Here is a 95,243-nt window from a genome sequence, read left to right as displayed (position 1 = left end):
ACACAATGTCAGCAGCTCGCGGTGACGGCATCACCTACTCTAACAAGAGCGGACGAATTAATGACTCAGGACACTAGACGGCGCGCAGCAGTGCGTCGCAATCATCCACCGTAAGGGTGAGATTGGGATGCTGGAGCAGCCCGAAAGGGTCGATACCGCGAATGGGTTCGACCATGGCCAGGCACACGCCGCGATCCCCGTTGGTCGCGAAGGTTAGTCCTCTGTCGGCGAGCGACAAGTGGGCGGGACCAGCGGTCTTGACGAAGGTGTAGGGGCCGGTGATGGACGCATCGGCGATGTTGGTCAGTGCAGTCTGGATCTGCCACGGGCCGAACCGAGCAGTCAGCCGACCGGCACCCACCCGGACCTCACAGGTAGAAGGTCTGATACCAAATGGCAATCCCGCCAACCGGTACGGAGTGGTGAAGCGGAACTCGAATCTTCGGTCAGGCACGCCGCCGGTTTACCCCTGCTGAGGTCGGTTGAAAACCGCGACGAAAACGGAGCAACCGGTAGGGAGCTGGTCAACTTACCCTGCCGTACTTTGGCTTCCTCTGCGGCTGTGCTCGATGGTGTGATCGGAGGACACAACATCGCGCGCATCACGTCGTCGTTGTGCAGGTGAGCGTGCGGCCCGCCCCCGCAGCCGTTGGTAACGGCAGCTTGCAAGGCGAGGCATTGGCCGAGACGAATTCTTGTTGCTCAAGATCACCACAACGATGTGATTAGCCTTTGTGAACTGCGGTTTCTCCGTATCCGATGGTGTTTGCTAGCTCTGGCATCTTGTCGTGGCAAACATGCCCACATCGAGTTGCTCAACATCGCCTCCATGCTCGGAGGTTCGCTTACGGTATTCAAAAGCTGACAGTCACCTGGGGACAGGGGTGGCGACTCGGCAAGCAACGGAGGGAAATGATGACGACAGACGCCGGTGATGAAGTAAGCGCTGTCGTCGATTCGACTCGCCAGAAGGATTCAGAAGATTTGAGGGGAACCATGAGGACGATTACCGGATTGGCAGTTGGCGTTGTGCTTGCGGGAGCTGCGGTTGGGTTCGCGGGGTCTGCAGCAGCCGAAGAAATGACCGGGACTTATGTCTACACAACCCCGAGCGGGGGACACGCTGGGCACTGGGTGTTCTCGCCCTGCGGTCCTAACTGCGCCACTGTGCACATGCAGGAGGGTTCGCAATGGACGGCCAACGCGAACTTTTCTGGCGGGCGTTGGCATCTAATCGTCGACGACCCCCAGGGAATGAATTGCGGCACTCCAATGAATCCCGGTGAGTGGGTTCCCATGAGGCGCGAGTATTCCTGGGACCCGGTCACGCTCCAGGGCACGGACACCGTTATCAATCCAACAGGCGGATGCGGCAAGCCCGTTGGAGAGACATATACGAACCCGTTTTCACTTGTGAAGGCTTAGGACCCAGATCGACTGACGGGCCCGACTGGGAGACGACTTTTCAGCTCTCGCAGGCGACGCCATCGCTGTCTCGGTCTAGTGCTGGACGACATCCAGGGTCGCCCACCATCAGCGGTGCCGCGCCAGCTCGACTCGCTGCCGGGTGCCCGTGCGGGCGGTCAGTTGTCGGCAAAACGGTCCACTAGCCAATGCATCACCACATCAGCAACCTTTGCCATGTGATCACCGTTGACCGCGCCGACGACGACCTACGGTCGGAACTCGGGATATATAAAGCCGGAATCCCTTATCTCCCAGATCCTGTCCTTGTCCACGCCCTCGAAGTTGATCTGATCAATGGTTGCTTCCAGGTATTGATGTTGACGACCACGTCGGTAGACACGTTGCCGTAGGCATCTTTCATGGGGAAGCTGCCCTAGACGGTCACTTCGGGAGCGTTGGGCCAGGTCTTCTTTGCGTATTAAGGATGTCGATGGTCTCGAAGCGCGCACCGTCGCAACGTAGAGAAGTCGCCCTGCCAGGAATACAAGTGCTTCAGCGCAACCTCTGCGTTAGTCCGTTTCTACGCCGTAACCACCGCGCAGATCCTTATGGGCGGCTTTCAGAATTCTCTTGCAGAGCTCCACCAGCTCCTCGACGTCAAGTTCTGACTGGTCGCCGAGTTTCTTGAGCCACGACCCTTCTTCTTCTTTGAGCTCATCCCATTTGCGCTCCGCATAGATCGCTTCTTCGTCGGTCGGCGCGAGGTCGCCTGCGGTCTGGACGAGTCGCCTCTTGCACGCGTCCAACTGCGCCAGCGAGTATCCGTGCTCACGAAACTGACGATCCCATTCGTCGAGCATCAACTCCGTGAGGTCGCGAACCGGCTCTGCGGCATAGATCATCAACTCAGCGATTCCGTCCTCCATACCCAGCCGAACACGGAATTCGTACAGTTGCCTAATGGCCTCAGCCCGCCGTTGGCTCAGGCTTTGTTCGGTGCCGGCGAGTTGTTCGGCTCCGCGCTTGAGGTGCAGAGTCGCAGAAATGAGGCGCTTCAACGCCGCCTTCTTGTCCTCACCCGCCCGCTTCTCGTAGTCCAGGACCAGAGCGTGATCGCGTTCTTCCCTCTTGGTTCTCGCGTCGATGCGCTTGGTCCAAATCGCCACGGCCGCAGTCGATGTAACAGAGGCAAACGGCACCAACGTGCTCGTCACCGTGGTCGCCCAACTCATCGCATCGAGCGTCCACGTCGTCCCTGCACAACCGCGCTCGACGGGCGCGCGTTGAGGTGCTGACATCCCACGCGCTCAGTCTGCCCGACCTAACCTGAGCGCACGGAAGGTTTCGACCTATCGCTCACATCCGAGCAGCGCGTCGCTACACCATAGCGGCGACGAACGCCAGCAGCGCGAGCAGCAGGGCGATGAGCCCAACCATGACGCAGAAGGCACCGGTCGCGGTCAATCTCTCCGGGCGCCCTGTTTCCTCATTCAGCATTTCTTTGGCCGACGTCTTCGTTCGCGCGAACAGGTTCCTCCATGACACGCGCGCCAGACCCTTTCGAGTGGCCGCCGGGTCGCGACCCACCTCGTCGGGAACCGCACCGACGCCGTTGCCGTAGAGCACCATGCCGAACACGATCAAGGCAGCCGCCAAGATCACCAGCACCACCGCGATTGCAATCAACTGCCGCGTCCTCACCGAATCGAAAACCGTTAATACGCCGGACTTCTCACTCGCACCGAGCACCAGCCATGACGATTCACGCGACGTCACTAGTGATCGGTCCACAACCGACTTCCCGGAAACCGCCGAATTGAATCCGCGATCTCACGACTCCGGTCCGTCGCGCCTTCTTTCACCGCGCCAACCGCAGACCACCCGATGCGCCTGAGCGACGCCGCCAACAACGTCGATTACGCCGCGCATGGGGACACCGGAGGGCTCGACCGTCGGTGTTCTGCTGTCCGGTGAGAGGAAATGGCGCAGCGGTCGCGTCGCACCTACTACGCTTTGCGAAGACCGACCGGTCCTGACATCGAGGGTGGGACATGATCAACCAACTGCTCGCCGCCGCCGCAATCGCAGGCGCCGCCATCTGCGCGGCCCCGCTCGCTTCCGCCGATGACACCGATTACCCCGACACGCCGGGCCGCTACGCGTCCGACGTCCCCGGGATGAACTACGACGCCCACCTCACCGGGCCCTGCTTCAACCTCGAACGGTTCACCTTCGGGCGCGGCCCCGGCGGCGAAGTGTTGCAGTGCCGCTGGATCGAGAACCAGTGGCCACCCGTCCCGACCAATCAGGGCTTCTGGCAGGCGTCCTACGAACTGTTCGGCGTCCAGGAAGTCGGCTCACCCTGCCCCAAGCCTCAAGCCGCAGCCCAAACCCCCGACGGTCGCCCGATGCTGTGCCTCGGCGCACGCGGATGGCAGCCCGGCTTCTTCACTCGCGAAGGCTTCTTCCCGAGATAGATTCTCAGGCGCGCAACGTCTCGCTCGGCGCCGTCCCGTAGGTGCGCTTGTACACACCGCTGAACCGGCCCGCGTGAGTGAACCCCCACCGGCCCGCGATCGCCATGACGGTGTCGCTGCGCGGGTCGGCTGTTTGCAGTTCGCGATGGGCTCGATCGAGTCGCACGCGGCGGAGGTACTCCAGCGGCGTGGTGCCGAGATGTCTGCGGAACGCGTACTGCACCGAGCGTGGCGTGACATTGACGGCGGTGGCAATATCTCTGAGTGTTATTTCCCTGTGGGCGTTCTCGTCGATGAACGTGATCGCGCGCCGCAGTAGGGCGGATTGCACGCGAGCTGGTTCCACATGGTTGGGCATAGCAGTGGGCGAATACCCCGGCCGCAATGACCAAAACGGCTACTGACGGGTTTCCTATCCGAGGCATGATTTGCTGATGACTGATCGCATCGAAGTCCAGCGGACCATCGCCGCATCCCCAGCCGACATCTTCGCCGTGCTGACCGACCCTCAGGGCCATGTCGCGATCGACGCGACCGGGATGTTGCAGGACGCCGAAGGCGAACCGGTTCGCGCCGCCGGAGACAGCTTCGTCGTGCACATGGATCGTGAAGCGCTGAACGACTTCCCCATGGGCAAGTACGACGTCACCGTCTCGATCCGCGACTTCGAGCAGGACCGCCTGATCTCGTGGACGATTCTGGGCCGGATACGCCCACAGATCGGCCATGTCTACGGCTATCGCCTCGAACCCGCCGCCGACGGCACGCTTGTGACGTCGTTCTACGACTGGTCGGAGATCGACCAGCACTGGCGCGAGGCGGGCATCTTCCCCGTCATCTCCGAGAGCGCTTTGCGCGCGACGCTGGGCATCCTCGACCGCACAGTCAGACGCGGGTATCCGCGATCGTCAACCACAAGTTGACGAATGCTTGCCGTCAACCTAGGGTTGACGCTATGACGCGGCCCGCCAAAATCACCAACCCGGTCCGGCTCGACGACCTCATCGACGTCATCAAAACCGTGCACTCCGAACCCCTCGCCCAGCTCACCGACGCGGTGCTGGCGGCGGAGTCTCTCGGCGAGATCGCCGACCACCTGATCGGCCACTTCGTCGATCAAGCCCGTCACTCCGGGGCATCGTGGACCGACATCGGCAGGTGCATGGGCGTCACCAAGCAGGCCGCGCAGAAGCGCTTCGTCCCCAAGACCCCCACGGACGCCGAACTGCTCGACCCCAACGCGGGCTTCGGCCGGTTCACCCCCCGCGCCCGCAACGTCGTCGTCGAGGCCCAGAACCTCGCGCACGCGGCCGGCAATTCCGAGATCGGATCGGATCACCTTCTGCTGGCCCTGTTCAAAGATCCCGACGCGCTGGCCGCCAAGCTGCTCGCAGGGCAGGGCGTCGACTCAGACGTTGTGTCCGAGGTGGTGTCCTTGCCGTCGCGGGCCGAGGGCGAGCTCCCCACGCTGATCCCGTTCAACGCCGCCGCGAAGAAGGTACTCGAGTTGACGTTCCGTCACGCACTTCGCTTGGGACACAACTACGTCGGAACCGAGCACATCGCCTTGGCGCTGTGGGAAGCCGAGGCCGACGACGGGCCTCTGCACCGCGTCGGCGTCGACAAGGATCGCTTCGAAACCGAACTCCTCGACGCATTGCAAGCGTTCACCCAGGATTGATCTCACATAGGTCGGCTCCTGGACGTCTTCATGATGTGAGGGTGCGACCGTTTGAAGACGTGGTTGCCGAGCACGGGCCGACCGTGTTACGGGTCTGCCGCGCGGTCGTGGGCCCCGTCGACGCCGAGGACGCCTGGTCGGAGACGTTCCTGTCCGCGATGCGCGCCTACCCGCAGTTGCCGGGCGACGCCAACGTCGAGGCGTGGCTTGTCGCGATCGCGCACCGCCGCGCCCTCGACGTCGGCCGGGCCCGCTCCCGCAGGCCCACACCGACCGACTCGATGCCGGACCGGCCGTCATCGCGGGCAGACCCCGCATCCCGCGATCTCGACCTCTGGGACGCCCTGGCCCGACTGCCCGTCAAGCAGCGACAGGCCGTCGCCTATCACCACATCGCAGGCCTACCCTTCGCCGAGATCGCCGGCCTGCTCGGCAACTCCCCCGCCGCCGCCCGCCGCGCCGCCGCCGACGGCATCAAGACCCTGCGCGAAATCTACCGTGAGGACCGCAACCGATGACCGACAAGCTTTTCGATGAACGTAACGCCGACGAGGAAACACTCCGCCGGTTGCACCGACAGCTCGAACGCGCCGCCGACGACGACGGCGTGCTCGACATCGCCTACCGCACTCTCGACACCCCCGTCGGCCCCCTCCTGCTGGCCGCCACCACCGTCGGATTGGTTCGCGTTGCCTTCGCGATCGAGGACCACGACGAGGTGCTCGTCCGGTTGGCGCAGGCGGTCAGCCCGCGGATCCTGGACGCTCCCGCCCGACTCGACACCGTCGCACGCCAACTCGACGAGTACTTCGCCAAGCGCCGTACCGCGTTCGAGGTGCCGGTCGACCTGCGACTCGCCGCGGGCTTTCGCCGCAACGTGATCGAGCACCTCCGCGACATCGGCTACGGCCGGCGCGAGAGTTACGCGACCGTCGCCGCCGCCGTGGGCAACCCCCGCGCCGTGCGGGCCGTGGGCAGCGCATGCGCCCACAATCCGCTGCCGGTGGTGATCCCCTGTCATCGCGTCGTGCGCTCTGACGGCTCGCCCGGGCAATACGTCGGCGGCCCGCGCGCCAAGTCGACGTTGTTGCGTCTCGAAGCGGCCTGAGGCACCTGACCTGGAAGCGGCTGTAACAGGTTTCAGTGTGTGCGATCATGCGGGGATGCGTCGCTGGTTCGTGCTCCTCGTCGTCGCCATGGCGGTTGCCGCCGGAATGGTCGCTGCGCCGGCATCGGCGGTGACCGCTCCGATCGGCCGACTCGGCGACACGTTGCAGGTGAAGTTCAAGGGCCTGGTCGCCGACATCACCGTGCACAGCATCGATCCGAGCCCCGTCCCGCCCGGCTTCGGCTATCCCCCCCGCCCCCCGCGGCAGCAGATCTGGCGGGCGTGGGTGACCGTGCATTCCATCCAGGTGCCGACACCGTACGCCCAGTCGATCACCTACAGCTTCCGCGGCGTGACGCCGACGGGCGACAGCTACGAACCGCGCAACACCGACGCCCCGGACGCGCTGCAGCGCCAGCTGACCAACGCACCGGCCGGCTCCACGGTCAGCGGTGCGGTGTTCTGGGACTGCTACCGCGACCTGGTGTCCAACGTGGTGCTTCTCGACAAGATCACCGGCGAGCACCTGGCTCAGTGGAACGTGTAGTGGCCGTTGGGCATTGAGGTCATGGCGGCCGTCGAGGCCGACCTGCCGGAACTCGTCGACGTCGCCGCCCGCACCTTTCCGCTCGCGTGTCCCCCTGCGGTGACGCCGGACGACGTCGCAGCGTTCGTCGAGGAGAACCTGTCGGAATCCCGGTTCCGCGACTACCTCGTCGACCCCGACCGGGTGGTACTCGTCGCGCGCGCCGACGCCTCAATCACCGGCTATGCCATGCTGATCCGCGGTGTGCCCGACGACCCGGACGTCGAGCACGCGGTCGACCTCCGTCCGGCCGTCGAGGTGTCGAAGCTCTATGTGTTGCCAGACCACCACGGCACCGGTGTGGCGACCGCGCTGATGACGGCGGCAGTGCGGGTAGGCGGGGATATGGGCGCCGCAGTCGTGTGGCTCGGCGTCAATCAGCAGAACCGGCGCGCACAGCGGTTCTACGCCAAGCACGGCTTCGCGGTCACCGGAAGGAAGTCCTTTCGGTTGGGCGCGGCCGTCGAGAACGACTACGTGATGGTGCGACCGCTTTAGGGCGGACGCGGGATTGAGTGTGCGGATTCATACCCACATCGCGGCGTGCCGCGTATGACATCGCACGACCGATCAGACCTTCAGCGACCGCTTTGATCGCCTTCCCGCGACAGCGCGAGCAGGCGTGACGTCGCGCGCAGATACTTCTTGCGGAATCCACCGGCCAGCATCTCGTCGCTGAAAATGGTGTCGAGCTTGGCGCCCGACGCCACGATCGGGATCCCCGCGTCGTAGAGCCGGTCGGTCAGCGACACCAGGCGCAGCGCGACGTTCTGATCGTCGACCGTGTGGACACCGGTGAGGAAGACGGCGGCGACACCTTCGATCAAAGACAGGTAGCGCGACGGATGCATGGTGGCCAGGTGTGCGCACAGCTCGTCGAAGTCGTCGAGCGTCGCACTGGATGACCGCGCGGCGCGCTCTCGGACCTCGCTGTCACTCAACGGCTCTGGCGCCGGCGGAAGATCCCGGTGGCGATAGTCCGGACCGTCGATACGCACCGTCTCGAAAATTGCTGCCAGAGTGTGGATCTCACGCAAGAAGTCCTGCGCCGCGAACCGGCCCTCGCCCAGCTGTTCGGGCAACGTGTTCGACGTCGCCGCAACCGACACCCCGCGTTCGACAAGCTGCGAGAGCAGCCGCGAGATCAGCGTCGTGTTTCCCGGATCGTCGAGTTCGAACTCGTCGATGCACACCACCACGTAGCCGGCCAGTAACTCGATGCACTCGACGAAGCCGAAAACGCTTGCCAGCTGGGTTAATTCACCGAAAGTGGCGAACGCCTTCGGTTCCGGCAGCCGGTAGTACGACGAGGCCAGCAGGTGCGTCTTGCCGACGCCGAAACCCCCGTCAAGATACAGTCCGACACCGGGTAGCACCTCACGGCGACCGAACAGCTTCTTCTTGCCCGCACGCCGCTGCTGCGCCCGATCGCAGAACCGCAGGCATGACTGCACGGCCGCGGCCTGCGACGGCTCGGCGGCGTCGGGGATGTAGCTGTCGAAACTGACGTCGGAAAACGTGGGCGGCGGGACGAGTTGGGCGATCAACCGATCCGGTGTGACGTCGGGGTGCCGGTCCACCAAATGCTGCACCGTGCCGGACCCGTCCATGCAGGCACCTTAGCGACGTGCTGCAATCGTCTTCATGCCCGATACCGCCGCTGCGGCCCGGTTCACAGTGCTCGGGCCCGACGGCGCCCCGATCGAGGGCCCCGACGGCAAGCTCGCCGACTTCTACGCCTACCCTGCCGACCTGCACAGGTGTTGGGTGCGCGGCAACATGATCGCCAGCATCGACGGCGGCGCGACGGCCGGCGGCAAGACCGCGGCGCTCGGAGGAGCCGGTGACCGCCGAGTTTTCGAGCAGATGCGCTACGCCGCCGACGTGATCCTCGTCGGTGCCGCCACCGTACGCACCGAGAATTACTCCGGGGCGCAGGTGCCCGTCGCACAACGCGGGGCCCGGCAAGCGCGCGGCCAAGCGGAGGTGCCGCCGATCGCCGTCATCACCCGGTCTGGCCACCTCGATCCCGACGCACGGTTCTTCACCCGCACCGAGACGCCGCCGCTGATCCTGACGAGCGCCTCGGCCTGCGACGGCGTCCGCAAACGACTCGGCGGGTTCGCCGAGGTGATCGACGCCTCGGGCCCCCGACCCCAGGAGGTCGACGCGGCGACTGCACTGAAGGCGCTGGCTGAACGCAAGCTGTTCCGAGTGCTCACCGAGGGCGGCCCGCAGATCCTGAGCCTGCTGATCGAGAGCGATCTGCTCGACGAGCTGTGCCTGACGGTGGCGCCGTTCCTGGTCGGCGGCAAGGCGCCCCGCATCGCCACCGGCCCCGGCGAGGTGCTGAATCGGATGCGTCCTGCGCATGTCCTGACCGACGACGACGGCTATCTCTACACCCGCTACGTGCGGCTCGACTGAGCCGCGGATCAGTACTGTGGTCGGCATGCATCGGCGTGGTCAGCTGGTTCGCCTTCTCAGCCTGGCGACCGTCGTGGCGTTCGTCGCGGCGTGTGCGCCTGGCCTTGCCGCCAACCCCCGTTACGCCACCGACTCCGGCGCGGGGCCTCAGGGTGAGCCGGAAACGACCAAAGCTGCCGAGGGCCCGCCGGCCGTCGAGGCGCCGAAGAATGACCTGGCCTGGCGGGACTGCACCTCGCGGGTGTTCAGCGACGCCGCCGTTCCCGCCGCATCGGGTGTGACGCTGGATTGCGCCACCTACGACGCCGACCTCGACCCGATCAACGGCGCGTCGGGTTCGGTCAGCATCGGTGTGGTGCGGGCCCGCGGTCCGCAGACCCCCGAAGACGCCGGCCCGCTGGTCATGACCACCGGCACGGACCTGCCGTCGTCGCTGCAGTTGCCGGTATGGCTGTCACGCGCGGGAACCGACGTGCTCAACACCCGCCCGGTCGTCGCGGTCGACCGCCGTGGCATGGGCATGTCCGGCGCGCTGGAGTGCCGTGATCTGTTCGACCGCCAGGAGATGCTCGACCAGGCGCAGTTCCAGTCCGGCGACGATCCGGTGGCGAACCTGGGCGCGATCGTGCAGACCGCGACAACCAGCTGCACCGACACCATCGCCCCCGGCGATTCGGCCTACGACAACTCCCACGCCGCCGAGGACATCGAGCGGTTGCGCAGCACCTGGGACGTTCCCGCGCTGGCGTTGCTGGGCGTCGGAAACGGGGCGCAGGTGGCGCTCGCGTACGCCGGGTCGCATCCCAACAAGGTCGCGCGCCTGGTGCTCGATTCCCCTCTGCCGCTGGGCATCGCCGCCGAAGCCGCGATGGAGCAGCGGGTCAAGGGCGAGCAGGCAGCGCTCGATGCCTGGGCCGCCCAGTGCGCCGCGACCAACTGCGCGCTGGCCCCGGATCCGAAGGGAGCCGTCGACGCGCTGCTGTCGGCCGCACGCCAGGGCCGCGGACCCAACGGCGCGGCCGTCGCGACCGTGACCAACGCGATCTCGACCGCACTGGCCTATCCCCGCGGCGACCGCGTCGAATCGGGCAACGCGCTGGCAGCCGCCGTCGCGGCCGCGCAGTCGGGTGATCCCGCGCCGTTCACGGACCTGATCGGGCGGGCGGAGAGCCTGCGCAACACCGACGGCCAGTTCGTCAACAGCTGCAGCGACTCGCTAAACCGGCCCACTCCGGACAGGGTGCGCGAACTGGTCGTGGCCTGGAACAAGCTGTATCCGCAATTCGGCACCGTCGGTGCGCTGAATCTGGTCAATTGCCTGAACTGGCCGAGCGGTTCGACGCCTGAGGAGCCGAAGGACCTCAGGATTCCTGTGCTGCTGCTCGGCACCCAGAACGATCCGATCGTCGGCAACGAGGGCGTCGCCGCGGTCGCGGCCACGGTGATCAACGCCGGGTCGGCCAACAGGCGGGTGATGTGGCAGGGCATCGGGCACGGAGCCTCGATCTACTCGCCGTGTGCGCTGCCGCCGGTCCTGGGTTACCTCGACAGCGGCAACCTGCCGGACACCGATACGTTCTGCCCTGCCTGACGCTGACCTCGACTGTGGTCGGGTACCGTGCGGTCGTGCGCGATCTTGTGGCCAGTTCGTTGACGACGCCCTTCCGGCCCCGAACCTCCCCGCCCAGCGTTGCGTCGGTGTTGAAGGTGATCCTGTGGCCGCTGGCGATCCTGTTCATCATTCATCGCAGCTACGTGCTGGCGACCAACGGCTACATCACCGACGACTACGGACCCGTCTACCGGGCGGTCGTCAATTTCAAGATGGGCTGGGACATCTACAACGAGCACTTCAACCATGTCGACCCGCACTATCTGTATCCGCCGGGCGGAACTCTGTTGATGGCGCCGTTCGGGTATCTGCCCGTCGACGCGTCGCGGTATTGGTTCATCTTCTTCAATACGGTGGCGATCGTGCTGGCCGCCTATTTCCTGGTGCGGCTGTTCGGGTATGGCTTCCGCTCGGTGGCCCTGCCCGCGCTGCTGGCAGCGATGTTCTGCACCGAAAGCGTGATCAACACACTGGTTTTCGGCAACATCAACGGCTGCATACTGCTGGCGGAGGTGTTGTTCTTCCGCTGGTTGCTTGACGGTAAGCGAAACCACCAGTGGCTGGCGGGTGTCGCGATCGGATTGACGTTGGTGGTCAAACCGCTGCTGGCGCCGCTGTTGTTGCTGCCGTTGCTGAATCGTCAATGGCGGGCAGTGGTCGCTGCGATCGCAGTGCCGGTGGTGTTCAACGCCGCGGCCTGGCCGTTGATCAGCGATCCGATGAACTTCGTGACCCGGACGGTGCCCTACATCCTCACTACGCGCGACTACTTCAACAGCTCGATCGCCGGCAACGGCATCTACTACGGACTTCCCACGTGGCTGATCCTGTTGTTGCGCATCGCCTTTGCCGTCATCGCCGTGATCTCGCTGTGGCTGCTGTACAAGTACTACCGCACCCGTGACCCGCTGTTCTGGATGACGACGTCGTCGGGCGTGCTGTTGATCACCTCGTTCCTGGTGCTGTCCCTGGGACAGGGCTACTACTCGATGATGCTTTTCCCGTTCCTGATGACGGTGGTGCTGCCGAACTCGGTTCTGCGTAATTGGCCTGCTTGGCTGGCGATCTACGGGTTCATGAGCGCCGACCGCTGGCTGCTCGGACACTGGCCGACGACGGGGCGGTTCCTCGAGTACATGAAGTTCACCTACGGGTGGGGCCTGATGCTCGTTGTCGTGTTCTCGGTGCTGTACTTCCGCTATCTGGACGCCAAGGCGGAGGGCCGACTCGACGACGGGATCGACCCGATCTGGCTGAAGAAGTCTTCGGGACCGGATACTTCGGCCGAACCGGCCCGACCGGTGGCACCGCCGATCAGCTGAGCTGGCTTCGACAGCATTTGCTAACGCAAGGTTCTGGCTCCGGTTCGAGGCACTATAACCAGTGCTGATGCGCCTCCCATCTCGTACGATTGATTCGCTCACGGGGGTGGTCTACAGGGAGGCGCAACATGCCGAGAATCCCGGTAGACCCGCAATCCATCACACCGGAATGGCTGAGCGAGGTACTCGAGGCCGACGTCAAGGTGTGCAAGCTCGAGCAATTCGGTATCGGCGTGGGGTTGCTCGGTCGCCTCTATCGGGCTCATCTGGACGGCGACCCGGATTTACCGTCGACCGTGGTGGTCAAGCTTCCGACACTCGATGTCACCGCCCGGACGAATCTATGCGAGAACCTCGAGTTTTACCGCCGAGAGGTGCGCTTTTACCAGGAGATCGGCGCGGCGAATCCTGTGCCGCCCGCGCGTTCGTATTTCGCCGCCTTCGACGAGGCGACTCACGATTTCGTATTGGTGTTAGAAGATCTGGCCAGGCTGCGGAACGTCGATCAGCTCATCGGCTGTTCCGTCGACGACGCGGAGATCGTCGTCGACGCGATCGCCCGCCACCACGCGTACTGGTGGGAAAGCGATCGCCTCGAGGCGCTGCCGTGGCTGAAGGCGCACACCGAGCCGCCATTTCCCGACGTAGCCATCAGCAACTACCAGGCTGCCTGGCCGAAGTGTGTTGAGCGCCTGGGCTCGGAGTTGACGCCCGCCATCCGTGAATACGGCAACCGGTTCGCGACGCTGGTGCCGTGGTTCCTCGAAGAAGTCTCCCGCCGGCCCCAGACCTTCCTGCACGGCGATCTTCGGTTGGATCAGATGTTCTTCGCTACCAGCGCTGGTGACCCGCCGCTGACGGTGCTGGACTGGCAAGTCACCAACAAAGGCCGCGGCGCCTTCGATGTCGGTTACTTTCTCAGTCAGAGCCTCACCCCCGAGACGCGCCGTACTTGTGAGGACGAACTGCTCGCTCGTTATCGCGGCCGTCTCGCGGAGCACAAAATCGATTACCCTGCAGAACAATTGCGGCAGGATTACCGAATCGCCACCGCCTGGTGCTTCGTCTATCCCGTCATGGCCGAGGGTCGAATCGAGATCGTCAACGACCGCAATAAGCGGTTGGTCCGCGCGATGTTTCGCCGCGCTGCCGCCGCGCTGGAGGACCACGACGCCTTCTCGCTGGGGCCGGGCTGACCATGGCTGAGATCCGCCGTACCTGCGCCTCCTGCGGGACGGCGAACGAGGAGGACGCGCGATTCTGCGAGGGCTGCGGCGGATCACTCGCACGGGTCTGCACAACGTGCGGATTGGAGGCGAAGCCGACCGCGCGATTCTGCCGCGGCTGCGGAACACCGCTCGTAGATCAGGTCGTGCCGGTGCCGGAACCGCCGACCGCAGGACCGGCGCGCAAAACGGTGACGGTGATGTTCGCCGATCTGGCCGGGTCGACCACCTTCGAAGAACGGGTCGATGCCGAGACGGCCCGTGAGGTCATCGGCAAATACCACGACCTGCTGCGGTCGACTGCACAGCGGCACCGCGCGGGCGTCACCAAGTACATAGGCGACGGTTTCATGGCCGTCTGGGGTGTTCCCGAAATCGGTCCCGAGGATGCGTTACGCGCCGTCGACGCCGCGGTCGAATTGCAGGACCGGTTCGTCGGCTTGGCCGCCCGGGTCGCCGAGACGCACCGCACCGAGTTGGCGCTGCGTGTCGCCGTAAACACCGGCGAGGTCGTTGTCGGCGCGGGTGACGCCGACCTGGTGGGCGACGCGCTCAACGTTGGCGCTCGCCTCGAAGCCGAGTGTCCGCGAGGGCGCGTGGTGGTCGGTGAGGAGACCTGGCGAGCGACACGCGGGCGATACGGTTACGAATCGCTTGGGCAGGTGCAGGTGAAGGGCCGCCACGCGCCGGTTGCGGTATATCAGTGGCTCGGGCGGCATTCGGATGTCGCCGACGCCGCGCCGTTCGTAGGTCGGTCGCAAGAAGTGCGGCGGCTTCAGGGCGTCCTCGACGACGCGGTCGCGGTGCGCGCGGCCCGGCTGGTGACCGTCATCGGCGACCCCGGAGTCGGAAAGAGCCGCCTGGCTATCGAATTCCTGGGCGCCCAAACAAATGCGTGCGTTGTTGAGGTTCGATGCGCCGTCGAGGGGTCGGTTGCGCTGGCGCCGATCGTCGAGATGTTGCGCGCGCGCGATCTGGAATCCGACATTCCGCTGGGAGTGTCGGAGCGCGATCGTCTGCTGCGCGACCTCCACGGTTTGGCCACCGGGGTACCCGGCTCGGTCGAGGAGAATTTCTGGGCGCTGCGCAGATTCGTGGAGGTGCTGGCGTGGAGCGGTCCGGTTGTGTTCGCACTCGACGACATTCAGTGGGCCGACAGCTTGCTGCTGGACTTCATCGAGCATGTGGTCGAATGGGTCAAGAACGTGCCGGTGCTCGTGCTGGCGTTGGCACGGCCCGAGCTGCGTGAGATTCGGCCCGACCTCGCCACCGCCAGCCGCTGGGTCGCCGACACGGTCCACCTCGACGGCCTCGACGCCGGGGCGACGGCAGAGCTTGCCGCCAAGGTGTTGGGCGCCACCGAGCTGCCAGCCGAGCTGCTGCATCGCCTCCCCGCGTCCACCGGCGGCAATCCCCTGTTCGTCCGGGAGTTTGTCGGGATGCTCGCCCACGACGGCGTTCTCGTGGAGCACGCGAACGGCTGGCGACTGACCATCGATGTCGAGGCCATCACCATTCCACCGACGATTCATGCCCTGCTCGCGTCGCGACTGGAACGGCTGGACACGGGTGACCGACGCATACTCGAGATCGCCTCGGTGATCGGCACCGACTTCTCGGTCGGTACGGTCCGAGCGCTCGCCGGCGGTCATGCGGACGCTATCAAGCTGTCGCTCAATCGACTTCGGCGTCTCGAACTCGCGCAACCCACGGGGACGTACGTCGGCGACGAGGCCGTCTGGCGATTCCATCACGTGCTCATCCGCGATGTCGCCTACCGGCGGCTGCTGAAGTCGGAACGCGCAGAACTGCACGAGCGCCTCGCCGACTGGGTCGAATCGGGCGGCGCCAGTGTGGCGTTCGAGGCTGACGAGATGATCGCCCGCCATTTGGAGGCCGCACACACGTATCGAAGCGAACTGGGCACGCTTGACGAGCACACGAACGATCTTGCTCTGCGTGCCGCCAGCCATTACTCGGCATCCGCGCGACGCGCATTGGACCGCGACGAGCTGGTCTCCGCCGGCACCCAGGCCGCGCGAGGCGCGGCGCTCGCCGGCGCCGCCGAGTCCACACACGCCGAGCTTCTGTTGACGGGTTGCGAGGCGCTTCTTTCCGCAGGCGACGTCACCGCCGCCGCCGCCCTCGTCGAGGATCTCGAGCGCATCGCCGATGATGCGTTGGCGCCTTGGGCGACGTGCTATCGGTGCCAGTTCGGCGTGTACACCGACCCGGACCGGTTGTTGGAATACGACGCGCTCCTCCAAGGCGCCATCGACGAGTTCGCCGGTCGCGCGGACTCCGCGGGACTCGCCAAGGCGCACCGCGTCCGAGCGAGCGCGCGGCTGCGTTTGGGACGGGTCGGCGACGGCGAAGTCGACCTGTTCGAGGCGCTGATCGCGGCTCGACAGAGTAGAGACCACCGACAGATCACCGCGGCATTGGGGGCGGCCCCCGGCGCGGCGCTGTGGGGGCCGAGCCCGGTACCCAAAGCCGGCGGCCGGTGCCTCGACGTGGTTCGGATGCAGCGAATGACGACGGCTGCACCCTCCCTCGAAGCGACGTCGTTGCGCCATCTGGCTGTGCTGGAACTGCTGCGCGGCCGACCGGACAAAGCGCGCAAGATGCTCGGCGAAGCTCGCCAGATCGTCGCCGACCTCGGGCTGCGGCATGGACTCATGGAAACGGAGTTGTTCGCCGGGATCATCGAGTCGATGAGTGGCGACCCCGTCGCAGCCGAACCGCATTTCCGGACGGCACTGGAAGGCCTCGACGCGTTGGGCGTCGGCGCCGACGCGGGCCTGGCCGCCGCCCTGTTGGCGAGATCCGTTCTCGCGCAGGGCCGCATCGACGAAGCCGACCGTTACGCATCCGAAAGCGAGCGCCTCGCCGGCCATAACCTGAAGACGGCGATCGCGTGGCGCGCGGTGCGAGCCGAGATTCTCGCAGCGCAAGGGCGCCACAATGAGGCCCCTGCAATGGCCCGGGATGCGGTGGCGGTCGCCAGTGGAACCGACATCGTGCTCGACCACGCTGAAGCGTGCCTGGCACTGAGCCGTGTACTGGATCAGGCGGGAGACATCGAGGGCGCCAGGGCAGCCCGAGCCGAAGCCCGAGCGCTGTATGCGGCGAAGGAGGCGTCGATCCCGGTCGGACTCGTCGACGAACCCCTTGTCACGCCAATGGAGGGACCCGCCCGGACAGCACTCGGTAACGCAGAGGAACGAGCGCCCGCGACGGCCAGCCGGCTCGCGGTCGACAATGACTCGTGCCGACTGCTGCCCATGTTCATCCGGGCAACCAAGGAACACGACGTCGAGGGCGCCCTCGCTTGGTTCTCGGAGCGGTTCGTGTATGACGACCGCCGGCGGCTGAGCGGTGACCCCGTCATCGGTATCGACGCGATGCGCACAGCGATCGAGCGTGTTTTCGAGCAGTACACCCACTTCGAGGTCCGCGTACTCGCTGTACGCGGCCGCCATTTGCATCTCCTATGGAGCCGCTGGGCCGATGACGACGGAAATGCCGCCACGACGCTGTACGTCAATGAAACCGGTGACGACGGGCGCATCCTCTATCACATCCGCTTCGACGAGGACGACTTCGAAGGCGCATATCTCGAACTCGAACGACGGTACTACGCCGCCGAAGGCGCGGCCTTCGCCGAGGCGGGGGCAGCGACAGCCGAATTCGCGACCGCGATCAATCGAAAAGATTTCGATCGAGCATTCGGACTCATCGCTTCCGACTTCCCAATAAAGAACCGCTCCCACGCACCACTCACGGAGCTTTCTTCGACCGAGTTTCGCGCCATCCTCGAGGAACTTGGCAGGATGGTCGATTCTTCTCGCTTGTGGATCGCAGCTGTGCAGTGGCTCTCCCCCAACTGTTTCATTGCCGGAATCGTGCGAGAAGCGGTCGGACGAGACGACGAGCGATACGAGTGGCTGAGGATCGATATTGGCGAACTTCATGACGGCCGCTTCACATCGATCTACCAATTTGAACCTGACGATGAGTCTGCGGCTTTCGCTTATGCCGAGGAGCGAGTGCGAGCAGCCAGCAGTCGACTTGCCGTGGAAAACCCGGCATCCCGGTCATTGCCGCCATTCGTCGGAGCGCTGCGGTCACATGATGTCGACGGCGTCGTCTCGAGCTATGCGGACGAGTTCGTTTATGACGATAGGCGACGACTCAGCGGCGCGCCGATCGTCGGACGCGACGCAATGCGCGCCGCGGTCACCCGAATCTGCGATCAATACACGGAATTCGACGTTCGCGTGTTGGCTGTTCGCGGTGAACGGCTTTTCATGGCCCAGAGCCGCTGGACCGATGAATCTGACAACATGACCGAGTACTTCCACGTCACCGAGGTGAACGACGCCGGCCAGACGGTCTACGACGGCCGCTTCGACGTAGACGACTTCGAGGGCGCGTATCGAGAGCTCGAGCGCCGCTACTACATTGGAGAAGGCGCGGCTTACGCGGAGGCGGGGGCGGTGACGACGGAGTGGATCACCGCCCTCAACCGTCGCGATTACAACCGGCTGATCGATGAGCTGACGTCTTCGTCCTATCGTCTCGAGAACCGGTCGAGCTCGGTTTTCGGCCACCGCACCGCAACGGATGTCAGGAGCTCGTTCGAAGACTTCGACGCCGCGGTCGCTTCAGCCCGCTCTTGGGAGGCCGCCGTGTGCTGGCTGTCGTCGAGAGTGGCGGTCTTCCGCTTCGAGCGGGAAGCGGTTGGCCGCAACGGTGAACCCTATTCGTGGACTTGGCTCGATGTCTGCGAGATCCGCGACGACCGGGTCGCCTCCGCGTGTCGCTTCGACCTCGACGACGAAGATGCGGCGTTCGCATATGCCGAGGAACGAATACGTGTCACCACCAGCCGACTCGCAGTAACAAATCGGGCCAGTGAGCAAGTCGATGACGCTTGGCGCAAAGGGACGGCCGGTCATGTCGATAGCGCGATGGCATGGTACTCGGATCGGTTTGTTTACGACGATCGTCGAAGGCTGAGCGGCAACCCGATCGAGGGTCCTAGTGAATTACGCGCCGCCTCAGCGCGAATCAACGAGCAGTACCCCCACTCCGATTGGCGAACTTTGGCGGTCCGCGGTGACCGACTGGAATTGCGTTGGAGTCGTTGGTGGGATGACGCGGGGAACGAAACGGTCGGTCTACACCTTCACGAGATCGACGCTGACGGGCGGGTTGTCTTTCACGGGCGGTTCGACGAAGACGACTTTGAAGGCGCTTACCGAGAACTGGAACGCCGTTACTACGCTGGTGAAGGTGCGGCGTTCGCAGACGCCGGTGCTGCGTCGGCGGAATATTCGACCGCGCTGGACCACGGTGGCTTCGACCGGGTATTCGGTGAGCTCTTCGCCGCCGACATGCGGGTTGAGAACAGGTCGAGTTCGCCGTTCCCGAACCGTTCTCTCGAAGACCTACGCGCCAGCTACGAAGATCTGCATTCGAGGGTCTTGTCGTCACGAACGTGGTTCTCAGTGGTTCGCTGGCTGTCGCCTTCCTGGGCTATCGTGCGGTTCGAACGAGAGGCGATCGGCCGGGACAACGAAACCTACTCGTGGACCTGGCTTCACGTCACCGAGTGGCGCGCGGGTCGCGTCTCCTTGATCTGCCGCTTCGACCTCGACGACGAAGATGCGGCGTTCGCGTACGCCGAAGAGCGGGTTCGTGCAGCCAGCAGCCGACTGGCAGTCAAGAACAGAGCTACTGACGTCGTTGAAGCCGGCTGGCAAGCAATGCGGAGTCACGACGTCGAGGGCCTTGTGGCCACCTACGCCGATGCCTTCGTCTACGTCGATCGACGGCGTTTGAGCGGCGACCCCATCGTCGGACGTGACGCGATACGTGCAGCGATCCAGCGGGTTCTCGATCAGTACAGCCGATTCGAGGTCCACGTGCTGGCGGTGCGGGGAGACCGACTGGCGATGGTGCGCAGTCGCTGGTGGGATGAGGCGGGTAACGAGACGACACAGCTTCATGTTTCCGAAATCGGTGACGATGATTTGTGTGTCTACGACTGCCGCTTCGACGGAGACGACTTCGAAGGAGCCTATCGAGAGCTGGAGGACCGCTACTACGCCGGAGAAGGTGCGGCATTCGCCGAAGTGGGCACCATCGGAACGGAGATGAATCTCGCGTGGAATCGCGGAGATTTCGACCGCGTCTTCGGCGAATTCTTGACAGCCGACTTCCGGCTCGAAACACGAACGCAGTCGGTTTTCGGCGACCGTTCGGCAGCCGAGCTTCGGTCCACCTACGAAGAACTCTGGGGCATGGTCGCCTCCGCGCGGATCTGGAACTCGGCGGAGTGCTGGTTATCGCCAGCGGTCGGCGTCGGCCGAAACGAACGCGAAGCGATCGGTCATGACGGTGAGGAGTACACGTGGACGAGACTCTACGTCTTCACTTTTCGCGACAACCGCTTTGCATCGATGTGCGAGTTCGCAGTAGACGATGAAGACGCCGCATTTGCGTACGCCGAGGAGCGGGTTCGGGCGACCACGAGTCGGCTGGCGCTGACGAACCGTGCGTGTGAGGTAGGGCAACGAGTCCGACGGGCAAGCGAGAACGGCGACCTCGACACCGTCGTCGCCTGTTACGCCGACCACTTCGTCTATGACGACCATCGCCGGTCGAGCGGCGACCCTGTTGAAGACCGCGTTGAGCTCAGAGCCGCTGTGCAGCGGATGTTCGGACAGTACAACCACTTCGAAGCGAGCACATTGGCTGTCCGCGGTGAACGCCTTGAACTCGCACATACCCGGTGGTCCGACGACGCCGGAAACGAGACGGCTCATCTCGTAATCATTGGTATCGACGCAGACGGGCGCATCACCTCCCATGCTGTATACGACGAAGACGATTTCGTCATGGCGTACCGCGAGCTCGAGACCCGCTACTTTGCGGGCGAGGGCGCCGCGTTCGCCGAGGCGGGGGCCGTAACCATCGAGTACGCGACGGCCCTCAACACCCGCGATCTGGACCGCCTCTTCGGCGAGCTCAGTGTCGACGATCTGCACGTCCAGAACCACTCACGATCGATCTTCCCTGATCGCTCGGGCACGGAGCTACGTGCCACCGTCGAAGACCTCGATGCATTGGTTACGTCGGTGCGGCAATGGCATTCGGCAACGCATTGGCTCTCAGCGAATGTATGCGTCGGGTGTCACGAGCGCGAGGCGATCGGACACGACGGTGAGCGCTACTCGTGGACGCGTTTGATGGTCTTCGAAGTCCACGACGGGCGAATGGCGTCGATGTGCATTTTCGAACCCGACGACGAGGACGCTGCATTCGCGTACGCCGAGGAGCTAGTGCGAACAGCGAACAGCAGGCTCACAGTGAGCAATCTGGCGACCCGAACCGTCGAAAACCTCTGGCGGCTGTTGCAATCGAGGAACACCGATGCCGCTGCACAGCTCGCCGCCGAGTCATTTGCCTACGGCGATCATCGCCGCCTACACGGAAACCCGGTCGGAGATACGCGCACTGCACTCGCACGCATCCTCGAGGATTACACATCCTTTGAGACACGCACGCTCGCGGTACGCGGCGAGCGACTCCACCTCGGCTGGACCCGGTGGTCGAACGACGACGGTTTCGAGGTTCGCTACCTGACCGTTCACGAGGTCGATGACGCCGGACGGATTCTGTATCACGGTCGCTTCGACGAAGACGACTTTGAGGGCGCCTACCGGGAGCTCACCCGCCGCTATTGCCAGGGTGAAGGCGCAGCTGTCGCCCAGTCAGTGACACTCGCCGCCGAGTGGGTAATTGCGCTGAACGCCGGTGATTTCGACCGAGCGTTCGGAGAACTCACCTCCCGCGACTTCCGTGTCGAAAATCGTTCTAGCACAGCGTTTCCGAACCGCTCCGCGACCGAACTCCGAGCGAGCCTCAAGGAATTGAGGTCGATGATGGCCTCGGTTCGACAATGGGACGTCGCCGAGTGTTGGCTGTCGTCAAACTGCGTCGTCGCTCGAAATGAAAGGCAAGCCGTCGGCAAGGACGGCGAGCTATATACCTGGTCCAGCATCGACGTCTGTGAGATCCGCGATGGGCGCGCCGCGCTTGACTGTCGATTCGATGTCAACGACGAGGACGGGGCATTCGCCTACGCGGAGGAGATGGTGCGCGCCGCCGCGAGCCGGCTACCGGTCGAGAACCTTGCCAGCCGAACGCGCTACGCGTTGGGAGAGGCATTGCGCGCGGGCGACGCCGAGTGCGCCGCACGTCTATTCACTGAGGACTACATCTACGACGATCAATGGGCGATCGGAGGCGATCCGCCCGACAGCGTCCGCGCGGCATGCGAGCGAATCCTTCAGCAATACACGAACTTTGAGGGAAATACCTTGGCGGTGCGCGGCGACTCACTGCAGCTTTCGCGCACTCGTTGGTCCAACGATGCCGGCTACGAAACTCGCTATCTGCATGTTCTCGAAGTCGACGGCGACGGGCGCATCGTTTACTACGGTCGCTTCGGCGAGGACGAATTCGAAGGCGCCTACCGCGAACTTGAGCGACGGTATTACGCTGGCGAGGGCTCGGCATTCGCCGGTGCGGGTCGCGTGACAACAGAATTCGCGATCACAGTTAGCCAGGGCGACCTCGATCGCTTGTTCAGCGAACTCATCACGCCCGACTTCCACGTCGAGAACCGATCGCGCTCCGCCCTCACTGATCGTTCAGCAGCAGAGTTTCGGAAGGGTGTCGAGCAGCTGATGACGATGGTCGAGTCGGCGCGGACGTGGAATTCGGCGGTTCGCTGGCTGTCCCCCACCTGTGCCGTCGGCCGAAATGAGCGCGATGCCATCGGACGAGACGGTGAGCGCTATGCATGGAGCGACCTCGAAGTCTTCGTGATCCGCGATGGGCGGATTGCGGCCGCTTGCATGTTCGAGGTCGAAGACGAGGAGGCGGCCTTCGCCTACGCAGAGGAGGTGGTTCGTGCGACAGCCAGTCGGCTGGACGAGACGAATCGCGCCGCCAGGACCTCAGACCGCCTCTGGCGGGCACTGCAAGCGCGGGAGATCGACGCCGCTGTCACACTTTTCGCGGACCCGTTTTTCTACGATGATCACCGGCGCCTGAGCGGAAATTCCCTCGGGGAGCCACGTGCCGCGCTTGAGCGACTCCTCGAGGATTACTCGTCATTCGAGTGCCGCACCCTGGCGGTGCGCGGCGAATCTTTGAATCTCGGCCTGTTGCATTGGTCGAATGAGGAGGGTTTCGAGGTCCGCTATCTGATGGTTCACGAGGTCGACGACGTCGGTCGTATCGTGTATCACGGCCGCTTCGATGAGGACGATTTCGAGGGCGCCTACCTTGAACTCACGCGCCGGTACTGCGCCGGCGAAGGAGCCGCGGTCGCTGAGGGCGCAGCCCACATCGCCGAGTACCTGATGGCCATCAACCGACGCGAATGGGACACCGTCTTCGGAGAGATGTCCCACCCGGATATGCACGCCGTCAGCCGCGCGCGATCCGGCTTCCCCGACCGCTCGGTCGCCGATCTGCGTGCCAGCTACGAGGATCTCTGCGCACTGGTTGCCTCGATGCGTTCATGGCATTCGGCGGAGTACTGGATTTCACCGACGGTCGCGGTGAGTCGCCACGAGCGTGACGCCACGGGACACGACGGCGAGCGATACGAGTGGACCCGCATCATTGTGGGCGAGATCCGCGACGGGCTTACTACGCATCTGTGCGAATTCGATGTGGATGACGAGGTCGTCGCCTTTGCGTATGCAGAGGAGCTGGCTCGTCGTGCCGGCACTAGTAGCGTGGAGACATGACCACACCGGCTCCCAAACTGCAGCTGACCGATGACGAGTGGCGCCAGAAGCTGACCCCCGAGGAGTTCCACGTCCTGCGCGAGGCAGGCACCGAGCGTCCCTTCACCGGCGAGTACACTGACACGAAGACCGAGGGCATCTACGAGTGCCGCGCCTGCGGGGCCGAACTGTTCCGGAGCAGCGAGAAGTTCGAATCCCATTGCGGCTGGCCGTCGTTCTTCGATCCGGCCGACTCCGACGCGGTGATCCTGCGGCCCGACGACTCGCTCGGGATGCACCGCGTCGAGGTGCTCTGCGCCAACTGCCACAGCCACCTCGGCCACGTGTTCGAGGGCGAGGGCTACCCCACTCCGACCGACCAGCGCTACTGCATCAACTCGATCTCGCTGCGGCTGAAGCCAACCTCCTGACGCGAAATTGCATTCCAGCAGGGCTTCACTCGAAAAAGTTCTGCTGGAATGCCATTTCGGCGCGCAGACCGCAGGCGCAAGAGCTACGCCGGGTAGACAGCGAACTCGGCGCGGTCTTCGGTGTCGGCAACGCACTGGAAGAGCAGCGGCGCCGTCATCGCGTTACCCGAGTAACAGGTGAACGGGCCGATGACCTGGTACTTGTCGCCGTTCAGGTCGTATTGCACCGCGTAGTCCGATGCGGTGATGCAGTCGATGTCGCCGGCCGTGATGTCGATGACCTGACCGAACCGCGGCGCACACTTCTCGCTGTCCGGGGCCTGCGCGAAACCCGTCGGCGCCGCCGCGAGCGCCCCGATCGACATCGCCGCGCCAAGCAGCACCTTCGTCCTCATCGGACCATGATGACCGAGCGGGGCCGGTTACGGGAGGCGATCGATCAACTGCTCCGCGCTGATCCGCGGTCCGGTGAAGAACGGCGTCTCCTCGCGGACATGACGACGCGCATCGGTGGCGCGCAGATCCCGCATCAGGTCGACGATGCGGTACAGTTCCGGCGCCTCGAAAGCCAGAATCCACTCGTAGTCGCCCAGCGCGAACGCCGGGACCGTGTTGGCCCGGACGTCCTTGTAGCCGCGCGCCGCCATACCGTGTTCGGAGAGCATGCGGCGGCGCTCCTCGTCGGGCAGCAGATACCAGTCCAGCGACCGGACGAACGGGTACACGCAGATGTAGTTGCCGGGCTCCTCGCCCGCCAGGAACGCCGGGATGTGGCTCTTGTTGAACTCCGCCGGGCGATGCAGCGCGACATTGCTCCACACCGGATTGCTGGCCCGACCCAGGGCGGTGGTGCGACGGAAGTCGGCGTAGGTGGCCTGCAGGGCCTCGACGTGGTCGGCGTGCGTCCAGATCATGAAATCGGCGTCGGCGCGCATGCCCGCGATGTCGTAGAGGCCCCGCACCACGACGCCGCGCTCCTCCTGCTGCTTGAGGAACGTCGCGGTCTCGTCCACGACCGCTGCCCGCTCCTCACCCAGCTCCCCCGGCCGCACGGCGAATACCGAGAACATCAGGTACCGGATGGCGGAGTTGAGCGCGTCGAAGTCGAGTTTGGCCATAGCCCTATCGTGCCACGCGTGTCGTGACCAGCGACGCCACCGCCCTGGTCGCCGCCGACACGCACGCCGGCACCCCGATCCCGTCGAGGAATCCGCCCGCGACCGCGAGCGTCGGCGGCAAGCCCGCCCGCAATTCGGCGACCAGCTCGCCGTGGCCCGGGCCGTATTGCGGCATCGCGTCGATCCACCGCTGCACGTGGTAGTCGACCGGCTCGGTCCTGACACCGAACAGCGTGGCGAGGTCCTCGGCCGCCCAGGTGAGCAGCTCCTCGTCGCCCACGCTGCGGGCCAGATTGTCGCCGAACCGGCCGAACGACAACCGGACCAACTCGACGCTGCCGCGCGGCCCCCACTTGCGCGACGTCAGCGTGACCGCTTTCGACCGCAGGCGTTCTCCGCCGGCCACCAGCACACCGGACTGCTGCGGTAACGGCGTACCGCCCGGCAACGCCAGCGCCACCAGCGCGGTCGACGCCACCGGGATGCGTCGAGCCGCGGCGGCGCTTCGGGGAGCCACCTGCGCGACGAGCCGCGCCAAGCGAGGCGCCGGCACGGCGAGAACCACCGCGTCGGCGTGGTGGCGGGCGCCCTCGTCGTCGACCAGGTCCCAGCCCCGCGCGTCGCGGTGCACTGCTTCGACCGTGACCTGCCGCCACTGCACCCCGGCGTGGCGCACGAGCTCGTCGATCAGCACCCGGTAGCCGCCGTCGACCGCGCCGAAGACCGACCCGGTGAGCGGTGGCTGCACGGCTTCGCGGACGGCGTCGGTGAGGCTACGGGCGCCGCGGTCCAGGACCACAGCCAGCGTCGGAACCGCCGAACGAACACCGATCGTCGCCGCATTACCCGCATAGACGCCGGCGAGCAGGGGCTCGACCGAGCGGGTGACCACCTGCTCACCGAACCGGCCCCCGACCAGCTCGGCCACGGACGGGTCGGCACCGGGACGCCAGGAGAACGGCCGATTGCGTTCACCGTGCATCCAGGCGATCGTCGCGTCGTCCACCAGCCCGGCCAGCACCGACGGCTGCGCCGGTATCCCCTGCAGCGTGCCTGGCGGCAGCGGATGCAACCTGGCCTGGCTGTAGATCAGCGGGCGGGCGCCGGTCGTGCCGATTTGACGGTTCGCCAGGCCCAGCTCGGCCAGCAACGCGGGAACCTCGGGTCGTCGCGCGACGAACGCCTCCGCGCCGACATCCATCGGTTGGCCGCCGACCCGCTCGGTGCGCAGCACGCCGCCCAACCGGTCGGCGGGATCGAACACCGTGATCGACGCGTCCGGACCCGCCGCGACACGCAACCGATACGCGGCGACGAGACCCGAAATGCCCCCGCCGACAACGCAATACGACACGCTCACAGCGAATGCACCAACGCCACCACTTCGGTGATGATCTCCGGATCGGTCGCGGGAAGCACGCCATGCCCGAGGTTCAACACATGGCCGGCGGCTCCGGCGTCGACCGCCCGCCTGCCGTCGTCGACGACCGCACGCGCCGCGCGTTCGGCCACCGGCCTACCCGCCAGCAACACCACCGGGTCCAGGTTGCCCTGCAACGCCGTCCCCGGGACCACCCGGGCGGCGGCGTCGGACAATGACGTGCGCCAGTCGACCCCCACGACGGCCGGGGCACCGTGCCCGGACGCCGCCTGCGACATGGCGCCCAGCAGTTCGGCGGTACCAACGCCAAAGTGCGTCATCGGCACACCGGCAGCGGCCAGCGTGGCGAACACCCGCGTGCTGTGGGGCAGCACGAAGCTGCGGTAATCGGCCAGCGACAGCGTTCCGGCCCACGAGTCGAACACCTGGATCGCGTCGACGCCCGCGTCCACCTGGACCTGCAGGAACGCGATCGTCACATCGGTCAGCGCGGTCATCAGCGCGTGCCACGTGTCGGGTTCTGAAAGCATCATCGCCTTGGTGCGCTCGTGGTTGCGGCTCGGTCCGCCCTCGACGAGGTAGGAGGCCAGCGTGAACGGCGCGCCCGCGAACCCGATCAACGGCACGTCATCGAGTTCGGACACCAGCATTCCGACGGCATCGGCCACCGGGGCGACCTGCTCGCGTTCCAGGGGTTTCATGGCGGCGACGTCGGCGGCGGTGCGGATCGGGTTCTCGATCACCGGACCGACATCGGGCACGATGTCCAGGTCGATACCCGAGGCCCGCAACGGCACCACGATGTCGGAGAACAGGATCGCGGCGTCCACGCCGTGCCTGCGGACCGGTTGCAGCGTGATCTCGGTGATCAGCTCGGCGTCGAAGCAGGCCTGCATCATCGTGTTCTTGGCCCGCAACGCGCGGTACTCCGGCAGCGAGCGGCCCGCCTGCCGCATGAACCACACCGGCACACGACCGGGTTTTCGGCCGCTGGCGGCGGCCAGATATGGCGAGTCGGGCAGCTCACGGCGCGTGTTCATCGCTCTCAATGCTGCCATGGGTGCGGGGCGGCTCCTGCCGTGCCTCGACTTGACTGGTTGCCCGACAAGATCGGCGCGCCACGCGCACAGACCTGCCCTGATGGGCTAGCGTCAAGCGTCGTGACCACCGCCGAACCGGCTCAGTTCCGCGAAGCGGTGGCGGCGATGAATGCCACCACCGTCCGACCGGAGATCGAGCTCGGCCCGATCCGCCCGCCCCAGCGGCTGGCGCCGTTCAGCTATGCGCTGGGGGCCGAGGTCCGCCATCCCGAGACGGCGATCGTGCCGACAGCGCCGGAGGGCTCGGAAGGCGAAGCATTCGGCCGCCTCATTCTGCTGCACGATCCCGACGGCGCCGACGCCTGGGACGGCACCATGCGGCTCGTCGCCTACATCCAGGCCGACCTGGACTCCAGTGAGGCCGTCGACCCGCTGCTCCCGGAGGTCGCGTGGAGTTGGCTCGTCGACGCCCTTGCGGAGCGGGCCGAGCACGTCACCGCTCTGGGCGGCACGGTCACCGCCACCACATCGGTGCGCTACGGCGACATCTCTGGCCCGCCTCGCGCCCATCAGCTGGAACTGCGTGCCTCATGGACCGCGACGACGCTGGAGCTGGGCCCGCACGTCGAGGCGTTCTGTGAGGTGCTCGAGCACGCTGCCGGCCTGCCGCCTCAGGGCGTCACCGACCTCGGCTCCCGCACCCGCGCCTGACGATGCCCGATAGCGACGAGGCCATCTCCGAGGCGGCCACGGCTGAAGAGGCCGAGCCCGAGGCGACGCCGTTGCTTGTGCCACGCGACGGCGTTCCCGCGTTGTCGGCCAGCGTCAGTGAGATCCGAAAGGCCGCCGACCTCTTGGCGTCCGGCCACGGGCCGTTCGCAGTCGACGCTGAACGGGCGTCGGGATTCCGCTACTCCAACCGCGCCTACCTCGTGCAGATCCGACGTGCCGGCGCCGGCACCGTTCTGATCGACCCGGTGAGTCACGGCGCCGATCCCCTCGAAGCACTGGCACCGGTCGCCGAGGTGCTGGCCACCGACGAGTGGGTATTGCACGCCGCCGATCAGGATCTGCCATGTCTGGCCGAGCTCGGCATCCGGCCGGTCAGCGTGTACGACACCGAGTTGGCGGGCCGCCTTGCCGGATACGACAAGGTCAACCTCGCCGCGATGGTGCAGCGGCTGCTCGGCCTGCAGCTGATGAAGGGGCACGGCGCAGCCGACTGGTCAAAGCGGCCCTTGCCCGACGAATGGCTCAACTACGCCGCGCTCGACGTGGAGGTGCTCATCGAACTGCGTGACGCGATCGCCGCGGAACTCGAGGAGCAGGGCAAAACCGATTGGGCTGCACAGGAATTCGAACACTTGAGGAAATTCGAGGCGGCACCGACCCGGAGGGACCGCTGGCGACGCACGTCGGGAATCCACAAGATTCGCGACGCGCGTGCGTTGGCCGCCGTGCGTGAACTCTGGACCACCCGCGATCACATCGCCCAGCGCCGCGACATCGCGCCGGGCCGGATTCTGCCGGACTCGGCCATCATCAACGCCGCCACCAACGACCCCGACACCGTCGAGAAGCTGACCGCGCTTCCGATCTTCGGCGGTAACCGGCAGCGCCGCAGCGCCAAGGTGTGGCTGGATGCGCTCGCGCGGGCACGCACCACCAAGGACCTGCCCACATCGCAGGAGACGTCGAACGGCCCCCCGCCCGCGTCCCGGTGGGCCAGGCGCAAACCCGAAGCCGCCGCCCGGCTGGATGCGGTGCGCGCCGCGCTCACCGAACTCTCGCAACGGGTTTCGGTGCCGACCGAGAACCTCCTCTCCCCCGATACCGTGCGTCGGTTGTGCTGGGATTGGCAGCCCGTCGACGACAGGGCGACCGTCATCGAGGAGTTCCTGCGCGACGTGGGCGCGCGGCCGTGGCAGCGCGGGCTGACGGTGCCATTGCTGGCCGAGGCGTTGGGAGCAGCCGACGCGCAGCTCGCCGATCCGCGGCCGGCCGGGAGCTAGGTGGTCACCTTCTCGATGTGAGCCAGGAAGTGCCGCAGCACTTCTCGCGGAGCCTCGAGTTGCGGCCAATGGCCGATGTCGTCGGCGAGCATCACGACGTCGGCGTCGGGGATAACTTCGGCGTACCGACGCGCCATGTGTGCGCCGGAGTTCGGGTCGACGGGCCCGTCGATCAGCCGCATCGGCACTGACGTTCGGCGCATTGCGCGCACCCATCGGTTGCGGTGGGTGTAGCGGTCGCCCAGGAATCGACCGACCTTGTGCAGCACGCGCTTGCCGTCGTTGTACTCCAGGATTTGGTGGAACCGCTCCATCAGCTCGCGTGACGGCTTTGTGTTCGGGCCGAACATCTCGTCGAGCGTCCGCTCGAGCATCTTGCGCGATAGCGAACTGCGCCCCTGCAGGGGACTCATCAAGTCGCCCAGCGGGGTTCCCGACATCAGCTTCTGCATCGTGCGTGGCGTATAGGCCTCGTTGAACAGTCCACCGTTGAGCCAGGTGATCGACTGGTACTGCACCGCGCCGTACGACTGCTCGCGGAATTCGCTGCGGGCCAGGAGTTCCTGGCCGACCGAGTCCCCGAGATCGTGCGCCAAGACGTGACACCGTTCGATGTTCAGATGCTCGAGCAGTGCCTCGTGGACGTCGGCGTGGTCGTGCACCGAGTAGCGATAGGCGGTCGGCTTCGCCGAGAAGCCCATTCCGATCATGTCCGGCGCGATGACGGTGAACCGTTCAGTGAGTGTCGGCCAGATCAGCGACCAGTCCCACGAGTTGAACGGGTAACCGTGAATGGTCAGCAGCGTCGGAGCCTCACCCGACGGCAGGCCGTCGATCCGGTAGAAGATCTCGAAGCCCAGGTAGTCGAAATAGCGGCCAGCGGCCTTCCAGCGCTCCAACTCGACGTCCATCGCCGCAGCCTACGCGAGCAGAATGCACACGATGACAACCGGTTTCATGCAGTCCGCCTGCTGGCCCCGCCGCGACTGTGCGGTTTCATACCGTCCGACCGGCGCGTCGCGGATGAAACCGCACAGTCGGCGAGATGGAGCGAACTGGGGACCGCTAGTCGAGCCGCTGGCCGACTTCGGCCTCGCTCACCGCGGCGCCCTGAGCCGCGACCCACCCGGTGATCTGGCGGGCCACGGTGCGGTCGGTCAGGCCGACCTCGGCGAGCACCTCGCCGCGGGACGCCTGCGCGAAGAACTCCTGCGGCAGGCCGACGTCGCGGCAGGGCACGTCGATCTCGGCGCGGCGCAGCGCCGCCGACACCGCCGAGCCGACTCCGCCGTTGACGCCGTTGTCCTCGAGCGTGACGACGAGTTTGTGTTCGCGGGCCAGCGCGACGATGGCCTCGGGCACCGGCAGCACCCAGCGCGGGTCCACGACCGTCACACCGATGCCCTGGTTGCGCAGTAACTCCGCGACCGCCAACGCCATCGACGCGAACGGTCCCACCGCCACCAACAGCACGTCGTCGCCGAGTCCATCGGCGGGCACGGCGAGCACGTCGACGCCGTCACGCCGTTCGACAGCCGAAATGTCCTCGCCCACATCGCCTTTCGGGAACCGGATCGCGGTCGGGCCGTCGTTGACGTCGAGCGCCTCGCCGAGCTCCTCACGCAGCCGAGCGCCGTCGCGGGGTGCGGCCACCCGCATACCGGGCACGATGCCCAGCATCGACAGGTCCCACATGCCGTTGTGGCTGGCGCCGTCGGGGCCGGTGATCCCCGAGCGGTCCAACACCATCGTCACCGGCAGCTTGTGCAGGGCCACGTCCATCATGACCTGGTCGAACGCGCGGTTCAGGAAGGTCGAGTAGATCGCGACGACGGGATGTAGGCCGCCCATCGCCAGCCCGGCCGCCGACGTCACCGCGTGCTGTTCGGCGATGCCCACGTCGAAGAACCGGTCCGGGAAGCGCTGGCGGAACGCACTCAGCCCGGTGGGACCGGGCATCGCCGCGGTGATCGCCACCACGTCGCGCCGCCGGGCCGCATAACCGATCAGCGCCTCGGAGAACGTCGACGTCCAACCGGGGCCGGGCACCGACGTCGCCAATCCGGTCTCGGGGTCGATGATCCCGCAGGCGTGCATCTGGTCGGCCTCGTCGTTCTCCGCCGGCGCATAACCCATGCCCTTGCGGGTGACGACGTGCACGATCACGGGCATGTTGAAGCCGCGCGCCCGGCGCAGCGCGACCTCGACGGCATGCTCGTCATGGCCGTCGATGGGGCCGACATATTTCAGGCCCAGGTCGGTGAACATCACCTGGGGCGCCAACGCGTCCTTGATGCCGGCCTTGATCGAGTGCATGCTCTGGTAACACACCTCGCCGATGACCGGAACGCCGCGCACCACCTTGCGACCCTCCTCGAGCACACGCTCGTAGCCGGGCTGCAGTCGCAGACCCGCCAGGTGTTCGGCGAACCCGCCGATCGTCGGCGCGTAGCTGCGGCCGTTGTCGTTGACGACGATCACCACCGGGCGCCGCGCAGCGGCGATGTTGTTGAGCGCCTCCCAGCACATCCCGCCGGTCAGGGCGCCGTCGCCGACCACGGCCACCACGTGACGATTGCGGTGCCCGGACAGCTCGAACGCCTTGGCCAGCCCGTCGGCGTAGGACAGCGCCGAACTGGCGTGGCTCGACTCCACCCAGTCGTGCTCGCTCTCCTCGCGCGACGGGTAGCCCGACAGGCCACCCTTCTTGCGCAGGGTTTCGAAGTCGTGGCTGCGACCCGTCAGCATCTTGTGCACATAGGACTGATGCCCGGTGTCGAAGATGATCGGATCGTGTGGTGAATCGAACACCCGATGTAGCGCGAGCGTGAGCTCGACAACGCCGAGATTCGGGCCGAGATGCCCGCCGGTGGCAGCCACCTTGTGGATCAGGAATTCGCGGATCTCACGTGCTAGATCGCTTAATTGCGACTGCGTAAGGTGCTGCAGATCTGCGGGCCCGCGGATCTGTTCAAGCATTCGTTCAGTTTACGCACGGCCGTCGTAGTCAGTCCTGTCGAGCTTGGTAGATGTCGGGCACGCCGTCGTGGTCGGAATCGGCGGTTTCCTGTTCGTGAATCGCCCGATATTGCCTGTTCCGCAGCCTCAACAGGACCGCGGCCAGGGCGGCGGAAGTCAGCGATCCCGTCAGCACACCGATCTTCACGAATTCGTCACGTTCGGAGCCGGTGCCGTACGCGAGGTCGCCGATCAGCAGCGACACGGTGAACCCGATGCCGGCAAGCAGGGCGATGCCGAGCACATCGATCCACCGGATCGCGGGGTCCAGATCGGCTCGCGTGACCGACGCCAGGACCCGCGTGGTCACGAAGATGCCCACCGGTTTGCCGACCACCAGACCCAGCACGATGCCGAGCGTGATGGGGTCGGTCATCGCCTCGGTGAACCCGCGATAGCCGCCGATGTTCACCCCCGCGGCGAAGAAGGCGAACATCGGAACGGCAACGCCCGCCGACAGCGGGCGCAGCCGGTGTTCGAAATGTTCGGCCAGGCCCGGTCCCGCCTCTGGCCCACCTGCCGCCTGCGAACGCACGACCGGCACCGTGAACCCGAGCAGCACACCGGCCACGGTGGCGTGGATGCCCGATTCGTGCATCAACGCCCACGTGGCCGCCGCGAGCGGAACCAGCAGCCACCACGACCGGATGCGGCGCTGCACGCACAGCGCGAACAGCGCCAGCGGCACCAGGGCCGCCAACAGCGCGACCCAGTTGATGCCTTCGGTGTAGAAGACGGCGATCACCAACACCGCGAGAAGGTCGTCGACGACGGCAAGGGTCAACAGGAACGTGCGCAGGGCCGAGGGCAGATGCGTGGAGATGACCGCGAGCACCGCCACGGCGAACGCGATGTCGGTTGCGGTCGGGATCGCCCAGCCCCGTAGGGCGCCGTCGCCGACGTGAGCGGTGATCGCGACGAAGACCAGGGCCGGCACCACCATGCCGCCGACGGCGGCGGCGATCGGCAGGGCCGCGCGGGCGGGGTCACGCAGGTCGCCGGCGACGAACTCGCGTTTGAGCTCCAACCCGACCACGAAGAAAAACAGCGCCAGCAACCCGTCGGCCGCCCAGGTGCTGACCATCAGGTCCAGGTGCAGGCCGAACGGTTCGCCGCCGACCCTCAGATCGCGCAGGGCGAAGTAGCTTTCCGACCACGGCGAGTTCGCCCAGGCGAGCGCGACGGCCGCCGCCACAAGCAGGACCGCGCCCCCGACGGTCTCCTTGCGCAGGATCGAGGACACACGACTCGTCTCGGACCACGACCCGCGCGAAAACAGCGTCCGCTGTGCGAATCGGCGGAGTGGGTCGGCGGCCACGGTGAGTCCCGATCTGTAGGGGTCGACAAACACTCGCCGACCAGACTTCCCGGCACACCCTGTCGCTCAACGTATCAACGCGATGCGCGCACCGCAGCGGCGGCTTGCGCGGGACTTCAGCCGCTGACGTCAGATCGCGATACGGCGCGGACGGTCAGAGCCCGGCCACACGTACTCCAGGTCGTCGGGGACGTCGGGAAAGAACTGACGGTAATGCTGCGGGTCCTTACGGACCAGCACCGACTGATGGCTGCGGTGGAACGCCGGATCGCCCAGCCACGGCGGCACCTCCCCCGCGGCCGCCAACTCGTCTTGCGTGCGCGGGGTGCCGATGCCGGTCGTGCGGGTCAGGTCGGCGACCATGGTGGTCGCGCATGTGTCGGCGTGGCCCAGCCGGCACCATGCGGCGCAGATGTCGAGCCCGTACCGGACCAGGGCTTCCTCGTAGCCGGCCCACATCGCCGCCGCCGGGTGATGACGCCAGCCGTACCCGGGCACGGTCAGCGCGCGAACCACCTGAATGGCCTCGACCCGCTGTTTGCCGAGCCGCTTGAGGTCCAGGACGCGGGCGGTGTCGTCGAAACCGGGGCAGGGCAGGAACGTCTGCATCCTGCACGGGATACCCGTTTACCGACGCAACACCGCGACGCACTCGACGTGGTGCGTCAGCGGAAACGAGTCGAAGACCCGCAACTCCTCGACGGTGTATCCGTGCCCGCGGTACAGACCGACATCCCGCGCGAATGACGCTGCCTCGCAGCCGATGTGAATGATCCGCGGCACCTCGGCGGCCGCCAGCAGATCGATCACCTCGCGACCGGCCCCCGTGCGCGGCGGATCGAGCACCGCGACATCGGCCCGCTTCCGCTGGGCGGCCACGGCCCGGCGGACCGAGTCGGTGACCACCGACACCCATCTCATGTCGTCCAGCGCGGCGCGCGCCGCACGCGAGGCTCCCCGCGAGGTGTCCACCGTGACGACCTTCCCCCTCTGCCCGACGGCTTCGGCGAGCACGGCCGCGAAAACCCCTGCCCCGCCGTACAAATCCCACGCCGTCATTCCGGGACGCAGCTGCGCCCAGCCGGCCACCAACTCGCTGTAGAGCCGCGCCGCGTCGCGGTGCGACTGCCAGAAGGCGGTCACGGGCACCCGCCAGGTCCGGCCCCCAATCCGCTGGACGGCTTCGTAGCCGCCCTCGATCACCTGAGTGGCGGCCTTGCCCCTGGGCCCCGACTTGGGTCCGGACTGGACGACGTGGCGCGTGCCCTCGTCGTCGACCGCGACGTGCAGATGCGCGCCCGGTGGCCAGACGCGCTGGGCCAGCCCGTCGACCATGCCGGCGGGCAGCTGCGCGCAGTTCAGGTCGGTGATCAGGTCGACGCTGTGGAACCGGTGGAATCCGGGTTCTCCGGCGGCGGTGGTGTCCAACCGCACCCGCGTCCGCCACCCGGTCGTACCCGCGTCACCGACCGGCTCGGCGGCGGCGTCGGCTTCCTCGCGCCAGTGGTAGCCGCCCAGCCGCGTCAACTGGTTGGCGACGACGGCGCCCTTGAGCCTGCGGACCGTCGCCGGCTCGGCGAATGCCATATCGCAGCAGCCGGCGCCGTCCGCGCCCGCGATCGGGCAGATCGATTCGACGCGGTCGGCGGACGGTTCGATGACCTCGATCGTGTCGGCATGCAGATACTTCCCGCGATCGGCGACCACCCGAACCCGGACTCGTTCGCCGGGCAGCGCATAGCGGACGAACACGACGCGGCCGTCGTCGCGCGCCACACAGCTGCCGCCGTTAGCCGGTGGTCCTGCGGTCACCGTCAGTTCCGACGGCACACCCGCGACACCGGTCACTCCAGGAATCCCCTGCGCGCGTCGCCGGGCGCCGACTGTGGCTGAAGCGTCTTGAGCCGCTCGGAGGAACTCAGTTGCCACGGCACCGAGGTCACCATCACATTCGGCTCGAACAGCAAGCGGCCCTTGAGCCGAAGGGCACTCTGGTTGTGCAGCAACTGCTCCCACCAATGGCCCACGACATATTCGGGGATGAACACCGTGACGACGGTGCGCGGCGACTCCCTGCTGATCCGCTTGACGTAGTCGACCACCGGACGGGTGATCTCCCGGTACGGCGAGGCGATGACCTTCAGCGGAACGCTGATATCGCTGTCCTCCCACTTGTCCATCAGGGCACGCGTCTCGCCTTCGTCGACGCTGACTGTGATGGCTTCCAGCGTGTCCGGCCGGATCGCCCTGGCATAAGCCAACGCGCGCATCGTGGGAAGATGCAGTTTGGACACGAGCACGATCGCATGATTGCGGCTCGGCAGCACCATGTCGCTTTCCGCGGCGGCCTGCTCCTCGAGTTCCCGCGCCACCGTGTCGTAGTGCCGGTGGATCATCTTCATCATTACGAACAGGAGGCCCATCGCCAGGATCGCGATCCAAGCTCCGGCAACGAATTTCGTCACCACGACGATCACCAGCACCGTGGCGGTGCAGGCACAACCGATCGCGTTGATCAGGCGAGAACGCATCATCTTGCGCCGGAACAGGGGCTCGGTTTCGGTGCGTAGCAGCCGCGTCCAGTGCCGCACCATGCCGACCTGGCTGAGCGTGAACGCCACGAAGACCCCGACGATGTAGAGCTGGATGAGCGCGGTGACCTCGGCGCGGAAAGCGACGACGAACGCGATCGCGGCGAACGCCAGGAACAGGATGCCGTTGGAGAACGCGAGCCTGTCGCCGCGCGTGTGCAATTGGCGCGGCAGGTAACGGTCCTGCGCCAGGATGTCCCCGAGTACCGGGAACCCGTTGAACGCGGTGTTGGCGGCCAGCAGCAAGATCAGGGCCGTGACGCCGGCGATGAGGAAGAGTCCGACGGTGAAGTCGTGGAACACCGCGTCGGCCAACTGCGCGATCAGCGTCTTCTGGTGGTAGTCGGGCGGGGCGCCGACGAGTTGTTCGTGCGGTCGCTCGGCGATCTGCACGCCGGTTTCCTTGGCCAGCATGATGATTCCCATGAACAGGGTGACCGCGAAAAAACCGAGTAACGCCAAGGTGGTTGCGGCGTTGCGCGACTTAGGCTTACGGAACGCCGGCACCCCGTTGCTGACCGCCTCCACACCCGTCAGCGCCGCACTGCCCGACGAGAACGCCCGTGCGACAAGGAAAACCAGCGCGAAGCCGACGATTTCACCGTGTTCGGAATGCATCTCGAAGTCTGCCGATTCGGCTCGTAACGGTTCGCCGAGCACATAGATCTGGAAGAAGCCCCAGCCGAGCATCAGGAACATCCCGACCATGAACGCGTAGGTCGGGATCGCGAAAGCGGTTCCAGACTCGCGGATGCCGCGCAGGTTGATGGCCGCCACCAACAGAATCGCGGTCACCGCGAACAGCACCTTGTGATGGTTGACGAAGGGCACGGCCGAGCCGATGTTCGACATCGCCGAGGACATCGACACCGCGACCGTGAGCACGTAGTCGACCAGCAGCGCGCTCGCCACGGTCAGGCCGGCCGTCGGGCCGAGGTTGGTGGTGACCACCTCGTAGTCCCCTCCACCGGACGGATAGGCGTGCACGTTCTGCCGGTAGCTGGCGATGACGATCACCATGACTGCGGCCACCGCCAGGCCGATCCACGGCGTCATCGAGTAGGCCGCCAGGCCCGCGACCGACAACACCAGGAAGATCTCTTCCGGCGCGTAGGCCACCGACGACAGGGCGTCGGAGGCGAAGACGGGAAGGGCTATCCGCTTCGGCAGCAGGGTGTGCGAAATCCTGTCGCTGCGAAACGGCCTGCCGAGGACTACCCGCCGCGCGAACCTGGATAGCTTGGACACGAGTGCCAAGAGTAAGCCCAGCAGCAATTGCCCGTCGGAAAGCTGTAGCGTTCGACTGCACGGGTTCGACAGGAAGGACCGGGGAGTGCGTGTAGTGGTGATGGGCTGCGGCCGGGTCGGCGCGTCGCTTTCGGACAGCCTGTCCCGGATAGGCCACGACGTTGCGGTCATCGATCGCGACGGCACGGCGTTTCACCGGCTCTCACCGGAGTTCTCCGGGGAGCGGGTGCTCGGCATGGGCTTCGACCGCGACGTGCTGCTGCGGGCGGGCATCGAGGAAGCCGGAGCGTTCGCCGCGGTGTCGTCGGGTGACAACTCCAACATCATCTCGGCGCGGGTGGCCCGCGAGACCTTCGGTGTCGAGCGGGTGGTCGCCCGGATCTATGACGCCAAGCGCGCCGCGGTCTACGAGCGGTTGGGCATCCCGACCGTGGCCACGGTTCCGTGGACGACCGACCGTCTGCTCAACGTGCTGACCCGCGAAACCGAGACCACCAAGTGGCGCGACCCGACCGGCAACGTCGGCATAACCGAAGTGGCGCTGCACGAGTCGTGGGTGGGCCGCCGGATCACCGACCTCGAGGCGGCCACCGGCGGTCGGGTGGCGTTCCTGATCCGTTTCGGCGCCGGGCTGCTGCCCGACGCGAAGACCGTCATCCAGGCCGGCGACCAGGTGTTCATAGCCGCGATCGCCGGCCATATCGCCGAGGCGCTTGCCATCGCGGCACTGCCGCCGAGCGAGGATCTCGAGGGATGAAGCGCGTCCACGACGACATGGAGGAGTGGCGCAGGTGAAGGTCGCCATCGCCGGGGCCGGCGCCGTCGGCCGGTCCATCGCCCGTGAACTGGTCGACACCCACGAGGTGACGCTGCTGGAACGCAATCCCGACCACATCGACGTCGACGCGATCCCTTCGGCGCAGTGGCGGCTGGGTGACGCGTGCGAGTTGACCATGCTCGAATCCGTTCAGCTCGAACAGTTCGACGTGGTGATCGCGGCCACCGGTGACGACAAGGTCAACGTCGTCGTCAGCCTCTTGGCCAAGACCGAATTCGCGGTGCCGCGGGTGGTGGCCCGCGTCAACGACCCGCGCAACGAGTGGTTGTTCGACGAGAGTTGGGGAGTCGACGTGGCGGTGTCCACGCCGCGCATGCTGGCCTCCCTCGTCGAGGAGGCGGTCGCGGTGGGCGACCTGGTGCGGCTGATGGAGTTCCGCAAGGGACAGGCCAACCTCGTCGAGATCACGCTGCCCGACGACACCCCGTGGGGCGGCAAGCCGGTCAAGCGCCTCGAACTGCCGCGCGACTGCACACTGGTGGCGATCCTGCGTGGCCCCCGCGTGATCGTGCCCGAGTCGGACGAACCGCTCGAGGGCGGCGACGAGTTGCTGTTCGTGGCTGTCGCCGAGGTCGAAGAGCAGATGCAGGAATTGCTGCTACACCCGCAGCCGCGCTGACGTCAGCGTCCGGTCGGGGCGCTCACGTCGTCGGAGGACTCGCTTGCGGTGATGGCCTTCTGCGCGGCCCGGATCGCCAGGTAAGTCACCAGTGCCGCGACCGCGGTCAACGGCCAGCCCATGGAGATTCGCGCGACACCCAGCCACCCAGTCTGGTCGGCGTCGTACAGATGCCGCTGAACGATGAAACGTGAGGCGAACACCGCCACCCAGAACAGCGTCGCGATGTCGAATGCCGTCACCGCCTTGCGCACCCGGCGCCAGTCACGGCCGTGTCCGTTGACCCAGCCCCAGACGTAACCGACGACGGGCCGGCGGATCACCACCGACACAGCGAACACCGCCGCCCAGAACAGCGACGACCAGATGCCAAGCAGGAAGTAGCCTTTCGACTCGCCCATCACATAGGCGATCAACGCGCAGATCCCGACACCGAAGAAGCCGGAGATGGCGGGCTGCGCAGATTCGCGCCGAGCCAGCCGCCACGCGAGGATGATGCCGGCCACGCCGAGCGCGGCGACGATGGCGGGAATCAGCCCGACGATCTGGGACACCGGAACGAACGCCACGACCGGCAACGACGAATAGATCAGACCGCTGACCCCGCCCATCTGGTCGAGGACGGCGGTAGCTTTGGTCGACTGCTGGGTTTTCGGTTGCTCCGGTTCGGTTCCGGGCTCGCTCACTTCTGGATCTCGTAGTGCGGGTTGTAGATGGCCTTGGCACCGTTGTCGAGCTTGCCGACCCGGCCGTGCACCTTGAGGGTGCGGCCGGACTCGATTCCAGGGATGCGACGCTGTCCGAGCCAGACCAGCATCACCGAATCGGTGCCGTCGAACAGCTCGGCCTTGACGCCGCCCGCGCATGCCTTGCCGTTGCACTCGACGCTGCGCAGGGTGCCGATCATCGTCACTTCCTGGCCGCGCTGGCAGTCGATCGCCTTCTGGGCGCCGGTCGAGGCGGCTTCGTCGCTGAGCTCTTCGACATCGAGTTGCTCCGGGTCTTCTGTCAACCGTCGCGTGAGCCGGCGCAGATACCCTTCGGCGGTTGCCATGGCCTCTCCTGACCTGTCCGCAGATGCACCTTGGACCTACCCAAGTAATCGCCACGTTAATCCTGTGAGTTACGAGATGCCACGCCGGGTCACCTCGCCACGCCGAGCGCTCTTCGCCCAAGGCACGATCGAGTCATGACGGTCACTCTCGGCGGCGTCACGACGGTCCTGCTACCGGGCACGGGCTCCGACGACGACTTCGTCTACCGGGCGTTTTCCGCCGCTCTGCATGAGCGGGGTGCGACGCTCGTCACGCCGGCGCCTCAGCCGCACCGGCTCGTCGCCGGATACCGTGACGCGCTCGACGCTGCAGCGCGCGAAGAGCGCATCGCCGTGGGGGGTGTGTCGATCGGCGCCGCCGTCGCCACGGCATGGGCGCTGACGCATCCGAACCGGACGGTGGCGGTGCTCGCGGCACTTCCGGCGTGGACCGGCTCACCGCAGCACGCACCCGCGGCGGCCGCAGCGCGTCATTCCGCCGAACTGCTGCGTCGGGACGGACTAGCGGCCACCAGCGCGGCGATGCGGGCGTCGAGTCCACGGTGGCTGGGCGACGAGCTCACCCGCTCATGGTTCGGGCAGTGGCCGGACCTGCCGGAGGCGATGGAGGAGGCAGCGAACTACGTCGCGCCCACGTGCGCGGAATTGGAGCGGTTGGCCGTCCCGCTGGGCGTGGCAGCCGCCACCGACGATCCCGTGCATCCGATCGAGGTGGCGGCCGAGTGGGTGACGGCGGCGCCGCAGGCGGCGTTGCGCACGGTCACCCTCGACGAAATGGGTGCCGACCCGGCGGTGCTCGGCGCGGCATGTGTTGCCGCGCTGCTGGAGGCCGGACACCGGTAGCGCCCGCCGGCTGGTCGGCCGGCACTAACCGGTGGATCGCACGCAGCCGGTGCGTGGGATGAACCGCGTAGTCGAAGAATCAGCCGCCGGTGATCGTCCGCAACTGCTGCATCGCCGATCCCTGGGCGCTGCGGCGCGCGACCGGTTCCGACTGACCGGCCTGCTGAGCTTGTTGCGCCTGGGCGGCCTGCTGGGCGGCAGCCTCACGCAATTGGTTGGCCATCGGCTCCGGCAACTCGACCGCCAGCGGCGTGCGCACCGGCAGCGGGGTCTCTCCGCGACGAACCACCGTGTCGGCCAACGCTTCTCGAGCTTCGGCAGCGAGCGCGTCGATGTGTTCCTGCGGACCGTTGACGACGCAGCGGATCATCCAGCGGTAGCCGTCGACGCCGATGAAGCGCACGACGCCGGGTTGCCCCTGCTGCGCTGCCTGGGCCTGCTGGGCGGATGCCACGCCGACGACCTCGCGACCCCACGGCCCATCCTTGATCGACACCTTGACGCCGTCCTTGCGCAGCGAATCGGCGAGTTCGGCGGCGATTTCCCGCCATAGGCCGCTGCTCTTGGGAGCGGCGTAGGCGGCGATGGTGAACCGGCCGTGGGGAGTGACGACCCATACCGCGCTGGGCACTCCTTGGGCGGTGAGCTCGACCTGCACCTGACCACCTGCGGGCAAGGGGATCAGGACCGAGCCCAGATCCAGCCGGCCCGCGGCAGCCGTCTCAGCGTCGTCGAAGTCCTCGATGTCGAACGGGCCTTCGAGTTCATCGTCGACGGCGCCCGTCGTCTCCTGTCCGACGACGTCTTCGCCGTCGCCGATCTCGTTGTCTTTGCGCTTACCGAATGCCATCTCACAAACTCGCATGTCCGCCGGAGGAACCGTGGCCACCTTCGCCACGGGTGCTTTCACCGAGACCGGCCTCGTCGAACGACGTGACCTCGACCAGCTCGGGCAGTTCGACCCGCTGAACCAACAACTGAGCGATGCGGTCCCCGCGGTTCACGACGATCGGTACCTGCGGATCGAGGTTGATCAGCGAAACCTTGATCTCGCCGCGGTATCCGGCGTCGATGGTGCCCGGACTGTTGACGATCGAAAGTCCTACGCGGGCAGCCAATCCGGAACGGGGATGCACCAACCCGACCATTCCGTGCGGGATGGCCACCGCGATACCCGTCGGAACCAGCGCGCGTTCACCGGGTGCCAGTTCGACGTCGAGCGCGCTGAAAAGATCGACGCCCGCATCGCCGTCATGGGCGCGGCTGGGCATCGGCAGATCAGGATCGAGGCGCACGACCGCCAGAGAAGTGGGCACGACGTCAGAGATTACTCTTGGCCGCGTGTCCGAGACGCACGCCACGACGCAATCCGTTCGCTACCGCGAGCGGCTCTGGGTGCCGTGGTGGTGGTGGCCGCCCGGTCTGGGCCTCGCGGCGCTGATCGCGCTCGAGGTGAACATGGGCGTTCCAGGCCTACCTCGATGGTTGCCGTACGCGCTGCTGTTGCCCGTCGCCGTCGTCGTCCTGTTGTGGCTGGGGCGTACGGAGGTGCGGGTCGTCAGCGGGCCGGAGGGCGCCGAGCTCTGGGCGGGTCCGGCGCACCTGCCCGTCGATGTGATCACCCGGTCGGCCGAGGTGCCACGCAGCGCCAAGTCCGCGGCCCTGGGGCGTCAGCTCGACCCGGCTGCCTACGTCGTTCATCGGCCGTGGGTGGGCCCCATGGTTCTGGTGGTGCTCGACGATCCGGATGATCCGACGCCGTATTGGCTGGTGAGTTGTCGTCGCCCGGACAAGGTGCTGGCTGCGATCCGCAGCTGAGCTGCGAATCGGGCCTTGCAGCTGAGCTGCGAAGAGAATTGTTACGCCGCGCAGTCCGAGCAGAGCATCACGCCGTTCTTCTCGCTGGCCAGACGGCTGCGGTGGTGAACCAGGAAACAGCTGGAGCAGGTGAACTCGTCGGCCTGCTTAGGGATCACTCGCACCGACAGCTCTTCACCGGAAAGGTCAGCGCCTGGCAACTCGAAGGACTCGGCGGACTCTGACTCGTCGACGTCCACGACCGCCGACTGGGCCTCGTTACGCCGCGCCTTCAGCTCCTCGAGCGAATCTTCCGAGACGTCGTCGGTCTCGGTGCGCCGTGGGGCGTCGTAATCGGTAGCCATCCTCGTCCCCTCCGAATAAAACCTCGTGCGACAGAGCTTTGTACCAGCGTCGAACGCATCCACCAAACGATTCGTGCCCGTATTGGTACCCGTTCCGCTGTGATTTATGTCACAAGGTCGGCCGTGCGGTGCCAAGAGGGTGGGAGCAGGGGCTCTAGAGTGCACTCGTGGTCGCGCAAATCACAGAGGGAACCGCGTTCGACGAACACGGTCGCCCCTTCCGGCGGCGGAACTTCCTGCCGGGCGTTCTGTTGTTCGTCGCGCTTTCGGTGGTGACGTTGATGGTGTGGGTCATAGCTTTGAACCGTCCCGCCGACGTGCCGGAGGCGGCGATCTGCAATCCACCGCCTGCACCCAGCGACCCCGGCGCGCCCACCCCGACGCTGGGTGAACGGGTATCGCGCGCCGACATGGTCGACGTGAGCCCGGCCCGCCTCGCCGACACCAAGATCAGGGTGCTCAACGCCAGCGGTCAGGGCGGTCAGGCCTCCGAGGTGGCCGGCGCGCTGAAGGACCTCGGGTTCGCCGAGCCGACCGCGGCAAACGATCCGATCTACGCAACCGCGCGCCTGGAATGCCAGGGTCAGATCCGGTTCGGCGAGGCCGGACGTGCCGCGGCCGCCGCGGTGTGGCTCGTGGCGCCGTGCACCGAATTGTTCCAGGACGAGCGCGGCGACGACAGCGTCGACCTGGCTCTCGGCACCGATTTCACGGAGCTGAGCAGCAGCGACGACATCGAGGCGGTGCTGGCCAGCCTGCGGCCCGACGCCACTCAGGCGGCCGATTCCGAGCTGCTGCCGAAGATCCACTCGGGGACCTGCTGAGCTTAGTTGGTGTCGGACAGCGCGATTCGACTGTCTAGGGTGCGCCCGCCCGGCGCAGCACGTCGTCCAAGGCTGCCGCGACGCCCGGCGCCGCGGCCGTGATGAACCCCGGCCCACCCGTCGCCCCGCTTCCCTGCGGCAACTGCAGCGTGGCCCCTGCCTCCGCGGCGATCAGCGCTCCGGCGGCCCAGTCCCACAGGTGGACGCCGTCCTCGTAATACGCGTCGAGTTGCCCCGCGGCCACCATGCACAAATCCAGCGCGCACGATCCGATCCGGCGCACATCGCGCACCTCGGGTAGGACCCGTGTGAGCACCGCGGCCTGCCGGGCCCGCTGTTCGCGGTCGTACGAGAATCCCGTGCCCAACAACGACATCGACAGATCGTCGGCTGCGCTGGCGTGCAGTTGTGCGGCGCCTTCGGCGTTCCGCAGATAGGCGCCGTGGCCCAGCGCTGCTGAGTACACCGCGCCGGCGGGCACGTTCGCGACCGCGCCCGCCACCGAGCTCCCGCGGCGCTGCACGGCCACCGATACCGCGTAGGCCTCCAGGCCGTAGACGAAGTTGACCGTGCCGTCGATCGGATCGAGCACCCAGGTGAGGTCGTCCCCGTGCGCGGGGGTCCCGCCCTCCTCTTCGCCGAGCACGGGCTCTCCGGGCCGTAGCTCTGCCAGCCTGTCGCGAATCAGCCGCTCGGTTTCTGTGTCGACGACGGTGACGGGGTCGGTGGGCGAGCTCTTGGTTCGCAGCCCCGAATCGTCTGTGGGCGAGCCGTGGCCGCCGAAAACCTCTGCGCGGCGCTGCCGCACGAAGGCGGCCGCTTCGGTGGCCAGCTGCTCGGCGACCGAGCGCAGCAGGACGGGATCGGCGTCGTTGTCGGGCATGCACCCATCGCAGCACGTTTCGGTCGACGTTGTCGCCGACTGTCTGTCCGACAGTCCCGCGCGGCCACTTCCGAAGCACTAAGGTGTGGGGCGCATGACGTGGCTGCGGCACGCCTGCCCGGAGTAGAGGAGCGTTGATGACCGCGACCAATTCACCCGCCGCCGCCCAGAGCGTCAACGGGAGCCAGCGGCGCGGGTTCGGAATCGACGTCGGCGGCAGCGGCGTCAAGGGCGGCATCGTCGACCTGAACACCGGACAACTGATCGGCGAGCGATTCAAGCTGCCCACCCCGCAGCCCGCCACCCCCGAGGCGGTCAGCACGACGGTCGCGGCCGTCGTCCGCGAATTCGGCTGGACCGAGAAGGTCGGCGTCACCTACCCCGGCGTTGTCACCGACGGAATCGTGCGCACCGCGGCCAACGTCGACAAGGGCTGGATCGGCAGCAATGCCAGCGAGTTCTACAGCAACGCGCTCGACGGACAGCCGGTCACGGTCCTCAACGACGCCGACGCTGCCGGGTTGGCCGAGGAGAAGTTCGGCGCGGGCCGAGACAACACCGGCGTCATCGTGCTGTTGACCTTCGGCACCGGGATCGGTTCGGCGGTCATCCACAACGGCGTGCTGCTGCCGAACACCGAGTTCGGCCACCTCGAGGTAGGCGGCAAGGAAGCCGAGCACCGCGCCGCGTCGTCGGTGAAGGAACGCAAGGGCTGGAACTATGAGCGCTGGACCGTCGAAGTGACGAAGGTGCTGGTAGCGGTCGAAAACGCGATCTGGCCGGACCTGTTCATCGCCGGCGGCGGCATCAGCCGCAAGGCCGAGAAATGGATTCCGCTGCTGAAGAACCGCACGCCGGTGGTGGCCGCGGCTCTGCAGAACACCGCGGGCATCGTGGGCGCGGCGATGGCCGCTGAGGTGGACGTCACAGCTACCGCGAAGTAGCCACGCCCGAGACCCGTCGATTTGCCGCTGAAGGCGGCGTTCTCGCACACTGTCGTTACAATGGTCGACGGCGGCCGCAGCCTGGATAGCGGCGATTATCAACCGCCGATATTCGACAGCCGACGCTCATCGATGGGGCTTACCTCCCCGCGCTTCGCGGTGGGCCCAGCCTGCGATGAGGTAGCACGAGGAAAGGGTGTACGTGGCAGCGACAAAGGCAAGCCCGGCAACCGATGAGCCGGTGAAGCGCACCGCTACCAAATCCGCCCCCGCCAAAAAGACCGCGGCGAAGTCGGCCAACGGGACGGCCCCGGCCAAGAAGGCCGCCAAGACCCGCGCCACCAAGGCACCCGCCAAAGCCGCAGCCAAGGCAAGCACCACAGGCAAAGCACCAGCGAAGGCTTCGAAGGCCGCAAAGACCGCGGCGCCCCGAAGTCGCGCCAAGAAGGCCACTGCGGCTGAACCCGACACCACCAAGATCGAGGCCGAGGCCGACGACCTCGAGACCGACGACATCGAAGCCGAGCCTGACGAGGACCTCGAGGTCGAGGACACCGACATCGACCTGGAGGATCTCGAGGTCGACGACGAGCCCGCCGAAGACGGTGCGGAGGCCGCCGAGGGCGACGCCCCGGTCGCCGCCGAAGCCGGCGACGACGCTGTCGCGGAGGACGACGAGATCGCCGAGCCGTCGGAGAAGGACAAGGCATCCGGCGACTTCGTCTGGGACGAAGAGGAATCCGAGGCGCTTCGGCAGGCCCGCAAAGACGCCGAACTGACCGCGTCGGCCGACTCGGTGCGCGCCTACCTCAAGCAGATCGGCAAGGTCGCGCTGCTCAACGCCGAAGAAGAGGTCGAGCTGGCCAAGCGCATCGAGGCCGGGTTGTACGCGACCCAGAGACTGGCCGAGATGGCCGAGCGCGGCGAGAAGCTGCCGGTGCAGCAGCGTCGCGACATGCAATGGATATGTCGCGACGGCGACCGCGCGAAAAACCATCTGCTGGAAGCGAACTTGCGTCTGGTGGTATCGCTGGCCAAGCGATACACCGGTCGCGGAATGGCGTTCCTAGACCTCATCCAGGAAGGCAACCTGGGCCTGATCCGCGCCGTCGAGAAGTTCGACTACACCAAGGGCTACAAGTTCTCCACCTATGCCACCTGGTGGATCCGCCAGGCGATCACCCGCGCGATGGCCGACCAGGCCCGCACCATCCGCATCCCTGTGCACATGGTCGAGGTGATCAACAAGCTCGGCCGCATCCAGCGTGAGCTGCTCCAGGACCTGGGCCGCGAGCCCACTCCCGAAGAGCTGGCCAAGGAGATGGACATCACGCCGGAGAAGGTGCTGGAGATCCAGCAGTACGCGCGTGAGCCCATCTCGCTGGACCAGACCATCGGCGACGAGGGCGATTCGCAGCTGGGCGATTTCATCGAGGATTCCGAGGCCGTGGTGGCCGTGGATGCGGTGTCGTTCACGCTGCTGCAGGATCAGTTGCAGTCGGTACTGGAAACGCTTTCCGAGCGTGAAGCCGGCGTTGTGCGGTTGCGGTTCGGACTCACCGATGGTCAGCCGCGCACGCTCGACGAGATCGGTCAGGTGTACGGCGTGACGCGCGAGCGTATCCGCCAGATCGAATCGAAGACGATGTCAAAGTTGCGCCACCCCAGCCGATCTCAGGTGCTGCGCGACTACCTGGACTGAATCGGACGGGAGGACCGTGGTGTCTGCGAATCGCTTACGTCAATCCTCGTCCGGTCCGTCGACGTTATAGACAGTGGGACCGTCGCCCCCAACGCGGATCACCACTCCGGCACCGCCCGCGGCGGATAGTGATTCGCGGTGCACCATCCGCGCTGGAATATAGACGAAGTCGCCTTCTTCCACCTCGACGACTTCCGCTCCGCCCTTCCCGAACTCAACCGTCATCTTTCCCTCGGTGATGTAGCCATACGTGGCGTAGTCGCCATGGTGATGCCAGCCGGTTGATGCTCCGCCGGGAAAAGCGGAAAAACCCGCCCACACGCCTTCGTGATGAAACGCCTGGCCGCGCTGCATGCCGCTGCTCTGCTCAATCCGCGGGTTACTGAGTTGATCCTTCTTCACAACCTCAGGACGATCCATCATGTCTCCAAACCGCGGTGTGATGTCGAGTCTCGTTGGCATTGGAGGTCGAGTCAACGCCGACCATGCAGGCTCCTGGGATCTCATCGTGTCGACTGCGCGAATGTGCTGAACCTGCTCCAGTGCCTACAGCGGCACCGGCGCGGGACCGAGCTTTTTCGCCTCGAATCTGTTGTAACCGTTGTAGGCGTCGCCGCATATCCCTGGTTCGTGGTAGGACCGCAGACCTTCGCCCGTCGCGGCGTCCCACGTGTAGGTCATCGGCAGGTCATGCTGCGACCCGTCTTCGCATGTGAGTGCTTGGGCCGTTAGTGCGTCCCGGACGATCCACCAGCCGACCTGCCAGTAGGCGTTGGCGCTCCATTGCGGCGACTTCCGCTCGGTGTCGTCCACGTTGTACTCGGTGACGTGCACACATTGGAACGCGTCGCCCTCGCACGGCGTAACCACCCACGTCTTCGGTCCCCACTCGTATGTGGCCTCGTATGTGCCGAGCGCGTTCGCCGTGATCTGATCCGTGCCGTTAGCAGGGGCTGCCAGACCCAGCGTCACCACGCCCGCCGCGATCACGGCGGCGGCCGCCGACGCCCATCTGCTTCCCATGGCGCTCCCTCTCTGTTGCCGGCTCGTGAAGTGCAGTATGCATGGAACGAAATCGGACTCGGAAGGATATCCGGTCAACGCGCTCGCGGGTGTCGGGTTGTTGTGCGTCGACCCACCATCCGTCCCCGCGTTCACAGGGGTTGACCGCAACCAGTGACATCACCGGCGAAATCGCCTTGCGCCCATATCATTTCGGCGGAGGTTGAGCTTAGACGCGACACCGCAACGCATCGTCGGTCTGCGGTTCCCTGTGCGATCACCGCTTCTTCTCGCGCACCTTGTACGTCGAGGGCCAGGACTCGCGCGTCTCGTCGCCGGTCAACGGAATGCCCTTGCTTCCGATCTTGATGTCGTAGGCCTCCTTGCCGGGGCCCACCTCCCGGTTGGCGTGTTCGGTTGCCAGATACATCAGTTGGTCGATCTCGGCTTCGGCGAATGCCACGAACGACGTCTTGCGGACGATGTCGTCGGCGCCGGCGGCGATGCGTTCCGGCAACACCCGCGTCGCGAACGCCGCGCCGGCCAACAACGCGAACGGGATGACCCAGTAGCAGATGAACGACAGCGGCGACTCCGTGTCCCGGAATGTCGCGTCGCGGTCGACGAGCGGCGGGATCGCCGACGACAGCGTCATGCCGGCGAACACCGCCACCCAAATCCACGTCAGCTGCGAGGTGACACCCGCGAACAGGTCGCTCTTGACGACGTGAGGCGGTTGGCCTTCTTCGGCGAACTCCCGCACGAACGGCTTCCCGATCAAGACGCCGGTGAGCGTCACCAGGAAGATGCCGGCGTTGCCCACCGGCTGCATCCACCGTTCCAGGAATGACTGGTCGAGGATGAAAGTCAGCACCGTCAAGACCAGAAACGTTGCCACCGCACCGATTTCGAGTACGCGGCCGGGGCCGCCCCGCAACCGCCCCAGCGCGAATGCGCCAACCGCGACCGCGAGAGCGACCAGAGCCGCGACGGTGAACGGGACGTTGCCGACGAGCACCCAGTAAACGAGCCACGGTGCGAGACCTAACAGAATGCCCACGATTTGTAAGTGTACGTAGGACGCTCGCGCGCGGAAGCGCTCTGGTTCGAAGCCCCGCACGAGTGGCTTCGGTGCTGAGGCGATAAGCCTCCGGCGGACGCGATCGAGGTCGACGCCTACGAGGAGGGCGCCAGTGGGGCGAACCGGCCGTCCGCGCCCGGGCGATAGGACGTGACGCGGATCACAGCTGCGACTGGCAAAGGGCCGTAGAGATGTGGGAACTCCATCCCCACTGGATCAGCCGGCAGACCGGCTTCCCAGCGAACCGGAGAGGATAGTCGTGCGGCATCGATGTGGAGCAGTACCAGGTCGGTACGACCGGCGTAGAGCCGGTTGGCCGGCAGGTGCACCTGCTCGGGTGTCGACAGGTGAACGAAGCCGCTTGCGGTCAACGAATCGGGGCGATGCTCGCCGCGTGCTCGAGCAGCCTCCCATTCGTCTTTGCTGCACATGTGGACCAGTACGGTCGGTGGCGGGCACATATCGCCAGCCTGCCGTGTCGGCAACTCGAGGTGACGGTGAGACACGACACACCGCTACAGCCTTTGGGAACAACGCCGAAAGTCAAAACGTCTGAGACAGTAGATGCACGCGACAGTACGGAGGTCCGCAATGACGAACGCAACGCTCACCAGTCCCCCTTTGACCCGGGCTGATCGCTGCGATCGTTGCGGCGCCGCGGCACGGGTACGCGCCAAGCTCCCGTCGGGTTCGGAGTTGCTCTTCTGCCAGCACCACGCCAATGAGCACGAGGCCAAGTTGATCGAGCTGGCGGCCGTTCTCGAAGTCAGTCCGGTGGAGGCATAGCACCCGACACGGCTGACAACCACTCTGGGCACGAGCATCTTTCGTCAGTAATGCTGGACTGGTCATGAGTGACCAGTCCCGGCCGCTGCCGACGAAGCCGTCGCGCCACCATATTCGCCACATGGTGGCGCGTACGTTGTCCAAGAGCTGGGACGACTCGATCTTTTCGGAATCCGCGCAGGCAGCGTTCTGGTCGGCGCTGTCGCTTCCGCCGCTGCTGTTGGGGATGCTCGGCAGCCTCGCCTACATCGCTCCGCTGTTCGGACCCGACACCCTTCCGATGATCGAGAACCAGATCATCGACACGGCTGGGCGGTTCTTCTCCACCAACGTGGTGAGCGAGATCATCGAGCCGACGGTCCGCGACATCGTCCAGGGCGCCCGCGGCGAGGTGGTCTCGCTGGGTTTCGTGATTTCGCTGTGGGCGGGATCGTCGGCCATCTCGGCGTTCGTCGACTCGATCACCGAGGCGCACGGCCAGACGCCGCTGCGCCACCCGGTCCGTCAACGGTTCTACGCGCTCGGCCTCTATGTGGTGATGTTGATCGGCGCGGTCGTCGCCGCGCCGTTCATCGCGTTGGGGCCGCGCAAGATCGCCGCGTACATTCCGGACAGCTGGGACCACGTCCTGCGGTTCGGCTATTACCCCGTGCTGATCGTCGCGCTGATCGTGTCCGTCAACTTTCTCTACCGGGTCTCGCTGCCCAAGCCGTTGCCGTCGCACCGGTTGCTCCTGGGCTCGATCCTGGCCACCGCCGTGTTCCTGTTGGCGACGTTCGGTTTGCGCTTCTACCTGACGTGGATCACCGCGACCGGCTACACGTACGGCGCGTTGGCGACGCCGATCGCCTTCTTATTGTTCGCGTTCTTCCTCGGCTTCGCGATCATGATCGGCGCCGAACTCAACGCAGCGATCCAGGAGGAGTGGCCGGCGGCGGACACGCATGCCAAGCGGCTTCGGTGGTGGTTGAGGGGGAAAGCCGAGTCACTCAACGGCGTCCCGGCCGAGGAAGCAGCGACAGCCGCTCCAGCGTCCCCGCCGGGGGCGGCGGCCGACCCGGCTACTTCTTGAGCTTCTCGTAGATCCGCTTGCACTCCGGGCACACCGGCGAGCCGGGCTTGGCCGACTTGGTCACGGGGAAAACTTCGCCGCACAGTGCGACGACGTGGGTCCCCATGACGGCGCTCTCGGCGATCTTGTCCTTCTTGACATAGTGGAAGAACTTCGGGGTATCGCTGTCAGTCCCGTCGTCGACGCGTTCGTCGGTGTCGGTGCGCTCGATCGTCTGGGTTTGCATGACAACCATTTTGCCCGTAAGAAAACCGACCCGTACAGCGGAGCCACAATGTGGGACAGTAAAGGGATGAAACAAAGCCGCGAGCTGAGTTTCGACGACGACGGCCGGCCCGTCTTGATCACTCGCGCCGCCCCCGCCTACGAGGAACAGCACCGCCAACGGGTTCGCAAGTACCTGACCCTCATGTCGTTTCGTATTCCGGCGCTCGTATTCGCCGCGATCGCCTACGGCATTTGGCACAACGGCTTGATCTCGCTGGCGATTCTGGTCGGCTCGATTCCGTTGCCATGGATCGCCGTTCTCATCGCCAACGACCGCCCGCCGCGCCGCCCGGAGGAGCCGCGTCGCTACGACAAACGTCGGCACTCGCCCGAAGTCCCGACTGCCGAACGGCCGGCGCTGGAACAGCACATCGTGGCACCGCCGCAACGGGAGGGACGTGGCTCGAACGGCGATGTTCCCAGCTGAGGCGCTTCTAGCCCTTTTCTAAGGACATTCTCAGGTCGGCTCCGAAAAACCGCTGATCAGAAGGTGTGAACCAGCCGATGGCTGGGAACTCTTTGGACCTCGTGGGCGTTGTAGCTCATGACAGTTCGACTTGATCAGGAGGCCGTCATGGCAAATGCCAGCACCATCCGCGTCGACCAGGACCTGGACGCCCAGAGTCCAGCGGCTGACCTCGTACGCGTGTATCTCAATGGTATTGGCAAAACTGCCTTGCTCAACGCCGCCGATGAGGTCGAACTCGCAAAGCGCATCGAGGCCGGGCTATATGCCAAGCACGTGCTCGAAACGCGGAAGCGCTTGGGCGAGAACCGCAAACGTGATCTTGCCGCGGTGGTCCGCGACGGTGAGGCCGCGCGACGCCACCTTCTCGAAGCGAACCTGCGCCTGGTGGTGTCGCTGGCGAAGCGCTACACCGGCCGCGGGATGCCGCTGCTGGACCTGATCCAGGAAGGCAACCTGGGCCTGATTCGGGCGATGGAAAAGTTCGACTACACCAAGGGTTTCAAGTTCTCGACGTACGCCACGTGGTGGATCCGCCAGGCCATCACCCGCGGTATGGCTGACCAGAGCCGCACGATCCGGCTGCCGGTGCACCTCGTCGAGCAGGTCAACAAGTTGGCTCGGATCAAGCGTGAGATGCACCAGAACCTTGGCCGCGAAGCCACGGACGAAGAACTTGCGGCCGAGTCCGGAATCCCGGTGGAGAAGATCACCGATCTACTCGAGCACAGCCGCGATCCGGTCAGCCTCGACATGCCGGTGGGCAGCGACGAGGAGGCGCCGCTCGGCGACTTCATCGAGGATGCCGAGGCGATGTCGGCCGAGAACGCGGTGATCTCCGAGCTTCTGCACACCGACATCCGGCACGTGCTCGCCACGCTCGATGAACGCGAACAGCAGGTGATCCGGCTGCGGTTCGGACTCGACGACGGCCAGCCCCGCACCCTCGACCAGATCGGCAAGCTGTTCGGGCTCTCCCGCGAGCGGGTTCGCCAGATCGAGCGAGAGGTCATGGCCAAGCTCCGCAACGGCGAACGCGCGGATCGCCTCCGCTCGTACGCCAGCTAAACGCCCCCCGATGACGATCCCCGCCGCTTCGGTCGGCGGGGATCGCGTCGTATCGGGCGTGCCGGTGTCGCAGACGTAACAACGCAGTTCAGGCCGTCCAGCCGGTAGACTCGACCCCTGACGGAGGGTTAGCGCAATGAATGATCTGGTCGACACCACTGAGATGTACCTGCGGACGATCTACGACCTCGAGGAAGAGGGCGTGGTGCCCCTGCGTGCACGCATCGCAGAACGTCTCGATCAGAGTGGCCCCACTGTCAGCCAGACGGTGTCCCGGATGGAACGGGACGGCCTGCTTCATGTCGCAGGCGATCGCCACCTCGAGCTCACCGATAAGGGTCGTGCCCTCGCCGTGGCCGTGATGCGCAAGCACCGCCTCGCGGAGAGGTTGCTGGTTGACGTCATCGGCCTGCCGTGGGAGGAGGTGCACGCCGAAGCCTGCCGCTGGGAACACGTGATGAGCGAGGACGTCGAGCGTCGACTCGTCCAGGTTCTCAACAATCCCACCACCTCGCCTTTCGGTAACCCGATCCCCGGTCTCTCGGAGCTTGGCCTGATCAGCACGACGCCGGAGGGCGGCCGGATGAACCTCGTGCGGCTGACCGAGCTGCCCGCCGGAATGCCCGTCGCGGTCGTGGTGCGGCAACTGACCGAGCACGTACAAGGCGACGCCGACCTGATCAGCAGGCTGAAGGACGCGGGGGTGGTACCCAACGCCCGCGTGACCGTGCAGACCAACGACCACGGCGGGGTGATGATCGTGATCCCCGGCCACGAACAGGTCGAGCTGCCCCACCACATGGCTCACGCCGTCAAGGTCGAGAAGGTCTGACCCGGAGCGGGCCCGGTGCTCAGCGGGTCAACCGGCCCGTTTCCCGAACGTCTGCCTGGGCGGTAACCGGACCCCCAGCTGGTCGGCCAACCGGTAGCCGGTCGCGGCCAACTCACGAATTCGTTCCGGACGCAGACCGGACTGCAGCGCGGTGTCCAGCATGCCGGCCATCCGATGTGTGCCGTCGCAGCGCAGCGCCGCCTCCAGCGAAACCCCGGCCAACGGACCGTCACCGCGCGCGTAGGCCGAGAACGCCAACAGCACCAGCGCTTCGGCCCGCCACGGCTCGGGCAGGCGCCGCGACAACTCCGCCCACAGCGACTCGGCCTGAGCCGCGCGCTCACCGACCGCGAGCGCATACAGCGTGTCGCGAACCTGCAGATCGGTCAGGGCAGCAGCGATCCGAGCCAGCATCTCGTCGGACAGGTCCTCACCGTCGGACAACCGCGCGGCCGCCGCGATAACTGCCTCGATATCGCGGCACGCCTCGGCATCCGATCGGCCCGCTCGCGCGTCCTGGATGAGGCCGGCCAACGCTTGCGCACGGACAGTATCGGTGACCGCGATGACATCCTGCAGTTCGGCGCGTCGGGCATAGAGCCGGCGCCCGTCCAGCACGGCGGCCATCGCGAGCGGCGACGCGGACGGATCGTCCACGGTGCCTGACGCGCCGCACCCGTCGGCGCAGTGCCACCGGCCGCCCGCCGCGATCCGGTCGACGACATGCACGGCGAGCAGTTCGATCCCCTGGTCGTCCAGGGTGGACGCCAACATGGCGGCCAACTCGCGATATTCGTCATTGCAGAGCCGACAGCCCGCGCCGTCCTCGTCCACGATGACGGCGATCGCCGCGTCGGGCCGCGCCGCCGCGGCCACCTCGGCTACGTGCTCGACCGAATCGGACAGCTCGTCGGAGAGGTCCACCCGCATGACGCATCCCATCGCACCGCGGTCCACGGTCACGAGCACGAGGGATTTCTCGGGGACGAAGCCCAGCACGGCGGGCAGGGCGGCGATGAGCACCGCCGGGCGGTCGAGGTGGAAATCGGGTGATGGTGAGGTCGTCATGGGCTGACCTTCCCTGCCGCCTCCGACGGCTGCCGCCCGTAGACGCCCGTGGCCGCCGCCACTGTGGATCAATCCGAGATTGGGGATCAATTCAGCGTCGGTTGAGGCCAGTCGGCGTGCAGAATTCGCGCAACCGGCGTAGACCTTGTTGCCATGGCTTCCATGCTCGAGTACGACCTCGTGGTCATCGGTTCAGGACCAGGTGGGCAGAGAGCGGCGATCGCTGCGGCGAAGCTCGGGAAGACGGTGGCGGTCGTCGAGCGGGGACGCATGCTCGGTGGGGTTTGCGTGAACACTGGGACCATCCCCTCCAAGACGCTTCGGGAGGCCGTTGTCTACCTCACCGGCATGAGCCAGCGCGAGCTGTACGGTGCCAGCTACCGGGTGAAGGAGAAAATCACGCCCGCCGACCTGCTGGCGCGCACGAGCCACGTGATCGGCAAGGAGCAGGACGTCGTCCGATCCCAGTTGATACGCAACCGCATTGACCTCATCCAGGGCCACTGCAGGTTCATAGACGCACACACCGTGCTGGTCGAGGAACCCACCCGCGGCGAACGCACCACGGTCAGCGGCGACTACATCGTGATCGCCACGGGTACTAAACCGGCCCGCCCCGCGGGCGTCGAGTTCGACGAGGACCGCGTGCTGGACTCCGACGGGATCCTCGATCTCAAGTCGCTGCCGTCGTCGATGGTCGTGGTCGGCGCGGGCGTGATCGGCATCGAGTACGCCTCGATGTTCGCCGCGCTGGGCACCAAAGTCACCGTGGTGGAGAAGCGCGAGACCATGCTGGACTTCTGCGACCCGGAGATCGTCGAGTCGTTGAAGTTCCATCTTCGCGACCTGGCGGTGACGTTCCGATTTGGCGAGGAGGTGACCGCTGTCGACGTCGGATCCGCGGGCACGGTGACCACCTTGGCCAGCGGGAAGCAGATCCCCGCCGAAACGGTTATGTACTCGGCCGGGCGGCAGGGCCAAACCGACCACCTCGACCTGGCGAACGCGGGGCTGGAGACCGACAGCCGGGGCCGCATCCTCGTCGACGATCATTTCCAGACCAAGGTCGACCACATCTACGCCGTCGGCGACGTGATCGGCTTCCCGGCGCTGGCCGCAACCTCGATGGAACAGGGTCGGCTGGCGGCCTACTACGCCTTCGGAGAGCCGACCCAGGGCATCACCGAGCTCCAGCCGATCGGCATCTACTCGATCCCGGAGGTGTCCTACATCGGCGCGACCGAGGTCGAACTGACCCGTGACGCGGTCCCCTACGAGGTCGGGGTGTCGCGCTACCGGGAATTGGCCAGGGGACAGATCGCCGGGGATTCGTACGGCATGCTCAAGCTGCTGGTGTCGACCGACGATCGGCGGTTGCTCGGTGTGCACATCTTCGGTACCAGCGCCACCGAGATGGTGCACATCGGCCAGGCCGTGATGGGCTGCGGAGGAACCGTCGACTACCTCGTCGACGCCGTGTTCAACTACCCCACCTTTTCTGAGGCCTACAAGGTCGCGGCGCTGGACGTGATGAACAAGCTACGGGCGCTCAACCAGTTCCGCGGCTAGCCGACCGGGAGCGCCGGCCCGCCGCAAACGTCTCCACCGCTCCGGGCATGGGATGCCCGCCAGCGGGAACGCAACGTGCGCGAGACTAGTTGTCACTGTACGAAGACGTTAACGGTTGGGCACCACCGCAAGGAGGCGAGGTTCATGGCTGACAACGCCGGTAATCCGGAACAGCACTACCAGCCGGAACAGTCGGGCATGTACGAGTTGGAGTTCCCCGCACCCCAACTGTCCTCCAAGGACGGCCGAGGGCCGGTGCTGATCCACGCCCTACAAGGATTCTCCGACGCCGGGCACGCGATCCGGCTGGCCGCCCAGCACCTGAAGGACACGCTCGACACGGAGTTGGTGGCGTCGTTCGCGATCGACGAGCTGCTGGACTACCGGTCCCGGCGGCCGTTGATGACGTTCAAGACCGACCATTTCACCCACTACGAGGATCCGGAACTCAACCTGTACGCGATGCGTGACAGCGTCGGAACCCCGTTCCTGCTTCTCGCGGGCCTGGAACCGGACCTGCGCTGGGAGCGGTTCATCACCGCAGTGCGGCTGCTGGCCGAACGGCTCGATGTACGCCGCGTCGTGGGGCTGGGAACCATCCCCATGGCGGTGCCACACACCCGCCCCATCACGATGACCGCACACTCGAGCGACAAGGAACTGATCGCCGACCACCAGCCGTGGATCGGCGAGGTGCAGGTCCCGGCGAGCGTGTCGAACCTGCTCGAGTTCCGGATGTCGCAGCACGGGTACGAGGCGGTCGGCTTCACCGTCCACGTTCCGCACTACCTGGCCCAGACCGACTATCCCGCGGCGGCCGAGGCGTTGTTGGCCGAGGTCGCCAGGAACGCGTCGCTGGAGATTCCGCTCGAGGCGCTGGTAGCGGCCGGCGCGGAGGTGCTGACCAAGGTCAACGAGCAGGTCGAGCAGAGCACCGAGGTGGCCCAGGTGGTCGCCGCCCTGGAACGCCAGTACGACGCCTACGTTGCGGCGCAGGAGAACCGGTCCCTGCTGGCCAGCGACGAGAACCTGCCCAGCGGCGAAGAACTCGGCGCCGAGTTCGAACGGTTCCTCGCCCAGCAGGCCGAGAAGAAGTCCAAGGACCGATCAGAGGACGGCGACGACGCCGGATGACGACAAGTCGCCCGGCCAGTGGGCGACTCGATGGGCGTGGACGGAGGCGGAAGGCTAAGTTGGCGCAATGGCGCCGCGAAAGCCGAACCTTCGGCCCGTACGGGACCTGACACCCGTCCTTCAGTTCCGCACCATTCACGGTTACCGGCGCGCGTACCGGGTGGCCGGTTCGGGGCCCGCGATCCTGCTGATCCACGGGATCGGCGACAACTCCACGACGTGGGAGACGGTTCAGTCGAAGCTCGCGCAGCGGTTCACCGTGATCGCACCTGATCTGTTGGGTCACGGTAAGTCCGACAAACCTCGCGCCGACTACTCGGTCGCCGCCTATGCCAACGGGATGCGAGACATGCTCAGCGTTCTGAACATCGACCACGTGACGGTGATCGGCCATTCGCTCGGCGGCGGGGTCGCGATGCAGTTCGCTTATCAGTTTCCGCAACTGGTCGACCGGCTCATCCTGGTCGGCGCCGGTGGGGTCACCAAGGACGTCAACATCGCGCTGCGCTTCGCCTCGCTTCCGATGGGCAGTGAGGCGCTGGCGCTGCTGCGGTTGCCTTTCGTGCTGCCGGCAGTGCAGGCGGTGGGCCGCGTCGCCGGCGGTGTGTTCGGCTCAACCGGTCTCGGGCGCGACCTGCCACAGGTGCTTCGCATCCTCAACGACCTACCCGAACCGACCGCGTCCTCGGCGTTCGCCCGCACGTTGCGCGCTGTCGTCGATTGGCGCGGTCAGGTGGTGACCATGCTGGACCGCTGCTACCTGACGCAATCGGTTCCGGTTCAGCTGATATGGGGCAGATGCGACGCCGTGATCCCCGTCAGCCACGCCAGGATGGCGCACGCCGCGATGCCGGGATCGCAGTTGGAAATCTTCGACAGATCCGGCCATTTCCCGTTCCACGACGACCCGGAGCGTTTCATTCAAGTGGTGGAGAAGTTCATCGACGGCACCGAACCGGCCGCCTACGACCAGGAGTACCTGCGCAGACTGCTGCGGGCGGGGATCACCGCAGGCACGATCTCAGGGCCGGCCGACACCCGGGTCGCGGTGCTCGACGCGATGGGAACTGACGAGCGCAGCGCGACCTGAGCATCGGGCCTCTCGCGACCACAGCGACCTGGCCAACGGCACGCGGATACGAAGTAGCATCGGGCCCATGGCCATCGACGTGACGGTGTTGCGAGTCTTCGCCGACCCTGACGGCAATCACGGAAACCCGCTCGGCGTCGTCGACGCCAGCACCGTGGACCCGGATGATCGCCAGCGGATAGCCACCGAATTGGGTTACAGCGAAACCGTTTTCGTCGACCTGCCCGCCCCCGGTACCAGCACGGCACACGCGCGGATCCATACTCCGGCCGTCGAGCTGCCCTTCGCGGGGCACCCCACCGTCGGCGCGGCGTGGTGGCTTCGCGAGCAGGGCACGCCCGTCCACACGTTGCGGGTTCCCGCAGGACTCGTGCAGGTGGCGGACGACGACGACCTCACCTCCATTCGGGCTCGCGCGGAGTGGGCACCCGAATTCGCCATCCACGACATCGTCTCCGTCGACGAACTGCTGGCGCTCGACCCGTCGGATTATCCCGACGACATCAACCACTACCTGTGGACGTGGACCGACCGGGACAGGGGCGAACTGCGGTCACGGATGTTCGCCACCGATCTCGGCGTGCCCGAAGACGAGGCCACCGGCGCCGCCGCCGTACGGATCACCGACTACCTCAGTCGGGACCTGAAAATCGTTCAGGGTAAGGGCTCGCACATCTACACCGAGTGGAGCGCCGACGGCTGGGTCCGTATCGCTGGTCGCGTCGTCAACGACGGAATCAAGCAGATCGATTGATCGAGGTCTCACCGGCCGGTCAGCTGGCGGTCGGTTGCGGCGAATCACGATGCGCCCGAAGCGCCTCGATCTCACGCTCGAAATCCTCGGCCGAGGTGAATCCGCGATACACCGAGGCAAAGCGGAGGTAGGCCACTTCGTCGAGATCGCGCAGTGGCCCGAGGATGGCAAGTCCCACTTCGTGGCTGGGAACCTCGGGTGATCCCGCCGCGCGCACGGTGTCCTCGACCTGCTGGGCCAGCAGGTTCAGCGCGTCCTCGTCGACCTGGCTGCCTTGGCAAGCCCGGCGCACACCCTTGATGACCTTCTCGCGGCTGAACGGCTCGGTGACACCGCTGCGCTTGACGACGGCCAGGACGGCGGTCTCCACGGTCGTGAATCGACGTCCGCATTCCGGGCATGAACGCCGTCGCCGGATGGCCTGGCCCTCGTCGGTCTCGCGCGAGTCCACCACGCGCGAGTCCGGGTGACGACAGAACGGACAATGCATTACCGCTCCTTCGCCGCGCCAACAAACGACCAACTCGAACCTCTCCGAGGGTACCCGCGGCGGGTTGCGAAAGCCCAGCACCGGGCTGAACGGCACATAGTCCGCCGATCTGTCGCTGAACATGTCTGCGCAGCAAGCTGTTTGCCGGCGACCGTCAGCCGACCGGCGCGATCAACGTCTGCCCGGCATCCAGCGCAGGCGAGTCGAGCTGGTTGAGCTCGCTGATCCGATCCATCACCTGGCCGACCGGGGCATCAGGGGCCACTCGCATGGCCACCTGCTGCAGGGTCTCACCGGTCTGGACCTGGACCACCGCGAGGCGGTCCGGCACCGTGGCCGAGGTGGTGCCCACGACGCCGCCGAACTGCGCGACCAGGCCGAGCCACACCGTGATTCCCGCTGCCACCAAGGACAGGAGCACCGTGGTGGCGGGGGTGATCGGTCGCCGTCGGTGCGAGGCGCGCGACATCAGCACCCCGGTTCCGCGATAACGCACCGCGGCCCCGGCCGGTCGGGTCACCGACGTGCGCCGATGACGGGTTCCAGCAGGCCGGCTACCGGTTCTGACCACGCGCGCATCCTGGAATTCGTGGGTGTCGAGAACAGTCATCATCCTGCCTTCCGTTTCGCTGACTTCGCTCTTGTGTTCGAAGATAGTCGATCACATGTTCGAAAGATAGAACGTGTGATCGAAATGTTGTGAAACGATAGGACAGGGCACCGACAAAAAAATCGACGCCCGATTTCCTCGGCATCCGACGACGACACGCCTCGAACACATGTTTGATTAATCGTGTGCCGCGAGTTACATTCGGCGGCATGGACTCCAGCAGCGATAATTCGGACGGCACAGGCGGGCCCCGATCTTCTGGGCTCACCGAGCGCCAGCGCACCATCCTCGACGTGATCCGCGCATCGGTCACCAGCCGCGGCTATCCCCCGAGCATCAGGGAGATCGGCGATGCGGTCGGTTTGACCTCCACCTCTTCGGTCGCGCATCAACTGCGCATGCTGGAACGCAAGGGGTATCTGCGGCGTGACGCCAACCGGCCGCGGGCCGTCGACGTGCGTGGCGCCGACGACCACGTGACTCCGATCGTGGCCACCGAAGTGGCGGGTTCCGATGCCCTACCGGAGCCGACATTCGTGCCGGTGCTCGGGCGCATCGCGGCCGGCGGACCCATCCTGGCCGAGGAGGCCGTCGAAGACGTCTTCCCGCTGCCGCGCGAACTGGTCGGCGAAGGCTCGCTCTTCTTGCTCAAGGTCGTCGGCGACTCGATGGTCGACGCTGCGATCTGCGACGGCGACTGGGTGGTTGTGCGTCAGCAGAGCGTCGCCGACAACGGTGACATCGTCGCCGCGATGATCGACGGCGAGGCCACGGTGAAAACGTTCAAACGTACACGCGGACAGGTGTGGTTGATGCCTCACAACCCGGCCTTCGATCCGATTCCAGGTAACGACGCCGCGGTGTTGGGCAAGGTCGTCACCGTCATACGGAAGATCTAGTCGGCTCGTACGAAGCCGTTGGTGCGAGCGAAATCCTCGCTGGAGAACCAGATTTCGGCTCGCACCTCGTCGTAGTCGGCCGAGGTGGGAAGCCAATAGCGGCCCGACTGGGTGTCGGCCTTGATCGGGTAGCCCTCGGGCGCTTGCCCGGAGTCGCCGAACGGAAGGCGGAATGCGGGGCTCGGCACTTCCGGCTCGTCGATGACGATCTTGGCGTGACGACCCGTGTCGGTCAGCGGATCTCGTTGCAGCGGTTCGCGTTCGGTGGGTTCAGCAGGGAGATCGCCCTCTTCGGGCGCCGCGCCGAATCCGTCGGGCACCGTGCCACTCTCCTGAGGCACCGCGTAACTCTCATCGGGCGGCGCATCGCCCTCCTCGGGCACACTGCCCTGCTCGTCGACGGTTCCGCCCGAGCCCGCGGCCAGGCGCTCTGCGACGATGTCGGCCTCTCCCGAAGTCGGTATGCGGGTCGGCGCGGTGTCGACGTTGTCGGGATCCTCCCCGCCGAAAGTCGACGAGTCCGAAGAATCGCCGAAGCCCGCCGACGATGCCTCCCACGGATCGGCAGACGGAGCGGCTCCCGACTCTCCCGGCGCAGACAGCGCACCCAAACCCTCGGTGGCATAGCGATCAGCGAACATCGCCGCGGATCGATCGCCGCCGCCCGACGTTTGTGCATCCGAACCCAGTGTGCTGTAGGCCTGTTCGGCCTCGGCACTGTACGTGTCGTCGTAATGGTCGTCGACTGGGCCGGGGCGATCGACGTCGAGACGACGCCGGTTGCGCAGCGCTGCAAACGCCACCAGGCCGACGAGGATGAGCACCGGGACGATCGCCAGCAGCCACCACCAGCTGAAGGTGAACCAGTCGCGGTCACCACCGGAGTTCGCGGTGCGCGGGGTGCCCGGCGTTTCGGATCCCTGCTCGGCCGGCACCTCGAGCCCGGCCAACTCGGCCGCCAGATTGCGTGGCTCCGTAGTGAACTCACCGGTCGACCGATTCCAGGACACCACGCCGCCGGTGAATCGCTGCGTGACGACGTCGTCCTTCTCGGACCGATCGGCCATCGGCGCGCCGAGGGCCCCCTGGGCCCCACCGAGCTTGTCCCACGCCGCACTCATCGCGCCGCGTACAAGCACCGCACCATGGTCGGGCGTCCAGAAGATCACCGGTTTGTCCTCGGCGGCGAATCGCGCCATCCGGCTCGCGGTGGGCAGGCCGCCGTCCGCCTCACTGGCAATCGGGAAGCCGAGATCGCCTTCGGGCCCGCCGAGGCTTTCGTATCTGGACAGAACCTGACCGGTGACGACTCGCGCCCCTGTCGCGGGACTGTAGAAGATCTTGCCGCCGGCGAAGTTCTGGCCGAGGCCGTCTTTACCGATCGGGTACGGGGGTCCTTCCGCGGCGCCGAGTGGTCCCAGTGGGCCTCCGGCTGCGCGGCGTGCCGCGTTGATCGCCGATGTCGCATCACCCGGCGGCTGCACGTCCGCCAACTGCCCGGCGAGGTCGGGCGGGACGGTGGTGAACGTCTTGTCGCGGGTGTTGTAGGTGATCTCGCCGCCGGTGAATTTCTGAGTGATCAGGTCACCGCGATAGGTCTCATCGTCGGCGGGCACACCGAGCGGTCCGGTGGAACCGCCCAACCTGTCCCACGCCGCGTTGATGGGTCCACGGACCACGCGCGCGCCGGTGTCCTGCGTCCAGAAGATCACCGGCTTGTCGCTGGCGCTGAACGTGACATTGAAGCTGCCGGGAGCCCGCCCGGGGCCGTCGTCCATGGTCGGGAAGCCGAGATCGCTGTCGGCCGGTCCACCGAGCGATTCGTACTTCTCCAGGATCGCACCGCGCATGATGTGAGCGCCGGTATCGGGCGTGAAGAAGATCTTGCCGCCGGCGAAGTTCTGCGCGAAGCCGTTCCCCACCGCGTACACGTCGCCCTGTCTTGGGCCCAGTGGGCCACCGTCGCCGCCGCTTCCGTCCCACGCCGCCGCGATCGCGGCGTTGGCGGCATCGGATTCCGGTGAGGCGCCCGCCACCGGCGGTAGCAGTAGAGCCACGGCGCCCACGAGCAGACCGATCGCCATCCGGCCCAACACCGTGGTGTGCCGGCTGTCCCGCCCGATCATTCGACCTCCCGGGTCGGTACGAAATTTCGCTCGACGATTTCGCACCCGTCCTCTATCTGTCGTCTTACGCCAATAACCAACGAACACGCCGATCTTCGCAAGAAAATACCTGCCAATACTGCATTCGCTGTGGATAACCCCGCCGTGCCGCCTCGATTGATCGCAACCGCATCCCCGCTATTGGCGCCCGCAGTCTCGGTGGCGGCGCCGCAAACAGTTTGCACGCGGGAGTCGGAAATTGCTGGCATCAGCGAAAAATTTGCTCAAATATCGGTTGCTACCAGGCAATGTCTTGCCCGATCGGTGATCGGCGCACACGATTCCGGAGGAATTGCCATTCGCTATCCGCGGGCGGCGACGGATAGCCAGCGGATTGTCGGCCGGGCGGAGCCGGAGGATGCCCGCACCTAGACTGACGCCATGCCCCGCCCGGTCAGCCTGACGCACTGGGGAGCGTGCACCGCCGACCTGCGAGACGGCGACATCCACGCGGTCAGACCGCTCGAGGGCGGCGCGGACCCATCACCGCTGCTCGGAAAGGCTCGGAAAGGTATGCCGGGATCCCTTCGGATAGCGACGCGCGACGTCCGCCGCGGCTGGTTGCGCGCGGGCCGGTTCCACCACGCTTCAGAGCCAGGTGCACCGCTTCCTGAATCCCCCTGAGGGCTATACGTTTTCTCGACACTCCACAGCGTTGAGGACGATCGGGGCGATCATCCCGCGCGTCCCCGCCGCACGGGCCGACCGGAAATTCCTAGCTCGTGCGAATTGCCAAGGCTCCCAAAGGGGGTTGCGGCGAGCACTCGGTCGCGTCGACACCATCGTCGAGTTCGGCTGTGAGGTGCCTCACCGAAGCAGTCTGTCCGATTAGCGAAGCGCCGTTTCGGGTACTGGACCGTCACACCGACCGATCGGCAAGGAGGAAGCCGCAGTGTCCGACAACAAGAACAGTGGGCCCGAGGAGGCCATCAAAGGTGTCGTCGAAGGCGCCAAGGGCAAGGCCAAAGAGGTGCTAGGCGCGGTCGCCGGTCGAGACGACCTGTACCGCGAAGGTAAGGCACAGCAGGACAAGGCGGATGCGCAACGCAACGCCGCACAGAAGGAAGCCGAAGCCGAGAGCGCGCGCGCGGCGGCCAAGACCGCCGAGAAGCGGCAGGAATCCGAGCAGCGGCCATCCGACGACCGGTAGGTCTGCGGCGGGAGGCGCGGAGGGAAGAGACCTCTGCGCCTCCTCGCTATGCGCCGAGGCCGTCGGAATGCATCAGAACGTCGCGTAATCGCGCAGCGTGGCCGCCAGCGCGGCCGGCACCCGAGCCTTGATCCTGGTGCCATCGGCGGTGTGCTCGGTAGCATCGACGCGGCCGTCGGCGTGCACGCGGCTGACGAGATCACCGCGTTCATAAGGGATCGTCACGTCGACCGCCGCGTCGGTCGGTGTGATCAGCTCGGCCATCCGCTGCTGCAGGCGCTCCAGTCCGTCACCGGTGCGCGCTGAGGCGAACACCGCGTCGGGCAGGGCGCGGCGCAGCTGCGCGAGCGTCAGACCATCGGCGGCGTCTATCTTGTTGACCACCAACAGTTCCGGTGCTCGAGCCCCATCGTGTACCGGTTCCGATGTCGCCGCCGGAACGGCTCCGGCGATCACCTCGCTGACGACCGTACGAACGGCATTGATCTGAGCGAGCGGATTCGCATCGGACCCGTCGACGACGTGCACCAGCAGGTCGGCGTCGACGACCTCCTCCAGCGTGGAGCGGAAGGCCTCCACCAGCTGGGTGGGCAGGTGACGAACGAAGCCGACGGTGTCGGTCAGCACGAATGGCCTGCCGTCGGCGAATTCGCCTCGGCGCGTTGTCGGTTCGAGCGTTGCGAACAATGCGTTCTCCACCAGCACGCCCGCGCCGGTGAGCGCGTTGAGGAGGCTGGATTTACCCGCGTTGGTGTAACCCACGATCGCGACCGACGGCACCTCGCTGCGCCGCCTGCCGCTGCGCTGAGTGTCGCGGATCTTCTTCATGTCCTTGATGTCGCGGCGCAGCTTGGCCATCCGCTCGCGGATGCGACGGCGGTCGGTCTCGATCTTGGTCTCACCCGGACCGCGCAGGCCCACGCCGCCACCGGCGCCGCCGGCACGGCCGCCGGCCTGCCGCGACATCGACTCGCCCCATCCGCGCAGCCTGGGCAGCATGTACTCCATCTGCGCCAAGCTGACCTGCGCCTTGCCCTCCCGACTGGTCGCGTGCTGGGCGAAGATATCGAGGATGAGCGCGGTGCGGTCGATGACCTTGACCTTGACCGCCTTCTCCAGGGCGGTCAGCTGGGCGGGGCTGAGCTCACCGTCGCAGATGACGGTGTCGGCACCCGTCGCGAGCACGATCTCGCGGAGTTCGGCGGCCTTGCCCGAGCCGATGTAGGTGGAAGCATCCGGTTTGTCGCGGCGCTGGATAACGCCTTCGAGCACTTCCGAGCCCGCGGTTTCGGCGAGCGCGGCCAGTTCGGCCAGGCTGGCGTCGGCGTCGGCCGCACTGCCTTCGGTCCACACGCCGACCAGGACCACGCGTTCCAGGCGGAGCTGGCGGTACTCGACCTCGGAGACGTCGGTCAGTTCGGTCGACAGACCGGCCACGCGGCGCAGTGCCGTGCGGTCTTCGAGCGCCAGCTCACCCGCGCTCGGAGCGCTGTGAGTGGTAGAGGGATCGGGATACGTCATAGGCGAATAGAGATTCGCACGGAGATCACTTTTCATGCACCCCAATCAACGTTGAGCAACGCTCCACCATTCCGTGGACAGCTCGCCGTGGGCCACCAGAACCGACGGCCCGCGCAGGAAACTGCTGGCCTCGGTGACGGTGACCGAGACTTCACCGCCCGGGATACGAACATCGAGGCTGCCGGTGGCGGCGCCGGAGTAGGCCAACGCCGCGACCGCGGCGGCAACGGTGCCCGTCCCGCAGGACCGGGTCTCGCCGACGCCGCGTTCGTGCACACGCATCGTCACCGCGCCGTCCACCGGTGCGGTCGACACCTCGACGTTGACGCCCTCCGGGAACATCGCGGCGTCGAAGGACACCGGGGCCCCGACGTCGAGCGCGAACAGTTCCTCGGGCGACAGGTCCGGGTCGACGCAGGCCAGATGGGGGTTGCCGACGTCGACCGCGAGCCCGGCAAACGGCCTTCCACCGACGATCGCCTCCCCGCTGCCCAACTGGTTCACCTTGCCCATTTCGACGGTGACGTCGGCGTTCGTCGCGTCCCAGTAGTGCAACACCACCGGCCGCGGACCCGCCAGCGACCCCACCACGAAGTCGTCGCGGGTCTCCAGGCCGCTGGCGCGCAGGTAGTGCGCGAAGACTCGCACCCCGTTGCCGCACATCTGCGCGATCGATCCGTCGGCGTTGCGGTAATCCATGTACCAGTCGTCGCCGACGACGCCCTCAGGCAGTTGTTCGAACAATCCGGCGCGCTGCGCGGCCTGCGCGGTGGTCACCCGCAGCACACCGTCGGCGCCCAGCCCGCGTCGCCGATCACACAGCGCCGTCACCGCCGCCCGGGACAACGTCAACTCGAAGTCGAGGTCGGGTAGCAGCACGAAGTCGTTCTGCGTGCCATGTCCCTTGGCGAACCTCACGTGTTCAGGGTACGTCCCGCCAGACCCGCAGCGTCGCCTCCGCGAGGCCGGAGGCGGCGCCGTCCAGCCAGACGATGCGGTGGTCGCGGCGGAACCAGGACCGTTGCCGACGCACATAGCGGCGGGTGCCGACGAACGTCGGTTCCCGTGCCGCGGAGCCGTCGCCGCCGGCGTCGAGGTCGGCGAGGACCTGCGCGTACCCCAGGGCCCGCGAGGCAGTGACCCCGTCGCGCAGCCCACGCTTCAGCAGCGCGCGCACCTCGTCGACGAGTCCGTCGGCGAACATCTTGTCGGTCCGCTGAGCCAGGCGTTCGTCGAGAAGCGTTGTGGGCCAATCAAGTCCGATAATGGCGGCATCCCAGCGCGGTGCGCCGATGACGGGAAACGATGCGGCGAACGGCCGGCCGGTAAGTTCGACCACCTCGAGCGCGCGCACGATGCGCCGCCCGTCGGTGGGCGCGATGGAGGCCGCGGCGTCGGCGTCCACACGCGCCAGCTCCCGGTGCAGAGCCGCCGCACCGATCTCGGCGAGGCGCTGCTCCCACCGTGCGCGCACCGCCGGTTCGGTGGCCGGGAACGTCCAATTGTCCAGCAGCGATTGGACATACATCATCGACCCGCCCACGATGACGGGAGTCGCGCCGCGATCGAGGATGGCTTCGACGTCGGCTGCGGCAGATTGCTGGTAGCGAGCCACGCTCGCGGTCTCCGTCACCTCGAGCACGTCGAGCTGATGGTGCGGGATCCCGCGACGCTCGTGAACCGTCAGCTTCGCGGTTCCGATGTCCATGCCGCGGTACATCTGCATCGCGTCAGCGTTCACGACTTCGCCGTTGAGCCGTTCGGCCACGTCCAGGGCCAGCGCCGACTTACCGGTCCCCGTGGGGCCGATGATCGCGATCGGCCGCGTCATCGTGTCCGAGAATTCATCGCGGCTGCCAAAGCCCCGTGAAATAGCCGACGCCGTACGGCGCACCGCGGTACAGCTCCTTGGCCGACCGGGGGCCGGGACCCACGAGGCCCGCCAGCACCTGGTAGGCGACCCGTCCCACCACCGCCTCCGGCAATCGGGTCAGCGGGGCGGTGTCCCCGCCGGCCAGCGCGTCGTCCAGCGCGGCTTGCACGGCGATCGTGTCGGGGTCGAAGCCTCCCGGTGCGGCCGGTGTCAGCGTGGTGAAGCCGTCGGCGACGACGAGGACGCCGACGGGCTCGCCCGCTTCGTCGATCTCGGCGCGCAACCGCCCGCCGTGGGCCAACGCCGCGTCGACGTCGTGGCCGACGGCGTAGACCCGAACTTCAGCGGAGGCATCGGCACGGGCCGCCCCGCGCAGCCAACCGGTGATCAACGCGCACAACGGAAGCGCGACCGGATCGCCATCGACGCCTGCAGACAGGGCGACCCGCACGTCGACGCCGTAGCCGGCGAACGTCCCGGCGTGTTGCGGAGCGACGACCCGATCGGAGCGCCCCACCCCGACAGCGACCCAGCGCGGCGGGAGCCCGGCCACCGCCGCGAACACCGCATCGCGCAGATCGGCCAGCTCCGGCGCCGCGCCGCCGGCGAGTTCGGGCACCATGACCGGTGCCGACGGGACGATCGCGATGGCGCTCAGCACGCCGTCCACGCTAATGCGGTGCGGGCTGGGCGGCCGTGGCGGCTTCACCGCGGGCGAGCGCGGCCGTCGAAACCACCATGACCGCCACCGCGGCGATCAGCGTGAGCCAACCGGCCTCACCCGGCCGCAGCGTCTCCCCCAGCACCACGACACCGAGCACCGAGGCGACCACCGGTTCGGCCACCGTCATCGTCGGCAGCGACGCGGTCAGCGCCCCGGCGCGGAACGACGCCTGTTGCCACGCCGTGCCCGCGACCGCCACGACGGCCCAGATGTACAGCTCCGGGGTGCGCAACAGCGCTTCCAGGCCGTCGCCGAGACGGTCGACGACGCCTTTGGTCAGCACCGCGAACAACCCCCACAACGCTCCGGACACCAGCGCGAGCAGCACCGCGCTGACGGGTCCCTCCCAGATGTTGGCACCGATCACGCACAGCACCAACGCCGGAACCAGCACCACCAGCACCTCCGTCCAGGTTTCCCACGAGGCCCGGGAATGCCCCTCGGTCGGGTTGCCGACCGTCACGATCACCGCGACCGACCCCGCCAACAACGCCGCCCACGTCCACTGCCACCGCGTCACTCTGCGATGCGAGAGCCGGGCGTGGATCGGCAGCGCGAACAGCAGCGACGTGACCAGCAGCGCCTGAACGAGAAGGACAGATCCCAGGCCCAGGGCGGCGGCCTGCAACGCGAACCCGGCGGCGGCCACGAAGCTACCCAGCCACCACCGCCGGTCGCGCAGCAGCCGGGTGAACAACTCCAGATGTCCCACCGGTTCGTCGGCGACCTCGTGAGCCTGCCGCTGGTGGATCACGTCGCCGATCGCCACGAACACGGCGGCGCCGAGTGCCAGAACGACGGCCAGATCCACCGCAGCGTCCGTGACGGCCATCGCAGTCCTTCCGTAGGTTGTCGCGACGAGCCTAGGCAGGTCATCGCGGAAACCGGTGCGCACGCGCCCCGGCGACCTGTTTCAATAGCGTTCGGACAGCGATCAGGCGCCGCGTTGCGCGGCAGGTACGCGGTACGCCGCGGAGGGCACGAGGATTACGGACATGACGACCAGCCAGCCAGGGGACCAGTCCTCTGCGCCGAAACCCGCTCCCCGGCCCGGACCGCCACGTCCCGGACCCGCGCCGCGGCCGGTCCGGCCGGGACCGATGGTGGCCCCTCCCCCGACCAGCGATCCGCATCGGTTCGGCCGCGTCGACCCCGACGGCACCGTGTGGCTGATCACCGGCTCGGGCGAACGGATCATCGGATCGTGGCAGGCAGGCGACACCGAGGCGGCCTACGCGCACTTCGGCAGGCGGTTCGACGACCTCCAGACCGAGGTCGCACTGATGGAAAGGCGGCTCGAGTCCGGCACCGGCGACGCCCGCAAGATCAAGGCGGCCGCCCAATCGCTGGCCGAGACCCTGCCGACGGCGCACGTGCTCGGCGACGTCGACGCGATCGCCCAGCGTCTGCAGGCGATCATCACCCATGCCGACGAGACGGCGCAGGCCGAGAAGGCCCGACGCGAGGAGTTGCGCGCCGCGCAGACCGTCCGCAAGGAAGCGCTGGCCGCCGAGGCCGAGGACATCGCCGCGAACTCCACCCAGTGGAAGGCCGCCGGTGACCGGCTGAGGGAGATCCTCGACGAGTGGCGCACGATCACCGGATTGGACCGTAAGACCGACGACGCGCTGTGGAAGCGGTATTCGGCGGCGCGCGAGCAGTTCAACCGCAGACGCGGCTCACACTTCGCCGAGCTCGACCGCGAGCGCGCCGGCGCCCGGCAGGCCAAGGAGGCGCTGTGTGAGCGCGCCGAGGCGTTGGCCGATTCGACGGACTGGGGCCCCACCAGTGCGGCGTTCCGCGAGCTGCTGGCCGAATGGAAGTCGGCCGGGCGCGCGGCCAAGGACGTCGACGACGCGTTGTGGCAGCGGTTCAAGGCGGCCCAGGACAAGTTCTTCGGCGCGCGCAACGCCGCCAGTGCCGAGCGCGACGCCGAGTTCCGCGCCAACGCGGAGGCCAAAGAGGCGCTGCTGGCCGAGGCGGAGAAGCTGGACACTTCCGATCTCGAGGCGGCGCGCGCCGCGCTGCGGGTGATCGGCGAAAAGTGGGACGCCATCGGCAAAGTGCCCCGCGAGCGCGGCGCGGAGTTGGAACGCCGCCTGCGCGCGGTGGAGAAGAAGGTCCGCGAGGCGCCGACGCACGGCGTCGACCCCGAGGCTCAGGCCCGCGCCGATCAATTCCGGGCTCGCGCAGAACAATACGAGCGCCAGGCCGAGAAGGCGGCAGCAGCCGGGCGCGACAAGGACGCCGCGGACGCGCGAGCCAACGCCGAGCAGTGGCGGCAGTGGGCGGACGCGGCCGCCGAGGCGCTCGGCAATACCCGCTAGGTCGCCGACTCGTCCGGTTTCGCAGCAGAACCAGTTGCGGACTGGATCAGCTCGGCGTGTCCGGGTCGTCGGGTTTCTCGAGATTGTCGAGCAGACCCTTCCTCTGTTGTTCGGCGACCGCTCTGCGTCGTTCCTCCTCAGCGGCCAACTGCAGCGCGGTGCGCGACCACACCGCCCTGGCCCAGTGGAACGTCACCACCGCGACCGCGATCCAGGCGATGATCAGCCCGATTCCCGGACCCGGGTAGCGCTCGGGGGCGGTCTGGCGTGACCACACCGCCAACAAACCGAGAAACGTCGCCACGGTCGAGCCCGCCAGCGCGATCCAGGCCAACGCCCAACGCCGGGTGAGCAGCGCCAGCATCGAGAAGCCAACGCCGAATACCAGTACCAGCCAAGCGAATACGCGCAACGGCAGGGTGATTCCCTCCCGCACCGCGGTCTCGCCGCCGACGAGCACGTCCAGCCCGCGTGCGTCCCCGGTGTGCGGCAGCAAGAACGTCAACAGCAGCACGAACACTCCGATGGCGATCACCAGGGCTCGCGCGCCGGGGTCGATCTCGCCTGCCACGCGCCGCTCGGCGGCCTCGATGTCGCCTTTGAATTCCTCGAAACCGTTGTCGTCCGGAGCCGTCATCGTGTGCATCCCGTCGAGGTCGCCGGTGTCGCCGGTGCGCCGAAGCCCGGCATACCCAGGCCCACGCCCGTGCGCGGTCGCCAGCCTTCGGCGTGGGCGTCGCCCGCCCGGGTGCGGCGATGGGTGTGCACGGTCGAATCGGCGATCAGGTGGTGCGGTGCGGCACCGGTCACGGTCGTGGTCACGACATCACCGGGTCGGATGTCGAGTCGGTCCGGGTTGAAGTGCACCAGGCGGCCGTCGCGAGCCCGGCCCGACATCCGGGCCGTCGCGGTGTCCTTGCGGCCCTCGCCGGCGGCCACCAGGACTTCGACGGTGCCGCCGACCAGCGCGCGGTTCTCCTCCAGAGAGATCCGCTCCTGGAGGTCGATCAGCCGTTGATAGCGTTCGCTCACAACGGCTTTGGGGATCTGGTCGGATAACTCAGCGGCGGGGGTGCCGGGCCGCTTGGAGTACTGGAAGGTGAATGCGCTGGCGAACCGCGCCTGCTCGACGACGTCGAGCGTCGCCTGGAAGTCCTCCTCGGTCTCCCCCGGGAAGCCCACGATGAGATCGGTCGTGATCGCGGCATGCGGGATCGCCGCGCGGACGCGGTCGATGATGCCGAGATAGCGCTCGGCGCGGTACGACCGTCGCATCGCCCGCAGGATGTGGTCGGACCCGGACTGCAGCGGCATGTGCAGCGTCGGGCAGACATTCGGCGTCTCGGCCATCGCGGCGATCACGTCGTCGGTGAACTCCGCGGGGTGCGGTGAGGTGAACCGCACCCGTTCGAGTCCGTCGATGCCGCCGCACGCTCGCAGAAGTTTGGCGAACGCACCGCGGTCCCGCGGTTCGGCAGGGTCGGCGAAGGACACGCCGTAGGCGTTGACGTTCTGGCCGAGCAGCGTGATCTCGAGGACCCCTTGTTCGACGAGGGTCTGCACCTCGGCGAGAACGTCGCCGGGCCTGCGGTCGACTTCCTTGCCGCGCAGGGCGGGCACGATGCAGAACGTGCAGGTGTTGTTGCACCCCACCGACACCGACACCCAAGCGGCGTAAGCGGATTCGCGTGCGGCGGGCAACGCGGACGGGAACTCCTGCAACGCTTCGACGATCTCGATCTGGGCCGCGTTGTTGTGCCTGGCGCGTTCGAGCAGCGTGGGTAGGGATCCGATGTTGTGGGTGCCGAAGACGACGTCGACCCACGGCGCCCGCCGCAGCACGGCGGCGCGGTCTTTCTGCGCCAAGCAGCCGCCGACTGCGATCTGCATATCGGGGTTGGCCCGTTTGCGCGGCGCCAGGTGGCTGAGGTTGCCGTAGAGCTTGTTGTCGGCGTTCTCGCGTACGGCGCAGGTGTTGAACACCACGATGTCGGCGTCGTCGCCGTCGGCGGCGCGTTGGTAGCCTGCGCCCTCCAGCAATCCCGCGAGTCGCTCCGAGTCGTGCACGTTCATCTGGCAGCCGTAGGTGCGGACCTGGTATGTGCGGGTCTTCGCCGCTTCACGTGAGGACTCGCCGGGTGCGTGCCGGCGAACGGCCCACTGGGCCGCTCCCTCTCGCGTCACCATCGAAGCCACGGCCCCATGGTACGGACCGGGCACTGCGGCGAGCCGGGCGGATTCACCGGTTCCGGGCAGCCATGCCTTTCCCTCGGTAAGGTCTGCACCCATGGAAACCAGCGGGTCGGATGGAAAAGCGGTCGATCCGACTCGGTCAACGGTGCCCATGATCTCGATCTCGGACGTCAACAAACGCTTCGGCAACCTGCATGTGCTCAAGGACATCAACCTCGAGGTGGAGCGCGGTGAGGTGATCGTGGTGCTGGGGCCGTCGGGCTCGGGTAAGTCGACGTTGTGCCGCACCATCAATCGGCTCGAAGCCATCGATTCGGGCACCATCGCGATCGACGGCGAAGTGCTGCCCCAGGAGGGACGCAAGCTGGCCGAGTTGCGGTCCGATGTGGGCATGGTGTTCCAGTCCTTCAACTTGTTCGCCCACAAGACGATCCTCGAGAACGTCACGCTGGCTCCGATGAAGGTGCGCAAGAAGTCGAAGGCCGAGGCCCGCGACAAGGCGATGCAGCTGCTCGAGCGGGTGGGCATTGCCAACCAGGCCGACAAGTACCCGGCGCAGCTGTCCGGCGGCCAGCAACAGCGGGTGGCGATCGCGCGATCGCTGGCGATGAACCCGAAGGTGATGCTGTTCGACGAACCGACCAGCGCACTGGACCCCGAGATGATCAACGAAGTGCTCAACGTCATGACGTCGCTGGCCAAAGACGGGATGACGATGTTGGTCGTGACGCACGAGATGGGGTTCGCCCGCGGCGCCGCCAACCGGGTGGTGTTCATGGCCGACGGCGCGATCGTCGAGGCGGCCGAACCCGATCAGTTCTTCACCACTCCGCAAAGCGACCGCGCCAAGGACTTTCTCGGCAAGATCCTTCACCACTAGTCGAAAGGAATCTCCAATGCCATCGATTTCCAAGCGCGTTCTGGGAGCGCTCGCGCTCGCCGTCGCGCTGCCACTGTCGGCCACCGCGTGCGGCGGGGGCGACGGTGACACGATCGTCATCGGCACCAAGTTCGACCAGCCCGGGCTGGGACTGAAGAATCCCAACGGCACGATGAGCGGCTTCGACGTCGACGTGGCCAAGTACGTCGCCCAACAACTGGGCTATCCCGAGGACAAGATCGAGTGGAAGGAAGCCCCGTCCGGACAGCGCGAGACGTTGATCCAGAACGGTCAGGTGAAATACATCGTCGCAACGTACTCGATCACCGACGCGCGCAAGGAGAAGGTCGACTTCGCCGGGCCGTACCTGATCACCGGGCAGAGCCTGTTGGTGCGCGCCGACAACACCGACATCACCGGTGAGGCGTCGTTGCAGAACAACAAGAAGTTGTGTTCGGTATCGGGATCGACACCCGCGCAACGGATCAAAGACAAGTTCCCCGGCGTGCAGCTGCAGCAGTACGACACGTACTCGGCGTGTGTCGAAGCGTTGAAGAACGGCGCCATCGATGCGGTGACAACGGACGAGGTGATCCTGGCGGGTTATGCGGCGCAGAGTCCGGGTGAGTTCAAGGTCGTCGGCGGCACCTTCTCCGAGGAGCGCTACGGGATCGGTTTGAAGAAAGGCGATTCCGAGCTGCTGACCCAGATCAACGACGCCCTGGCGAAGATGGAGCAGGAGGGCGCTTGGAAGAAGGCGTGGGATGCCAACCTCGGGGCGGCCGGCATTCCCGCGCCCAAGCCCCCGCAGATCAACCAGGGCTGACGGACCTCCCCCGCGCTAGGAGGTCATGTGGAGGTTCTCCCCGGCTACACCGTCGGCCAGATCGTCGAGGCGTTCTGGACGACGATTCAGCTGACGGTCTACTCCGGTATCGGCGCGCTGGTGCTCGGCACGGTGCTGGCCGCGATGCGGCTGGCGCCGGTGCCGGTGCTCCGTTGGCTCGGAACGACATACGTCAACGTGGTGCGTAATACGCCGCTGACGCTGATCATCCTGTTCTGCTCGTTCGGGTTGGCCGGGACCATGGGGATCACATTGGTCGACCCGAACTCGCGAACGTCCATCGAGGACAGCAACTTTCGTCTGGCGGTGCTCGGCCTCGCGCTGTACACCGCGGCGTTCGTATGTGAGACGGTGCGTTCCGGGGTGAACACTGTGCCGCTGGGGCAGGCGGAGGCGGCCCGGTCGCTGGGGCTGACGTTCGGACAGAATCTGCGACTCATCCTGATGCCGCAGGCTTTTCGAGCCGTGATCATACCGCTCGGGTCGGTGTTGATCGCCTTGACCAAGAACACCACGATCGCCTCGGCGATCGGTGTGGCCGAGGCCGCGTTGCTGATGAAGGAGATGATCGAGAACACCGCGGCGATCCTCACCGTCGGCGCGATCTTCGCGGCCGGCTTCGTCGTCCTGACGTTGCCGACAGGACTGTTCTTCGGCTGGCTCGGCAAACGGATGGCGGTCAACCGATGAGTTCGGCTTCTGTCCTCTTCGACGCGCCGGGACCGCGGGCGCGGGTCCGTAACTGGGTGGTGTCGGCGATCGTCATCGTGGTGACCGCGCTGGTCCTCATCGCGGTGCTCGTGCAGATGGCGGACAAGGATCAGCTCACGGCGGCCAAGTGGAAGCCGTTCCTGACGGCCGATCTGTGGCGGACGTATGTACTGCCCGGTGTGCAGGGCACGTTGACGGCCGCCGCGGTGTCGATCGTGCTGGCGCTGATCCTCGGTCTGCTGCTCGGCGTGGGCCGACTCTCGACCCACAACCTGCTTCGCTGGCCGTGTGCGGTGATCGTCGAATTCTTCCGCGCCGTACCGGTTTTGATCATGATGCTGTTCGCCTTCGCGCTGTACGCGACCTACGACATGTTCCCGTCCAGGCATCTGGCGCTCGCCGCGGTCATCACCGGGCTGACGCTCTACAACGGCGCAGTTATTGCCGAGATCGTGCGGGCCGGCGTCCACGCTTTGCCGCGCGGACAATCTGAAGCGGCCTACGCGCTCGGCTTGACGTGGGGGCAGACGATGCGCTCAATCCTTCTGCCGCAGGCGATCACGTCGATGCTGCCGGTGTTGATCTCGCAGCTGGTCGTGGTGCTCAAGGACACCGCGATCGGTTATGTGATCACATTCCTCGAACTCGTGCGCCAGGGCGTGCAGATGGGGACCGCTTACGGCAATCTGTTGCCCGCCCTGATCGTGGTCGCGTTGTTGATCATCAGCGTGAACTTCACCCTGTCCTGGGTGGCGACCCGGGTGGAAGCGCGGATGCGGCGTTCGCGTCGCGGTCCTGCGCCGCTCGAAACCGAAGCCGTCGAGCAGGAAGGCGCACCGGGCGCCAAAGCCGTGTGACCGGCGCGCTCAGACCGCTAAGCCAGTTCCGCGCAACGCGCGAGCAACTCGTCGTCGGGCGGCTGATAGAAGGACAACACGACGTGCTGGCAGCCGAGTCGCGCGTATTCGGCCATGGACTCGAGTTGGGCGTCGACCTGATCCGGCTGCTGCGGGTGCAGGAACAACTGCACGCCCCGCCGGATCGACGACGGATCACGGCTTTCCGCTGTGCACGCGTCGTCCAGTCCGCTGTTGGCCGCCTCCCACTCGTGTGGTGCGGTGCTCGGCATGTTCCACTCGTCGGCGTGTCGCGCGGCGACCCGCAGCATCTTCGGCTGCGATGCGCCCACCACGATCGGCGGATGTGGCCGCTGCAGCGGCTTGGGATCGCAGCGGGCCTGCTGCAGCGTGAAGAAGCGGCCGGCGAAGTCGACGGCCTCTTCGGTCCAGAGCCTGCGAATGACCGTGAGCGCCTCGTCCACCATCGCGACCCGCTGTCCCGGCGTCGGAAAGTCGATGCCGTACCCACGGTGTTCGTCCTCGTGCCAGCCGGCGCCGAGGCCGAAGTCCAACCGGCCGCCGGAAATATGGTCGACGGTGACCGCCATCTTCGCCAGCACCGCGGGGTTGCGGTACGTGACACCGGTGACCAGGCAGCCCACCCGGGCACGTCGCACGACGACCGCCATCGCGGCAAGACTGGTCCATCCCTCGTGGGTCGGCGTCGTGGGATCGACGAGACCGTAGAAGTGGTCGTAGTTCCACACCGCCGGGAATCCGAGGTCGTCGGCCGTCTCCCAGAACCGTTCGAGGACCGGATAGTCGAAGGTGGGTGCCAGCTTGACGGATACCTGCATGCAATGTGCCTACGCGGTCGGGTATTTCATTGCAACCGCGCCACGCTGTGCGCGCCGACTACTCGAGTCCCTGGCCTACGTCGTGTCTTAGACCTGGCGACGCTCGCGTTCGTTGGCCAGCGCCATCTTCACGACATCGAACGCCATGGTCTGGCTATAACCACGCCTTGCGAGCATTCCCACCAGTCGACGCGCCAGTTTGGCGTCGTCGGAGTCGGTGAGGCTCTCGCGGCGCAGCTTGTCGGCCACCAGTCGCTCCGCTCGTGCGCGCTCGGCGGCGGGGTTGTCGTCGGCCAAGGTTGCCTCGATGATGTCGTTGTCGACGCCCTTGGTCCGCAACTCCGCGATCAACGCCCGTCGGCCCTTGCCCGCATTCGCCCGCCGGGATCGGACCCACTGTTCGGCGAAGTCGGCATCGTCGATTAGGCCCACCTGCGCGAGCCGGTCGAGCACCCGGTCGCTGATGTCGTCGGGGTAGCCGCGCTTGGTCAGTTGCCCGGCCAGTTCGGCGCGGGTGCGCGCTCGCGCGGTGAGCAGGCGCAGACATAGGTCGCGCGCCTGCTCCTCGCGTGGGGCCTCAGAAGTCGACGGGGGCGGGGAGGACTTCATCTTCGGGCGGGCCGTCGGTCAGCACGGCGCCGATGCCGAGCTTCTCTTTGATCTTCTTCTCGATTTCGTTGGCCACGTCGACGTTCTCGATCAGGAACTTGCGAGCGTTCTCCTTGCCTTGGCCCAACTGCTCGCCCTCGTAGGTGAACCAGGAGCCGGACTTGCGCACGAAGCCCTGCTCGATACCCATGTCGATGAGGGACCCCTCCTTGGAGATACCTTTGCCATACAGGATGTCGAACTCGGCTTGCTTGAAAGGCGGCGAGCAGTTGTGCACGACAACTCCTTCCGCGACGAGGTTGTGCAGCTCCTCAACCTCGAGGTCGAAGGTCCGTACCCGCCGCGTTGGCAGTACCTCTCGGATCACCGAGTACCGGAGTTCTTCTGCCAGCACATCATGCAGGAACTTGTCATCCAAGGCGTCTGCGAGCGCTTGCACACGATCCCGGCGGAGTCGGCCAGTACCCAAAACCTGCTTCATTCCGCCGCGCGGATCCCCGGCACTCGAACCAACCATGGCTGCAGCCTCATGCGGGGTCACGCCACGCTCGTCGAGATAATTGAGCACAGCGTCGGTCATCTCCGCGGCCAGATACACAGCCTGCGAGCCGCGCCGCGGCCCCCGCATAGCTTCTGGCATCGCTTGGACAAGCGCAACGCCGCGCGGCCCCCACATGGGAACCGCTTCCGCGAATGCGGCGATGTTGTCCATGCCTGCGACCCGGACCTCGAACACCTGGCGCTTGCTCTGAACCCGTCGACCGTTGACGATACTCGGCCGCTTCCCCGCCGGATCGTAATCTCGAACGCTGCTCACGATGCCGAATCGCAGTAGCAGCCAATGTATCTGATGCGCAAGCTGTTCTGAGGTCGTTGTAAAACCGACCCGAAGCGCTCCGGTCTGTTCTCGGCTTACCCAACCGTCGCTCTCAAGCAGACCGAAGAGCAGATTGCCGACGATGTCGGCGGCGATATCCGGCTCGAAGAACCAGCTCGGAATCGTCTTCTCCCACGCGAGCTTGCCGTGAATACCGGCCCGCCGGCAGAGGTCTAGAACGCCGTTGCGTTCACCGGGTCGGTGAGCGATCGCAAGTGAGATACGCCCCTGCGGATGGGCCGCACAGCCCAACGACGCCGCAATGTTGGTCACATCGTCGATGAGAGCCTGCTGAACTTTGATGAAGTTGATCGGGGTCTTGCCACCCACGTAGCCATCGCCGATTAGGTAGCCGAGCAGGCGGGCGTGGTCCGCCGGGATCGGCTCATGATCGCCGAATCCTTCGAAGCGGCGTGGTTGCGCCACCCGATCCCCCTTGCGGAGTTCACCGGCCTGGCGCCACCCGTACTCCGTGAGGATCTTGTGGTCAGGTGTCGCCCAAACCGTTGCGCCACCGGCAACCCGCAGTCCGATGACGTCCTGTGTCCCCTGGTCGAACCAAGAAACCACGGGCCGCGCGTGCAGCGTTCCGTTCTTGGCGGCTGCGGCGACGTGGATCTGTTCACGGCCATCGACGACGTCCTCGATGCGATGGGTGATACCGGTGATCGGATCGAAGATCCGAGTGCCTTCGGCCAAGCACTTGTTCTTGACGACCTTCACGCGGGTCCGGTTACCGACCGCGTCAGTGCCGTCTTTCAGCGTTTCAATTCGCCTGACGTCCATTCGAACTGAGGCGTAGAACTTCAAAGCCTTTCCGCCCGTCGTCGTTTCAGGAGAACCGAAGAACACTCCGATCTTTTCGCGAAGCTGATTGATGAAGATCGCGGTGGTGCCCGAATTGCTCAGTGCGCCAGTGATTTTACGGAGCGCCTGACTCATCAACCGGGCCTGGAGACCGACGTGGCTGTCGCCCATCTCGCCTTCGATCTCGGCGCGCGGCACGAGCGCCGCCACCGAGTCGATGACCAGAATGTCCAGCGCACCTGAGCGGATCAGCATGTCGGCAATTTCGAGCGCCTGCTCACCGGTGTCGGGCTGGCTGACCAGCAGCGCGTCAGTGTCGACCCCGAGTTTCTTGGCGTACTCCGGGTCCAGCGCGTGCTCGGCGTCGATGAACGCGGCGATGCCGCCCGCGGCCTGGGCGTTGGCCACTGCGTGTAGGGCAACCGTCGTCTTGCCTGAGGACTCTGGACCGTAAATTTCGATGATGCGTCCGCGCGGCAGTCCGCCGAGACCGAGCGCCACGTCCAGGGCGATGGACCCGGTCGGGATAACCGAGATCGGCTGGCGGACCTCTTCGCCGAGCCGCATCACCGACCCCTTGCCGTGACTCTTCTCAATCTGCGCGAGAGCCAGCTCGAGGGCCTTCTCGCGGTCGGGTGCCTGCGCCATGGTGGTCTCCGTCCTTCGGATGTCTAGCTGTTCGGTGATCGGTTTCGATCAGTTGGCCGTGACGCTAGAGGCAGCCACCGACAAACCACCGACAAGTTCGGGACAAGTCGGCCTGACCAGCAGCATCTAGCCGTCGAACACTGCCCACAGTAGACGAACACCTGTTCGACTCAAGTCAGACACGCCGTGCGTTGGGCAACGTGTCGGTTGGTCCGCTCCCTGCGGGGCGCCACGCGGCCTATCGTGAAAGCATCCCGGCCGAAACGGGGTCCGCGTGCACGAGATGGCGATAACGCAGAGTGTGGTCGATGCGGTGTGCGAGCACGCCGCGGGACGCCGGGTGCACTGCGTCAAGCTGGAGGTCGGTGCGCTGTGTGCCGTGGTACCCGACTCGATGCGGTTCTGCTTCGAACTCGCCACCGCGGGCACCGTCGCCGACGGCGCGCACCTGGACCTCGATGTGCAACCCGGCGCCGCGCGCTGCCGGACCTGCGGCCAGAGCTTCGCACTGCCCGATCTGATCCTGTTGTGCCCGTGCGGCAGTGCGGACGTCGAGGTGACCGCCGGGCGGGACCTGAGGATTCTCTCGATGGAGGTGAGCTGAGCATGTGCGCAACCTGCGGCTGCGGCGACGACGGAGCGACCATCACCACGCCGGGCCACACCCACCTCCACCCGCACGAACATGACCATCACAGCGACGACCCTCCCCTGACCGAGACCATCACGCTCGAACAGAAGGTGCTCGCCAAGAACGACGAACTCGCCGAACGGAACCGCGCATGGCTGTCCGCCCGCGGCATCCTGGCGCTCAACCTCACCAGCTCTCCGGGCGCCGGTAAGACCACGCTCCTCGAGCGCACCATCCGCGATCTCAATGCGACGCGCCCGGTAGCGGTCATCGAGGGCGACCAGGCGACGCTCCTGGACGCCGAACGCATCAAGACCGCTGGTGCGCGCGCCGTTCAAGTCAACACCGGCGCCGGCTGCCACCTCGACGCCGACATGGTGCACCGCGCACTGCACGAACTCGAACCGGAGCACGGCTCGGTGCTGTTCATCGAGAACGTCGGAAACCTTGTCTGCCCCGCGCTGTTCGACCTCGGCGAGCACAGCAAAGTCGTCATCATCTCGGTGACAGAGGGCGACGACAAACCGCTGAAGTATCCGCACATGTTCGCGGCGGCGCGACTGGTGGTCGTCAACAAGATCGACTTACTGCCGTACGTCACCTTCGATCTTGAAAAGTGTTGCGACTACGTGCGATCACTGAACCGCGACGCGCAGATCGTCGCACTGTCGGCGGTGACGGGTGAGGGCTGCTCGGCTTGGTACGACTGGATCGATGAGCGCGCGGACGCCGTTTCTTCGCCGACACCCGTTGACAAGACATAGCCCCGGGAGTAAACCCAAACTCAGCGTCGAAACCCGTCGCCACGGCACAACGTGAGGTTGGGAGCCCCAGCCCGGCTCCCGGTCGTGAGGGCCCCAGCCCGGCCCCCAGAAAGCTGTGACCCATGCCAACCGAGGCAGCAGTCAAAGCGGAAGAGGCCTTGATCCATGTGCTCTGGATCAACGCCGGATTGAGTTGTGACGGTGATTCGGTGGCGTTGACTGCCGCCACACAGCCCAGCATCGAGGAGATCGCCCTCGGCGCTCTTCCCGGGCTGCCCAGAATCGCCGTCCATTGGCCCCTGATCGATTTCGAGTGCGGACCGAACGGGGGCGCCGACGACTTCCTGGAATGGTTCTTCAAGGCCGACCGGGGCGAACTAGAACCGTTCGTTCTGGTCGTCGAGGGGTCCATCCCGAACGAGAAGATCAAGTCCGAAGGTTACTGGTGCGGGTTCGGCAACGATCCGGCCACCGGCCAACCGATGACCACAAGCGAGTGGTTGGATCGGCTGGCGCCCAAGGCGACTGCCATCGTCGCGGTCGGAACGTGTGCAACTTACGGCGGCATCCACGCGATGGCGGGCAATCCGACCGGCGCCATGGGCGTGCCCGACTACCTCGGATGGGACTGGAAGAGCAAGGCCGGTATTCCGATCGTCTGCGTTCCGGGCTGCCCGATCCACCCGGACAACCTCGCCGAAACGCTGACCTACCTGCTGTACATGGCGACGGATCAAGCCCCGATGATCCCCCTCGACGATGCGTTACGGCCGCAGTGGCTGTTCGGCGCGTCCGTGCACGAGGGTTGTGACCGGGCCGGCTATTACGAGCAGGGTGATTTCGCGACCGAGTACGGGTCACCGAAATGCATTGTGAAACTGGGATGTTGGGGCCCGGTCGTCAAGTGCAACGTACCCAAGCGCGGCTGGATCAACGGCATCGGCGGCTGCCCGAACGTGGGCGGTATATGCATCGGCTGCACCATGCCCGGATTCCCCGACAAGTTCATGCCGTTCATGGACGAGCCCCCCGGAGGCAAGGTGTCCACCGCGGCGTCGGGCCTGTACGGATCGGTCATCCGCAGCCTGCGCCATGTCACCGGCCGGACCGTCGACAAAGAACCGAAGTGGCGCCATCCCGGCACGCAACTCACTACGGGAGCGACCCGCACCTGGTAGGTGTGACTCGCCCCGGGGCGCGCAGGCGCCTTCGGTTTCGAAACCGCCTGTGACGCTTCTCATCTGAAGAAAGAGAAGAGTTCGATGACAACCATCATCCCCGAGCCGTCACACGTGAAGCGCGACCCAGGCCAACTCGTGGAGATGGCGTGGGATCCCATCACCCGGATCGTCGGAAGCCTCGGCATATACACCAAGATCGACTTCGACAACCGCGAGGTCGTCGAGTGCCACAGCACCTCGTCGATCTTCCGGGGTTACTCGATCTTCATGAAGGGCAAGGATCCTCGCGACGCCCACTTCATCACGAGCCGCATCTGCGGCATCTGCGGCGACAACCACGCGACGTGTTCGTGCTACTGCCAGAACATGGCATACGGCGTGAAGCCACCGCACCTCGGTGAGTGGCTGATCAACCTTGGCGAAGCCGCCGAGTACATGTTCGACCACAACATCTTCCAGGAGAACCTGGTCGGCGTCGACTACTGCGAGAAGATGGTGTCGGAGACCAATCCCAGTGTGCTGGCCAAGGCCGAGAACACCCAGGCACCGCATGCGGACATGCACGGCCACCGCACGATCGCCGAGATCATGCGCGCGCTCAACCCGTTCACCGGTGAGTTCTACCGCGAGGCCCTGCAGGTCAGCAGGTGGACGCGAGAGATGTTCTGCCTCATGGAGGGTCGCCACGTCCATCCGTCGACGCTGTACCCCGGCGGCATCGGCACCACCGCGACGGTCCAGTTGATGACCGACTACATGACGCGACTGATGCGCTACGTCGAGTTCATGAAGAAGGTCGTGCCGATGCACGACGACCTCTTCGACTTCTTCTACGAAGCGCTCCCGGGCTACGACCAGGTCGGGCTGCGGCGCACACTGCTGGGCTGCTGGGGATCCTTCCAGGATCCGGAGGTGTGCAACTTCGAGTACAAGGACATGGAACGCTGGGGCGACGCCATGTTCGTCACTCCGGGCGTCGTGATCGACGGCAGGCTACACACCCACTCGCTCGTAGACATCAACCTCGGGATCCGGATCCTGTTGGGACACTCGTATTACGACGACTGGTCGGATCAGGAGATGTTCGTCAAGGCCGACCCGCTCGGCAACCCGATCGACCGCCGGCATCCGTGGAACCAGCACACGAATCCGCAGCCGCAGAAGCGCGACTTCGACGGCAACTACAGCTGGGTGATGTCACCGCGCTGGTTTGATGGCACGGACCACTTGGCGCTCGACACCGGCGGTGGCCCGCTGGCCAGGCTGTGGTCGACCGCGCTCGCCGGCCTGGTCGACATCGGCTATGTCAAGGCGACCGGTCAGAGCGTGCAGATCAACCTCCCCAAAACCGCTCTGAAGGGGCCGGCCGAACTCGAGTGGAAGATCCCGCGATACGGCAGCAACACACTCGAACGCAACCGCGCCCGGACGTACTTCCAGGCTTACGCGGCCGCATGCGCACTGCACTTCGCGGAGAAGGCGTTGACCGAGATCCGGGCGGGCCGGACCAAGACCTGGGAGAAATTCGAGGTACCCGACGAGAGCATCGGTTGCGGCTTCACCGAAGCGGTCCGCGGAGTCCTCAGTCACCACATGGTGATTCGCGACGGCAAGATCGCCAATTATCACCCGTATCCGCCGACGCCGTGGAACGCCAATCCCCGCGACAGCTACGGCACCCCGGGTCCCTACGAGGACGCGGTCCAAGGACAGCCGATCTTCGAGGAGAACGACCGAGAACATTTCAAGGGCATCGACATCATGCGCACGGTGCGCAGTTTCGACCCGTGCCTGCCGTGCGGCGTGCACATGTACCTGGGAAAGGGGAAGTCGCTCGATCTGCTGCACTCCCCCACCCAGTCCGTCACCGGGGAATAGGGAATGGCCCCGCCGATCGAGAACGACGCGCAGTGGCGTACGGCGGGTGAACGAATACAGGCCCTGCTTGATGCGTCCGCCGCGGGTGGCCCTGGCGCGCACGAGCGGGCGGTCCAGCTCGTCGCTGAAGTGACCGACCTCTACGGCGCCGCACTCGAACGCATCCTGCGGATCGCGGTGAGGGACGACGCCTCGATGGCCGAGCGGCTGGCCGGTGACGACCTCGTCGCGAGCCTGATGCTCGTGCACGGCTTGCACCCACACGACATCCACCGACGCGTCGAGGACGCCTTGGACAGGGTGCGACCCTATCTCGGCTCACACGGCGGTGATGTCGCGCTTCTCGAAACCATCGATGGCCCAGGAGGATTGACCGTCTGCTTGCAATTCGCCGGCACCTGCAAGAGCTGCCCTTCTTCGGCGGTCACCCTGGAGTTGACCGTCGAGGACGCTATCCGAGCGGCGGCCCCCGAGGTAACCGCGATCGAGGTGGTTGCGCCGTCGTCGGATCCGACCGTGATTCCACCGGCAACACTGTTCAGCCGCGTACGTAGCCCGCAGCACGCCTCGTGGCACCCCGTACCCGAATTCGCCGACCTGACGCCCGGCGAGGTCGGCGGCTTCTCCGTGGCGGGAACCACCGTGCTGGCGTGCCGCATCGGCGACGAGGTGTTCGTATACCGCGACCAGTGTGGTGTCTGCCGCGAGTCGCTGGCCGGTGCCGTACTGCACCGCCGAATGGGGTCCGCCGGCCTAGCGGTGCTGCGCTGCCCGCACTGCCATGCGCATTTCGACGTCGTACACGCGGGGGCCTGCCTCGATGAGGGCTCCGACCCGCTCGCTCACCTGCAGCCCATTCCGCTGCTGGCACGCGAGGGCGTGTTGTCGATCGCGGTGCCCGCGGTACCCACCGAGGCGGGCGTGGCATGACCAGCGCGTACGACGTCCTCGCGATGATCCGGGCCAACCGCGGAGCTCCCGCACCCGCGGGCGAACGCTGTGAGATGTGCGCCGAGCCGATCGCCGACGAGCACCAGCACGTCGTCAATGTCGAGGCACGGGCGCTGATGTGCGTATGCCGCGGCTGTTATCTGCTGTTCACCGACACCAAGGCCGAACTCCGCTATCGCGCGGTTCCCGACCGCTGGCTGTCCTTCCCGGACTTCGGATTGGGGCGACGGGATTGGCAGCTTCTGCAGATCCCGGTAGGGCTGGCATTCTTCTTCCGCAACTCGACGTTGGATCGCGTGGCGGCCTTCTATCCCGGGCCGGCGGGAGCGACCGAGTCCGAACTGGACCTCTCCGCGTGGGACGGCGTACGTGCGGCGGACCCGCGGGTGGACCTGCTCGCCGACGACACCGAGGCCCTGCTCGTGCGGGTGCCCGACGACGAAAGTCGCGGGCCGGAATGCTTTCTGGTGCCCATCGACGCCTGCTACGAGTTCGTCGGCAGGCTCCGCCAGCTGTGGCGCGGCTTCGACGGAGGTCAGCAGGTGCGCAGTTACCTCGACGACTTCTTCGACCACGTGCGTACTCGGGCCAAGGTGGTGGCGCCGTGCCAGAGCTGACCTTCACGGTGCTCGACATCCGAGCCGAACCGTACGCGGTGGCACCGGTGCTCACCGCCCGGATCGGTATCGCCGCCGACGGTGACGAACCCGTGCACGCCATCGCGCTGCGGTGCCAGGTCCGCATCGAACCGTTGCGTCGCCGATACTCCGATGACGAGGCGCTCGGACTGCTCGACCTCTTCGGGCCCCGCGAGCGCTGGGATACCACCCAGCACAATTTCCTCTGGCAGCATGCCAGCACCATGGTGCCGGGTTTCACCGGCACCACCCAGGTCGACCTGCCGCTCGAATGCACCTACGACCTCGAAGTGACCGCGGCCAAATACTTTCATGCACTGCATGGCGGTGTGATCGCGCTGCAATTCCTCTTCAGCGGAACGGTTTTCACCCGCGGAGAGAAGAACCTCAGTGTGCAGCAGGTCTCCTGGGATCGCGAAGACCACTTCGACATGCCCGTGTCGACGTGGCATGACCTGATGCACCTGCACTACCCCAACACCGGGTGGCTGCGACTGAGTCACGACACCATCGATGCGCTGTCGGAGTTCAAATTCGCTCGCGGCCTGCTGAATTACGACGACGCGATCGCCTCGTTACTGGCCGCCCACACCGCAGAGGAACTTCGATGACCGCAGACTGGGATCACGCACGAGCCGTCGCGGACGCGGTGCTTTACGAGGGTTACCTGCTGTACCCCTACCGCGCCAGCTCGAGCAAGAACCAGTCCCGATGGCAGTTCGGCGTGCTGGGACCGACGGGCGCCGCGGAATCCGGAATCGGCGAAGACGCCTCGCTGTCCACCCAGGTTCTGATGGTCCCGCACGGCAGCCCGATGGTCACGGGTGTGGTCCGGTTCCTGCAGTTGCAGCACAGAGGTGTCGAGCGTGACGCCGGCGGCCGCTTTGAGCCGGTCGGCGAATTGCGCTCGGAAACCGACGTCTGGGTCAGCTGGGACGAAGCCGTCGAGTGCGAGATCCCGATCGAGCCGTTCCCGGTCATGAGCCTGCCTCGCACACTGGACATCTCGATTCCATCGGCTAGCGAGATCGAGCCGATCGCGGGGGGCAGGCTGGTGCGAACACGCCGGAAACTCAGCGGCCGCCTCGACATCTGCGTCGAGCACGACGGCGATCTGCTGCGGCTCACGTTCAATGTGTGCAACACCGCATCACCGGCCCGCGACAAGGAAGACGCGATCGCCGTGTCACTGATCGGGACCCACCTGCTGCTCGAGGTGGCCGACGGTGAGTTCGTCTCCCTGCTCGAACCACCGGAGTCGGCGGCCGACGCCGTGGCGCGGTGCCGCCAGCACCGGTGCTTTCCGGTGCTCGCCGGTCCGGCACCGCATCGCGGTCTCGTGCTCGTGTCGCCGATCATCCTCTACGACCACCCCGAGATCGCCGAACAGAGCAAGGGTGCGCTCTACGACTCGACCGAGATCGACGAGATCCTGACGCTGCGGATCATGACGATGACCGACGAGGAGAAAGCGCAGGCCCGCGCCACCGACCAACGCGCCGCCGCGATCATCGACCGTTGCGACTCGATGTCGCCCGAGGCGATGCTCGATCTGCACGGCGTGCTGCGGAGCCCGCATGCGGCGGGCGGGGAACCGGACCTGATCCCAGACATTCCGGCCGGCGTCGAATGGTGGGATCCCGTGGCCGATGAGGCGGTTCGGCCGGACTCGGATGCCGTGCTGGTCAACGACACTCGCGTCGCTCGCGGCAGCCGGGTCCGGTTGCACCCCTCCCGGCGGGCCGACGCGCAGGACGTGTTCTACGCCGACAAAATCGCGCGCGTCACCTCGGTGCACGAGGACGTCGACGGCGAGCACCACATCGGCGTCGTCATCGAAGACGATCCCGGTGCCGAACTGCACGACTGGTACGGCCGCTACCTGTACTTCGCACCTGACGAGGTCGAACCTCTGGTTGAAGGGAGTCCGGAATGGAAGTGATTGGCTGGATCGCGGTAGGAGTCGTGGCGGTCGTGGCCGTGGCGGCGGCGGCGGTGGGCATCCGCTCGGTACCGGATGCGCGGCGCTACATGAGAATGCGTCGGATGTGACCGTGAACGAGGTGTCCTGATCACTCGAATCCTGGTAGCCGGGCTCGGCAACATCTTCCTCGGGGACGACGGCTTCGGCCCCGAGGTGCTGCGCCGCGTGCCTGCCGACCTCTCCGGACCGCACGTCGAGGTCAGGGACTACGGGATCGGCGGCATGCACCTCGCCTACGATCTGCTCGACGGCTGTGACGCCCTGGTCCTCGTCGATGCGATCCCCGGTCGCGGGGCACCGGGCACGCTCCACGCGTTCGAGGCCGACATCGAGAACGCCTGGGCTGCAACGGGTCTCGATGCGCACGCAATGGATCCCGCGGCGGTGTTCGCCAGCCTCGACGCCCTCGGCGGCACTCCGCCCTACACCGTGGTGATCGCGTGCGAGGTCGACAACGTCGACGAGGGGATCGGGTTGTCGGACGCCGTCGCGGCGGCCGTACCGGATGCGGTGCGGATGATCGGCGAGGTGGTCGCCGGGCTGCTGACCGGCGTCTCGGTGGCGGAGGGCTGAACGATGTGTCTGGGGATACCGGGGCAGGTCGTGACGATGCTGGAGGGTTTCGGCGACCAGCTGGCCCTCGTCGACGTCGCGGGTGAGCACCGCAAGGTCAACGTCGGCATGCTGCCCGAGGAGACCTTCGCACCGGGCGACTGGGTCATCATCCACATGGGCTTCGTCGTGGAGAAAACCGACAAGGCCGGGGCCGACGCCGCTCTCACGGGCCTGCAGTTGATGGGCAGGGGCGAAATAGCCGCGGGTATGGAGGATTCGCCGTGATCACGCGTCGCCGGCTGCGTGTCCGCGTCCGCGGAGTGGTCCAGGGAGTCGGCTTCCGCCCCTTCGTGTACACGACGGCGGCGGCGCTGGGGCTCACCGGAAGCGTCCGCAACGACAGTGCGGGCGCGCTCATCGACGTCGAGGGCGAAACGGCCGACGTAGAGACCTTCCTTCGCCGGCTTCGTGACCGTCCACCGCCGCTGGCGGTGATCGAAGGCCTCGAGACAGAGGAGCTTCCGGTCACGGGCGGGACGGGGTTCGTCATCGCCGACACCTCGCGCACCGACGGTGGCCGCACGCTGACCTCACCCGACGTCGCCATGTGCGCCGACTGCGCAGCCGAACAACGTGACGCGCGCAACCGACGCTTCCGTCATGCGTTCATCAACTGCACCAACTGCGGACCGCGCTTCACCATCATCGCCTCGCTGCCCTACGACCGGAACGCCACGACCATGGCGGCCTTCGACATGTGTCAAGCCTGCGCGCGCGAATACCACGATCCCGCCGACCGACGATTTCACGCCCAACCCATCTGCTGCCCCGACTGCGGCCCGAGATTGACGTTCCGCGACCGGGCGGGCGTCACCACGACGGGCGAAACCGCACTGACGCGCGCACGCGGATTGCTCGCCGAGGGCGGCATCCTCGCGGTCAAGGGCATCGGTGGCTACCACCTGGCCTGCGACGCGGCCGACGAACGCGCGGTCGCCGAGTTGCGGGCCAGGAAGTGCCGCGGCGACAAACCGTTCGCGGTGATGACACCGGACCTCGCGACCGCCCACGGCTTGGTCGAGATCGATGCACCGTCGGCGCGGTTGCTGACCGGACCGCAACGCCCCATCGTGTTGATGCCGCGGCGCGACGACGCCCTGGTCGCCGATGCCGTCGCACCGCACAACCCCGACCTGGGCGTTCTGCTGGCCTACACCCCGCTGCACACGCTGCTGTTCGGGTTGCCGGGCGACGAACCCGGACCGACTGCGTTGGTGATGACGTCGGCCAACCTTGCCGGCGAGCCGATCTGCTTCACCGATACCACTGCGCTGGAACGCCTTTCGCGCATCGTCGACGGTTGGCTCATGCATGACCGCGAGATCCTGGTGCCATGCGACGACTCCGTGATCCGGGTGATCACCCTCGGCGGCGACGACAATCGGGCCGTCGCCGTGGAATTGCCGATCCGCCGGTCGCGTGGTTATGCCCCAATGCCGGTCGCGTTGCCGACGCCGGTACCACCCTCGCTCGCGGTGGGCGCCGACCTGAAGAACACGATGGCGGTCGCGGACGGCCGGTACGCGTGGCTGAGCCAGCACATCGGAGACATGGACGATCTGGCGACGCTTTCGGCGTTCGATTCCGCGCAACGGCACCTGCAGGAGTTGACGTCCGTCACGCCGGAAGTGATGGTCGCCGACGCGCATCCGCTGTACCGGTCCACCGAGTGGGCCGGGCGCAACGCGGCGGGCCGGCCGGTCATGCTCGTCCAGCACCATCACGCACACATCGCCGCGGTGATGGCCGAACACGGCCTCGACGGAGCCACGCAGGTGCTCGGATTCGCGTTCGACGGGACGGGTTACGGGCCCGACGGAGCGGTGTGGGGTGGTGAGGTGATGCTGGCCAGTTACAAGGGTTACCAACGGCTTGCCCACCTGAAGTACGTGCCCCTCCCCGGCGGTGACGTCAGCGTCCTGCGCCCCTACCGGATGGCCCTGGCTCATCTGCGGTCGGCGGGGATCGCGTGGGCTCCCGAACTGCCCTCCGTATCGGCCTGCCCGCCCGACGAGCGTCACGCGCTCACCCGACAACTCGAGACCGGTTTCGGCTGCGCGCCGACTTCCAGCATGGGCCGGTTGTTCGACGCGGTGTCCTCGCTCGCCGGAGTGCGGCACGTCGTGGCCTACGAAGCACAGGCCGCCATCGAGCTGGAGGGCATATCCCGCGGCACCGTCTGCGGCACAGGCGCTTACGCATTTGAACTCGACGCATCCGGCTCGACGGCCGTGATCGATCCTGCCCCCGTACTGCACGCCATCGCCGCCGACCTTCGTGCGGGCGTCCCGCCGTCCGTCATCGGCGCCCGGTTCCATCGCGCGGTCGCCGACCTGGTCGTCGACCTCGCATGCGCGCACGCCGACCCGTCACGGCCCGTGGCCTTGTCCGGGGGTGTGTTCCAGAACGCGCTGCTCCTCGAGTTGACCATGGAGGGGCTACACTACAGGGGCATCGACGCGATGACCCATCGCATCGTGCCGCCCAACGACGGCGGTATCGCGCTCGGCCAGTTGCTCGTGGGGAACGCATCATGACCGGCACGGACGATCGTACGGTGTTCGGCCGCTATGCCTACCCGCCGAACGAACTCGGCTACTGCGGGCCGGCCGACGGTGGTGGCGCCTCCGGGCTTGCCTCGCACGCACGCGAATTCGACGGGGCCTGGCCTTATCTGACCGTCATCGCCGAGGCAGTCGGCGCATCCGACGCCCTTGACGACGAGGTGGTCCGGAGCTACTGGATCGGCGGACGGGCGCTGTCCAAGGTGGACCCCGATCACCTGCTGGCACGGTTGCGCGCGTCGTTCACCGGTCAGGTCACCGGAATGCTCGACACGATTTCTCCCACCTCCGACATCGTGGCGCATCACAGCTTTCACGTCTTCGTCGTCTACCCCTGGGTGAAGTTCCTGGGCCGCGACCCTGGCACCGCCGTCGGCGTCATGCAGGCCTGCCGCATCAGGTGGGGCAACGTCTTGTCCGTCACCGGCGATCAGGCCGAGATCATCTCTCGGCCGCTGCGATACGAGGACGGCCGACTGGAGCTCGGCGACCCGCGCCCCGAGCGGATCGTCTGGAGGCGAGGCGACCTGGCGCTGGCTCCCGCGCCGCGGCCCGGGGCGGTCGTCTCCGCCCACTGGGACTGGATCTGCGGAATACTGACCGATGAGGAGGCCACCGACCTCGAAGCCGCCACGCGGGCCACACTCGAGGTTGTGAACGCCGTTCTCGGACAGGGGAAAACGTGATGACCACCGCTGAACGCCCGTTTGTCGGCGACGAACTGTCCGCCGACCTGGCCGCCGCCGCGCTGGATCTGGCCAGCCGGTTCAACGACGGCGCGACCCTGTGGGTGATCTCGCCGCAATGGGAACCGCACGCGCATCACATCGCCGTCGAGTTCGTGCATCCGGTGATCATGGGCAAGCGGGCACTCCCCTCGGTCGCCCTCGTCGACCCGGATCCGGTCGCGCAGGCGCGGGTGGCCAGCCGGCCCGGTGATCTGCTGGTCGCGGTGGCATCGGCGGACGAACCGTCGGTCGTCGACGCCATGCGGCGCGCCCGCGCATGGGGCGTTCTGACGTTGTGGATCGGGTCCGGACCGCGTCCGCCGGCGGGGGCGGCGAACCATATCCTCTGGATAGACACCGATGACCCGATGGTGCCCGCCACCGGAGCGTTCGTGCTGCTGTATCACCTGTTGTGGGAACTGACCCACGTCTGCTTCGAGCATCCAGGTCTGCTCAAGCCGGTGCAGCCGGGGGCCGTCTGCGTGACGTGCAGCGACGAAGGGCGGATCGGCGAGGTGCTCGTCGAACCGGTCGAGGCGACGAACTCGGCGCTGGTACGCACTGCCGACGGTGAGGAGTGGGTCGACGTCACGCTGATCGGTGACGTCGCGGTCGACGACCTCGTTCTGCTGCACGCCGGCGCGGCGATCTCGCGCGTCGAGCCCGAGGAGGTGCGCCGATGACCGACTCCGATGCCACCGGCTTCCTGTACCCGTTCATCGAGTCAGAGGAGACCGACGCCGCGAGCCTGCTCGACGATCTCGCGGCGTCGGCCCGCGGTAAGGCGGCCGAAAGCGCTCGGCTGCAACGGGAATCGCTTGAAGAGTACGGTGCCGCGTTGACCGCGGCCGGAACACAGATGGCCGAGCGATTCCGCTGCGGCGGTCGGTTGTACACCTTCGGCAACGGCGGGAGTTCCACCGACGCCGCGACGTTGGCCTCGCTGTTCAGCCGACCGGCACGCGGAAGGCCAGTCGCCGCATGGTCGCTTGCCGCCGACAACGCCGTGGTGACCGCGCTCGGCAACGACGTCGGGTTCGAGCTGATCTTCAAACGGCAGATAATCGCCCACGCCCGCGACCGCGACGTCGCGATCGCGCTGTCCACGTCCGGCAACTCCGACGACCTGATGACCGCCATCACCGAAGCGAATCGACGAGGCCTGCTGACAGTGGGCTTCTCCGGCCACGACGGCGGGCGGATGGCGGCCGCCGACGACCTCGACTTCTGTTTCACCGTCCACTCGCAGAGCATCCACCGCATCCAGGAGAGCCACGCGATGCTCGGCTACCGACTCTGGACGGTGGTCCAGGGACAGCTGCACACCCACTCCGCCCGCGCGCTGAACGGAGCACATTCCACATGACACGAGCTGCGAGCGCGTCCGAACGCGAAGACCGGGTGCTGGAACGGATCGACAAATTCCGTCAGCGACGCCCCCGGTTGCTCGACGAGGTGGTGACGCTCGCGCACGGTGCGGGCGGCAAGTCGTCCGCGGCGCTCGTCGACGCGATGTTCCTCGAGGCCTTCCGCAACGACGAACTCGAGCAACTCGGTGACGCGGCCACGGTGCAGATCCCGTCTGGCGAACGACTGGCCTTCTCCACCGACTCCTATGTGGTGTCGCCGAGGCGCTTTCCCGGCGGCTCCGTCGGCCATGTCGCAGTGCACGGAACGATCAACGACCTGGCCGTCTCCGGCGCCCGCCCCCAGTGGCTCTCGGCGGCGTTCGTGATCGAGGAGGGTTTCCCAATCGCCGAACTGCGCGAAATAGTCGCGGACATGGGCGAAGCCGCGTCGAACGCGGGCGTGCAGATCGTCACCGGCGACACGAAGGTCGTCGGCAGGGGCGCCGCCGACGGCGTCTACATCTGCACCGCGGGCGTGGGACTGATTCCCGACGGCAGGCGGCTGTCCCGCGAAAGCGTCCAGCCCGGCGACAAAGTCGTGCTGTCGGGCACGATCGGCGAGCACGGAATGGCCGTCATGCTGGCGCGCGGGGACCTGGCCATCGACGCTGACATCGCCTCGGACACCGCGCCGATACACGAACTCGTCGAACTCCTCTTGAGCGCCGCACCGTCGACCCGGTGGATGCGCGACGCGACCCGCGGCGGCGTGGGCACCGTGGCCAACGAACTCGTCAAGGACGCGCCGTTCGCGATGATCCTCGACGAGGAGAAGCTGCCCGTCCTGCCGCAGGTGCTCGGGGCGTGCGACATGCTCGGCATCGATCCGCTCTACGTGGCGAACGAAGGCAAGTTCGTCGCCGTCGTGCCGGCCGACGAAGCCGAGTCGGCGGTGTCCGCGTTGCGCGGCCACCCGCAGGGTGCGCAGGCGGCGGTGGTCGGCGAGATCGTCCCTGAACCCCACGGAATCGTCGCGCTGCGAACGTCCTTCGGCGGCAGC

General features: G+C 66.4%; 96 protein-coding genes (1 of these 96 cut by a window edge). 55 read left to right on the top strand and 41 right to left on the bottom strand.

What is annotated here, in order from left to right; all coding sequences use genetic code 11:
• Positions 1-73: 73 nt before the first annotated feature.
• The 4 genes from AU193_RS20790 to AU193_RS20775 all read right to left on the bottom strand — a co-directional run bounded on the left by AU193_RS20790 (position 74) and on the right by AU193_RS20775 (position 3,198).
• Positions 74-361, bottom strand: coding sequence for a hypothetical protein (locus tag AU193_RS20790; protein WP_082683085.1), 288 nt, complete (start codon positions 359-361; stop codon positions 74-76).
• A gap of 1,104 nt (positions 362-1,465) precedes the next feature.
• Entirely contained in the window at positions 1,466-1,597 is a 132-nt protein-coding gene (locus tag AU193_RS22975; protein ID WP_082683084.1) for an excalibur calcium-binding domain-containing protein, read from the bottom strand.
• 379 nt (positions 1,598-1,976) lie between these two features.
• Positions 1,977-2,573, bottom strand: a complete 597-nt coding sequence (locus tag AU193_RS20780; RefSeq protein WP_253867986.1) for a hypothetical protein — start codon at positions 2,571-2,573, stop codon at positions 1,977-1,979.
• Between the two features lie 211 nt (positions 2,574-2,784).
• Positions 2,785-3,198 carry a hypothetical protein gene (locus tag AU193_RS20775; RefSeq protein ID WP_156425313.1) on the bottom strand — a complete coding sequence of 138 codons (414 nt, stop codon included), beginning with the start codon at positions 3,196-3,198 and terminating at the stop codon, positions 2,785-2,787.
• Positions 3,199-3,458: 260 nt separating this feature from the next.
• On the opposite strand from AU193_RS20775, the gene AU193_RS20770 reads away from it, so the two are divergent.
• Positions 3,459-3,884, top strand: a complete 426-nt coding sequence (locus tag AU193_RS20770; RefSeq protein ID WP_064424249.1) for a hypothetical protein — start codon at positions 3,459-3,461, stop codon at positions 3,882-3,884.
• Between the two features lie 4 nt (positions 3,885-3,888).
• Here AU193_RS20770 and AU193_RS20765 read toward each other — a convergent pair whose 3' ends face one another.
• Positions 3,889-4,242, bottom strand: a complete 354-nt coding sequence (locus AU193_RS20765; RefSeq protein ID WP_064424248.1) for a helix-turn-helix transcriptional regulator — start codon at positions 4,240-4,242, stop codon at positions 3,889-3,891.
• 76 nt (positions 4,243-4,318) lie between these two features.
• Between AU193_RS20765 and AU193_RS20760 the strand changes: the two genes are divergently transcribed.
• Genes AU193_RS20760 through AU193_RS20735 form a run of 6 tightly spaced genes read left to right on the top strand, consistent with a single transcriptional unit; the run spans position 4,319 to position 7,757 of the window.
• Positions 4,319-4,807: an SRPBCC family protein gene (locus tag AU193_RS20760; protein WP_064424247.1), complete on the top strand. Its 489-nt coding sequence runs from the start codon at positions 4,319-4,321 to the stop codon at positions 4,805-4,807.
• A gap of 32 nt (positions 4,808-4,839) precedes the next feature.
• Entirely contained in the window at positions 4,840-5,565 is a 726-nt protein-coding gene (locus AU193_RS20755; RefSeq protein ID WP_064424246.1) for a Clp protease N-terminal domain-containing protein, read from the top strand.
• A gap of 41 nt (positions 5,566-5,606) precedes the next feature.
• Positions 5,607-6,083: an RNA polymerase sigma factor gene (locus tag AU193_RS20750; RefSeq protein ID WP_064424283.1), complete on the top strand. Its 477-nt coding sequence runs from the start codon at positions 5,607-5,609 to the stop codon at positions 6,081-6,083.
• Complete coding sequence (locus AU193_RS20745) at positions 6,080-6,673, top strand: methylated-DNA--[protein]-cysteine S-methyltransferase (RefSeq protein WP_064424245.1); 594 nt, start codon at positions 6,080-6,082, stop codon at positions 6,671-6,673. Before AU193_RS20750 ends, AU193_RS20745 begins: the two co-directional genes overlap by 4 nt.
• A 55-nt stretch (positions 6,674-6,728) precedes the next feature.
• Positions 6,729-7,220 (top strand): hypothetical protein, encoded by a 492-nt coding sequence (locus tag AU193_RS20740; RefSeq protein ID WP_064424244.1) that lies wholly within the window; start codon positions 6,729-6,731, stop codon positions 7,218-7,220.
• 21 nt (positions 7,221-7,241) lie between these two features.
• On the top strand, positions 7,242-7,757 hold the full coding sequence (locus tag AU193_RS20735) for a GNAT family N-acetyltransferase (protein ID WP_064424243.1): 516 nt from the start codon (positions 7,242-7,244) through the stop codon (positions 7,755-7,757).
• Between the two features lie 80 nt (positions 7,758-7,837).
• On the opposite strand, the gene zapE is transcribed toward AU193_RS20735, so the two are convergent.
• Entirely contained in the window at positions 7,838-8,869 is a 1,032-nt protein-coding gene (zapE, locus tag AU193_RS20730; RefSeq protein ID WP_064424242.1) for a cell division protein ZapE, read from the bottom strand.
• A gap of 34 nt (positions 8,870-8,903) precedes the next feature.
• Here zapE and AU193_RS20725 point away from each other — a divergent pair, with 34 nt between their 5' ends.
• The 6 genes from AU193_RS20725 (at position 8,904) to msrB (ending at position 24,089) form a co-directional block, all read left to right on the top strand.
• Complete coding sequence (locus AU193_RS20725) at positions 8,904-9,686, top strand: pyrimidine reductase family protein (RefSeq protein WP_064424241.1); 783 nt, start codon at positions 8,904-8,906, stop codon at positions 9,684-9,686.
• Between the two features lie 25 nt (positions 9,687-9,711).
• Positions 9,712-11,277 carry an alpha/beta hydrolase gene (locus tag AU193_RS20720; RefSeq protein ID WP_064424282.1) on the top strand — a complete coding sequence of 522 codons (1,566 nt, stop codon included), beginning with the start codon at positions 9,712-9,714 and terminating at the stop codon, positions 11,275-11,277.
• 14 nt (positions 11,278-11,291) lie between these two features.
• Positions 11,292-12,620 carry an arabinofuranan 3-O-arabinosyltransferase gene (aftC, locus tag AU193_RS20715; RefSeq protein WP_371259260.1) on the top strand — a complete coding sequence of 443 codons (1,329 nt, stop codon included), beginning with the start codon at positions 11,292-11,294 and terminating at the stop codon, positions 12,618-12,620.
• A 203-nt stretch (positions 12,621-12,823) separates the two neighbouring features.
• Positions 12,824-13,816: an ecdysteroid 22-kinase family protein gene (locus AU193_RS20710; RefSeq protein WP_253867984.1), complete on the top strand. Its 993-nt coding sequence runs from the start codon at positions 12,824-12,826 to the stop codon at positions 13,814-13,816.
• Positions 13,817-13,818: 2 nt separating this feature from the next.
• A complete protein-coding gene (locus AU193_RS20705) occupies positions 13,819-23,679 on the top strand; it encodes a nuclear transport factor 2 family protein (RefSeq protein ID WP_082683082.1) in 9,861 nt (3,286 codons plus the stop codon).
• A complete protein-coding gene (gene msrB / locus AU193_RS20700) occupies positions 23,676-24,089 on the top strand; it encodes a peptide-methionine (R)-S-oxide reductase MsrB (protein ID WP_064424239.1) in 414 nt (137 codons plus the stop codon). The genes AU193_RS20705 and msrB overlap by 4 nt, the downstream gene beginning before the upstream one ends.
• A gap of 83 nt (positions 24,090-24,172) precedes the next feature.
• Here msrB and AU193_RS20695 read toward each other — a convergent pair whose 3' ends face one another.
• Genes AU193_RS20695 through hemE form a run of 4 tightly spaced genes read right to left on the bottom strand, consistent with a single transcriptional unit; the run spans position 24,173 to position 27,628 of the window.
• Positions 24,173-24,484, bottom strand: coding sequence for a hypothetical protein (locus AU193_RS20695; protein ID WP_156425312.1), 312 nt, complete (start codon positions 24,482-24,484; stop codon positions 24,173-24,175).
• 27 nt (positions 24,485-24,511) lie between these two features.
• The gene (gene hemQ, locus AU193_RS20690) at positions 24,512-25,207 is read right to left on the bottom strand and encodes a hydrogen peroxide-dependent heme synthase (RefSeq protein WP_064424238.1); all 696 of its coding nucleotides are present in this window, start codon (positions 25,205-25,207) and stop codon (positions 24,512-24,514) included.
• A 4-nt stretch (positions 25,208-25,211) separates the two neighbouring features.
• Positions 25,212-26,567 carry a protoporphyrinogen oxidase gene (locus tag AU193_RS20685; protein ID WP_064424237.1) on the bottom strand — a complete coding sequence of 452 codons (1,356 nt, stop codon included), beginning with the start codon at positions 26,565-26,567 and terminating at the stop codon, positions 25,212-25,214.
• The gene (gene hemE / locus AU193_RS20680; RefSeq protein WP_064424236.1) at positions 26,564-27,628 is read right to left on the bottom strand and encodes a uroporphyrinogen decarboxylase; all 1,065 of its coding nucleotides are present in this window, start codon (positions 27,626-27,628) and stop codon (positions 26,564-26,566) included. The genes AU193_RS20685 and hemE overlap by 4 nt, the downstream gene beginning before the upstream one ends.
• Before the next feature lie 120 nt (positions 27,629-27,748).
• On the opposite strand from hemE, the gene AU193_RS20675 reads away from it, so the two are divergent.
• Both AU193_RS20675 and AU193_RS20670 read left to right on the top strand, forming a co-directional pair.
• Positions 27,749-28,339: a DUF3000 domain-containing protein gene (locus tag AU193_RS20675; protein ID WP_064424235.1), complete on the top strand. Its 591-nt coding sequence runs from the start codon at positions 27,749-27,751 to the stop codon at positions 28,337-28,339.
• A gap of 2 nt (positions 28,340-28,341) precedes the next feature.
• Entirely contained in the window at positions 28,342-29,640 is a 1,299-nt protein-coding gene (locus AU193_RS20670; protein ID WP_064424234.1) for a ribonuclease D, read from the top strand.
• Here AU193_RS20670 and AU193_RS20665 read toward each other — a convergent pair.
• The 6 genes from AU193_RS20665 to AU193_RS20640 all read right to left on the bottom strand — a co-directional run bounded on the left by AU193_RS20665 (position 29,637) and on the right by AU193_RS20640 (position 37,815).
• Complete coding sequence (locus AU193_RS20665; RefSeq protein ID WP_064424233.1) at positions 29,637-30,551, bottom strand: alpha/beta fold hydrolase; 915 nt, start codon at positions 30,549-30,551, stop codon at positions 29,637-29,639. The two genes, AU193_RS20670 and AU193_RS20665, sit on opposite strands and share 4 nt — an antisense overlap.
• 154 nt (positions 30,552-30,705) lie before the next feature.
• Positions 30,706-32,619: a 1-deoxy-D-xylulose-5-phosphate synthase gene (gene dxs / locus AU193_RS20660; RefSeq protein WP_064424232.1), complete on the bottom strand. Its 1,914-nt coding sequence runs from the start codon at positions 32,617-32,619 to the stop codon at positions 30,706-30,708.
• A 28-nt stretch (positions 32,620-32,647) separates the two neighbouring features.
• Complete coding sequence (nhaA, locus tag AU193_RS20655; RefSeq protein WP_064424279.1) at positions 32,648-33,976, bottom strand: Na+/H+ antiporter NhaA; 1,329 nt, start codon at positions 33,974-33,976, stop codon at positions 32,648-32,650.
• Positions 33,977-34,105: 129 nt separating this feature from the next.
• Positions 34,106-34,585: an MSMEG_6728 family protein gene (locus AU193_RS20650; protein WP_064424231.1), complete on the bottom strand. Its 480-nt coding sequence runs from the start codon at positions 34,583-34,585 to the stop codon at positions 34,106-34,108.
• 18 nt (positions 34,586-34,603) lie between these two features.
• The gene (locus AU193_RS20645; protein WP_253867981.1) at positions 34,604-35,824 is read right to left on the bottom strand and encodes a class I SAM-dependent RNA methyltransferase; all 1,221 of its coding nucleotides are present in this window, start codon (positions 35,822-35,824) and stop codon (positions 34,604-34,606) included.
• Positions 35,821-37,815 carry an APC family permease gene (locus AU193_RS20640; RefSeq protein WP_064424277.1) on the bottom strand — a complete coding sequence of 665 codons (1,995 nt, stop codon included), beginning with the start codon at positions 37,813-37,815 and terminating at the stop codon, positions 35,821-35,823. The genes AU193_RS20645 and AU193_RS20640 overlap by 4 nt, the downstream gene beginning before the upstream one ends.
• 85 nt (positions 37,816-37,900) lie before the next feature.
• On the opposite strand from AU193_RS20640, the gene AU193_RS20635 reads away from it, so the two are divergent.
• Both AU193_RS20635 and AU193_RS20630 read left to right on the top strand, forming a co-directional pair.
• Positions 37,901-38,572, top strand: a complete 672-nt coding sequence (locus AU193_RS20635) for a TrkA family potassium uptake protein (RefSeq protein ID WP_082683081.1) — start codon at positions 37,901-37,903, stop codon at positions 38,570-38,572.
• 34 nt (positions 38,573-38,606) lie between these two features.
• The gene (locus AU193_RS20630) at positions 38,607-39,272 is read left to right on the top strand and encodes a TrkA family potassium uptake protein (RefSeq protein ID WP_064424275.1); all 666 of its coding nucleotides are present in this window, start codon (positions 38,607-38,609) and stop codon (positions 39,270-39,272) included.
• 2 nt (positions 39,273-39,274) lie between these two features.
• Here the strand turns inward: AU193_RS20630 and AU193_RS20625 are convergent, their stop codons facing one another.
• Both AU193_RS20625 and AU193_RS23275 read right to left on the bottom strand, forming a co-directional pair.
• Positions 39,275-39,958, bottom strand: coding sequence for a DUF3159 domain-containing protein (locus AU193_RS20625; RefSeq protein WP_064424230.1), 684 nt, complete (start codon positions 39,956-39,958; stop codon positions 39,275-39,277).
• Positions 39,955-40,326: an OB-fold nucleic acid binding domain-containing protein gene (locus AU193_RS23275; RefSeq protein WP_064424229.1), complete on the bottom strand. Its 372-nt coding sequence runs from the start codon at positions 40,324-40,326 to the stop codon at positions 39,955-39,957. The genes AU193_RS20625 and AU193_RS23275 overlap by 4 nt, the downstream gene beginning before the upstream one ends.
• Positions 40,327-40,461: 135 nt before the next feature.
• Here AU193_RS23275 and AU193_RS20615 point away from each other — a divergent pair, with 135 nt between their 5' ends.
• Positions 40,462-41,169, top strand: coding sequence for an alpha/beta fold hydrolase (locus AU193_RS20615; RefSeq protein WP_064424228.1), 708 nt, complete (start codon positions 40,462-40,464; stop codon positions 41,167-41,169).
• Positions 41,170-41,248: 79 nt separating this feature from the next.
• On the opposite strand, the gene AU193_RS20610 is transcribed toward AU193_RS20615, so the two are convergent.
• Together AU193_RS20610 and dut are read right to left on the bottom strand one after the other, a co-directional pair.
• Positions 41,249-42,019, bottom strand: coding sequence for a DUF3710 domain-containing protein (locus AU193_RS20610; protein ID WP_064424227.1), 771 nt, complete (start codon positions 42,017-42,019; stop codon positions 41,249-41,251).
• A 1-nt stretch (position 42,020) separates the two neighbouring features.
• Positions 42,021-42,485: a dUTP diphosphatase gene (gene dut, locus AU193_RS20605; protein WP_064415859.1), complete on the bottom strand. Its 465-nt coding sequence runs from the start codon at positions 42,483-42,485 to the stop codon at positions 42,021-42,023.
• 25 nt (positions 42,486-42,510) lie between these two features.
• On the opposite strand from dut, the gene AU193_RS20600 reads away from it, so the two are divergent.
• The gene (locus AU193_RS20600; RefSeq protein ID WP_064424226.1) at positions 42,511-42,987 is read left to right on the top strand and encodes a DUF3093 domain-containing protein; all 477 of its coding nucleotides are present in this window, start codon (positions 42,511-42,513) and stop codon (positions 42,985-42,987) included.
• A 41-nt stretch (positions 42,988-43,028) separates the two neighbouring features.
• On the opposite strand, the gene AU193_RS20595 is transcribed toward AU193_RS20600, so the two are convergent.
• The gene (locus tag AU193_RS20595; RefSeq protein WP_064424274.1) at positions 43,029-43,331 is read right to left on the bottom strand and encodes a DUF4193 domain-containing protein; all 303 of its coding nucleotides are present in this window, start codon (positions 43,329-43,331) and stop codon (positions 43,029-43,031) included.
• A 167-nt stretch (positions 43,332-43,498) separates the two neighbouring features.
• On the opposite strand from AU193_RS20595, the gene cei reads away from it, so the two are divergent.
• Positions 43,499-44,155 carry an envelope integrity protein Cei gene (gene cei / locus AU193_RS20590; RefSeq protein ID WP_064424225.1) on the top strand — a complete coding sequence of 219 codons (657 nt, stop codon included), beginning with the start codon at positions 43,499-43,501 and terminating at the stop codon, positions 44,153-44,155.
• 34 nt (positions 44,156-44,189) lie between these two features.
• Here cei and AU193_RS20585 read toward each other — a convergent pair whose 3' ends face one another.
• Complete coding sequence (locus tag AU193_RS20585; RefSeq protein ID WP_064424224.1) at positions 44,190-45,038, bottom strand: inositol monophosphatase family protein; 849 nt, start codon at positions 45,036-45,038, stop codon at positions 44,190-44,192.
• Positions 45,039-45,175: 137 nt separating this feature from the next.
• On the opposite strand from AU193_RS20585, the gene ppgK reads away from it, so the two are divergent.
• Both ppgK and AU193_RS20575 read left to right on the top strand, forming a co-directional pair.
• A complete protein-coding gene (ppgK, locus tag AU193_RS20580; protein WP_064424223.1) occupies positions 45,176-45,982 on the top strand; it encodes a polyphosphate--glucose phosphotransferase in 807 nt (268 codons plus the stop codon).
• 202 nt (positions 45,983-46,184) lie between these two features.
• Positions 46,185-47,684: an RNA polymerase sigma factor gene (locus AU193_RS20575; RefSeq protein ID WP_064424273.1), complete on the top strand. Its 1,500-nt coding sequence runs from the start codon at positions 46,185-46,187 to the stop codon at positions 47,682-47,684.
• Positions 47,685-47,723: 39 nt separating this feature from the next.
• Here AU193_RS20575 and AU193_RS20570 read toward each other — a convergent pair whose 3' ends face one another.
• The 4 genes from AU193_RS20570 to AU193_RS20555 form a co-directional block, all read right to left on the bottom strand.
• Complete coding sequence (locus tag AU193_RS20570; RefSeq protein WP_172798375.1) at positions 47,724-48,104, bottom strand: cupin domain-containing protein; 381 nt, start codon at positions 48,102-48,104, stop codon at positions 47,724-47,726.
• A 126-nt stretch (positions 48,105-48,230) separates the two neighbouring features.
• On the bottom strand, positions 48,231-48,707 hold the full coding sequence (locus AU193_RS20565; RefSeq protein WP_064424221.1) for a hypothetical protein: 477 nt from the start codon (positions 48,705-48,707) through the stop codon (positions 48,231-48,233).
• A gap of 256 nt (positions 48,708-48,963) precedes the next feature.
• Entirely contained in the window at positions 48,964-49,746 is a 783-nt protein-coding gene (locus AU193_RS20560) for a hypothetical protein (protein ID WP_064424220.1), read from the bottom strand.
• Between the two features lie 116 nt (positions 49,747-49,862).
• Positions 49,863-50,228: a DUF952 domain-containing protein gene (locus tag AU193_RS20555; RefSeq protein ID WP_064424219.1), complete on the bottom strand. Its 366-nt coding sequence runs from the start codon at positions 50,226-50,228 to the stop codon at positions 49,863-49,865.
• Between the two features lie 130 nt (positions 50,229-50,358).
• Here AU193_RS20555 and AU193_RS20550 point away from each other — a divergent pair, with 130 nt between their 5' ends.
• Both AU193_RS20550 and AU193_RS20545 read left to right on the top strand, forming a co-directional pair.
• Positions 50,359-50,553, top strand: a complete 195-nt coding sequence (locus AU193_RS20550) for a hypothetical protein (protein ID WP_064424218.1) — start codon at positions 50,359-50,361, stop codon at positions 50,551-50,553.
• 64 nt (positions 50,554-50,617) lie between these two features.
• The gene (locus tag AU193_RS20545; protein WP_064424217.1) at positions 50,618-51,625 is read left to right on the top strand and encodes a YihY/virulence factor BrkB family protein; all 1,008 of its coding nucleotides are present in this window, start codon (positions 50,618-50,620) and stop codon (positions 51,623-51,625) included.
• On the opposite strand, the gene AU193_RS20540 is transcribed toward AU193_RS20545, so the two are convergent.
• Positions 51,615-51,851, bottom strand: coding sequence for a DUF3039 domain-containing protein (locus AU193_RS20540; protein ID WP_064350987.1), 237 nt, complete (start codon positions 51,849-51,851; stop codon positions 51,615-51,617). The two genes, AU193_RS20545 and AU193_RS20540, sit on opposite strands and share 11 nt — an antisense overlap.
• A gap of 66 nt (positions 51,852-51,917) precedes the next feature.
• Between AU193_RS20540 and AU193_RS20535 the strand changes: the two genes are divergently transcribed.
• The 3 genes from AU193_RS20535 (at position 51,918) to AU193_RS20525 (ending at position 54,258) form a co-directional block, all read left to right on the top strand.
• Positions 51,918-52,319, top strand: a complete 402-nt coding sequence (locus AU193_RS20535; RefSeq protein WP_064424272.1) for a DUF3099 domain-containing protein — start codon at positions 51,918-51,920, stop codon at positions 52,317-52,319.
• 147 nt (positions 52,320-52,466) lie between these two features.
• The gene (gene sigB, locus AU193_RS20530; protein WP_064424216.1) at positions 52,467-53,426 is read left to right on the top strand and encodes a sigma-70 family RNA polymerase sigma factor SigB; all 960 of its coding nucleotides are present in this window, start codon (positions 52,467-52,469) and stop codon (positions 53,424-53,426) included.
• A gap of 136 nt (positions 53,427-53,562) precedes the next feature.
• A complete protein-coding gene (locus AU193_RS20525; protein ID WP_064424215.1) occupies positions 53,563-54,258 on the top strand; it encodes a metal-dependent transcriptional regulator in 696 nt (231 codons plus the stop codon).
• 27 nt (positions 54,259-54,285) lie between these two features.
• On the opposite strand, the gene AU193_RS20520 is transcribed toward AU193_RS20525, so the two are convergent.
• Positions 54,286-55,326, bottom strand: a complete 1,041-nt coding sequence (locus AU193_RS20520) for a DUF4192 domain-containing protein (RefSeq protein ID WP_064424214.1) — start codon at positions 55,324-55,326, stop codon at positions 54,286-54,288.
• Positions 55,327-55,488: 162 nt separating this feature from the next.
• Here AU193_RS20520 and sthA point away from each other — a divergent pair, with 162 nt between their 5' ends.
• The 4 genes from sthA (at position 55,489) to AU193_RS20500 (ending at position 59,873) form a co-directional block, all read left to right on the top strand.
• Complete coding sequence (sthA, locus tag AU193_RS20515; RefSeq protein WP_172798378.1) at positions 55,489-56,895, top strand: Si-specific NAD(P)(+) transhydrogenase; 1,407 nt, start codon at positions 55,489-55,491, stop codon at positions 56,893-56,895.
• Between the two features lie 144 nt (positions 56,896-57,039).
• Complete coding sequence (locus AU193_RS20510) at positions 57,040-58,029, top strand: proteasome assembly chaperone family protein (protein WP_064424212.1); 990 nt, start codon at positions 57,040-57,042, stop codon at positions 58,027-58,029.
• A gap of 67 nt (positions 58,030-58,096) precedes the next feature.
• Positions 58,097-59,119, top strand: a complete 1,023-nt coding sequence (locus AU193_RS20505; protein WP_064424211.1) for an alpha/beta fold hydrolase — start codon at positions 58,097-58,099, stop codon at positions 59,117-59,119.
• 67 nt (positions 59,120-59,186) lie between these two features.
• Complete coding sequence (locus AU193_RS20500; RefSeq protein ID WP_064424210.1) at positions 59,187-59,873, top strand: PhzF family phenazine biosynthesis protein; 687 nt, start codon at positions 59,187-59,189, stop codon at positions 59,871-59,873.
• A 19-nt stretch (positions 59,874-59,892) separates the two neighbouring features.
• Here AU193_RS20500 and nrdR read toward each other — a convergent pair whose 3' ends face one another.
• Positions 59,893-60,363, bottom strand: coding sequence for a transcriptional regulator NrdR (gene nrdR, locus AU193_RS20495; RefSeq protein ID WP_064424271.1), 471 nt, complete (start codon positions 60,361-60,363; stop codon positions 59,893-59,895).
• Between the two features lie 154 nt (positions 60,364-60,517).
• Complete coding sequence (locus AU193_RS20490) at positions 60,518-60,973, bottom strand: LysM peptidoglycan-binding domain-containing protein (RefSeq protein ID WP_064424270.1); 456 nt, start codon at positions 60,971-60,973, stop codon at positions 60,518-60,520.
• 209 nt (positions 60,974-61,182) lie between these two features.
• Here AU193_RS20490 and lexA point away from each other — a divergent pair, with 209 nt between their 5' ends.
• Entirely contained in the window at positions 61,183-61,872 is a 690-nt protein-coding gene (gene lexA / locus AU193_RS20485) for a transcriptional repressor LexA (protein WP_064424209.1), read from the top strand.
• On the opposite strand, the gene AU193_RS20480 is transcribed toward lexA, so the two are convergent.
• Entirely contained in the window at positions 61,869-63,998 is a 2,130-nt protein-coding gene (locus tag AU193_RS20480; RefSeq protein WP_064424208.1) for an LGFP repeat-containing protein, read from the bottom strand. The genes lexA and AU193_RS20480 overlap by 4 nt on opposite strands.
• Before the next feature lie 420 nt (positions 63,999-64,418).
• On the opposite strand from AU193_RS20480, the gene AU193_RS22970 reads away from it, so the two are divergent.
• The gene (locus AU193_RS22970) at positions 64,419-64,661 is read left to right on the top strand and encodes a hypothetical protein (RefSeq protein WP_371259256.1); all 243 of its coding nucleotides are present in this window, start codon (positions 64,419-64,421) and stop codon (positions 64,659-64,661) included.
• Between the two features lie 268 nt (positions 64,662-64,929).
• On the top strand, positions 64,930-65,187 hold the full coding sequence (locus tag AU193_RS20475) for a CsbD family protein (protein ID WP_064424207.1): 258 nt from the start codon (positions 64,930-64,932) through the stop codon (positions 65,185-65,187).
• Between the two features lie 72 nt (positions 65,188-65,259).
• Here the strand turns inward: AU193_RS20475 and hflX are convergent, their stop codons facing one another.
• Genes hflX through AU193_RS20450 form a run of 5 tightly spaced genes read right to left on the bottom strand, consistent with a single transcriptional unit; the run spans position 65,260 to position 70,137 of the window.
• Positions 65,260-66,708 (bottom strand): GTPase HflX, encoded by a 1,449-nt coding sequence (gene hflX, locus AU193_RS20470; RefSeq protein WP_064424206.1) that lies wholly within the window; start codon positions 66,706-66,708, stop codon positions 65,260-65,262.
• Positions 66,709-66,753: 45 nt separating this feature from the next.
• Positions 66,754-67,626, bottom strand: a complete 873-nt coding sequence (gene dapF / locus AU193_RS20465; protein ID WP_064424205.1) for a diaminopimelate epimerase — start codon at positions 67,624-67,626, stop codon at positions 66,754-66,756.
• 4 nt (positions 67,627-67,630) lie between these two features.
• Positions 67,631-68,539 (bottom strand): tRNA (adenosine(37)-N6)-dimethylallyltransferase MiaA, encoded by a 909-nt coding sequence (gene miaA, locus AU193_RS20460; RefSeq protein ID WP_064424204.1) that lies wholly within the window; start codon positions 68,537-68,539, stop codon positions 67,631-67,633.
• A 13-nt stretch (positions 68,540-68,552) separates the two neighbouring features.
• Positions 68,553-69,242 carry a hypothetical protein gene (locus AU193_RS20455; RefSeq protein ID WP_064424269.1) on the bottom strand — a complete coding sequence of 230 codons (690 nt, stop codon included), beginning with the start codon at positions 69,240-69,242 and terminating at the stop codon, positions 68,553-68,555.
• A gap of 10 nt (positions 69,243-69,252) precedes the next feature.
• On the bottom strand, positions 69,253-70,137 hold the full coding sequence (locus AU193_RS20450) for a DMT family transporter (protein ID WP_064424203.1): 885 nt from the start codon (positions 70,135-70,137) through the stop codon (positions 69,253-69,255).
• Between the two features lie 163 nt (positions 70,138-70,300).
• On the opposite strand from AU193_RS20450, the gene AU193_RS20445 reads away from it, so the two are divergent.
• Entirely contained in the window at positions 70,301-71,632 is a 1,332-nt protein-coding gene (locus AU193_RS20445) for a DUF349 domain-containing protein (RefSeq protein WP_064424202.1), read from the top strand.
• Between the two features lie 46 nt (positions 71,633-71,678).
• Here AU193_RS20445 and AU193_RS20440 read toward each other — a convergent pair whose 3' ends face one another.
• Together AU193_RS20440 and miaB are read right to left on the bottom strand one after the other, a co-directional pair.
• Positions 71,679-72,269 carry a hypothetical protein gene (locus AU193_RS20440; protein ID WP_064424268.1) on the bottom strand — a complete coding sequence of 197 codons (591 nt, stop codon included), beginning with the start codon at positions 72,267-72,269 and terminating at the stop codon, positions 71,679-71,681.
• Complete coding sequence (miaB, locus tag AU193_RS20435; protein WP_064424267.1) at positions 72,266-73,819, bottom strand: tRNA (N6-isopentenyl adenosine(37)-C2)-methylthiotransferase MiaB; 1,554 nt, start codon at positions 73,817-73,819, stop codon at positions 72,266-72,268. The genes AU193_RS20440 and miaB overlap by 4 nt, the downstream gene beginning before the upstream one ends.
• A 157-nt stretch (positions 73,820-73,976) precedes the next feature.
• Here miaB and AU193_RS20430 point away from each other — a divergent pair, with 157 nt between their 5' ends.
• The 4 genes from AU193_RS20430 to AU193_RS20415 are packed head-to-tail and all read left to right on the top strand — an operon-like array spanning position 73,977 to position 77,120.
• Positions 73,977-74,705 carry an amino acid ABC transporter ATP-binding protein gene (locus tag AU193_RS20430; protein ID WP_064424201.1) on the top strand — a complete coding sequence of 243 codons (729 nt, stop codon included), beginning with the start codon at positions 73,977-73,979 and terminating at the stop codon, positions 74,703-74,705.
• Between the two features lie 16 nt (positions 74,706-74,721).
• A complete protein-coding gene (locus tag AU193_RS20425) occupies positions 74,722-75,531 on the top strand; it encodes a glutamate ABC transporter substrate-binding protein (RefSeq protein WP_064424200.1) in 810 nt (269 codons plus the stop codon).
• 27 nt (positions 75,532-75,558) lie between these two features.
• Positions 75,559-76,242: an amino acid ABC transporter permease gene (locus tag AU193_RS20420; protein WP_064424199.1), complete on the top strand. Its 684-nt coding sequence runs from the start codon at positions 75,559-75,561 to the stop codon at positions 76,240-76,242.
• Positions 76,239-77,120, top strand: a complete 882-nt coding sequence (locus AU193_RS20415; RefSeq protein WP_064424198.1) for an amino acid ABC transporter permease — start codon at positions 76,239-76,241, stop codon at positions 77,118-77,120. The genes AU193_RS20420 and AU193_RS20415 overlap by 4 nt, the downstream gene beginning before the upstream one ends.
• Before the next feature lie 17 nt (positions 77,121-77,137).
• Here the strand turns inward: AU193_RS20415 and AU193_RS20410 are convergent, their stop codons facing one another.
• The 3 genes from AU193_RS20410 to recA all read right to left on the bottom strand — a co-directional run bounded on the left by AU193_RS20410 (position 77,138) and on the right by recA (position 80,900).
• Positions 77,138-77,959: a TIGR03560 family F420-dependent LLM class oxidoreductase gene (locus tag AU193_RS20410; RefSeq protein WP_064424197.1), complete on the bottom strand. Its 822-nt coding sequence runs from the start codon at positions 77,957-77,959 to the stop codon at positions 77,138-77,140.
• A gap of 87 nt (positions 77,960-78,046) precedes the next feature.
• On the bottom strand, positions 78,047-78,568 hold the full coding sequence (gene recX / locus AU193_RS20405) for a recombination regulator RecX (RefSeq protein WP_064424196.1): 522 nt from the start codon (positions 78,566-78,568) through the stop codon (positions 78,047-78,049).
• On the bottom strand, positions 78,537-80,900 hold the full coding sequence (gene recA, locus AU193_RS20400; protein ID WP_064424195.1) for an intein-containing recombinase RecA: 2,364 nt from the start codon (positions 80,898-80,900) through the stop codon (positions 78,537-78,539). Before recA ends, recX begins: the two co-directional genes overlap by 32 nt.
• A 274-nt stretch (positions 80,901-81,174) precedes the next feature.
• Between recA and AU193_RS20395 the strand changes: the two genes are divergently transcribed.
• The 16 genes from AU193_RS20395 to hypE all read left to right on the top strand — a co-directional run.
• The gene (locus AU193_RS20395; RefSeq protein ID WP_064424194.1) at positions 81,175-81,504 is read left to right on the top strand and encodes a hydrogenase maturation nickel metallochaperone HypA; all 330 of its coding nucleotides are present in this window, start codon (positions 81,175-81,177) and stop codon (positions 81,502-81,504) included.
• Positions 81,505-81,506: 2 nt separating this feature from the next.
• On the top strand, positions 81,507-82,295 hold the full coding sequence (hypB, locus tag AU193_RS20390; RefSeq protein WP_064424193.1) for a hydrogenase nickel incorporation protein HypB: 789 nt from the start codon (positions 81,507-81,509) through the stop codon (positions 82,293-82,295).
• 122 nt (positions 82,296-82,417) lie between these two features.
• Positions 82,418-83,473, top strand: coding sequence for a hydrogenase expression protein HypE (locus tag AU193_RS20385; RefSeq protein WP_064424192.1), 1,056 nt, complete (start codon positions 82,418-82,420; stop codon positions 83,471-83,473).
• A gap of 84 nt (positions 83,474-83,557) precedes the next feature.
• Positions 83,558-85,354 (top strand): nickel-dependent hydrogenase large subunit, encoded by a 1,797-nt coding sequence (locus AU193_RS20380; RefSeq protein WP_064424191.1) that lies wholly within the window; start codon positions 83,558-83,560, stop codon positions 85,352-85,354.
• Between the two features lie 3 nt (positions 85,355-85,357).
• On the top strand, positions 85,358-86,284 hold the full coding sequence (locus AU193_RS20375; RefSeq protein ID WP_064424190.1) for a NifU family protein: 927 nt from the start codon (positions 85,358-85,360) through the stop codon (positions 86,282-86,284).
• Positions 86,281-86,922, top strand: coding sequence for a DUF5947 family protein (locus AU193_RS20370; protein ID WP_064424189.1), 642 nt, complete (start codon positions 86,281-86,283; stop codon positions 86,920-86,922). Before AU193_RS20375 ends, AU193_RS20370 begins: the two co-directional genes overlap by 4 nt.
• Positions 86,910-87,554 (top strand): DUF6084 family protein, encoded by a 645-nt coding sequence (locus AU193_RS20365; RefSeq protein WP_064424188.1) that lies wholly within the window; start codon positions 86,910-86,912, stop codon positions 87,552-87,554. Before AU193_RS20370 ends, AU193_RS20365 begins: the two co-directional genes overlap by 13 nt.
• A complete protein-coding gene (locus AU193_RS20360; protein ID WP_064424187.1) occupies positions 87,551-88,885 on the top strand; it encodes a hypothetical protein in 1,335 nt (444 codons plus the stop codon). Before AU193_RS20365 ends, AU193_RS20360 begins: the two co-directional genes overlap by 4 nt.
• Complete coding sequence (locus AU193_RS23880) at positions 88,876-88,995, top strand: hypothetical protein (RefSeq protein ID WP_371259254.1); 120 nt, start codon at positions 88,876-88,878, stop codon at positions 88,993-88,995. The genes AU193_RS20360 and AU193_RS23880 overlap by 10 nt, the downstream gene beginning before the upstream one ends.
• 16 nt (positions 88,996-89,011) lie before the next feature.
• Complete coding sequence (locus AU193_RS20355) at positions 89,012-89,500, top strand: hydrogenase maturation protease (protein ID WP_082683076.1); 489 nt, start codon at positions 89,012-89,014, stop codon at positions 89,498-89,500.
• Between the two features lie 3 nt (positions 89,501-89,503).
• Positions 89,504-89,767 (top strand): HypC/HybG/HupF family hydrogenase formation chaperone, encoded by a 264-nt coding sequence (locus tag AU193_RS20350; protein ID WP_064424185.1) that lies wholly within the window; start codon positions 89,504-89,506, stop codon positions 89,765-89,767.
• The gene (gene hypF / locus AU193_RS20345; RefSeq protein WP_156425310.1) at positions 89,764-92,079 is read left to right on the top strand and encodes a carbamoyltransferase HypF; all 2,316 of its coding nucleotides are present in this window, start codon (positions 89,764-89,766) and stop codon (positions 92,077-92,079) included. Before AU193_RS20350 ends, hypF begins: the two co-directional genes overlap by 4 nt.
• Entirely contained in the window at positions 92,076-92,792 is a 717-nt protein-coding gene (locus tag AU193_RS20340; protein WP_064424184.1) for a DUF6390 family protein, read from the top strand. Before hypF ends, AU193_RS20340 begins: the two co-directional genes overlap by 4 nt.
• Positions 92,792-93,517, top strand: a complete 726-nt coding sequence (locus tag AU193_RS20335) for a HypC/HybG/HupF family hydrogenase formation chaperone (RefSeq protein WP_064424265.1) — start codon at positions 92,792-92,794, stop codon at positions 93,515-93,517. Before AU193_RS20340 ends, AU193_RS20335 begins: the two co-directional genes overlap by 1 nt.
• Positions 93,514-94,200 (top strand): SIS domain-containing protein, encoded by a 687-nt coding sequence (locus AU193_RS20330; protein ID WP_064424183.1) that lies wholly within the window; start codon positions 93,514-93,516, stop codon positions 94,198-94,200. The genes AU193_RS20335 and AU193_RS20330 overlap by 4 nt, the downstream gene beginning before the upstream one ends.
• A protein-coding gene (gene hypE, locus AU193_RS20325; protein ID WP_064424182.1) for a hydrogenase expression/formation protein HypE crosses the window boundary here: on the top strand, positions 94,197-95,243 show its 5' portion. The gene runs 48 nt beyond the window's last position; the window shows 1,047 of its 1,095 coding nt (coding positions 1-1,047); its start codon is at positions 94,197-94,199; the stop codon falls past the right edge of the window. Before AU193_RS20330 ends, hypE begins: the two co-directional genes overlap by 4 nt.

This window comes from Mycobacterium sp. GA-1285, assembly GCF_001499905.1.
Lineage (GTDB): Bacteria > Actinomycetota > Actinomycetes > Mycobacteriales > Mycobacteriaceae > Mycobacterium.
This window is presented reverse-complemented; position numbering and strand designations above follow the sequence as displayed.

Excerpts from the sequence above, each read along its gene's own strand:
- AU193_RS20555 (WP_064424219.1), bottom strand. The coding sequence starts at position 50,228 with ATGTGCCCGCCACCGACCGTACTGGTCCACATGTGCAGCAAAGACGAA.
- AU193_RS23275 (WP_064424229.1), bottom strand. The coding sequence starts at position 40,326 with ATGGCAACCGCCGAAGGGTATCTGCGCCGGCTCACGCGACGGTTGACA.
- dxs (WP_064424232.1), bottom strand. The coding sequence starts at position 32,619 with ATGCTTGAACAGATCCGCGGGCCCGCAGATCTGCAGCACCTTACGCAG.
- AU193_RS20545 (WP_064424217.1), top strand. The coding sequence starts at position 50,618 with ATGAGTGACCAGTCCCGGCCGCTGCCGACGAAGCCGTCGCGCCACCAT.
- miaA (WP_064424204.1), bottom strand. The coding sequence starts at position 68,539 with ATGACGCGGCCGATCGCGATCATCGGCCCCACGGGGACCGGTAAGTCG.
- AU193_RS20425 (WP_064424200.1), top strand. The coding sequence starts at position 74,722 with ATGCCATCGATTTCCAAGCGCGTTCTGGGAGCGCTCGCGCTCGCCGTC.
- AU193_RS20735 (WP_064424243.1), top strand. The coding sequence starts at position 7,242 with ATGGCGGCCGTCGAGGCCGACCTGCCGGAACTCGTCGACGTCGCCGCC.
- AU193_RS20550 (WP_064424218.1), top strand. The coding sequence starts at position 50,359 with ATGACGAACGCAACGCTCACCAGTCCCCCTTTGACCCGGGCTGATCGC.
- AU193_RS20765 (WP_064424248.1), bottom strand. The coding sequence starts at position 4,242 with ATGCCCAACCATGTGGAACCAGCTCGCGTGCAATCCGCCCTACTGCGG.
- AU193_RS20410 (WP_064424197.1), bottom strand. The coding sequence starts at position 77,959 with ATGCAGGTATCCGTCAAGCTGGCACCCACCTTCGACTATCCGGTCCTC.
- AU193_RS20350 (WP_064424185.1), top strand. The coding sequence starts at position 89,504 with ATGTGTCTGGGGATACCGGGGCAGGTCGTGACGATGCTGGAGGGTTTC.
- AU193_RS23880 (WP_371259254.1), top strand. The coding sequence starts at position 88,876 with ATGGAAGTGATTGGCTGGATCGCGGTAGGAGTCGTGGCGGTCGTGGCC.
- AU193_RS22970 (WP_371259256.1), top strand. The coding sequence starts at position 64,419 with ATGCCCCGCCCGGTCAGCCTGACGCACTGGGGAGCGTGCACCGCCGAC.
- AU193_RS20510 (WP_064424212.1), top strand. The coding sequence starts at position 57,040 with ATGGCTGACAACGCCGGTAATCCGGAACAGCACTACCAGCCGGAACAG.
- AU193_RS20565 (WP_064424221.1), bottom strand. The coding sequence starts at position 48,707 with ATGGGAAGCAGATGGGCGTCGGCGGCCGCCGCCGTGATCGCGGCGGGC.
- AU193_RS20330 (WP_064424183.1), top strand. The coding sequence starts at position 93,514 with ATGACCGACTCCGATGCCACCGGCTTCCTGTACCCGTTCATCGAGTCA.
- AU193_RS20615 (WP_064424228.1), top strand. The coding sequence starts at position 40,462 with ATGACGGTCACTCTCGGCGGCGTCACGACGGTCCTGCTACCGGGCACG.
- AU193_RS20520 (WP_064424214.1), bottom strand. The coding sequence starts at position 55,326 with ATGACGACCTCACCATCACCCGATTTCCACCTCGACCGCCCGGCGGTG.
- sthA (WP_172798378.1), top strand. The coding sequence starts at position 55,489 with ATGCTCGAGTACGACCTCGTGGTCATCGGTTCAGGACCAGGTGGGCAG.
- AU193_RS20445 (WP_064424202.1), top strand. The coding sequence starts at position 70,301 with ATGACGACCAGCCAGCCAGGGGACCAGTCCTCTGCGCCGAAACCCGCT.
- AU193_RS20480 (WP_064424208.1), bottom strand. The coding sequence starts at position 63,998 with ATGATCGGGCGGGACAGCCGGCACACCACGGTGTTGGGCCGGATGGCG.
- AU193_RS20525 (WP_064424215.1), top strand. The coding sequence starts at position 53,563 with ATGAATGATCTGGTCGACACCACTGAGATGTACCTGCGGACGATCTAC.
- AU193_RS20705 (WP_082683082.1), top strand. The coding sequence starts at position 13,819 with ATGGCTGAGATCCGCCGTACCTGCGCCTCCTGCGGGACGGCGAACGAG.
- AU193_RS20335 (WP_064424265.1), top strand. The coding sequence starts at position 92,792 with ATGACCACCGCTGAACGCCCGTTTGTCGGCGACGAACTGTCCGCCGAC.
- AU193_RS20375 (WP_064424190.1), top strand. The coding sequence starts at position 85,358 with ATGGCCCCGCCGATCGAGAACGACGCGCAGTGGCGTACGGCGGGTGAA.
- AU193_RS20450 (WP_064424203.1), bottom strand. The coding sequence starts at position 70,137 with ATGGCCGTCACGGACGCTGCGGTGGATCTGGCCGTCGTTCTGGCACTC.
- msrB (WP_064424239.1), top strand. The coding sequence starts at position 23,676 with ATGACCACACCGGCTCCCAAACTGCAGCTGACCGATGACGAGTGGCGC.
- AU193_RS20760 (WP_064424247.1), top strand. The coding sequence starts at position 4,319 with ATGACTGATCGCATCGAAGTCCAGCGGACCATCGCCGCATCCCCAGCC.
- hflX (WP_064424206.1), bottom strand. The coding sequence starts at position 66,708 with ATGACGTATCCCGATCCCTCTACCACTCACAGCGCTCCGAGCGCGGGT.
- AU193_RS20585 (WP_064424224.1), bottom strand. The coding sequence starts at position 45,038 with ATGCCCGACAACGACGCCGATCCCGTCCTGCTGCGCTCGGTCGCCGAG.
- AU193_RS20380 (WP_064424191.1), top strand. The coding sequence starts at position 83,558 with ATGACAACCATCATCCCCGAGCCGTCACACGTGAAGCGCGACCCAGGC.
- AU193_RS20740 (WP_064424244.1), top strand. The coding sequence starts at position 6,729 with ATGCGTCGCTGGTTCGTGCTCCTCGTCGTCGCCATGGCGGTTGCCGCC.
- AU193_RS20385 (WP_064424192.1), top strand. The coding sequence starts at position 82,418 with ATGCCAACCGAGGCAGCAGTCAAAGCGGAAGAGGCCTTGATCCATGTG.
- AU193_RS20440 (WP_064424268.1), bottom strand. The coding sequence starts at position 72,269 with ATGACGGCTCCGGACGACAACGGTTTCGAGGAATTCAAAGGCGACATC.
- AU193_RS20650 (WP_064424231.1), bottom strand. The coding sequence starts at position 34,585 with ATGCAGACGTTCCTGCCCTGCCCCGGTTTCGACGACACCGCCCGCGTC.
- sigB (WP_064424216.1), top strand. The coding sequence starts at position 52,467 with ATGGCAAATGCCAGCACCATCCGCGTCGACCAGGACCTGGACGCCCAG.
- AU193_RS20430 (WP_064424201.1), top strand. The coding sequence starts at position 73,977 with ATGATCTCGATCTCGGACGTCAACAAACGCTTCGGCAACCTGCATGTG.
- AU193_RS20745 (WP_064424245.1), top strand. The coding sequence starts at position 6,080 with ATGACCGACAAGCTTTTCGATGAACGTAACGCCGACGAGGAAACACTC.
- AU193_RS20490 (WP_064424270.1), bottom strand. The coding sequence starts at position 60,973 with ATGACTGTTCTCGACACCCACGAATTCCAGGATGCGCGCGTGGTCAGA.
- AU193_RS20755 (WP_064424246.1), top strand. The coding sequence starts at position 4,840 with ATGACGCGGCCCGCCAAAATCACCAACCCGGTCCGGCTCGACGACCTC.
- AU193_RS20670 (WP_064424234.1), top strand. The coding sequence starts at position 28,342 with ATGCCCGATAGCGACGAGGCCATCTCCGAGGCGGCCACGGCTGAAGAG.
- AU193_RS20720 (WP_064424282.1), top strand. The coding sequence starts at position 9,712 with ATGCATCGGCGTGGTCAGCTGGTTCGCCTTCTCAGCCTGGCGACCGTC.
- AU193_RS20505 (WP_064424211.1), top strand. The coding sequence starts at position 58,097 with ATGGCGCCGCGAAAGCCGAACCTTCGGCCCGTACGGGACCTGACACCC.
- hypB (WP_064424193.1), top strand. The coding sequence starts at position 81,507 with ATGTGCGCAACCTGCGGCTGCGGCGACGACGGAGCGACCATCACCACG.
- AU193_RS20725 (WP_064424241.1), top strand. The coding sequence starts at position 8,904 with ATGCCCGATACCGCCGCTGCGGCCCGGTTCACAGTGCTCGGGCCCGAC.
- nrdR (WP_064424271.1), bottom strand. The coding sequence starts at position 60,363 with ATGCATTGTCCGTTCTGTCGTCACCCGGACTCGCGCGTGGTGGACTCG.
- AU193_RS20610 (WP_064424227.1), bottom strand. The coding sequence starts at position 42,019 with ATGGCATTCGGTAAGCGCAAAGACAACGAGATCGGCGACGGCGAAGAC.
- zapE (WP_064424242.1), bottom strand. The coding sequence starts at position 8,869 with ATGGACGGGTCCGGCACGGTGCAGCATTTGGTGGACCGGCACCCCGAC.
- AU193_RS20595 (WP_064424274.1), bottom strand. The coding sequence starts at position 43,331 with ATGGCTACCGATTACGACGCCCCACGGCGCACCGAGACCGACGACGTC.
- AU193_RS20770 (WP_064424249.1), top strand. The coding sequence starts at position 3,459 with ATGATCAACCAACTGCTCGCCGCCGCCGCAATCGCAGGCGCCGCCATC.
- AU193_RS20370 (WP_064424189.1), top strand. The coding sequence starts at position 86,281 with ATGACCAGCGCGTACGACGTCCTCGCGATGATCCGGGCCAACCGCGGA.
- ppgK (WP_064424223.1), top strand. The coding sequence starts at position 45,176 with ATGACCGCGACCAATTCACCCGCCGCCGCCCAGAGCGTCAACGGGAGC.
- AU193_RS20535 (WP_064424272.1), top strand. The coding sequence starts at position 51,918 with ATGAAACAAAGCCGCGAGCTGAGTTTCGACGACGACGGCCGGCCCGTC.
- recA (WP_064424195.1), bottom strand. The coding sequence starts at position 80,900 with ATGGCGCAGGCACCCGACCGCGAGAAGGCCCTCGAGCTGGCTCTCGCG.
- recX (WP_064424196.1), bottom strand. The coding sequence starts at position 78,568 with ATGAAGTCCTCCCCGCCCCCGTCGACTTCTGAGGCCCCACGCGAGGAG.
- AU193_RS20540 (WP_064350987.1), bottom strand. The coding sequence starts at position 51,851 with ATGCAAACCCAGACGATCGAGCGCACCGACACCGACGAACGCGTCGAC.
- AU193_RS20340 (WP_064424184.1), top strand. The coding sequence starts at position 92,076 with ATGACCGGCACGGACGATCGTACGGTGTTCGGCCGCTATGCCTACCCG.
- AU193_RS20695 (WP_156425312.1), bottom strand. The coding sequence starts at position 24,484 with ATGAGGACGAAGGTGCTGCTTGGCGCGGCGATGTCGATCGGGGCGCTC.
- hemE (WP_064424236.1), bottom strand. The coding sequence starts at position 27,628 with ATGAACACGCGCCGTGAGCTGCCCGACTCGCCATATCTGGCCGCCGCC.
- hemQ (WP_064424238.1), bottom strand. The coding sequence starts at position 25,207 with ATGGCCAAACTCGACTTCGACGCGCTCAACTCCGCCATCCGGTACCTG.
- AU193_RS20570 (WP_172798375.1), bottom strand. The coding sequence starts at position 48,104 with ATGGATCGTCCTGAGGTTGTGAAGAAGGATCAACTCAGTAACCCGCGG.
- AU193_RS20500 (WP_064424210.1), top strand. The coding sequence starts at position 59,187 with ATGGCCATCGACGTGACGGTGTTGCGAGTCTTCGCCGACCCTGACGGC.
- miaB (WP_064424267.1), bottom strand. The coding sequence starts at position 73,819 with ATGGTGACGCGAGAGGGAGCGGCCCAGTGGGCCGTTCGCCGGCACGCA.
- AU193_RS20665 (WP_064424233.1), bottom strand. The coding sequence starts at position 30,551 with ATGGACGTCGAGTTGGAGCGCTGGAAGGCCGCTGGCCGCTATTTCGAC.
- AU193_RS20415 (WP_064424198.1), top strand. The coding sequence starts at position 76,239 with ATGAGTTCGGCTTCTGTCCTCTTCGACGCGCCGGGACCGCGGGCGCGG.
- lexA (WP_064424209.1), top strand. The coding sequence starts at position 61,183 with ATGGACTCCAGCAGCGATAATTCGGACGGCACAGGCGGGCCCCGATCT.
- AU193_RS20360 (WP_064424187.1), top strand. The coding sequence starts at position 87,551 with ATGACCGCAGACTGGGATCACGCACGAGCCGTCGCGGACGCGGTGCTT.